Origin of the sequence: Methylomonas stagni (assembly GCF_050154735.1) — a bacterium.
Classification (GTDB): Bacteria; Pseudomonadota; Gammaproteobacteria; order Methylococcales; family Methylomonadaceae; genus Methylomonas; species Methylomonas koyamae_A.
Genome location: NZ_CP189557.1, coordinates 1 through 115,343, shown reverse-complemented (window position 1 = coordinate 115,343; position 115,343 = coordinate 1). Strand labels below are relative to the sequence as shown.

Here is a 115,343-nt window from a genome sequence, read left to right as displayed (position 1 = left end):
TGCGCCCAAGCAGGCTGGGCTTCGGATACCGTCACCGCCATCGTGGTACCGGCCGATAAAGACGCCCGCCACGTGATCAGCACCGCTTACAGCAAATACAATATTTCGCTGGGCGCCGGTTTGAACGAAGTCGCCGGTAAAGTATTCCGCATCGGCCACGTCGGCGACATGAACGACGTATCCTTGCTCGGGGCGATTGCCGGTGTGGAAATGGCGATGCTGGACAACGGTTTCGATATCAAGGCCGGTAGCGGCGTCGCGGCCGCCGTCGAGTATTATCGCTCGACCGCCAAATAAGCCGGCCACGCCTGGGCGACCGAATCGCCGCCCAGGTTGTTAACATGGTCAGGCTATGTTGCCGGTTGCGGAATGTCGCAACCGGCACCAAAACGCGACAACACTGCACCAAAGTACAACCCACTGCCGGACTGGCGCCAGCTCAGCCGACACGCGATACTGATAACAATCAATAACTTATAAAACTGGCACCTGAATTGCTTGATGCTTTGCAACGTAAAACAGGAGCATGCCATGAAACTCAAGCAGTTATTGATAATGCTGTTCGTCGTTACACCCGCGATTACCCAGTCCCGCGCCGATTCCCAGCACAGCGCGTTCGCGCCGGAATTCGCCGACACCGTACACCTGCCAGACCAATCGGCATGGCAAGCAAAGTCCAGCGGCTGGACTGCCTTCTGCGCATCCTCGGCCTGCCGCGGCGAAGACTCGGTGTCATACTTGCCGAAATCGTCCGCGCGAACCGGCGTTCCCGCCGGCGCAACCGGTCGGTCCTTCGAAGTCGATTGGTTCGATTACCCGGCCATCAGCAGCGGTGCCTGGGCCTTACTCCCGGATTTCAGTTACCGCCTGACGATAGCCGAGTCGGCGAACCCGCCTCGCCAAAGCCGACTGGCCGCTCTACCCAATTTGCCGATTGCTACCGCCTGGTTCGGTTTAGGGAGCTTGCTGGGCTGCCTGGCCTTACAGCGCAGGCGCTACCAAACTTCGCGCAGCCGTTAAGCTTCCTGTAGCCCCCGAATGCGCGGAGCGCGGGGCAATGGCGACTAATGATAGGTAATGGCCATAACACCCAGGTTTGCGGGTTTCTAAGCACCTGTTAAAGCTAACTCAAGCTCCGCGGGCTTCGTCAGCCGGACCGACCGAGGTTATACTTGAGACTTCTCCAGTAAACTCAAGGTGTCCCACATGCCCAAGCCCAAGGTATTGATTAGCCGCCGCTGGCCGGCCGGCGTCGAAGCGAAGTTGCTCAGTCTATACGACGCGACGCTGAACCCCGAGGACCGGCCTTTGGATACCGACGCATTCCGTGGCGCCATGCAAACATACGACGCGATTTGTCCCAGTGTCTGCGACACCCTCGGGTCCGACATTCTGAATGCCGCCAACCGGCGTTGCAAAATCATCGCCAACTTCGGCGTCGGCTACAACCATATCGACATCGATGCCGCCCGCGCCAACGGCTTGGTCGTCACCAACACGCCGGGCGTTTTAACCGAAGCTACCGCGGATATCGCAATGACTTTGCTACTGATGTCGGCGCGGCGCGGCGCCGAGGGCGACCGGCTGGTACGGAGCGGACTATGGAGCGGCTGGTGTCCGACCCAAATGATGAGTAGCGACGTCACCGGCGCCACGTTGGGCCTGATCGGCTTCGGCCGTATCGCTCAAGCGATGGCCCGCAAGGCGCACCACGGCTTCGGGATGAAAATTCTCTATGTCAAACCCACTCCGGCCGATCCCGAAGTGGTCGACGATCTGCATGCGGAACGTTGCGCCAGCATCGACGAGCTGCTGCCGCGCTGCGATTACGTCTCCTTGCATTGCCCCGGCGGCAATCAGACCCGTCATTTGATGAATGCCGAACGTTTGCGACAGATGAAGCCAACGGCGCATTTGATCAATACCGCGCGCGGCGACGTGGTCGATAGTCGCGCCTTAATCGACGCGCTGACCGAAAAACGCATCGCCGGCGCCGGCCTGGATGTCTACGAAAACGAACCGCATCTGGATCCCGGCTTCTTGAAGCTGGACAATGTCACGCTGCTGCCGCATCTGGGTAGCGCGACGATCTCAACGCGAACGGCGATGGGGGAAAAAGTGCTGCGCAATCTGCAGGCGTTTTTCGCGGGAGCCGAACCGCCGGATCGGGTCGTCTAAACGCTGGCCGCCGCGCCGACTCCGTTTAGCGACTTATTATTGGCAAGCCTCGATCGCGGTGGCTTGGAACGTCAAATGTCCGTGCAAATTCGATAGGTTAAACGTACCCGGATTAGTGCCGTAACCTTGGGCACCGAGCGCGCCGGACGCGGCAATGATGTAATTGCCTGGCGCCAGTTTAATGGTCAAACTTTCCAAGGTGTCGTTGGGATTATTGGAGAAGCCATCGGCTGGATTATGCGAATTGACCGCCGCGACAAAGGACACCGCGCTCCAATTACCCGCTTGGTTGCCGCAGCCCCAATTGTCGAGCGCGTTGAATTGGCCGACGTAGTTGCCGGGACCGGATGCGGTGGTATTCCGGTAGGCAGAGGCGATTCCCTGCGCATCCCGAACGGTACCGGTATCCAGCGCGCTTTGCACCTTGCCGACGCCGAACGTCGTCGGATTTAAGCGTTCGCTGGAGTCGTCGTGAGTTTGGTAATTCATCACGCCGCGAAACACGCTAAAACCGTTGTCGATATAGTTTCCGGTACTGTCGTCGACATTCCAGGTGATCGTGACCAACGACGCCTTGGCCAGCCGAAAATTAAAGAAATCTACCTTATGAGTATCGCCCAAGGTGCCGATAGGCCCGGTCGCCAAACTATGGGTACCGTCGCCCCAGCCCCAGTCGGTAACATCGTCGACATCGACGGTCGCGCTGCTAAGATCCGCATCGTAATGCACGTTACTGAAGGTACCGACACCGGTGTAAGACTGGTAGGTGCCGTTCCAGTAAGCCGGATCGTTTAGCGGCCGACCGGAGGTCGTATTCAAGGTCACCCCCGGTCCGGTGACGGATGGATTCGCGCCGTATTGCGCCGTGGACTGGGTCTTGCCGGCCACCGTTAAGTCGCCGATTTGCGCCCCTTGATTCAAATCGTAGTACTCGACATGCGCAAGCGCCGGCGTCAACGATCCGCTCGCGCCAAGCCACAAACCCAACAAAATTCGAGATACGTTGGCGCATCCGCGATGCTGCCTTTGTCTGCCATCGGAATCTAACACGGTATTCTCCGTTCTTGCTTCATCATCGTTTACTTGCAAACAGCCCGCTCGGGCCGGCATTCGATCGGCCAGCCACTGCCTCAAAACATATAGTTCCAGCGCGCCGAAAACGCACCGGTGCGCTCCAGCTGATAACCGTTGACATAATCCTGAATCGGCTGCAGCCATTCCAAACTGAAGGTATGCCCGGCGAATTTGCCGCCCGGCACAGCCACCTGAAGCCCCAAACCGATGTCCCAGTAATGGCCGCCGGAATTTTGCGGGTAATCGACGGTGGAGGTCAGATTATGCGCCAGTTGCGTAGTCTGGCCTTGCAGCAAAGCGGTCGGATTCAATTGGTATAAATCGCCCTTCAGCTTGTTCTGTTGGGTGTAAACGCCTCGTACCGTACCGGACAGCCAAGGCGTGACTTTGTAGCCGGCCCAAGTCGAACCCTGATAGGTATCGCCGAGCGCATAACCCGATTTGTTTTTATCCTGCAAGCGTTTGACCGCGCTAAATTGAGCGCCCCAGAACACGTCGTCGTGCTCGCCGGTGTAGGTCAGCGTCGGTTTGAAATCCCAAGTACCGCTGCCCGATTGCATGCCGTAATCTTGCAAGACCTTGATATTGGCTTGATAGAAATGATCCGCCCCCAGGCTGTCCGGCACGTTGACCGTGCTCAGCGTCGTATGCGGAATCGCGACATTGCCGGTCGGCGCGCTAACGCCGATACCGGCGTGCAGATGGTGGGCCGTGTCGTCGAACAGCTTGACCAGCGCGATCAGCGAGGTATCGCCCAGATCGAACACGGTGTGATGCATGCCGGCATAAAACGAACTGGTATCGGTGACGTAATGCTTTTCGGTGTAGGTCGAGTTCGGCGTGTAGTTCGCGGCACGCAGGTCGTCGCTCATGGTCATATCCATGTCCATTAGCTGCGGCATCACCATCAAATTCAGCCAGTCGGTCGGCGCATACATGATGTCGAGCATATGCATGCCCATATGCATCGACGCCGGCTTGACCAAACAGCCGTTGAAGGCCGGTACGCCGGAACCGTAACCGGGGCAACCGCCCGCGACGATTTGGGCGTCGGATACCGCCTGGCTGCCGTGCAGCATGGTGCCTGCTTGGCCGTTGTACATATACATATAGCCGACCATGACATCGTCGGCCTTGGGCATCATGTGACCGAACATCACGCCGGCCGGCACCGGCGCGCCGTGATGATGATGGTGGTGATGCGCATGCGGATCGCCATCGCCAAACAAGCTGTCGATCAAACTGCCGTCGCCGCTGAGCAAACTGCCGGGCGCCGACAGATTGATGTTGACGCCGGCGTGGGCGAGATAGTAGCTGTAGTCCGCATAATCGCTGCCGCCGCCTCCGCCCAGCTTGAAAGCGCTGGCACGCTGGTAATATTCGAAGCCGGCTTCCAATTTAACCGCCTTGCCGATTTGCTTGGACAGTATCACGCCGCCGCTTAATGCGCCGAACCCCGATAAGCGAAAATCGCTGGAATAGAAGCCGTCGGCCCGCGGTGCCAAGTAATACGGCGCGAAGAAATCGGCCTTCGATTGCGAGTAATAACGAACGCTGGGCGTCACCGTGATGCCGAACGGTAGCGATTGCAACCATTTCATCTCGAAGGTATGGGCGTCGATTTTCCAATCGTCGTGGTAGTAGCGGTAATCAAAATGCAGCGCCGCATCCAGCGCCGGAAAGTAATGATTGACGCCCCCCGAGAATGAAAACAGATTGCGCTGACCCGGACGGTTTTCCCTGAACAATTCCGGGCCGACAATTTCCAGCTTGCTGATAGCCTTCCAATCGATCGCGGAATTGGCCCCGGTATTCGACAAGGCCAAATATTCTTCTGGAGTGATTTCACCGCGCACATAAACCGTCTTGTAGGCATTACTCAGAAAGCCGGACTGGTGCGTGAACGAGCCGGCCAAGTTCAGCAAGGTATTCTTGTCGAGCACGTGCGAAATCGCCAAGTTGACGCCGTGAAACAGGCTGTTGGCGTTCAGACTGGAATAATCCGTACAGGTACTGATTTCGCAATCGGCCGGGTGAATGTGGCCCAGGCCCAAACCGGACGGGGTATGGGAATGCCCGCCATTGCGAAAAATCGCATTGCGAGTAACCGAATACCCACCAGACACCGTAGTCAGCTTGTCGTTGAATTCGTGACTGAAGTTCAGGCTACCGAAGTTGGACTGAAAGTCCGGCTCTTCGGACTGACCGCCGGTAATGCCCAGCGTGGTGTCATCGAAATAGTATTTGAGCCCTAAAACCGGCTGGGTTCGCGTTTCCAGCGGCTGGGTCTGAAACCGCTGCACGGCTTTGTCGTTGGCGGGTATGAAATTGTTTAAGGCCGCGTCGAAACCCGCCAAGCTGGCGATCTGTTGATTGTTGGCCAATACATCTTGCGGAATATTATTACCGTAGATCGCCGCATCGGCGTCGTTCAGCGACGTCAAAATGCTGTTATAGGCCTCTTGATAGAACGACGAAGTTTGTAACAGACTCTCCGCGCCGGACAAGGTGGCCGCCGAAACCGCCGATGCGGCGGATACGACATCCGCGTAGTCCTTGCCGTTTTCGGTGGTCTTGATCGCTACCGGCTGGTTGGTCATCGCCGACGGCAAACTGTAAGCCGGCGACGCGCCGGTGTAGGTGTCGCGGTCCAGGCTAAAGTTGAATTCCAAGCGGTCGTTCAACGGAATAAGGCCATCCGCGTGAAAGATCTGGACGTTCATCCGCCCGCTGCTTTCCTGATAATAACCGTACTCGGTATTGCCCTCGGCCTGAGTGGAAGGCACGCCAGCCGCGCAATCCAGCCCCGGCAAACTCAACGCGGCGGTCGTCAGAGCCGCCAGCGCCTTGGATTTTTCGGATTTAATTGCAGCCACAACCGCCTCCCGATCCTGAACGGCCGCCTTGCGCGGCTTCCCTGCTGGTAAAGATATGGTCGCGGATGTGATTCAGATTGGGGTTCGGGTCCAACGACATAATGTCCTTGGCCATCACTCCTCGTTCCCACGGCGCCACGTCCGCACAAGCTTGGCAGCCCAGCCACGCTAGGGCCAGGTACGCCGCCCGCTTTAATTTCCGCTGCTTATCCATGAATACTACTCCGCCAACAAACCGGCAATCTTTTCCGAGAGCGCCGTTTGATCCTCTTCCCTAAATCCCAAATGTACATAACGAATCTTGCCGGTTTTATCGACCAGATAGGACGACGGCATGGCCTTGACTTGAAACGCACTCGGACAAGCGCCTTCCGCATCGAAGGCAATCGGATAGCTCACCGGATGCTGCTCGATAAATTGCCGCGCTTGTTCGGTGTCTTCATCGACATTGATCGCCACAATTTGCAACCCTCGTTGCTGAGATTGACTGAATAAGCGATCGAAAAACGGCATCGACTTCAAGCAGGGTCCGCACCAAGTCGCCCAAAAATCGACCAACACCACTTTGCCGCGGTAGGCGGAAAAATCCAACGGTTCCTTGCCGGCAAAGCTCGCCGCGCAGGACGGTAGCGCTTGCCCTACTTCTGCGCCAACCGCGTTTAGCGACAGCGCGATGCCCAACACAAAAATCAACACGGACGAACAATAGCTCTTATTCATAAATTACAACAATGCCCAACAAGCCTTAGCGAAAGTTAACGTTTAATTTGCGTCGCGAACCAAGCGAACGTAATGTGCGGACGTTTTGGCGTTCAAGACATAACCGCCGTCCTCGAACGACACCCCCCACGCGTTGCCGTCGGACGAATCGGAATTGGACCAATAATCCGCCGTTTGGCTATTCGGATAAAAATCGTAGTCGATCAGGCGCGTGACCCGCGCCGATGCATCGTCGGTTCGGGCGCCGACTAGGCTGAGCAATTCCTCGGCGGTCGGCAAGCGCCAATCGAAGCCACCGCACAAACCTTGGGCGTTCACCGATTGCACATAGGCCTGGGCTTCGCTCCAGGTGTACACGTTATCCTTGTCGCGTAATCCACCATCATCGCTTTTTACCTCCCAAATCAGGCCGCTGCTGTTATCCTTGACGCAAGACCAACTGGCGCTACTGGCAATCGCCGCCACGCCGTTCGTATTCAATTTGGTCAAACCGACCAGGCTTGGGCTGGCGCTGACCTCGCAAGACAACGGCGCGGTCGTCAGACTAAAGCCCACGGTCTGATTGCCGTCCAAATTTAGCGGATTGCCATCAAGAGCCAGACTCCATGCCTTGCCGTGACGGCCCGACAACACGCCGACACCGGCGGAAACGGCGACCGAGAAGGTTTTGGTTTCGCCTATCCCCCAAGTATTGGCCACCGTGGGCGAAATGGCGCCTATCGTCAAATTGCCGGTCGCTGAACCTGGCGACAAGCTTACATTGTTCAACACGACGCTGCTGTCGTTGCGGATATCCCATTTCACGGTACGCCCGCCCCCCTGAGCGATCTGGCTACCATCGACCACTGCGGCGTTGTTTTCGAAATAACGACGCACCAACACCAAATGGATATTCGGATTTGGCGTTTGCAAACTGAAACCGATTTGCTGACTATTATCCAACGTCAACGCTGTACCGCCGCCGTAACTCAAATTCCAGTTTAACGCATGACTTCCGCCTAAATCGTCGGCGGGAGCGGTCACCGTCACCGAAAAGGTCTTACTTTCGCCGCTCGCCCAACTGGCGACCGACGCCGGCGAGATCGCCGCGACCTGCAAGTTGCCGGTCGCGGCACCCGCCGCGAGCACGACGCTGTCGAGCGAGGTGTTGCTATTATTTTTCACAACCCAATTCAGCACCTTAGACGTGCCTTGAGTGATCGAATCGCCGGCATGGTAAGTGTCTGACGCGTCGCTACCGTAATACGCGCTCAGCAACGAAACGCTGACGATGGGCGCCACCGAAAGTTGCGCTGACAATCCGCTGTCGTTGCCGGTGATCGGTAAACTCTGGCCGCTGTCGTAACTGAAGGTCCAAGCCTGTTGATAGCTACCGGCCGGTATCGTCGCCGGGGCTATCGCGCTCACCGAAAAGTCCTTGGTAACGCCGTTCGCCCAATCATCGGTACTCTCCGGCTGAATTGTTGTATAGGTCAGACCACCGGTGCCATTCCCAGCGACCAACGCAATTTTACAAGAACTGATGCCGCCTTCCCTCGCGCACAAGGTGTAGCCGCTGTCGTTGCGCACGCTCCAAGTCAACACCTGGGTCTGACCGGCGGCTATCGCCTGATTGGCGTTAAAATTTTGCGAAACCAGGGTCAAACCCGGCGCATTCGGCACGACCGTGACGCTGACGACCGCGTACGCCTTGGGCTTGGCTTTGTCGGTGACGGTCAACATGAATTTCAGCGTCCCGGTAACCGACGGACTAACGAAACTAGCGGACGCGCGATTGGCGTTACGCAACTTGACTTTCTTGCCGCTGATCTGCCGCCATTGCCAGCGCTTGACGGCCTTGGTCACATCCGATGCGCTGCCGCTCAGCGTGACGGTCGCGTTGTAGAGCACGGTCTGATTCGAACCCGCACTGGCGGACAGAACGGCCCAACAGTTCTTCACGGGCCCCACCATCAAAAACACAGCGAGCCAGATTAAGCGAAACCAAACTTTACCAGTCAAAAATCGATTCATAGTCACCACGGCCAAGCTTACTTTATGCTATCGAAGCGTCATTCCTGCGGACGATTCGGCGAGATCAAACGGTTATTCGGTATTAAAGCAACAATAATTCGGGTGCGATTCGTTCCATGAAAATTTTCCGGTAGCTCTCGGCCTTCCTGACCTGCATGCTTTCCATCGGATTATAATCGTCGGTAATCAGAATACTGTCGGCATCGGTCATCGCATATTCGTGCTCCGACAACCATTGAATCGGCCGAGCGAGTTCCGGCTTATTGCGATCGAATTCGATGCCCCCACGAGAGGCCAGAAAAATAAAATCGGTGAATTCGCCTTTTTCGGTGGTGAAAACGCGAATATTCGGGAACAGACTGGCCAACGTTTTATAAACCGAGGTCACCGCGTTCGCGCCTTCGCCTTGCGTGAAGCCGACGTAGTTCAGCGCCAGAATACCCTGCTCGTTCAACATCGCTCTCAAGCCGCTCAACATCTCTACCGTCAGCATATGTGTCGGCTCTGAACCGCCGGTAAAACAGTCGTGGATGATGAAGTCGTAGCGCTTATTGAGCTTTTTGACTTCGTAACGCGCATCGCCCACCAAAAATTCGCCGGTCGGCTGAAAATTGAAATACTGCTTCGCGGCATCCGCGACTACCGGATCGATTTCTATCGTATCCGTCGTCAGCCCCTTAGCTTTTAAATCGCGAGCAACATGGCCGCCGCCCAAACCGATCAGCAAGGCTTGATTGGCCTCGGGTCTGAACAACGGCGGCACCAAACCCAATATCACCTGATACCCCAGCAAACTGCGACCTTGGGCTTTTTCGACCGCACTCAGCACCGAAGAATCGGACAACAGCAAGCGAAAGCCCTTGCGCTCGTCGTCGACGACTCTAACCCAGCCGTAGATGCTTTCCTGTTCGTGCAACACTTTAAATCCGCCGACCGATTTGACGGTCTTGGCATAGCCGTTCGCCGCCAACGTACAAGTCAGCGCGGCCACCAATACCACCGAAAACGTCGCCCCACCCGTTGACGGCGCCGGCCTGTCGAAAACCAGTAAACCGATCACCACCACTAATAACGCCAGACTCAAGCTGAACACGATCGCGCGGGTACCGAATTCCGGCAATAAATAGAAAGCCAGCAACAGAGTGCCGATCACGCTGCCGACGGTGCTGACCGCATACACCGAACCGACTGCCCGGCCTACACCCCGCAAGTCGCGAGTGGCCATTTTGATAACGTAAGGCCCGACCATCGCCAACGAAGTCAGCGGCAGCGTAAACAATAACAACGCACTGACAAACGCGCCGCCGCGTATTCCCAGCGGATTAGTCCACGTCATTACCGGACCGCCGAGAAACGGAATCAGCGCCGTTGTTACCGAAGCCAGCGCCAAAATATGCGCCAGCCGCAAGGCCGGATAATGATCGGACAAATAGCCGCCCAGGTAATACCCGATCGCCAACGCGATCATCGTCACCGAAATCAGTGCGGTCCAAACGTATAAACTGACCCCATAAAACGGCGCGATAATGCGCGTACCCAGCAGTTCCAATATCATCACCGCGCCGCCGCTAAGCGTCACCAGGGCAAACAACGCGGCGGTGCTCAATGCGCCGCTCCGCGCTTTAGAATCGGTTAAACCGTTTTCAGACATGACTGACCAAACTTTGAGTAAGAAGTAAAAACCTATTGATCGCCGCGAACGTCCTAACAAGTACTCGATCGGTAATCGGGCCGGGCATTATAAGCGCGAAAAACCAAATCGTCCGTTGCCGGCATCGAATCGACAGTATGCCGGCGACTAAAGAAAAACGCCTCGGCCATCGAATATCATTTAAAGCGGCATCCTTAAGCGTCACAAACCGGCCCGATGGCATCAAAACAAAAACGAGCGCTTGCCCCAATCCCTGGGGCGAGCGCTCGCGAATGGTTGGCATCCCGCCAATGCGTTATCGAAGCAAGCCGATAACCTTCCTTGAATTAAGCGCTACGCGCGCGGCGTTTCATGCCCAGGAAACCCATCAATGCGCTACCGAACAACCAAACCGCACCAGGAACCGGAACGGTGGTTACGCTGAAGTTGCTGATAGTCAAACCGCGGGCCAAACGGTCGGCTGTGTAGGCTGCCGCGTACTGGCTACCGGCGGTGGCGCCGCCGTTGACGATGTCGTTGAACAACTGGGTGTAATCCGCGACATTGGCGCCGCCGATTGCCAGGGTATAGACGCCGGCGTGCAAAAAGCCATTCCAAGACACGCTGTTATCCACCGTACCGTCGGCCGCTAAAACGCCAGTAGTTCCGCCTGATGAGTTGGTGAAGCTGGAACCCGCCGCGGCGTCCGCACCCGATTTGCCGGTATAGGTAATCGTTGCGATCTTAGCAGTATCTAAATTACCCAAATAGTTCGGGCCATGGGTATCGGTCGCGCCGGCAGTGCCATTGTTGCCTGTGGTAATACTGCCGTTGGTATCGAACACGCCCCACAAACCGGTAGGGTTAGCGGCTGTGCCGGCCGCCGCGCCACCGCGAACGTCATTGACACCCGCGAACGGCGACCAAGAAGCAAAATCAGGCGCTCCCGCCAAATAGGCGGCGGTATCGGGATCAGCCGCGGTTGAAGCGACATCGCCCACGCCGTCGTGCGAGGAAGCTGGAACCACGCCGTTGTACAACGAGAAGCCTGGGTTCAAGGTGCTTGCACCATTGGCATTGGTTGTACCGGTAATGGTGAAGCTAACATTCGCGTCTTTTTCCAGAATGAAATAACGGAAGCGGATGTCGTGAGTATTACCCAAGGAATCCGGGTTCAAACCGGCCAGATAACCGCCGTTGCTGGATACGGTGGGTGTAAAGTTTGCCGCAGCGCCATAGGTACTTGTCGCGCCTTGGGTGTTACCTGTCAACGGATCGTAAGTGCCCGCGCCCCAGTACAAAGCGGAACCGTAACCCACGTGCGCCATCGCTTGACCGGACATTAATGCCATACCGCCAACTAACGTTAAAACCGAAGCTTTTAAAGTCATTTTTTTCATAGTTATTTTTACCGTAATAATTATTATCCCTCTGACAGACCTTGAATTCGCAGTGAACCCCAAATCCGTCCCTTACATCGATTGCAACCCGGCCGTCCCTTCCCCCTAAGAGGACCCGTGGCTTTCCGGCTTCGCCTCGCGGCGAATGTGGCGAACCATCCCTGGCAAAACGTCCTGTTTTCTCCTCATTTCCCAAAACGAAAGTCAACCTTTGGCGCTATTGCGTTTCCTTGCCGTTGCCGTCAAACCCGCCAAGACCGGAGCGAACAACCATACTGCCGCCGGCAAAGGCACCGCCGTCACGCTTAAGGAAATCTGGCCGTCCAAACCCTCCAGCGCGGTTGCAGCGTCATAAACCGTTCCGCCGCCGGCCGCGATCGTATAATCGCCGGCGCCCAACAGATAATTCACCAGCGACACCGAATTGCCTCCCGCAGGACCCACGTGAGTCAGATATTGAATCACCGCCCATTCGCCGCTGTTATTGGCCATGCTCCAGGAATCCAGCGCATCGAACTGGCCGCGATATTCGACGTGCTCGGTATCGCGAAACGGCGACAACACCCCGTTATCCACCGGCGAAGCCAACTTGACGACATGCGGCGTTGGTGTGGAAACCAATACTTTAGGGTTCAACGGGTCTACCGTCGTATCGTCGTGCGCTTCAGCCGCGAAAAGCCCCGAATACAAACTGAATGCCGGATTCAACGCATCTGTTCCACTGATATCGCTAAAAGTGATGGTCACTAACGAAGATTGGTCCAGATGAAATTTAAAAAATGTCCCGCCGGCCAACGAATGACTATCGCCCAACACCGCCTCGGTACCGTTATGCCAACCGAAATTGGTAAACGTTCCACCATTGATGCCACCCGGCGACGAAATCGGATCGCTTAAATCCGCGTAATCGACATGCGCCTGCGCCTGTCCGGACAAACCGCACAGCGACACGACAGCTAGCGCCGCCCAATTAAACCTATTCATATTCAACATAAATCCCCCAAGTAAAAAGATCCAACGTCCGTGCCGATGAAAACCAACTTTCATCAATCGTCCGACAACACAATAGCCAATCCAAAAATCTTTTCTATACTTCGTCGGCTAAGCTAGCCTGTACGGATGCAAGTCGTATGCCATGCATTTTTCCCGCATAGAGCCTGGGGAAGACACAGGTAAAATAATTAAACTATGTTATTTACAATAATAATATCGGCAAATCGCACAACTTTCCTTCCTCGACAAGCTCCCGCTCAAGAACAGCTTTCATAGGCAAAAAAAACGGCCCTTTCGGGCCGTTCACAACCGATAACACATCCTTGTGTCTTTTATTCATCGGTTACATATCGAGCTTTCCGAGTCGGAAATTTAGGCAAATAATACTTTGCGGCGATTCAAACCCACGAATCCAGCCAAGACAGTACCGAACAACCAAACAGCACCCGGCACCGGCACGGCGGCTGCGGTAGCAACAGCCGAGAACTCCAAATGACCATGCAGATTTGACAGACTAAAATCGGCTGGATTCACCGCGCCGGAAGCCCCAATTGTGTAATTGCCGGCACCCAGAATTAAGGTCAGAGTCTCTATAGTCTCGCTGGCGGAAGTACCGGCACCGCCAGCCGGGTTATTGTCGTTCACGGCTTGTCGAAACTCGATATTACCCCAGTCGCCCGAGACATTAGCTTGCCCCCAGTTCGCCAAGGCATTGAATTGACCGACATAGTTGGTAGCCCCCATCGTCGCGAAACTGGTATCGCGAAATGAAGAAGCGATACCCTGAGCATCGACCGGCGCATTCGCCGAGTCGAGAGCGTCCTGAACCTTGGTGCTATTTGCCAAACCGGTCTTCGGATTCAACTTCTCATTGGCATCGTCGTGCGCTTGGTAGTTCAGTACACCGTTATATAAGGTAAAGGCCGAATCGATGTAGTTACCGGTACCATCATCGACAGTCCAGGAAATCGTCACCTTCGATTCCTGATCCAGGCGGAAGTTAAAAAAGTCGACTTTGTGACTATCGCCGAGCAGCGCCGTCGTACCGTTGTACCAACCATAAGACGTCACATCGTCCACATCTACCGTCGCCGAACTAGCAGCGGATGAATAATTGACGTTGGTAAAGCTGCCAACCCCGGTATAGGCCTGATTAGCCGCATTCCATTGAGAAGGGTCGTTCAGGGGACGGTCGCTTTGGCCGCTAAGCGCGGAGCCAATACCATTAGCGGAACGCTGCGCCGGGGTAAGCCCAGCACCGCCCAACGCCAATACCGCCGCCGGCGTGCCACCGTATTGCGCGGTTGAAAGCACCTTACCGGCCGCCGTCAGATCGCCAATCTGCGCCCCCTGATTGAGATCGTAATACTCGACATGCGCTTGAGCTTGCTGAGCCACGCCAGCCAGCGCCAGCGCAATGCCCAGACCCAATTTAGATGCCGATTTGGCATTCGATTTGTAAAAAATTTTATTTTTCATGTGTTCTCCACTGAAGGATTGATAAATTTCAACGATTCTTGCAAGTAAGGACGTAAGCAACCCAGTCCTAAAACTAAAGCAAATAGCAAGCCAACAACACCGCTAGAGAATTCCGGCCCGACAACACCCGAGCAAATCTAAACTGTGTTAAATACCGCATCTATTAGGGCATTTAACGCACTCCTTGCGTATCCTGCTGACACAGCCGACTCACTTGGTTCCTGAAAATTTGCCAAGACCGGGCGGTAAGCGATTCCAATCCGCACCCTTTAACCGAGTTCGGCTATTGAATGTGACAGGATTGCGCAACCCTGTTATCGGGACTGATCCGCGCCGCCCCATGTTCGGAACGGCGTTTTTTGATTCCGAGAAGCCCCATCAAACCGGCCAGAAAAGACCATGCCGCCGCCGGTAGCGGGACTGGCGACGCTTCCAAATGACTTTCGATCACAACATCCGCGAACAGCCCCTGAGCTTCGCCCGCCGCCAATTCGAAATTGAAGACGTCGGATTGGCCGATACTCGCCGCGATCGGCGCGCCGAGCCACGCGTCCGCTCTCTCATATCCCGCTAGCGTTTGCCCGTCCGAACTAAAATAATCGACACTCACCGAACCGGTACCGTTTTCACCGGTAACGGCAACCTGCAAGTCGTAATCCAGTCTCACGCTGATCGAATACACATCGCTGCCGAGATTCGTAAACTCCAGCCCATACCAGCCCAAATGATGGGAATTGAGTGCTCCGCTGTTCAAACTGGTGTCCACCGCAAAACGGTAAGAAAATGCACCGGCAGCACTCAAGCCTGGATTCTGTGCGCTAACACTTCCGTCTCCAACGATATCGGACCATGAGTAATCGCCGCCATCATACACCGGCGTATCGATCTGTTGAAACGAACCCGCAATTTGTAAACCCGATAAATCTCCCGGATTGGTCAGATTCACGATGCTCGCCACCGAGTAACTCAAATTCGCCGATGCGTTTTGAGTGGCGGCCGCCATGACGGGTTGCGCCCCGCACAACCCGACCGCGACGGCAACCCAAGGAATCGGACTGTATTTATTCGCTATTTTCATTGTTAGAACCCTATTTAGACGGATCGTCAAGACGACCGAGACCCGCTGCCAATTCACTATTCCCTAGCCGCCGGCCCAATTTACACTGGCGGCGGCCGGCTATTTTTATTGCGCTAATAACTGATCGAAGCGCAAGGTCGGCTCGGTCGATCCGCTCGCCCCAACCGCCGGGACGACCATGACCTCATCCTTCGCGAAATTCGCCAACAATGGATTGCCGGCCGTTACAAGGCCCGCATCGCCAACATGACCGTTCGGCACCACCACCTCCGGATGATCGAACGGCGCTTTTTGGTATCGCACCCTCTCGTCGGTGAAGGATTTCAAGAAAGCGATCAAATCCGCGCGATTGGTAGCCGTGTTCAAGTCCGATGCAATCGTATTGATTTGTTCGTGCAAGTTGTCGTTATAAAAGTTGCCGTGTCGCGTGTAAAACTCGATCACCTGCTCCAGTGTCGCCATGCCGCCGTTATGCATATACGGACCGGTCAATTCGATATTCCTAAGAGTCGGCACTTTGAACGCGGCGTAGGTAGCCACAGCTAATTTAGGACCGCCAACCGCCGCCCGAGCCGCCGCCACCGACGGCAAGTAGGCCCACGCGGGGTCTGCGCAATTGACGTTTCGTAACACGCCTTCCTTGCTGCCGTCGGCGATCAGGTCATCAACGGTCGTGAAATAGCTTGGAGACACATAACTGGTATTCACCGCGAATCCGGCGAGAAAATCGCAAGCCCGAGTGGTTGTAACCACGGCATCTTTAACCCCTGCCGTCTCACCCAATACGTAATTGACGTATTGCGCGCTAAACGACAGCGGATTCCCGAAATCATCGACGCCGCCGACACCGGGATCATCGTCGGGATCGGCAACGCCGGTGTTAACAAAACCCAAATCCATCAACGTCGGCGTGGTGTTGGCGGCGTAATCGCGCGTTACCACGTTGACATAACGTGTCAACCCTGCGTATCTGACCGCGTTGTTGGGTCCAAAGGCGTTCGGACCGTAAGCGATAGGCGTCGCGTCCGGCCCAAAGGTTTTACCTTCGGTCGGCGTCAACAAGGCCGCGCTAGACGCCAACGCCGCCAAACTCATGGTCGGCCCGGTATGGCACAGATTGCAATGGTTATTGAAAAACACGCCATTACCTCTCGTCAGGGACGCGCGCAACGCGGTCGTCTCGGCGGGCGTGGCACCGTTCACGTTGGTCCAGGTCGGCCGCAATTGCGCGTTGAGCGGACTCAAGTCGAACGGCGATTGGTCGGAGATCAAAGTCGACTGATAAAGCTGCAAGGCCAAGCCAAAAAACATCGAGAAGTTGGCTTCCATCTGGCTGTAAGGCGTCTGCCCGGTTGGCGCGCCGAAAGGACCTGTGCCACTGAACGCCCAATATTTCGCGTTAAACGCTTTGATAATCAGGTTTTTATACGTCGTGTTCAAGCCGGGTTTCAAGTTACCGGCACTACTCAGACTCAACGGCCCAAGCACGCCATCCTCGGGATGAACCTTTTGATTTTGCAGCGGCTGCCGTTGAAGCAACTTACGACCGATATCCGACCATTTGCGCTTCTGGCAACTCATCTCTGTATCGCTAAGCGCCGGACCGGTCGCCAGCGATGCCAACGAGGAGTTTACCAGGCGAAGTTTTTGCTTCTCGACGCTACGCGCGTTTAATTTAACCCAAACGCCGGCATCGGGGTCGCGGTCGCCCCACGGGCTGCTACCGTTGAAAATATTGTTGGCCCGGCCGTCCCAAAAATTTCGGAAATTAAACACCGAGTTAATCACGGTCGGCGCATTGCGCGGTTCCACCCGCCGGGTACCGACATGATTGACGTTAAACACCGGATCGGCGCCACGCGCGCAATCGTCGTTACCGCCCGTCAGCCGGGAAGAACCTTTGAACGTGCCGCTAAAAGTACCCGACGAGGCAACAACATCGTCGGTCGTTGAAATCACGTCACTGAATTGATCGGCCGGATTGCTCAGTTGATGCAGCGGAAAATCGCTAAGCGACAGGGTATGATTAGGACCGCCGCCGCCGGAAGCTAGTGTATCGAAAGTCTGCCCGCTAGGCCTGGTACTCTTGGCACCGGGATTGATCTGGTTTTTAACCCGACCGTCGGCGCCCGCATGAAAATGACAAGATCCGCACGCCATGCCGTCGCTGCCCAAGTTGGTATCCCAAAACAAGGCCTTACCCAACGCAATCGCGGCGTTTTTATCGACGACGATGGGGTCGCCGCCATCCAGCAAGCCAGGCACTGGCGGCACCGGTACGTTGCGCAACGAAACCGGCACCGGACCGTGCGCCAGCGCGGGCCGCACCATCGCTCCGAGCAACAGCGCAATCTGTAACTTAACAAAAAACTTCATGGAAACCTCGTAGGAACCCGCTCAAGTTCCAGTAAAACCGACCGGAAAGCGGCACGGTGTTTAGCAGCGATAAAAAACCGGGTTTGCCCGACATGCGATCAGCTCGCGTCAGACCATCGATCATCCGGCAACTCTGGCGGAATACTCTTAAAACAGCTAAGTTCAAACGTCGCCAAGCAGTTCCCCGTCAAACAACGAGGCGACCGCCTGGGAAAGCGAGTCCAGGCTCCGCCATGCCTGGACTCTCGGTAAACGATCGCGAATCAGGCAACTCGCGACTTGCCGCGCCGTATACCTAAAAAGCCGGCTACCGCCGAACCGAACAACCAAACCGCGCCCGGCACTGGCACCGTGGTAACACCGTTATTGCTGATCGTCAGTTTATAAGCGTTACCCGCGCCAAATTCGCAACCCTGACCATTGGCGTTGTTGTCCGGGCAAGCCCCGGCGTAACCGATCAGATAGTAGCCGGCTTTCAGGCCGGTCAAGTTCAAGATGGCTTCGCCCAAACTCAAAACCGCCTCGCCTGAACCGACATAGGGCGAATTTTGGTTGTAGTTGTATAGCGCCGTACCGTTCAACGGGTCGCTAGCGCCACCGCCATATTCGCCGAGATTCTGCGGATTGCTGGCACCGGCATACAAACCTTGAATCTTGTCGCCGTCACCGTTGGTAAACGAGTAGCCGGCGTTGGCGTAGCCTATCCAACCGTCATGCCCATCCAGAATGTTACCGACACTCCCAGTACCCAACCAACCGTTACTGCCCAGAGCGCAATCGCCGCCCTGACCGCACGGATCGTCGGCAGTGCCGCCGTCGCCATAACCGCCGCGCACTTGGTTCCAGGAATGACCGTATCCGTTGTTTGCTTTTCCTGTCACCAACGGATCGCTACCGCTAGTCCAGATCGAAAACGCGGGGTAATTCATCGGAGCCACCGAAGTAGGCCCGGTCACCACGCCACCCGTTTTCTTGTAGGTCACAACGCCGGACTTCGCTTGAAGGTCCACGGTCACGTTGAAACGAGTACCGGCGGCAATGTCGGCCTCGTTGCCGACCTGAAAAATCTGAAATCCCGCCGTGTGCGTCCAACCATAGTTAAGATTTGTACCGTAGTCCGACCACGCGCGGTTTGGCGCGGTATTCGTCGCCGCGACACTGGATGCCGCTGGGTTGCCTGACGCCGACTCGACCGTTGCGACGGCACCCGCCGTCAGCGTCGGCAGCGTCGCGGGGCTAATAGCAGCAGCTTGATTGGAATACGCCGCCATGCCCGCGATGCCTAGCGCGGCCATAATCGATCTACGTAATATGTTCTGTTGTTTCTTCATTAAATGTGCCTCGAATGACATTGGTTACTTCCCATCCCGAATCCGCTTACCGGGGCAGTCTGGCAATCTTGAGGCAAGATCCAGATTTTCCGAGGCCCGCTCACACAGGCATTGGCTTTTTCCTGGTAACGACTAGGGTATTTTATTTCAATGAGTTTCAATCAAAAAACATGCCACACTTTAGCGCTATAAAAATTAATGGATTAGCTATAAAGCATATTTAAACTATGTTATTTAAAGAATGTGCTACGTCATATGCCTTACTTGAGCGTTGGTAAGCGATGTTCCGGCGAACTTGCAGCCAACCCACGAAAAACTCAAACATCGCAAAGCAATCACCCTCCGCGCGTTTAAGCCACGCTCCGCTAACGACTCACCGCCGCGCACAGTCAATCAGCCATTGACGCTCAATCACGCGGCACTCACCGCCCTAACGCTCAAACCTATACGTCGCTAATAATCCAAGTTCGCCGTCAACTGATACGCTGTCTTCTAACGATTGAAATTCCGGCGATCGCCGACCCAAAGAGCCATACCGCCCCAGGCACCGGCACCGTCGTAACGCCGTTGTTGCTGATCGTCAGTTTATAAGCGTTACCCGTAGCAAAGTCGCAACCCTGGCCATTGGCGTTACCGTCCGGGCAGGCACCCGCGTAACCGATCAGATAGTAGCCGGCTTTCAGACCGGTCAAATTCAGGATGGCTTCACCAAAACTCAAAACAGCGTCGCCTGAGCCGACATAGGGCGAATTTTGGTTGGCGTTGTACAGCGCGTTACCGTTCAACGGGTCGCTAGCGCCTCCGCCATATTCACCAAGGTTATCCGGATTGCCAGCACCGGCGTACAAACCCTGAATTTTGTCGCCGTCGCCGTTGGTAAACGAGTAGCCGGCGTTGGCATAGCCTATCCAAGCATCGTGTCCGTCCAGTACGTTACCGCCGCCGCCACTCCCGAGCCATCCGTTGCTACCCAGAGCGCAATCGCCGCCCTGACCGCACGGATCGTCGGCGGTGCCGCCGTCGCCATAACCGCCTCGCACTTGATTCCAGGCGTGACCGTATCCGTTACCGTTTGATCTTCCCGCCACCAGCGGATCGCTACCGCTAGTCCAAATCGAAAACGCGGGATAATTCAACGGCGTTACCGGCGTGGGCCCAACCAAAGTGGTCACACCATCATCTCTTTTCCTCGTGTAAGTCACAACACCCGCCTTGGCTTGCAAGTCGACTGTTATGTCAAAACGGGTGCCGGCGGCAATGTCCGCTTCACTGCCGACCTGGAAAATTCGAAACTCCGCGTTGTGCGTCCAACCGTTGTTGTGTATCACTGTGTCGGACCACGCGCGGTTCGGCGTGGTATTGGTTGCCGCAACACTGGATGCCGCCGGATTGCCGGACGCCGACTCGACCGTCGCGACGGCACCCGCCGTCAGCGTCGGCAGCGTCGCGGGGCTGATCGCCGCAGCCTGATTAGAATACGCCACCATGCCGGCAACGCCCAACGCGGCCAAAATTGATCGACGCAAAACGTTCTGTTGTTTCTTCATTTAATTCACCTTGAATGAGTTATTCACTTCACATCCCAAATCTCGGTACCGGAGCCGTCCGGCAATCTTCGGGCAATATCCAGATTTTCCACGACCCGCTCGCGCGGTCATTAGTTTTTCCTAGTTAAAGATTGCGACCTTCAGTCTAAAAATATGCCGATGGCTAGTGCGTGCAATTCAATGGTTTACCGAAAGCGCGGTTAAATAGATCCTAAAGGATTGTCGCGCGACATCCCTGGGCTGAAAGTTCGCAAACCAATTTTCCGGCGGATTTTCAGCCAGCCCATGGCAATCTCGAACGCGGAGGAACAATTAGCCACCGCGCGCAAAGCCACGACCCGTTGACAATCCAACGCCACAAGCAATCCGCGCCCGCGGCTCTAACGCCGAAACCTGTACGCCGTATAACAATACAAGCGCGCCATCAACCGGCGCGCCGCCTTCCAACGATTGAAATTCCGGCGATCACCGATCCAAATAGCCATACCGCCCCAGGCACCGGCACGGTGGTTAACCCGTTGTTGGTGATGGTCAATTTATAGGCATTGCCTGTGGCCAAATCGCACTGCTGACCATTGGCATTACTGTCGGGACAAACACCCGCATAACCGATCAGATAGTAGCCGGCTTTCAGGCCGGTCAAATTCAGGATGGCTTCGCCGAACCGCAAAGTTGCCTGGCCGGATTCGACATAGGGCGAATTTGCGTTGACGTTGGTGACGGTCCTGCCGTTCAACGGATCGCCAGCACCACCGCCGTATTCGCCGAGGTTATCCGGATTGCCGGCGCCAGCATACAAACCCTGAATCTTGTCGCCGTCGCCGTTGGTAAACGAGTAACCGGCGTTGGCATAGCCTATCCAACCGTCGTGGCCGTCTACAATATTGCCGCCGCCACCGCTCCCGAGCCAGCCATTACTGCCCAGCGCGCAATCGCCGCCGACGCCGCACGGGTCGTCGGCATTCCCGCCATCGCCATAACCTCCGCGCACCTGATTCCAGGAGTGACCATAGCCCAGGCCATTCGGTTGGCCGAAAACCAGAGGATCGCTGCCGCTGGTCCAGATCGAGAATGCAGGATAATTCATCGGCTCTACCGGATTGGGTTGAGCACTTCCGCGTCGGTAAGTCACAACGCCGGCCTTGGCTTGCAAGTCGACCGTCAAATCGAAACGGGTGCCGGCGGCAATATCGGCTTCACCGCCAACCTGGAAAATACGGTACTGAGCGATATAGGTCCAACCGTAGTTGTAATCTGGGCCGTAGTCAGACCACGCTCGGTTCGGCACGATATTGGTTGCCGCGACGCTGGAAGCCGCCGGATCCCCGGAGGCCGACTCGACCGTCGCGACCGCGCCCGCGGTCAAAACCGGTAGTGACGGCGGACTGATCGCCGCCGCCTGACTGGAATATACCGCCATACCAGCGATGCCCAGCGCCGACGCTATCGACCGGCGCAATATGACTTGTTTACCCTTGTTCATCAATTCCCCTAACACCATTTTGATATGTTGAAAATACCCAGCGAGCAATAACCAAACCGACGCCAACTTATCGGTGACCCAATTCCTCGAACGCTCCACGCGCCCTCGGACGTTAGAACATCCTAACGCAAATGTTAATTCAATAAATGTGCCAGATATTTTTGATATACAAATTAATATCTTATAAAAATAAAATAATTAAACTATGTTTAATCGCCATATTGCTGCGGCATATCCCTTAATTTACAATTCGGTCTATCAATTTTAACAATTCTGTTTTCTCTGCAAAGCCTCTAAAAGGACCATCCTTTCTCAAATAAGCATCGATTCGACAAAATTAGCTCGTCTTTTGCTCGCGTCTCTATTTCTCTAACTTGATAATCGGCCTACCATCGAGTGCTTCAGACAAGCGGTAATGCAAGATAAAACCCAAACTTAAACCGTACCGCACACTAATTTATAGATTGCGGCGCTATAAGCGATCGTAAGGCCTATTTACGGCCTTTGTAATACTCCATGAAAATGGGGTATATCAATTACCAAGCAACAGGGGCAATGCATCGGTTAAGAAAAATTCACAACTAAAACCATGAAATTCACCCAATGGATTTGCAATACTCCCTACCCTAAACTTCGACCAACCTTAAGGAACCTCTGATTATTCAATTTTTCAAGACAAATTGATGTTTACGTCATTGATTTAATTGACTCTGAAATTTAAGGTTACGAATTAATCAGATGATCCTTAACGAGTTCCCAGCACATAACGGCAAATCACCCAAAACCGTTACCTTTCTAAGCTATTTAACAAAGATAACTTTCGCGACACTCATACAGCACATGATCCACGCCTATTCTCAGGTGGCATAAAACCTGCGTCAACTCTCGTGACTATTCAGCATAGGCTTCACAAGTGACCTCAAACCAAGTTTCCCCCTTTGAAAAACGGGGACTGATGGGGTTATTTCAATAATCCCTCTATCTCTCTTTTTCTAAAGAGGGGCGACAAATCACTGAGCACTCTCTGAACAGTTACCAAATATATAGCCTATGGCACGGAGATTAAAAACATAGTCGCACTTTAGACACAAGAGAGTAATTTAGCTATATACACCATCAAAAACGAGAGAAAACCCATGAGATTTGAAACATACAAAAACCGTTTAATTTTCAATCGATCCTTGATAACGGCAGCCTTGCTAATATTGATTATTGCCGAAGCGGAAGCAGCACTTGTAACTCTGACAGGTAATGTTGCCGCTGGTCAAACTTACACTATCAACAAAGGAGATACCTTGGTCATTGGAGACATGGCCGACCCCACCAAACAGGGTAGAACCATATTGGGATCTCTGATTAACAATGGCTACACAATTTCCAATGCCTCGCTTGCTGTACTTACGAATGGCGAAGTCCGCAACAGGGGCTTCATGCAACTCAACGGATCATCGTGGACATCAGGCCTTGGCTCCCGAAAAATCGTCAACGAAGCCGGCGGCATCATGATTGTCTCGGGATATTTCGATTCCTATCATTCCTCGGGAACCGGTCTCGAGAATTTCGGAACACTCCGATTTGTCGATAAGCTATATGGCGGTATTGACGGCTTCCCGCTCATCCGCAATACCATTGCTAACCACGGCAGCTTGACGATCGAAGCATCCGCCGACAACTGTCAATTCGACGCCACTCCAGAAAACCCGAACCCCGGCATTCTGAACGATGGATATTTCGAGGTGCACTCGTCGGGACACTGCTTAACAAATGATCCCGACAATTATCCGACTTTTACCCAAACCGGGGGTAAAACCGTCATCAATGGGACGTTCGGCGCAAAGAATCTAAACCTGCAAAACGGCGTATTATCCGGCAACGGTACGATAACCTTAGCGGGAGACTACAATACGGTTCAGTTTGGCGGCACAATATCCCCCGGCGACGACTTAGGCACGCTAACGGTGGTTAATGATTTAACCATCGACGGAACGATCGAAATGCAGCTCGGCGGCGCGGCCGGTAATGACAAACTGGTCGTCAACGGCAACCTGAACCTGGATGGCGCCCGACTGTACGTCTCGTTTCGCGAACAATATATGCTGGGGTTTGGCCAAGAAGTCACGCTGATCACCGCCGACAACATTACCGGATACCCGGTTTTAGCGAGCTATCCAATATTGCCTGGGAACTTGGGTTACGAGCTGGTGCAAACCGCGACATCGATAAAAATGCGTATCAGCACCAAGCCTCGCTGATCGTCCGCCGCTAGCCTGAAACCGCGCCATATCCGTCCGCGATATGGCGCGGTCGCTTACCGCGTCGTGCGCTAGGCGCATCGTTCGAGCCAACGCTGACATCGCCGCGCAATGGGCTCGGCAGTCTCAAAAATCAACGCTGATCCACCGCGCGGCAAATTCCATTCACACATCCCACTAATCCAATTTAAACTTGCGGTTTTTTTTGCGAATTCGAAATGGCGTCATTCATGGAACGCGGCCAAGCCGCAGTGCAACAAAAAAACTTCGCGGCCGCGGCCGAATGCTTCGGCAAGGCCCTGGCCGAAAGCCCTAAAGATCCGCAAATCGCCGCCTGTCTCGGCCAATCCTTATGTTGGTTGGGCGATCGCGACGCAGGGCTGAAATATTTGCGCCTATCGGGCCAATGGCTGCTGAAAAAAGCCAAAAAAAGCCGCGACACCGGCTTAGCCTTGGACTTGGCCGATCAGCTGCAACACTGGAGCGACTACGACGGCGCACTCGAACTTTGCAAACAGGCGGTACAAATCGCGCCCAACCACGTTCGCGGTTTCCAACTGTTGGCTCTGAGCCATTCCCGGCTGAATCAAAAAAGCCGGCACTGGCCGCCGCCAAACAAGCGTTGAAATTGGTGCCTGACAATCCGATGCTGACGATACTCGTCGCGACGCTGGAAATATCGGACGGCCAATACCAGTCGGCGCGCGAACGTTTAGCCAAGGCCTTGAGCCATCCCCTGTTGAAGCCGGAAGAAAAATTTCGCGCCCACAAGGAGATGGCCCGGTTGCTGGATAGGCTGGGCGAGTTTTCCCAAGTTTTTGCCCACTTGCGTCCCGCCGCCGATATAGCGCCGCAACTCGTTGAGGTCAAACGGCAAGACGCAACCTTGGTCCCCACGATGTTGGCTGACTATAAAACAGCCTACACCCGCGACTTGCTTGGCCGCTGGGCCGGCCGCGAGTTTCCGGCCGACCTGCCCCCGCCGGTCTTCGTGCTGGGTTTCATGCGTACCGGAACCACGCTGACCCAGGAAGTGCTGGGCACTCACCCCGATTTATTCGCTGCCGACGAAACCGACCTGATCGCCGCGACGGTCAAGGAACTCAGGCGCGTCAACCCGCAAAGCACCCGACAGACCGAATTGTTGGCCGGTTTGGATTGGGACGGCGTATTGCATCTGCGACGGTTTTACTGGGATCGGGCGCGAGCACTGTTCGGCGACCGGATCGGCACGAAACACCTGCTCGACAAAACCACGATGAATTCCATCGATCTTGGTTTCATCAACGCGATCTTTCCGGATGCCAAGCTGGTGTTTTTGCTGCGCGATCCGCGCGACGTTTGCCTGAGTTGTTTCATGCAGACCATGGTTCCCACGCCGTCCACGGTGCCATTGCTGACTTGGCTCGGCACGGCGCGCTTTTACGGCCAGGTGATGGATTGGTGGCTGACCGTCAAGCCAATGTTGACGATGGACTTTGTCGAACTGCGTTACGAAGATGCGGTATTCGACTTCGAAGCAACGTTCCGGCGGGTGTTCTCGCTGATCGGTCTGGATTGGAACCCCGCTGTCGCCGAATTCCACCAGCGAGCGGCCGGCAAATACATTGCCAGCCCAAGTTACGAGCAAGTCGCCCAACCGTTGTATTCGTCGTCGGTCGGCCGTTGGCGCCATTACGCCGATGAGTTCGCCGAAATTGAAGCCGAACTGAAACCCTTTCTGGCCGCGCTGGGCTACGACTGAAGAATCGGCCGGCGCATCGCGGGCGCTCCGGCCAACCGCAATCGCCGGACGCGACAGCGATGCGTTACTTGGGAATCGTTGAGCAAATGACATACATACCGGTGTCGGCACACCATTGATCGCGACCGAAGCCGCTCCCGCCGAAATTTTCCGCTCGGGCAATACCCGCGCGTTAGGCCAGGCCGACAAAAGCCAGTAATTCCTGCAATTCCTTGGCTTCCAGTTCGTAGAACGAATGGGCGCGCACCCGCTCCGGCAGTACGATATCGCCGTAACGCACCCGTATCAGGCGACTGACTTTGACGCCTTGCGATTCCCACAAGCGGCGCACCAAGCGATTACGGCCCTGCTTGACCGTCGCGTAAAACCACTTGTTGGCGCCCTCGCCGGCATAGAAACTCACCTCCTCGAAATGAGCGGGGCCGTCTTCCAGTTCCACCCCGTTTTTCAGGCGTTCCATCATGTCGTCGCCGACCTCACCGAGGATGCGCACCGCGTATTCGCGTTCGACCTCGCGCGACGGATGCATCAAACGGTTGGCCAGCTCGCCGTTATTGGTGACCAACAGCAGGCCGGAGGTGTTGATGTCCAAACGACCAACGGCAATCCAGCGGCCGACGGCCAAGCGCGGCAACTGGGTAAAAATCACCGGCCGGCCTTCGGGATCGCGACGGGTTACCAATTCGCCAACCGGCTTGTGGTACACCAACACGCGGGTCGGTTGCTCGGCATACTTCTCCCACTTGACGATGCGGCCGTTAACCGCCAAATGATCGCCAGGTTTCAAGTGATAACCCGGCTGGATACGGTTGCCGTTGACCGTCAGCTTGCCTTCCTCGATCCAACGCTCGATTTCTCGCCGCGAGCCCAAACCGGCCCGCGCCAGGAACTTCTGGATGCGTTCGCCGCTCGCGTCAGTGGAGAGTGCGCTCGGGAGTGTCGCCGGACCGGGTTTCGTCGAGCCGGGCTTCGTCGGACTCGGCTTCGGAAGGTTGGTTTTGCGCTTGGGCGGTTGGGCCTTCGCCGACTGGGGTTTGCTCGGTTTGCGGTCTTTCACGGGATTCCTGTGGTGCTGGCGGTTGAGCGGACGAGCCGAGGTCCATGTCGACAATCTCTTCCAATGGCGGTAATTCGCTCAACGACGTTAAATTGAAATAATCCAAAAACTGCTTGGTTGTGCAGTAAAGCGCCGGCCGGCCGGGCACTTCCTTATGGCCGACCACCTTGACCCACTCGCGCTCCAGCAGCGTCTGGACGATGGAGGTACTGACGCTGACGCCGCGAATGTCTTCGATCTCGCCGCGCGTCACCGGTTGCCGGTAGGCGATAATGGCCAGCGTTTCCAGCAGAGCTCGCGAATAACGCGCCGGGCGCTCCTCGAACAGCCGGCCGACCCAATGCGCCAAACCTTCCCGCACCTGAAAACGGTAACCGCTGGCCAGGTGTTTCAGACCGACCGGCCGATCGGCGTAGTCGCGGGCGATTTCTTCCAACGCGATCTGAATCGCCAGCGTATCCGGTTGTTCCAGTTCGGGAAAGGTTTCCTGAATCTGTTTGACCGTCATCGGCCGATTGGCGGCGAACAGAATCGCTTCGACAATGCGTTTGGTGTTCACATTGGCCTCCAGCGGATAGTCGAAGACCGCCGGCCTTGGTTCGCTCCGCTCGGTAACCGCCACCCGCCAACCGTCGGCCAAGGCCAACGGCAATCTCGGCACGCGCTTGCGCGGGCTAACGGCGGGCGCGGCCGGCCGCTGCGTCCGCCAGTCACCGCGCCGGTTGGGCGGCAAGCGCGCCGAGGACTTATTGCGCCCGACCGATGTGGCAGCGGATGTCGGGCATCGCCAATCGCCGCGCCGGCCGGCCGCCAGGCGCGCCTTACTGGGTCTGAAACCACGCGAAACGTCGGCATCGATCGCCGCCGGCTCCACCGATTCGACGTTTGCGATTGCTTCGGTCGGCGCGGCGATGCCGACATGGCGCTCGACCGACCAACCTCGCGGAAAACGCACGGCTCGGCGCCGGACCTGCACGTAGACCGTGACTGGCTCCGGCTTGACTCTGGGCTTGCGCGGTTTGGCTCTGACTGGAACATCGGCGACGGTAGCGGCGAACGACGGCGAATCAGTCGCCTGTAGCGGTATTGGCTCTAAGCCGGACGTGGATGCCGGCGTAAGGCTCGGGCTGGAAGATGTCGAGGAGTCGCTCCTTGGAGAGCTCAAGGATGGCAAGAAACGCGACAACCACCCCGTTTTTTCCTTCACTTCGGGTAAAACACGCTGAGAAATGGAGCTGATCTGCTCCGTCAAGTTTTTCCAAAATGGCTGCCATTCGTTCACGGACTGATAAAGGCTCTTTACTGATATGGTGGTGACTGAGTCGTTCGGCGCGCTTCAAAACATCCTGGAGGGACAGTAACAGCTCGCCGAGCTCGATGTCCGGCAGAATCTGCCTGATGCCGATTGTCGAAACGTCGACAACCGCTTCGAACGTATCGCGTTCGTGGCGCGGCAAGCGGTCGATTTCCTCGGCGACTTTTTTGATCGCTTCGTATTCCTGCAATTTACGGATCAGGAAGGCGCGCGGGTCCTCCTCCTCTTCCTCGCTTTCCGGCTGGCGCGGCAGCAGCATCCGCGATTTGATTTCCGCCAGCAGCGCGGCCATCACTAGATATTCGGCCGCCAGCTCCAGACGCAAATTGTCCATCATGTCGATGTAGGCGATGTATTGCTTAGTAATTTGGGCGATCGGGATATCGAGAATATCCAGATTCTGTCGGCGGATCAAATACAGCAGCAAGTCCAACGGCCCTTCGAACGCATCCAGAAACACTTCCAGCGCATCCGGCGGGATGTACAAATCGTCGGGCAAGGTTTGGAACGGCTCGCCGAGCACCAGCGCAATCGGTTCCGGCGCCGTTTCCACCGGTAACTCCACCGCATTCATCGGTTTAAGCGAACATCCGCTCGGCGCTTAAAAAACCCATCCGAAACCGCTTCACATCCCGGCGAGCGTGAAAAACAATTGCTGCGCATAAAACATCGGATACGCCAGCAAAAAGCTGAGCACGTCGGTCGCCAGTAAAATCAGCAACACGATGAAACCGTAGCGTTCGAATTGGTTATAACGCCATGCCCAATAATCCGGCAACAATCCGGACAATACCCGGCTGCCGTCCAGCGGCGGAATCGGTAGCAGGTTGATCATCATCAACACCAAATTGATGGTAATGCCGGCCACGCCGCTATAGATAAAAGGCATCGAGACGAATTCGAACTCCAGCGCAACCCCTATCCTAGCCAGTAAGGCCCAGGCTATCGCCATGCACAGGTTGGCCAACGGACCCGCCAATGCCACCATCATCATGGCTTTTTTGGGCTGCTTGAAATTGCGGGCGTCGATCGGTACCGGCTTGGCCCAGCCGAAGATAAAACCGGTAAACGTGATCAACAGCAGGCCGGGTATAATGACAGTGCCGAGCGGGTCGATATGCGGCAACGGATTCAGCGTCAAGCGGCCTTCCCGTTCGGCGGTTTTGTCGCCGTAACGCTTGGCCATCCAGCCGTGGGCGGCTTCGTGGCCGGTAATCGCGAAAATCACCGGCAGACTCCAAACCACGACACGCCCCACCAAAGTCAGTTCTTCCATCATACTCTCATGCCTCCAGCATCGGCGCGATGCCTATGCCCTGTCTGACGATTTCGATGCCGTTGTCGCCGCAGGCGATCACAGTCGTGGCGCGCGCTTCGATAGTTCCCGTGCTCATCACCAAGTCCAGTTCGTGTTCCAGGCCGAGGCGGATTTCGTAAGGGTCGCTCAGCGCCTCTTCGTCGCCGGGCAAAATCAAGGTCGCCGTCAATAGCGGCTCGCCCAGTTCTTCCAGCAACATCGCCGCCACCCGGTTGTCCGGAATCCTGACGCCGATGGTTTTTTTCTTAGGGTGTTGCAAACGCCGAGGCACCTCGCGGGTGGCGTCCAACAAAAACGTAAACGGTCCCGGCGTCAGCTTCTTGATCAGCCGATGGGCGTCGTTACCCATCTTGGTGAAGGTCGACACCTGGGTCAGATCGCTGCAGCACAGTGTGAAATTATGCTTGTCGTCGAGCCGGCGAATCCGGCGGATGGTGTCCATTGCCGCCTTGTCGCCGATATGGCAACCCAGCGCGTAGGAAGAGTCGGTCGGATAGGCAATGACGCCGCCCTTCCGAACGATTTCCGCCGCCTGCCGGATCAAGCGCTGCTGCGGATTGTCCGGATGAATCTCGAAGAACTGTGCCATTGACCCGATGAAACTGCCGCGTAAGGGCGGCATTGTACCTTATCTTTCCGATTCCTTTTTCGCCACTTTGTCGCGCAGGTAGACCGGCATGGCCTCCTCGACAGGCACGGCCAGCCCCTTCAGAAAGTCGCGCACGCCCAATTGAGCGATACAGGCTGCCCTCGGCCAAACGTCGACTTCGACGCCTTGCACCAGTTCGCCCAGGCATTCGGCCAACTGGGCACAATACACGCCCCAGCCCGAACCGACGCCAAAACCGACGGCTTCGGGAAACGCCACCTCGCCGGCCGGCGTCACGACTTCTATGCCAAGCAATTTGGCGAAATGTTCGGTATCTCGCTGATACACCGCCCAGTAAATTTCATCCATCCGGGCGTCCATCGCGGTAAACGCCAACTCGGCCAATGATTGTTTGTTGAAAAAATCCTGGGCGATCGCAGCCAGCGTCGAGACCGGCACCACCGGCAGATCCGCGCCGAACGCGATGCCCTGAACGAGGCCGCCGGCAATTCTAACCCCGGTGAACGACCCCGGCCCGCGACCCACCGCGACCGCGTCGAGTTGCCGAGGTTTTAGTTCGGCGTCGGCCATCAGCTCGTCTATCATCGGCAAAATCAGTTTGGTGTGGTCGCGCGGCGCGACGGCGAAGCGCTCGACGATCTCGCCGTCGAAAAACAAGGCGGCCGAACAAGCATCGGTGGAAGTTTCTACTGCCAGTAATTTCATAATTCAGTTCGAGTAACAGAGTTGATCAAAAACGCGTCCGATGCTTCGCTGGCCCGATCGGGCCCCAGTATCGAGCTAATCCGATACTTCGTTAAAAAACCGCCGCACATCTTCGATGTCGCGACTACGCCGCATCGCCGGCACGCTATCCAAAAACATCTGTCCGTAGGAGCGCTTTAACAAGCGCGGATCGCAAACCATCAGTACTCCGCGATCGTTGACATCGCGGATCAGGCGTCCGATACCTTGCCTGAGCATGATAATCGCACTGGGTAATTGGTGTTCGAAAAACGGGTTGCGGCCCTGCTTTTCGATGGCGCTCATCCTGGCCTTCAACACCGGATCGCCGGGCGAGGCGAACGGCAGTTTGTCGATAATGACGCAAGATAAGGCATCGCCGCGCACGTCCACGCCTTCCCAGAAACTGGCGGTGGCCAATAGTACCGCGTTGCCCAGTTCCTTGAACTGGTCCAATAGGGCAGCCTTGGACCGGGTACCTTGCACCAGTAGCGGATGATCGATCCGACCGTCCAGTAATTGGGCGGCTCGTTGCAAAGCCCGGTGACTGGTGAATAGAAAGAACGCCCTGCCCCGGCTGGCTTCCAGCACCGGCAGCGCGAATTCGACGATTTTGTCGGTGAAATCCTGATCGTTAGGTTGCGGCAAGCCCTTGGGGTGGTAAAACAACGCTTGATTCGGGTAGTCGAACGGACTTTCCCAACTCCGGCTGTCGGCGCCGCTCAAACCCAGACTGCGCGAGAAATGCGCGAAATTGTTGGCGACGCTTAACGTCGCCGAGGTGAATATCCAGGCCGCCTTGTGGCGGGCCATGAAGCCGCGAAATTCCTTGGCGATGTCCAGTGGCGTGCGACTGAGCGTGAACGACTTGTTATAGGTTTCATACCATTTGATCCACTGCCCGTCCCGGTCGTTGATCAACGTTTCCAGCTGCGCGTCCAAGGCTTCGGCGCGATCGAAACAAGACTCCAGCCCCTTGCTACGCACCGACGCGCGTTCGAGTTGATCGGTCAAGCGCGCCAGTTGCTTTTGCAAGGACTCCAGCGCGCCGGCGATTTTCGGGTTGGTCTCGATATCCTGCCAGTCGCCGCGTCGCAATTCCAAGCCGAAGGCCAGACGCATGTCCTTGACCTCGTGCTGCAAATCTTCGCAAGCGGTGCGTAGATCCGGCATATCCTTGGCGTCGGTGAAATATTCGGCCAAAGCGTCGTCGGCCAGATCGGTCAACTGTTTGCCGCTGATCGTCACGCCGAGGAAATTGGACGCGGTATCGGCCAATTGATGGGCCTCGTCGATGATGACGACTTCGGCGTCCGGCAACAATTCGCCGAAACCGGTTTCACGAATCGACCAATCCGCGCACAGCAAATGATGGTTGACCACCACCACGTCGGATTCCTGGGCCTGCTTGCGGGCCTTGACCAAAAAGCAATCGGCGTAATCCGGGCATTCCTGGCCAAGGCAATTGTCGGCGGTCGAGGTGGCGTGAAACCAGATCGGATCGCCGTCCTGGACGTCGGCGACTTCGGAAACATCGCCGACCTTGGTGCGCTTACCCCAAGCATGAATTTTGGCCAGCGCCGCGGCGTCTTCCTGGCTGTAGCCGAAGGCCGAATTCAAAGCCTGATCCAGACGGTAAGTGCATAAGTAATTGGCGCGTCCCTTCAGCAGGCTGGCTTTGAACGGGGTGCGGGTCAGCGCCTTGCGGATAACCGGGATGTCCTTGTTGAACAATTGGTCTTGCAGATTCTTGGTGCCGGTCGAAACAATGACTTTCTTGCGCGACAGGATGGCGGGAATCAGATAAGCAAAGGTTTTACCGGTCCCGGTGCCGGCCTCGGCAATCAAATGTTGCCCGGCGGAGATGGCGTCGGCAATGGCTTGCGCCATTTCGATTTGCGCGGCACGCGGCGCGTAGCCGGGGATGGCCTCGGCCAACGCGCCGGCATCGCCAAAGATGTCGGCGAGTTCGGCCATTTGCAAGTCAGCGCGGCGCGAAAATCAATGCCCGAAAAAGCTGTCCGCCTTGGCCTTGGCTTCCTTGGCACCTTGCGGATTTTGCTGCATCTGCCGGGCTTCGGAGATCAGCAACCAGCTTTTGCGTTTCAAGCTCAAATCGCCGCCGGCCAACAATGCGGCCTTACCAGCCAGCTCCTCGGCTTGCGGCGCCTTATTCTGCTTGAGCCGCAACAAGGCCAATTTGTAAGTCAATAGCGGATTACGCGCATCGATGCGCAAGGCCCGTTCCATCACCACCACCGCGGCATCCAGGTCGCCGGCATTACGGCTACGGTCGGCTTCGCTAACCAGGGCCACCACGGCCGGCGACGTGCCGCTGGGAATCTGCGCGTCTTCGATATTCAGGCGCACCGCCTCGGCGGTCGGCGCCACCGGCGTGGTGGCGGCCGATTCAACCGGCGGCGTCAACGGCTCGGCTCGAAACGCCGGCAGATTCGGTTCGTCCTTAAAATTGGTGGTGACCTCTTCGATGGCGTAGGTACCGGTACCGGGCACACTGGCTTGCGCTTTCTTGGCGACCGGCGGTATCGGCGCCTTATCCTTGGCGGCCGGATTTTTCTTGGACTGGGCTTTCTTGGCGGCGGCCTGACCCGCGGTCGGGCTGGGCCGTTCGGATTCCGAAACGCCGGCGCAAGCCGACAACAACAGCACTAGCGGGAACAGGACGAGCAAGGATGATTTCTTCATTAAACCTTATGCAATGGAGGTGTGGATTTAAAACAACTGGATGTCCGGATCGCCACCGGTCTGATTGGCGGCCTCGAACAACGCCAGCGCTTCCTCTATGGATTTGCCTTGATGAATCGCGTCGAACATCACCTTCTCCGCTTCCATCGTATAACGGCCGCGAATCGCGTCCTGCAATGCGCACCATTCGGCGGGATTATACAACCTGTGCGGGGTTTCGATCATCGCCGACAAATCCTTCAGGTTGGCCGACACATGCTGGAGGCATTGTTGTAGCCGGTCGTAGAATTGGAATTCAACGATGGCGTCGTCGATCTTACGGCGAGCGGCATCGCACTGCGCTAAGGCGTTTTCCCGATTTTCGCTCTCCGCCAAACCGGTCAATTGTTCGCGAATCGCGGCCAGATTTTCGACCATGCCGGTAAACGCCGTGGCCAGCGCATTGACCGATGCGTCGCCGTCTTTCATGCTGCCGTCCATCTGCGCGGCGGACACGGTCAACAGTTTGATGGTTTCTCTAATCTGGCTCCAATCCAAGTCGGGCCGGCTTGCGTCTGAATAGGTCATAGTCATGGGTGTAGCGGACAAACCGTAATGAAAGTGCGGTGTTGGGATTCTAGTTGAATCGCCGAAGCAACACAAATCACGCCAACCGACGGACGCGGCGGCGACACTCAAAAAACGTACGCGGCTTCGTGAAGAATTTGACGCTGGCTCGGCGGATGAGTTAGAAAGGTAGCTGAGCGGAAAGCCGCCCAACGTTACTTCACCCCATCGTTCAAGGACTCCATGAATATTCAATCTTCGGGCAAAAAATTGTTTGTGCTGGACACCAACGTTTTGATGCACGACCCAACCGCCATCTTTCGCTTTCAGGAACACAATATTTTCATTCCGATGGTGGTCCTCGAAGAACTCGACCATGCCAAGAAAGGTTTATCCGACGTTTCCCGTAATGTCCGCCAAGTCAGTCGTTTCTTGGACGAACTGATCCGCGACGCCAATCAACAGACCATCAACGACGGCCTGCCACTGTCCCGCATCGAACACGGCCTGGCCGTGGACGCCGATTACGACGGCCGCCTGTATTTCCAAACCAAGCAATTGTCGCATCTGCTGCCCGATAATCTGCCCGGCCAGATTGCCGACAATTCGATTTTGAGCATCGTATTGGCCTTGGGCAAGGAATACCCGGACGTCAACGTCATCCTGGTGTCCAAGGACATCAATATGCGCATCAAGGCCGCCGCGCTGCAACTGAACGCCGAGGATTACCACAACGACCAGACCATCGAAGACATCGATCTGCTGTACAACGGCACGATGGCGCTGGAAGCCGATTTTTGGGAAGAAAACGGCGGCAAGATGGAGTCCTGGCAGGAAAACAACCATACCTACTACAAAGTCAGCGGGCCGGCGGTGGCCGACTGGTTTCCCAACCAGTTTGTGTATATGGACGACGAATCCGGCTTCGAAGCCATCGTCAAAACTTGCGACGGCCAGAGCGCGGTCTTGCAACTGGCCCGCGATTTCCGCACCAAGCACAACAGTGTTTGGGGCGTGTGCGCCAAGAATCGCGAACAAAATTTTGCATTGAACGCGCTGCTCGACCCCAATATCGATTTTGTAACGCTGCTCGGCACCGCCGGCACCGGCAAGACGCTGCTGGCGCTGGCCGCCGGCTTGTCGCTGACGATGGAACACAAGTTGTATCAGGAAATCATCATGACTCGCGAGACCGTGCCTGTCGGTCAGGACATCGGCTTTCTGCCGGGCAGCGAGGAAGAGAAAATGGCACCCTGGATGGGCGCGTTGATGGACAACCTGGAACTGCTGGGCAGCCGCTCCGGCAACACCGAATGGGAACAAGGCGCGTCGCAAAATGTGCTGATGAACCGGGTCAAAATCCGCTCGCTGAACTTCATGCGCGGCCGGACTTTTCTGAACCGCTTCTTAATCATCGACGAGGCGCAAAACCTGACGCCCAAGCAGATGAAAACCCTGATCACTCGCGCCGGTCCCGGCACCAAGATTATCTGCATCGGCAACCTGGGACAGATCGATACACCCTACCTGACCGCGACCAGTTCCGGTTTGACTTACGTCGTCGACCGCTTCAAGGCCTGGGCAAACAGCGCGCACATCACGTTGCGGCGCGGCGAGCGTTCGCGGCTGGCGGATTTCGCGTCGGACAATTTATAACAACGGCCAGGATTGGCCCTGGCCCTGCTGCGGTGCCAGGCAGACGCGGTTTTTATCGTCGCGGCGCGGATTGTTTACCCAAGCCCCGACCTGGGTGACCGCCATCGCCATGCCGGCCGCACCGGCCGACATGGCGCACGCCCGCACCGGGTCTATCAATGGCTTAAACCAATCGGCATAAGCTTCCGGCTGAATCACGACCGGCATCCGGTCGCGTATCGGCGACACCGAGGTTTGCGCGACCGTGGCTCGACAGCCGGCATTAAACGTCGACGCTTAAGCCGTCCGAATTGGGCCAGGCCGTCAATACCGCATTGACCACGGTCGCCAACGGGATTGCGAAGAACACGCCCCAAAATCCCCACAAGCCGCCGAAAAACAGGATCGCGACAATGATCGCGATCGGATGCAAATTCACCGCCTCGGAAAACAGCAAGGGCACCAGAATCACGCCATCCATCGCCTGCACCACGGAATAGGCGACGAACACGTACATAAAATGGTCGCCGTTCGCCAAGCCCCATTGCAAATAGGCCACCGCCAGTACCGGCAGCGTCACCAGCGTGGCGCCGATATAGGGAATCACCACCGACAGGCCCATCAAGACCGCCAGCAGCATCGCGTAATTCAGATCCAGCCACCAAAACACCAGAAAACTGACGGCCCACAAAATGAAGACCTCAACGAATTTACCGCGCACATAGTTGGCAATCTGTCTATCGACTTCCCGCCACACCCGCAGGCTCAAGTGCCGGTCTTTCGGCAAGAACTGTTGAAACCAACTCAATAGGACAGCCTTATCCTTGAGCAGAAAAAACACCATCATCGGTACCAAAAACAGATAAATCACCAACGCGACCAAGCCGACGAAGGACTGCGCCGAGCCGGAAATCAAATCCTGACTGTATTTGAGTAAATCCTGCTGAACCGAAAACATCAATTGGCGAATCCGCGCCTCGGTAATCAACTCCGGATGGCGCTCCGGAAACCGCATGATTTCGGCTTCCGCGCTATGTATGAAGTCGGGAATGTGCTGGACCAATTGCACGGTTTGTTCCGAAACAACCGGAACGAGCACGAACAACACGAAGCCGAAAACGGTCAGAAACGTGAAATACACGAGATGTACCGCCACGATGCGACTGACATTCCGCTCGACCTTAACCACCATGCCCTCGAGCAGATAGGCCAACACGATGGCAACGAATACCGGCATCAGCAAACCCAACAGGCTGTAGATCAAGACCGAACCGACCAATAAAATAATGGCCAACGATACGGCTTGCGAGTTAGGCAAAATCCGCTTAATAAGCCGCGTCAGCAATCGGGAATTGGCGTGGTCGCCGTATAGCATCATTCAAAGTCTCCAGACGACGGCCGCAACCGCCACCGCGATCGGAAACCGCCTAGTAATGCGGAAAAGAAACAGTACGGCCTGTTTGGCGCCGATCGAAACTCGATCAACGCGTCAAGGCCAAGATTTGCGCGGCGATCCGTTCCAGCGGCACGACGTGATGAGCCGCTCCTAGCCGATAAGCTTCGCCGGGCATCCCCCAAACCACGCTAGTCGCTTCATCCTGTACGATATTGACGGCGCCGGCGTCTCGCATTTCCAACATGGCCTTGGCACCGTCCGCGCCCATGCCGGTCAACATCACGCCGATCGCGGCCGAGCCGGCCTGCTCCGCCACCGACTTGAACAAGACTTCCACCGACGGCTTATGCCGGTTGACCGGCGGCCCGTCCAACAAGCGGCAAACCCAGCCGTGCCGTTCCAGCGCCACGGCCAGATGGCGATCACCGGGAGCGATATAGATATGCCCCGCCATTACTGGTTCGCCGTCAATGGCCAGGCCAGCCCGCATCTCGGTCGCATCGTTGACGTGTTTCGCAAACGACGCGCTGAAGGCAACCGGTAAATGCTGTACGACCAGAATCGCCGGCGCGGTGCTGGGCAAACCGCCGACCAGCAAGCGCAAGGCTTCTGTACCGCCGGTCGACGAGCCCAACGCGACAATTTTGCGAGACGACGCCGTAAACCGCCGGCCGGTCTCCGAGGATAGCGCCGTCGCGGGCTCCGCCGCGCGCGCTCGATTGACATCCCACACCTTCATGTTCGCTTTTGCAGCTGTTCTTATTTTGTTAACGATTTCATCGGCGTATTGCCGCAGGTTTTCGACACTGTTCAATTGCGGTTTGGTAACGAAATCCACCGCTCCTAGCGTCAGCGCCGCCATGGTCGCCTCCGCGCCTTGCGCGGTCAAGGTCGAAATCATCACTACCGGCATCGGCCTGAGCCTCATCAAATTACCCAGGAAGGTCAAGCCGTCCATCCTAGGCATTTCAATGTCTAACGTTAACACATCCGGATTCAGCGTCTTGATTTTTTCCCTGGCTTCGTAGGGGTCGCCGGCGGTACCGATCACTTCGATATCGTCGACTTCTCCGACGATTTTTGCCAATAGTTGCCTAATCAATGCCGAATCGTCGACGATCAATAATTTTATTTTCTTCATCCGATCACCCTGTGAACAGTTCGACACTACCTTCCGGCGCCATGCCGTTGACAATTTGCTGGTAACTGGATTCGCGCCGCACGATCGTATCGTTGGTCAATTGCTCGAGATTTTTCAGCTTCACCGAGCCGGTACGCGGATCGAAAACAATCTTGCGCGGAAACACGCCGCCCAAATCGTAGGACACCAATGCCATGCCTTCCCGCTCGACATAGGCCAACACGAATTCGACATTGCTAACGCCAACGCCGCCAAGATTGGCGACGACGCTGGCGCCGCCGAACAGTTTGACTTGCAGGTCCCGCCGACATCCGCCATAGCGCAATACCCCGTTGATCAAAAACTCCATCGCGAAATTGCCGTAACGCGAGGCGCGGCTGAGACAACGTTCTTCGGGAGAGACAAAGCGAGCATGGTCGGTATGCGGCAACATGAAATGATTCATACCGCCGGCGCCGGTGCCAGGGCAGTAAACGCAAGCCGCGACGCACGACCCCAAGACCGTCGTGATCAGCTCGGCCCGGTCGGTAACGTAATAATCGCCGGGCAGCAACTTGGCGGCTTGTATCCCGCGCTGGCGGTCCCAATAGCGATTGATGTGTTCGAACCCTTGAATCGGCGCCAACGCCAAGGTGTCCGCCGTCATCGTTCCGGCTTCCGGTAAACCGTCTGTCCCAACGCTTCGAACCCGGTATCGAGCTGGTGTAACGACTCGGAATGACCGATGAACAAATACCCACCGGGGCGTAGCGCTTGCCAATAGCGTTTTGCCAAGGCTTCCTTGGTGCTTCGGTCGAAATAAATCAGCACGTTTCGGCAAAAAATCAGATCAAAGCCGCTCAGCTCCGGCCAATCCCGCATCAAGTTGAGCTGGCGAAACTCAATGGCCTCGCGCAACTCGGCCTTGACCCGCACTCTACGATCTTGCCGACCGACCCCTTTTTGAAACCACTGCTTCAATCGTCGCTCGCCCAAGCGCGCGACCGCTTCGAGAGGATAAACTCCGGCGGCGGCCGTCCGTAAAACCTGGGTATCCAAATCGGTCGCCAGCACTTGAAACCGCCAATCGCCCGGTAAATGTTCGTGCAGTGTCATTGCCAACGAATACGCTTCCTCGCCTGTCGAACAGCCGGCAGACCAGGCACTCAACGTTTTACGCCCCACGGACTGCTTACAGATTTGCGGTAGGGCTTGTTTAGCCAGAAATTCGAAATGATGGTTCTCGCGAAAAAACGCCGTGAGATTGGTCGTCACCGAATTGATGAATTCGGTAAATTCGAGGTCGGGATGGGCACTCAAATAATCCACGTAAGACCGAAACGTCGACAAGCCCAAGGCCCTCAAGCGTTTGGCCAAGCGCGAATAGAACATATCGAACTTGTCGTCGGGAACCTGGATGCCGGAATGATCTCGAGACAACTGCCGGAGTCGGTCGAAATCGGCGCGCGTGTAGGCAAATTCGCGCTGGCTATCGCGCACAGGCCATGGATTATCGGTCAAATCCAGCTCCCGACCGGTTTAGAAAAACCGGCGTAAGCCTGGTCGACCTCCAACAACTCGGCAATGCCGAGCAATCGAGCCGCCTCGACAAAACGGTCCGACGGAAAATCGAAACTGACTTGCTTGCCGGCATCCAGTGCGGTCCGCTTCAACACCAACAGTAGTTGCAAAGTCGCGGTATCGACCATACTCACCGCCGACGCGTCGATTTCAATGGCCTCGGCGTCCGCCAGCGCCGTCAAAAGCCGCTCATACAAATTGCAAACGTTCTGGATGCTTTGCACCGCCTCCAATGCAATACGCGTGGCATGAGCCATCGACATTGTCGCGCTATCGGCAACGCCGTCGGCGTCGGCTTCCGCCAAAACCGGCTGCTTGGGTTGCGGGATAGCCAATACCTCGCTCGGTTCGGACGATTTGGCCACGCCGGGCTCGCGTAACCAAGCCAGAGGGTCGTAACCGATCAAACTGGGTTCGTGTTTATCCGCCATCAGATCACCGTTCCGCTCAAAAAGTCACGCGCCAACGCGTTAAAATCCCGCGCCGAGCGACAACCCGGCCGGTACTCGAAGATCGTTTTGCCAAAACTTGGGCATTCCGCCAAGAATGCGGTCTCGCGTATCGGCGTCGCCAGAATCTTGCCGCTGAAATACTCGCCCAAGGTCCGCAACACATCTTGCGACAAGCGCCGCGTCGGCACGTAGCGGGACATCACCAAGCGCAGCAAGTAATGTTTATTTAACGCCGCCTCGAATTTCAGCAAAGTCCCCATCAAGTGCGACAAACCCTGCAAGGCCAGATAATCGCTGGTCATCGGTATCAAAATCTCGTCGGCGGCCATTAACGCATTCGCCACCAGAATGCCGGACGACGGCGGGCAATCGATGAACACCGAGTCGATCTCCGTCAGGCTATTCGCCAACGCGATCGCCAGCAAATCGCCACGGTGAGTTTCACCCTGGCTGAGCTGTTCGATTTCTTGCAAGCGCGGCCCCGGCGGTATCAACCACAAATTTTCCCGCGCCTGGACCGCGCAACCGTCCAGATTAGCGCCGCCCAACATCGCTTCATCGACGCCGGGCCGATTGTTGGATCTGACGCCCAGCGATACCGAGAGATGGCATTGCGGGTCCAAATCGATCACGGCTATCCGTTGACCTATCCGAGCCAAGGCGTGGCAAAGATTAACCGCGGTCGTGGTTTTGCCGACGCCACCTTTTTGATTCAGGATCGCGACGATGCGCCGACTCATGACGCGGCGCCGAGACCGACGAATTCTTCCGGGTCCAGTAATTTATCGACATTCAGGACCATCACCATGTGCTGCTTGGCCACGTAGATTCCGCGCATGTAGCGGGTATCGATCCTCGCGCCCAGATTCGGCGCTGGTTTAATATCGGCGGGATCGACATCCAGCACATCGGAAACCGCATCGGCAATGACGCCCATCACCACTTGGTCATGCGCGGCGGTCTCCACGCATGCCACAATCACCACCGTGGTCGGCGTGTACTCCGCTCGCTCGATTCCGAAGCGAATCCGTAAATCGACGACCGGCACGATCATGCCGCGCAAGTTGAGCGCCCCGACGACGAAAGCCGGCGTATCCGGCAGTTTGCGCACAGGTTCCCAACCGCGAATTTCCTGGACCTTCAAGATGCTCAGCGCATAGGCATCGCCGGCCAACTCGAATGTCAAAAATTGTTCGATATTACGGTCGGTCGCGTTACTGTCGTTCATATTGAATTGGAAGGTTAAGGCCGCGATGACAGGCTGCAATTAGAAGTCTTGCCATTCGTCGCCGCCGCTCGCCGGTTTAAACGCCGGAGAAATCGGACGCTTGCTGAAAGCCGGCGCGGCGTTATTCGTAATGTCGGGCGTTACCGCGGACTTTTGCGGCGTGTTCGCCTGCCGCTGCTGGCGCTCGTCCAGCTTAAAAAACGACAGCAGTTCTACCATATTCATCGACAAATCGCTCATCGATACGCTGGCCGCCGAAGCTTGCTCGGCCAACGCGGCGTTTTGTTGAGTGATCTCGTCCATTTGCGCCACGGCTTGGTTCACTTGAGCAATGCCGGCCGATTGTTCGGCACTGGCATTCGCTATTTCGGCGACGATATCGCCAACCTTTTTGACGCTGGCGACAATTTCGACCAGAGCCTTACCGGTTTGATTGACAAAATCGGTCCCGACCCGAACTTTTTGCACGCTGGACTGAATCAGTTCCTTGCTTTCCCGCGCGGCGGTAGCGCTACGTTGCGCCAGATTTCTAACTTCAGTCGCGACCACCGAGAAGCCACGGCCTTGTTCGCCGGCTCGGGCCGCTTCCACCGACGCGTTCAACGCCAGTAGGTTGGTCTGGAACGCAATTTCGTCGATAACGCCAATAATGTCGGCGATTTTATTGCTGCTTTCGTTGATATCCTGCATGGCCTTGACGGCGGCGCTGACCACGTTTCCGCCCTTCTCGGCGAGTTCTCTGGCGTTGTCCGCCACCAGATTCGCCTGCTGGGCGTTCTCCGCGTTGTTTTTGACGGTACTGGTCAATTCTTCCATGCTGGCCGCGGTTTCCTCCAGGTTTGCGGCCTGTTGTTCGGCGCGTTGCGACAGATTATTGTTGCCGCTGGCGATTTCCCGCGACGAATTGTTGATGAAGTTCGCCGACTCGGTAACTTCGCCGAAGATGTCGCCCAACTTATCGATCGTGCTGTTGATGTCGTTCTTACAGGTCAGGTAGACCCCCTGATAATCGCTGGTAATCCGGTTACTCAGATCGCCTTCGGCCATGCTTTTCATCGTGCTGCCGACTTCTTCGAATACCCGTTCGATCACATCGGTCAGGTCGTTGATTTCTTGGCTTAACTTGGCGAAAAAACCTTGTTTGTCGTCGAGGGCCAAGCGCTTATCCAGTTGTCCGGTCTTGACACTTTGAACGATGGCCTCGATCTCCCGTTCGACCTTGACCTCGCGCGTGCGATCTAGCCATTCGACCACGACACCGATACGGGCGCCTTCGTCGTTAACCACCGGATTGGCGACGATATTCATATGCCGGCCACCGATGACCAATTGCGAGCTAAAGGTTTGCACCAAGCCGGCCATTAATCCGCGCTGGTGCGACGGGTGTTGGTGGAACTGATCGATATTGGCGCCCAGCAAGGCGTCCGCGTCGAAATTCGGCAATTGCCGACGAATATCGGCCTCCGCGTTTTTGAACATGGCCTTGACGGTGTTATTCATATAGATGATGTCCAAATCGTTATTGGCCACCATCACGCAAGACTCGACATTGTCCAAAGCCTGTTTGATGCGGGTGGCTTCGTAGGCGACCTGCTTCGAGTAAGCCAAATCGGCGATCAGTTTGACTTGGGTGGTATACAAAGCCCGGTTGAACGCGCCGATCTGATCGTTGCGGTTCAACTCGATCTCGTTCCGGAATTGGTCGTCGGCTAGGCGGTAACAAATCCGCGTCGACTCGCGTAAATGTTCGAGAATGCGGCGCACCGCCGATACACCTATCCAGCCGCCAACCGTGATCATCGCGCCTGCCGCGGCCGCCATCGGGTATTTTTGCTCGGCAATCGCTTGCGCAAGCCAAATCAGCGTGGGCAAGGCCAATAGCAAGCCGGCGATCGCCAATTTAGTACCGATACCGATGTCGGCCAATTTCGCCCACGCCGCCCGCAAGCCAACCGGCCGGATCGAGGCCTGCTTGTTCGCCAATTTTTCATAGAACGCTTCGGCCTGATTGATTTGCTCGCGACTGGGCGCATAGCGAACCGACAAATACTCGTGGACTTTACCGTTCTTCCGGACCGGCGTGACATTGGCTTCGACCCAATAAAAATCGCCGGACTTGGTGCGGTTCTTGACCGGCGCGGTCCAAGGGAGGCCCGCTTTCAGGCATTGCCAAAGATCGGCGAATGCCGCCTCCGGCATGTCGGGATGGCGAACCAGATTGTGGTTGGCACCGATTAATTCATCCCGACTGAAACCGCTAATTTCAATGAACGCTTCATTGGCGTAAGTGATGATGCCTTTCAGGTTGGTCCGCGTCACCAGCACCGTACCCGGTGTCATCGTGACTTCGCGGTCGGTCACAGGTTGGTTCACTCTCATTGCAATTTCTCCGTTGAAATTCGGCCTTGCGCGTCACGGGGTCCGACCATCGTCGGCGTCTTCCAAACCTTCAAGCTTTAACAATCGATCGACATCGAGCAACATCACCATCTCGTTACGCACCGACGCGAGTCCTGCGATAAATTCGGTACTGACCTTGGTGCCAAAATGCGGCGCGCTTTGGATTGCATTTTTTTCAACGTCAACGACATCGGATACCGCGTCGACGACCACGCCCATGATTTTTATCGCGGCCCCTACATTGACCTGCAACACGACCACGACGGTCATCGGGCCGACTTGACCGGTACCCAGCTGAAAGCGCTCGCGTAAATCGATAATGGGTACGATGGCGCCACGCAAATTGACGACGCCTTTTTCGTAAGACGGGACGTTGGGTATCCGCGACACCGACTCCCAGCAGCGCAGTTCCTGAACCCGCAAAATATCGACGCCGTAACGCTCGTCGCCCAAAACGAAAGTCAGAAATTGCCGAATATCGCCGGCCTTATTGGCGACCGCTGGCGCTGCATCGCTCATATTGCCTCCATTAGCATGCGTAAGTTTCGCTCATTGATTGGCCAAGGCGACCAACCCCGGAATATCCAGAATGAGCGCCACGGACCCGTCACCCAGAATCGTCGCGCCGGATACGCCGTCGATCCGCCGATAATTGGCTTCCAGGGACTTAATCACCACTTGTTGCTGGCCGAGCAGATCGTCGACAAACAGACCGCAGCGCACGCCATGACTTTCCACGACCACCAACAACCCGTCGGTCAATTTGGTCGCTTTGGCGCCCGGCACCTGAAAAATTCGATGTAGGCGGATGATCGGCAGATATTGGCTGCGCAGGTGGAAGGTCTCGCCTTTGCCGGCTACCCGATTGACTCTGTCTTCGCTGATATTCAACGATTCGACGATCGCACCCAGCGGCAGGATATAGATCTCGTCGCCGACCGCTACCGATTGACCGTCCAGTATCGCCAAGGTCAGCGGCAAATAGATTGCGAAGGTGGAACCCGTACCCAATTCCGAAGCGATTTCTATATTGCCGCCCAAGGCTTGAATATTACGCCGCACCACGTCCATGCCGACGCCCCGCCCGGAAATATCGGTCAACTTGTCCGCTGTCGAAAAGCCGGGCAGGAAGATCAGGTCGTACAACTGCCGTTCGGATAGCGCGGCGTCCGCGCCAATCAATCCTTTCTCCACCGCTTTGGCGCGTAGTTTGGCGCCGTCCAAGCCTTGGCCGTCGTCTTTGACTTCGATGACAATATTGCCGCCGCGATGATAAGCCTGTAGCGTAACGGTGCCTGTCTCCGGTTTGCCGGCCGCCAGACGAACCTGGGGCATTTCGATGCCATGGTCCAAGCTGTTGCGAACCAAATGGACCAAAGGATCGGCCAATAACTCGACCACGGTCTTGTCGACCTCGGTGTTTTCGCCGATCAACTTCAATTCGATTTTCTTGCCGAGTTTAGTGCTTAAATCGTGTACCAGGCGCGGAAAACGGCTGAACACAAAGCTGACTGGCAACATCCGAATGTTCATGACGCTTTCCTGCAACTCGCGGGTATGGCGTTCGAGTTGAGTCAATCCGTTGCGCAATTGGTCCAGTTTGCCGGCCTCGAAGCGCTCGCCGACCAAACTGAGCATCGATTGGGTGATGACCAATTCGCCAACCATGTTGATCAAATGATCGATTTTCGCGATATCCACCCGAATCGAACCCGCGCTCTTCGCGGCGGGCTTAGCGTCTTCGTGAGCGGTCGGCTCGGCGCTGTTAGGGATGATTTGGAAAGGCGCCGCTTGGATCGTCTTGACCGCCTCCGCTTCACCCTGCCGCTGCTCGGCCACGACAGCAGCCGAATCGTGTTTTAGTAACGGGTAGATTGCCAGATCGCAATCATTTTCCACCCAATCGAACACCTCGGCGACATCATCCCGCCCGACATCGCCGGTTAACGTCAACTTCCAGGACAGGTAGCATTCCTCGGGGTCCAAATCGAAAAAATTTGGCACGCCCCGCAAATCGACGGCAACCTTCAAATCGCCCAAACCGGCCAATTCGCGGAACATCCGTACCGGTTCGTTGCCGGTTTTCAGTAAATGCCGATGCGGGCTGAACGCGATCGCCCAAGCGCTCCCCGGTAAATCGGTCGCGTCGGCATCATTGGGTAGAGACAAGGCCGGTAAGCCACTGCCAGCGTTTGGATCATCGGAATGCGAACCGGCCAATTCGGCTTCCAACACGGCTTTGGTTCGAGCGATGCGCGCTTGATCCAACGGCTCGGCGCCTTTCAAGCGGCCCAGCATGTCTCTTAGGCAATCGACCGATTCCAACAATGCCCTCACCGTCCCATCGGCGACTTGCCGACGACCGTCGCGCATTTCGTCCAGCAAGGTTTCCATGACGTGAGTAAAGTCGGAGACTTCGGTGAAGCCGAATGTGCCGCTACCGCCCTTGATCGAGTGGGCCGCCCGGAATAGAGTATTGATCGATTCGGCGTCCGCCGAACCAACATCAAGGCTTAACAACCCGGATTCCATGACATCAAGCCCTTCGAAGCTTTCTTCGAAGAAGACTTGATGAAACTGGGACATGTCGATAGTCAACGGCGCCTCGCAGACAGCGGCTTAACCCAAAACCTTTTGGATCGTTTTCAACAACTGCTCCGGATTAAACGGCTTAACGATCCAGCCCGTCGCCCCTGCCTCCTTACCCAGTTGCTTCTTATCCATACCTGCCTCGGTGGTCAGCATCAGCAACGGCGTATATTTGTAGTTCGGCAGGGCGCGCAAATCCCTGATCAGCTGGATACCGTCCTTGTTCGGCATGTTGACATCGGTGACAACACAATCGAAGGCTTGGCTCTTGGCTTTATTGAGTCCGTCGACGCCATCAACCGCTTCCACGACGTCGTAACCCGCCCCTTTCAAGGTAAAACACACCATTTGGCGCATGGATGCGGAATCGTCCACAGCAAGTATCGAGGTCACTGAGATTTCCTCCAAATTAAAGATTTTGTCATCCGCCGTTCGCAACCCGGCGAAACGTTTTATCGCCTGGAATAGGCGAGCCGGCGATCTTAGAAGTCGGTTGACAGTATAGTTAACCGAAACAAAGTTTCCGGCGAAACTCATGGGCGCTCCTGATCATAAGCTGAATTTTGCGAAGATGTCGCCAGATAAACAAACAAAACCGGCTATCGGCCTGATTACTCGAATTGGAAAAAAGCCCATTCGCCATCGAAATAAGTACCTGATCGACCGTAGGCGTTGACGCTCTCAGTCGCTAAGGTCTTACCGTTTTGCCTCAAGCTTGAGGAATGTTGCGTTTGTGAAACGACCTTGGGCCAGCCAAGCCTGTATATTTCTGTGATCAACACCGCATTTAGCCGTATCAATCACGCCACCCAACCTACTACTCTGCATCAAGATCAAGCATTAACTAACTGATTGAATTCACGTTACAAATTCACCACTTTTGTTGCGAATAAACATATTGAAAATCTTATCGAAAGTCTTGACACTTAGCGCCCGCCGACCTGATTGGCTGTGATTTCTAGTCATAACCCTAAGTAAGTGGAGGACAATATGAAAGTCGTGTTAATGCTGTTTGCCGGATTCTCGATTGGCGCCATATTAGCGGTCGCCGCGATTCAATTGGTGCGCGCACTCTATCTGGAACTCTCGGCCTTTTTCTCTGAAGCTTGGCACAGCGCAGATACGCGTTAGCCACCCACACTGACTTGAGATAGAATTCGATTCGGCAGGCCTGCTCACCGATATGCCGGCCGCCCTCACCGCTTAGCGGGCGTCGTATAACGGCCATTACCTTGGCTTCCCAAGCCAAAGACGTGGGTTCGACTCCCATCGCCCGCTCCAAGCCGCCTAGCTCAATAGAGCGAGCGCGTTGACTTTTGAAACGCTAGCGTTCGAGGTTCGGAATTTTTTACGCGGAAATGTCGCTTTCGTTGGACCGGTGCGGGTCGCGTACCGAACGTATCAAATCATTCTCCGCTTCATCTATGCGTAGCTTGGCAACCACGGATGCGCGCACGACACTAGACGCTAGCGAGTCGCGGCAACTATTCTCGGTTTGCTCGGAATTGCCGACAAGCTTACACATTCTGATGCGTTCGAAATAAACCGGCGCCTTACCGCCGCCGGACTTGATATCAACGCCCCATTTTTCGGGGGCCTAAATCTGCTCCCCGCGTTCCCTAGCTCTCAACAGCGTCGGGGCGTGACGGATGTTCCAGCCCTTTGCCCCAGTAATTTCCTCCAAAAACCTCGGCTTGCCGACAATCCCCTTGCTCGGAGTGGTAACGCGTAACGAAAGTCTTGCCTGGAAAATCGCTGGCGGCTCGCGGGCAGACTCGTAGCGAAACGTCCTTGAGCGCCCCCAAATCTCTACGGTCTACTGAGCTATTATTCTTGTTAGAATCGCTCCAGCCATCGCCACACCGGGAGACTTCGGGATTGTTATCGACACTGCGCTCCAATGCGAAATGCCTGTCGCTGTTGTTTGTGCTCTGGTGGCAGATGGCCGCCGGACAGCCGCGCATTGCGGTCATCGTTCACCCGGACAACGGTTTCGCCGACATGTCGCGCAAGCAAATCGTCGACATCTATTTAGGCCGGTTGGTGAGCCTTCCCAACAATCGCATTCCGTTGCCGCTGGACCAGCAAGGCGGCTCGCCGCTACGCGAGCGTTTTTACGAAACGCTAACCGAAAAGCCGTTGGCGCAAATCAATGCCTATTGGGCTCGGCTGATGTTCAGCGGCCGCGCCACGCCGCCGCGCATGTTGCCGGACAGCGCTAGCGTGCTGGAAACGGTATCCCAAAACCGCGACGCCATCGGCTATGTGGAAGACGACAAAGTCAGCCCGTCGGTACGGGTTCTGTTTTATCTTGAATGATCGGGAGCCCAGAGATGAAAACCAACACGCTACCCGGAGTCGCGGCGGTCGGACTACTGTTCGCGGCGGGTATTCGAGCGGAATGGAATATCGACCTTAGCGACGAATCCCGACTGCGCATCAGCGGCTTCGGCACATTGGGTCTGGCGACCAGCGATCAATCCCAAGCCGAATTGACGCGCGACATCGCCGATCGCGAAGGCATTAGCAGCAACAGTTCGCCGCTATCGGCCGATAGCCGTCTGGGGCTACAGATCGACGCCATTATCAATCCGCGCTGGTCGGCTACCGTGCAGGCGGTTTTGAAGGACAGACCCTCGCAAAGTATCGAGGAAAGCCTGCAATGGGCCTTCATCAGTTACCGGCCGGACAGCCATTGGCAGTTGCGGGTCGGCCGGGTCGGCCTGGATATGGGATTGGTATCCGACCAACGCAACATCGGCTACAGCTACCTATGGGTAAGGCCGCCGATCGAATTTTACGGTCGTTTGCCCTTGTTTCATTTCAACGGCGGCGATGCCAGCTACAGCTTCGACGTCGAAAATCTGAATATCAGTGTCAAGGCCTTTGCCGGCGAAGCCTCGCCGTATTACCCCGCCCGGCCGGATTACAACATCAATATCGCTCCGCTGTGGGGCGGCAACGTGAATTTGCGCTGGCAGGACTGGCACGCTCAAATGTCCTACGTGGGTACCGAATTGCATAGCGACCATCCCGGACTAACCGAATTACGGCATGCGATCGATCAACTGGGCGCGGCCGGTTTTTATCCGGACGCCAACAATTTAAGCAGCCGCTACATCCTGCGCGGCACCCAGAATCACTTTCTGTCCGCCGGCTTGGGTTACGAAGGCGATCCGTGGCGGGCCCAACTGGAATTTGGTCATCTGTTTCACGGCAACGGCTTTGTTACCGACCTTTACATGATTTACGCCACCGTCGGTTATCGGCTGGGTTCGGTCACGCCGTTCATCGGCTACAGCAGTCTGTGGCCGTCCGAGAAACGGCCGCAAGTGCCCAGTCCTCTGCCCGATCCCCGTCTGCAAGCCGCTGCCGAAACCCCGTTCTTAGAAGCCTATTCCAACCAGGAAACCTTATCGCTAGGCGGACGTTGGGACTTTTACAACAATCTGGCGTTGAAATTACAGTACGATCTGGTCCACGTCCGCAATCATAACGGCATTGGCCTATGGCATACGCAGGCGGCCGGACTGCCGGCCCCCGCCGAATTTTCCAATCTGTTTTCGGCGACACTGGACTTCGTGTTTTAACGGCGAAGCGCCTTCGCCCCACTTTTCAAGCCGTCGCCATGAAAGGTCACGTCGTCCACAGCCTGAAAACCCGTCTGTCGATTCGGGTATTCCTTGGCATGTTGGTTCTCAGCGCCGCGATTGTGTTGGGGGCTTATATCCTGACTTTTGAAGGCGCCGAACAGGACGCCAGACAACAAACCGGCGAATTGCTGGACGCCATGGAATATTCGGCCGCGATCGCGTTGTATGCCAGCGATGCGCGCATCGCCGACGACGTGGTGCGCGGCGTTCTGCGCGGCAGCTTCGTGGCCTCGGTGCGCTTAGCCAACGACACTGGTCTGGATGTCAAGCTGGCCAAGGCCCCGGACGCCCCAAACCAACCGATAATCGCACGGGCATTAAAATCGCCGTTCGATAACAACGAAACGCTAGGTCAGTTGCAAGTCGCCCTGCATCCGCCGGCTATTCATCAGCGTGCCGCCGCCAGCGCCAGAAACATGGCACTGGCGCTGGGCGGAATCGTCTTTTTCCCCACGCTGCTGTTTTGGGTGGCAATTAGCCGGCTGGTCACCACGCCTTTACTGAAATTGTCGGCGCAACTGGCCGCCATCAAGCCCGGCGACCAACAATGCTTGAGCCTGAGCGGCGACCGCCAGGACGAGCTCGCCGGGCTAACCCAAGACATCAACGCCTTGTTAAGCGCCGTATCGGTTTCGATGCGGAAAGAACGCCGGCTCCGGCAACACGTCGAAGCCCTGGAAAAGCAGTACGAAGCGATTTTTACCCAAGCCTCCACCGGCATCCTGCTGCTGAACCCGGACGGCCAATGTCTGATCGCCAATCCGGCGGTCAGTCTTCTATTCGAAGATTGGCGGCATGCGGTGGACAGCGTGTTCTCGCTGTTACCCAACTGGGAAGTTCAATTGTTTTCGGAACCCGACGAATTTCGAGCCTTGCTGGTGCAAGCCGCATTGACCCAAATTCCGCAGGCCATGGATTTACGCTTGCAACGCCAGAACGACGAAGTCCGAGAGTGGATGCATTTGCTGGTGTCTTGCTATCCGCATCCGGAACACAAACTGGTCGCCGAATGCCTGTTTATCGACATCAGCCAACGCAAACAGCAGGAAGACGAAGCGGTATTTCAATCGCATCACGACATCTTGACGCAACTGTTGAATCGGCGCGGCCTGGAAGCCCGCCTAAACCTGAATTACGCGGCCAGGGAAAACGACACGCTGTCCTTGCTGTTGCTGGACCTGGACCGCTTCAAGCAAATTAACGACCGCTGGGGACATTTGGCCGGCGACCGGGTGTTGATCGAAGTCGCCAAGCGCATGAAGAATTTGGTGCGCGGCGCGGACCTACTGACCCGTTTGGGCGGCGACGAATTTTTGATTTGCTTGCGCCGGTCGCGTAGCGAACCCGCCTTGCACCAGTTTCTGTTGCGCTTGATCGAAAGCATCAGCGCCGACATCGAAATCGAAGCGACCACTCGAGATTACGTGGGTGCCAGTATCGGCGTCGTCGAATACCCCAGGGACGGCACCGATTTGGTCGGCCTGTTGCACAAAGCCGATATCGCGCTGTACGAAGTCAAACGCCTGGGCCGTAACGGCTACTGCCTGTACGGCGACTGCGGCTTGTCGCCGGTAATCATCGCTCGAGAAGACACTGCCGAATAAGCGCCCGAGAGCGGTTAAAAGGGGTCGTGGGTTGGCCGTCTTTGGACCAAAACCAGCCATAGCCTTTGACGGGTCGGCGAATGTACCTGAAATCACCGAACCGAATCGGCGAGCGGTTTTCGTGTTTACCGGCGGTAGCCGCTATAATGTCGGGCTTTTCGACTTGTCCCAGCCGAAATTCGTTACGCGACCGACGCCCATGAATTTATTACTAAAATACCTCTCATCCTGCTGGTTTCTGAACGACCCGACCGAACTGACGCCGCCTAAGTCGTTCATGTGGAAGAACGTGACCTTTTACTTTATCTCCGGCTGCATCGTCGAAGGCTTGATCGCCGATCCGGCCGACGGCACCCTGGAAGTGACCGGCCGCACCATCATGGCCTTCAGTAGTGTGGCCTTGCTGCTACTGAAGGAAAAGCAATGGCCGCGCTTCAGCCAGTTGTACACGTCGATTTTCGTCTGCGAAAACTTCATCATGACTCTAGCGGTGGCCGCCGAAGGCCTGGACTTTTGGTTGGTGATGAAACATTACCCCTACCGCGAGGAAGTCGGCATCGGCCTCGCGGTATTTTTGGTCATTTGGTATATCGCCATCGTCAGCTACATCTTCCGGCGCTTTTTTACCTACCCCACCGGCACCAGTGTGGCCTTCGCGTTCAGCTATTTCGTGATGACGTACGGCATCCCGATGTTGCTGATGGACATCTAGGATTCCGAGTACTAAACCTCGGTTTGGCGCTACACAAACGCCGTCATTTATTCGCTTGGCGTTAGCCTGACAAAGACAGGATAATGCCGGCCTTTTTCATCTGATTTGCGGTTCATGGAATTCAAACTCAAAACCCACGACGGCCAAGCCCGCCGCGGCCAATTGACCTTCGCGCGCGGCGTGGTCGAAACGCCGATCTTCATGCCGGTCGGCACCTACGGCACCGTGAAAGCGCTGACCCCCGAGGATTTGGAAGCGCTAGGCGCGCAAATCATCCTCGGCAACACTTTTCACCTGTTACTGAGACCCGGCATGGAGGTGATGAAGGCACACGGCGATCTGCACGACTTCATGCGCTGGCAAAAGCCGATTCTGACCGATTCCGGCGGTTTTCAGGTGTTCAGCCTGGGCGCGCTACGCAAGATCAGCGAGCAAGGCGTGACGTTTAAATCGCCGGTTAACGGCAGCAAGATTTTCATGGGACCGGAGGAGTCGATGCAGGTGCAACGGGACCTGGGGTCGGACATCGTGATGATTTTCGACGAGTGCACGCCCTACCCGGCCACCTACCAGCAAGCCGCCGATTCGATGCGTCTGTCCCTGCGCTGGGCGGAACGCAGCAAGCGCGCCCACGAAGGCAACGATTCGGCCCTGTTCGGCATCGTGCAAGGCGGTATGTTTCCCGAACTGCGCCGCGAATCGATCAACGGGTTGACCAACATCGGCTTCGACGGTTACGCGATCGGTGGCCTATCGGTCGGCGAACCCAAGCACGAAATGCTGGCGACGCTGGACGCGATCATGCCGAATATGCCGCAAGATACGCCGCGCTACTTGATGGGCGTCGGCACGCCGGAAGATTTGGTGGAAGCGGTGCGGCGCGGCGTGGACATGTTCGACTGCGTGATGCCGACCCGCAACGCCCGCAACGGCCATCTGTTTACCCGCTACGGCGTCATTAAAATCCGCAATCAGCAATACCAGTTCGACACCCGACCGCTGGACGAGAATTGCAACTGCTACACCTGCCGCAATTACTCGCGCTCGTACCTAAAGCATCTGGACAAATGCAAGGAAATGCTCGGCGCGCGCCTGAACACCATCCACAATCTACATTACTACCTGGAATTGATGCAGGGCATCCGTGATGCAATAGAAGCAGGAAGATTCGACGAATTCGTCAGGGCGTTTTACGAGTTGCGCGGCGTAACCATGCCGCATTGATTGCGGTGTGTAGGGGCGGCGTTTGCCGCCCCTACTCTCGGTGTTTGCTCTGTCAGAGCACTGACCGAAACGGCCCGGACCAACCTTATCTTATTCTTGATCCAGCCCGAACGCGGTGTGCAGTGCACGCACCGCCAGTTCCAGATATTTCTCGTCGACGACTACCGAAATCTTGATCTCCGAGGTCGAAATCATCTGAATGTTAATGCCTTCGTCGGCCAGTACCTTGAACATGGTGCTGGCGATGCCGGCGTGCGAACGCATGCCGACGCCGACGATGGACACTTTAACAATCGTGTTATCGCCGATTACCGCAGTATTGCCGCCCAGTTCAACGCGTAAGCCCTCCAGGACTTTTTGAGCGCGGGCAAAATCGTTACGGTTGACGGTAAAGGTAAAGTCGGTGGTGCCGTGCGCGGAAATATTTTGCACGATCATGTCCACTTCGATGTTTTCGGCGGCGATCGGTCCCAGGATTTTCGACGCCACGCCCGGCAGATCGGGTACGCCGGTCAACGTCAGTTTCGCCTCGTCGCGATTGAAGGCAATACCTGAGATTAACGCTTTTTCCATTTCTGATTCCTCGTAGGTGATAAGCGTGCCGTTGCCTTCCATAAACGAAGACAACACACGCAGTTTGACGTTGTATTTACCGGCGAATTCGACCGAACGGATTTGCAGGACTTTCGAACCCAGGCTGGCCATTTCCAGCATTTCCTCGAAGGTGATCCGGTCCAGCCGGCGGGCCTTCGGTACCACGCGCGGATCGGTGGTGTACACGCCGTCGACGTCGGTATAGATATGGCATTCGTCGGCTTTCAATGCCGCCGCCAATGCCACGCCGGTGGTATCGGAGCCGCCGCGGCCCAGCGTGGTGATATTGCCGTCCTCGTCCACGCCCTGGAATCCGGCGACGACGACGACCCGGCCGGCGTCCAGATCCGCGCGGATATTGGCTTCGTCGATCTCGCGAATCCGTGCTTTGGTGTGAGCGCTGTCGGTCAGAATCCGCACCTGCGGACCGGTATAGGACTTAGCCTCGACACCCACGTGGTGCAAGGCCATCGCCAACAACGCGATCGTCACTTGCTCGCCGGTGGACAGCAACACGTCCAACTCGCGGTCGGTCGGTTGCACCTGCACTTCCTTGGCGAGCGCGACCAAACGGTTGGTTTCGCCGCTCATCGCCGACACCACAACGACGATTTGATCGCCCTTGTCGTGGGCTGCTTTAACTTTCTCGGCCACCGCCTTGATACGTTCCACCGTACCAACGGAAGTGCCGCCAAACTTATAGACGTACAATGCCATGTTTTTATTGACCCTTGGCTTTTTTGGTTTTTTTAATGTGTCGCGTAGCGACGGTAATTTTGATGCCGAACAATTCCGGCGCACTTTTAGACAATTTATGCGGCTTGTTGTTGATGACTCGCTTCGCGAGCATATCGATACAAGGTTTTGGGTTCAATATCAGCAGCACCTCGATTAAACTCCAAACATCCCCAATCCGGATCAATTCGGGCGGTATGCAAGGCGTCCTCGGCTACCGATGAACCAATCAACGCTTTCAAATCAGCCTGTATGATTTCGCCGTTTTCGAACGTCAATGTAAAACGGTAGCCTTCAATCTGTTCAATCTGCTTTAGTTTCATTTTGTTACTCCAACGGCGCAATACTATGAAAACTCTGGGTATCCCACATTCTATCAGCTCATCCTAATGCAACTCCGCACATTCTCAACCAATAGCCGACATTTTCTGGGAATGCCGCCATCGATAATATTAAAATTTTCCAATTCCATCACCGCTTGATGTTCACCGTACTTGATATGAATATGGCGCGGCGGATGTTCTCGGTCAATCAAAAACATGCGGATGATGATCCCATAAAATCGGCTAATTTCCGGCACTAAGTTGTTCTTTGTTTGTGTCGCTATTGCGACAGGTTATTTTTAATGTCGGTTCTCGGATCGACGACCGAGATACTTTCACTACGAAAGTCATCCCTGGCTTTCACCCTTCGAGCCAGCCTATCGGCTGTTCAAATTCGCTCTAGGTGAATTTGTGCTTGTCCAAAGAAAAGACACCCGAATGCCGCTTATTCCCAGCGCGCCTCGCTTTCGGCGGGGTTGACGAAAGGGGTATACTGACCGTTCGGACTGATCCCACCAAAAGCTCCGGTGCTAGGCGCGGCATACGGGACGTACCATCCAGGGATTTGAAAAAATCATTCTATAACTTCAATAGCAATCAATGTTGTGTCATCTTTTAAGCCCTTTGAAGTCAATTGCTCCGCTACATTTTTCACGAACTCAGTTATTAAAGGGAATTTGAGAGATAAATCCCTTATTTCTTTTTTTGTAATTAATCTGTGAACACCGTCAGTAAGCAATAAAACTCTATCCTTCGGCTTTATATCAAAACTTCCACTAATTAATTCATACTCCCCCTTTGCTGAAAGAGCTGATACTAAAACAGATCGCCGAGGATAAGTTTTCGCTCTACTTTTAGAAAGGATGCCTTGTCTGATCAATAAATCGCTTTCGGTTTGATCCTGGGTAATCTGACGAATTCCATTATTTCTCAAATGATAAATACGCGAATCACCAACATGAGCAAAACAAGCTAGCCCATCATGTACAATTACCAAACTTAAAGTAGTTGCCATTTCTTTCAAGATGTTGTCTTCAAGGCTTCCTTTTTCTAGTACTTTAACGATGTTATTAAACACATCTTCAAAAGCCTTTGGTGATTCATTAGCTAATCCTTTTTCAGCGCAATTGACTGCCAAATTAGCTGCAACTCTCCCACCCTCCTGTCCACCCACACCATCGGCAACTGCAGCAAATAATTTCCCAGAAGAGAATCTTTTTGTTAGCATAGCATCTTGGTTGGGCCTAATATCTAAACCCAAGGAAAAAGAATCAGCGCAAAAATCCATTACGGTTTATCCACTCCCCTAGCAATAAGCGGATGTAACTGTAGTCTACTAGCACCAATCGAAGCTTCCCAACAAGACAAATAATACTCAAGGCTAAATGAGTCGGCTTCAACGTCAAGCATAACCCTATTGGCAACTTTAGAATCTAAACTTGGTCCAGCTAAATTCAATAGTTTTCGCTCAACAAACCATCTATTATGACTAACACCCATTTTTAGCAAACTTATCAAAGCATGGGCTTTCAATGAGATTGATCCAAAGTTAAAGAAGCGTTCTAACTTATCTGCTAAAACATCACAATAATCAAAGTTGTGAGAGTTTGAACGAACATACTCAGAAAATCGCATACCCAACGCATTGAATAAATCAGGTGATGTTGATGCTAATGAGCTAATATGTCCGCTCATGATTGATCTAAACAAGTTGTAGGAAGTTTGATAGCCTCCAGTTGAGCAATCTAATACCTCGAAAAACCTATCCCATTCATCATCAGACAGCTCTTCCTTTTCACTCAACAACTTAATAATCTCAGCTTCATCCGTGCTGCTAAAATTAAGATCAGGGCTATTCAAAGCTTCAAATACATCGATCCGAAGCGAGGTAATATCCTGGTAACGTCGTAGTGGATTTTTCTTAGTACATTTTTCGACTATTGATCGACAAGGGCCAGGAACTGAAAGCTCTACATAAGGTGTCCTACTACCGCTCCCAAAAATATCATGAAGAATTGCTCCAAATGAATATATATCTGCGGTTGTTGTTGCGTATTTGAAATTTGTAATTAGTTCAGGCGCAGCATAAATTGGAGTTCCGCCGGCATGCCCCGTTTGAGTAATCGTCGTAGTATCTGAAGCAACAGCCGTTATTAATACAAAATCTGATATGGCGTATCTAACCGATCCATCAGTTTCTATAAACTTTAAAACATTCACAGGCTTAAGGTCACGGTGAGTGATTCCTAAATCATGAATAGCCTCGAGTCCTGCAAGTATATCAAACAGCGCAGTTTTAAGATTATTGCCTAAAGTTCGGTCAGCAATAAGATCATCTTGTAATGTTCCAACTCCAAGCTCCATAACATACCAAGGTGTGACATTCTCAAGATTACTACCAATGATTTTAACCACATTCCGGCTTTTTACCCTGCTTTGATACTTTACTTCTTTGAAAAATCTCTTCTTTAAATCTTCCAGAGATACAATTCCTTTATCAATAACCGCTTGCAACTCAGCATTAGGACTAAATTCTTTCATTGCAAAAGTTTCTTGTTTACTATCACAAACTTCATAAACCCTGCCAAATCCTCCTCGGCCAAGCTCTTTTATTTTTGTATAGGCCATTTAAACACTTCGACTTATTTAATATTAGAAATAAAGTTAGATTACGCGTCCCCCGTACCCAACGATTGCTACTCCGAAGGGCCGTAGGCTGGGTCAAGCAACGCGAAACCCAGGAAAGTCGCCAAGTTTGACGTCATTTCATACAACCTAGCCAGCAAAAACCAACAATAACTCAACGCTTACCTCTCCGAAATGTTGGGTTACGCTATCGCTAACCCAACTTACGTTTGGGAGGATTTTCTCCCGTATGCCTCGCCACCGCAGCTTTTGAACGGATCAGCCGACAGGGGCACCGCAAGAATGCGGCGCGTTGACGGCTGAGCTGGGAAGCCCCTTCTGTCAACCCAGTTCAAAAACGAGGAGCGCAGGATAAAAGCGGCATCCGATTGTCTTTTCTTTTGGATACTTTTCCTTGGACAAACACAAATTCGCCGGGAGCGAATTTGAACAGCCAAAGGCTGGCCCAAAGGGCGAAAACCAGGGATGGTTTTCGTAGCGAAAGTATCTCGGCTGTCGGTTCGAGAACCGACGTTAAATTAATCCGTCGCAGTAACGACACCAAATCATCAAATTAAATTTTCCACCAAAAACAGTCACTTGGCTTATTCCGGCCTACTATTTCAGATAGGTTTCGATCTCCATCGCCCCATGAAACACACCCAAAACATCGATCTGCTGCTGCCCTTTTATCAGATAGGCAATTCGATAATGTCCATAAAGCAAAATACGAATTTCACCCTCCGGCTCGGACCGATATTGGTAACCGATTTCCGGGAATTTCTCGAGCAATTGAGTTTTCCGATAAATACCGGCAACCACTTGATTCGCGGTGTTTAGGCTATCTTGTGCGATATAGTCATGTATCTGCTTTAACCAGCGCTCTGCTTCATAAGTCCAGCTTATTGTTGCCATGACTGAATGCGGCGTTCAATCTCTTCGTTGCTCAGAGTCCTTTGTTCGCGAGAATCTTCCATGCCACGATTGATCATGCGCTGAAACGCCAATTCACGCATGATTTCCTCATACGACGCATCCAGCGGCTGGTCATTGATGACTTCAGCCATTTGCTCTTTTACAGTATTCATACAACCCCCACCCATCGTGACAATCGATTTCAAACCACTCCGTCGAAGACAACATTTAAGTTGAACGGTACTCACACGTTTAACTAAGCATAGACCGCACCCACTCCGGTACCGCCGCCAATGCCGCCGGCAATCCGGCGGGATCGTTACCCCCAGCTTGGGCCATATCCGGCCGGCCGCCGCCTTTGCCGCCGACTTGGGTGGCGACGAAGTTGACCAACTCGCCGGCCTTGACCTTGTCCATCGCGTCTTTCGATACGCTGGCGATCAAGCTGACTTTATCGCCGCTGACGGCAGCCAACACCAGCGCGGCGCTGCCCAGTTTGTTTTTGAGCTGATCGGCCAAATCGCGCAGGGCTTTCGGATCGACGTCGTCGAGTTTGACGGCCAAGACTTTGACGCCGTTGACGTCGACCGCCTGGCTGGTCATCTCGTCGCCGGCCGAGCTGGCCAGTTTGGATTTGAGTTTTTCCAGCTCTTTTTCCAGGCCGCGAGTTTTTTCCAGCAACTGATGGACTTTGTCGGCGGCTTTATCCGGCGCGGCTTTCAGCAAACCGGCGATACTGAGCAAGGCTTGCTCGCGGTGGGCGATCCATTCCAACGCGCCTTGGCCGGTCACTGCTTCCAGACGGCGGACGCCGGCGGCAACGCCGGTTTCTCCAACGATTTTGAACAGGCCGATGTCGCCGGTACGTTGCACATGAGTACCGCCGCACAGTTCGGTCGAAAAATCGCCCATCGTCAAAACCCGCACTTCGTCGCCGTACTTCTCGCCGAACAGCGCCATCGCGCCAGCCTTGACCGCCTCGTCTTTCGCCATGACTTGCGCGCAGACGGCGTTGTTGCCGCGGATTTGTTCGTTGACGATGCGCTCGACGCTGGCGATTTGTGCGGCGCTCATCGGCTCGAAATGCGAGAAATCGAAACGCAGCCGTTCGGCATTGACCTGCGAACCTTTCTGGGCGACGTGTTCGCCCAACACCGCGCGCAAGGCCGCGTGCAGCAAGTGAGTCGCGGAGTGGTTACGTTCCGTGGATTTTCGGATGTCGGCGTTGACACTGACTTCGCAAGCCATGCCTTCGGCAATCACACCTTTGACCACTTTGCCCTTATGCAGGAACAACTGGCCGCCCTGCTTTTGGGTGTCGCTGACTTCGAAGGTGCCGCCGGTGCATTCGATCACGCCGCTGTCGCCGACCTGACCGCCGGACTCGGCATAGAACGGGGTTTGGTCCAGAATCACGACGCCTTCGTCGCCGACTTCCAGGCTTTCGACCGGCTGGCCTTTTTTAAACAGACCGATGACTTGCACCGAGCCGTCCAAATGCGAGTAGCCGGTAAATTCGGTGACGCTGTCGTGGCGAATGTCCTGGTCGTAATCGGCCGCGAACTGGCCGCCGGCCCGAGCCCGGTCGCGCTGGGCGCTCATTTCGATTTCGAAACCGGCATGGTCCACGCTCAAGTTGTGCTCACGGGCAAAATCGGCGGTCAAATCCACCGGGAAACCGTAGGTGTCGTACAGCAAGAACACCACGTCGCCGGGAATCACATGACCATCCAGCTTGGCGACGCAGTTTTCCAGGATGCGCATGCCCTGGCCCAGTGTTTCGGCGAAGCGCTCTTCTTCCTTCTTCAACACCCGCTCGACCTGATCTTGCGCCTTGACCAATTCCGGATAGGCTGCGCCCATTTCGGCGGCCAGCGGCGCGACCAATTTGTAGAAGAAGGTGTCCTGAATGCCCAGGCGGTAACCGTGGCGGATCGCCCGACGGACGATGCGGCGCAACACGTAGCCGCGACCTTCGTTGGACGGTAACACGCCGTCGGCCACCAAAAATGCGCACGAGCGAATGTGGTCGGCGATCACCCGCAACGAGCTGTTGGTAAGATCGGTCGTACCGGCCAATGCGGCGGCGGTTTTGACCAGATTTTGGAAAATGTCGATCTCGTAATTGCTATGCACGCCCTGCATCACCGCCGCGATCCTCTCCAGACCCATGCCGGTATCGACCGACGGCGCCGGCAGCGGCGTCAGGTTGCCGTCCTTGTCGCGCTCGTATTGCATGAACACCAGATTCCAGATTTCGATGTAGCGATCGCCGTCGTCGTCCGGACTGCCCGGCGGGCCGCCGGCCACGTGCTCGCCGTGGTCGTAAAAAATCTCGGTGCACGGGCCGCACGGGCCGACATCGCCCATAGCCCAGAAATTGTCCTTGGCGCCGATGCGCGAGAAGCGAGTCGGGTCGATTTTGACCTCTTCCAGCCAGATCGCTTCGGCTTCCGAGTCTTCGTCGAACACCGTCACCCACAATTTGGCCGGCGGTATGCCCATTTCCTGGGTCAAAAAGTCCCAGGCAAAATGGATCGCGTCGCGCTTGAAATAATCGCCGAAGCTGAAATTGCCCAGCATCTCGAAGAAGGTATGGTGGCGAGCGGTATAGCCGACGTTCTCCAGATCGTTATGCTTGCCGCCGGCCCGCACGCAACGTTGACTGGTCGCGGCGCGGCTAAAGTCGACTTTCTCCCTCCCCAGAAACACGTCCTTAAACTGCACCATGCCGGCATTGGTGAACAGCAAGGTCGGATCGTTGCCCGGCACCAAGCTGCTGGACGGACGCACGGCATGGCCGCGTTGGCGAAAGAATTCCAAAAAGGCGGCGCGGATTTCGGCGCTGGTCATGTTTTTCATGGTGGTTAGGTCGTTAATGTTTATATTCTTCAAAAATATTCGTTCGTTGGTCGAGTTTGATTCTCGCATTTAGCCTTTCGAGGTTTACCCTAGGACTAATCTAAGGCTCGCTAATATGATTCAACGTTACAAATTCAACGGCTACGCGATCATTGACTCTGCCGCCCATGTCGCTCATTGTCCAATCGGGTTTGAATATTGGTCGGATTGCGGCGACAATCCAATACCGCAAAAACCGAAACAAACTCGCTATCGAAGGTATAGTAAATCGCATAGGGGAAGCGCTTGGCCAACAGCCAATAAAAATCGCCAAACTTTTTGGGATGCACGCCGGCATATAGCGCCAAAGAGTCGATATCAGCAGACAGCGAGTCTAAAAAGTACTGACCGACACCCTTTTGCTGTCGTTCGTAAAACTCGAAACCGTCCAACAAATCAAACTTGGCATTGTCAAAGATGCGAATTTTCATCGAATCCTATCTTGAATTTCCTTTTTTGCCTCGTCCCAATCGGTAAACCCCACCAAGCCGGCTTTCGCCAAACGCGTTCTCTCCATCAATATTTCACCATGCCAATCAGGAGATGAATATTCAGCGGCCTGAATGGATAAGTCATTCCATAAAGCTTCCATCGCGGCAATTTTCTCGGCGACCGACATTTCATTTAATGGTAGCGTCACTTTCATATTCTCTATCCTTTAATGCAACAACATACGGTCGTAATCAGTTACCGACTTCCGTTATCCGAGCTATAACCATCGCACTTCAAATTTCGGTTTTTTGATACCCTCACCCCGTCCCTCTCCCGGATGGCGAGGGAGCGGATGCGCAGAAATTTGAAGTGCGAAAGGTATCGCTTCACTATTCGGAGTCAAGAACTCCGCATTTTAATCTTCAACACCACAAACACCCGCTTAATCGTCTCGCCGCTAAAACCGCGCTGTTGCAAGAACCGGCTGCGTTTGGCCCATTCGTTGGGCGGCAGCGAGGTTTCATCGCCGTATTTGCCCGCATAAACATCCAAGGCCAGATTCAGCCAACCGCCTTGTTCCTCGGCTTGCGCATCCAGATCGGCGTCGGCGATGCCGCGCTGCTGCAATTCGTAAGCAATCCGCAGCGGCCCGTAGCCCTTGGCGATCCGCTCGCGGATATAGCATTCGGCGTAGCGCGCGTCGTTTTGCCAGTTTTGCCGGCTCAAATCGTCGATCACCGCCGCCACCTCGTCGCGCTCGAAACCGCGCATCGCCAATTTGTCCAGCAACTCGCGGCGGCTGTGCTCGCGGCGCGCCAGCAAGCGCACGCAGATGGCTTCGATGCGTTGGCGGCGTTCCAGCGGGTTGGCTATCGATTCGTCCGTCATTCGGCGCGGGCCGCAAAATGCGGACATTATCACACAGATAGCCGCCCCCTTAAACCGGCATACCGGCCCGATGCGCGCGGGCGCGGCGACCGGGCAGCGGCTATAATCGCGCTAGCAAACTCCGGGAGGCGGCTGATGAAGCTGAAAGATTGGTTCGAACATTGGGGCTTGACCAAAATCAAGCTGACGGCCGGCTTTTTCGAATCGGAATGGCAGGCGCAAACCGCCGACCGGGACGCGGCCTGGGAACTGTACGTGGAACTGCTGACCCGCATCGTCACCCAGCCCTTGCCGGACCGCGACGGCGACGAGCAAGCCGCGCTGAACAGCGTGCACAGCCTGTTCGGCATCACCCGCGAGATTCTGCGCCGCCAGGGCCGCAACTGCGAGCAATTCAGCAAGGTGGCGATCGTGGTCTTAAACCAAGTCGTCCGGCCGTTTACCGCGAAATGGCACAAACTGGCCTTGGCCGGCGCCTTCGAACAACCCCAGCATTGCCGGGAGTTCCGCGACGAATTAAAAGCGCTGCAACTGGATTTGCTGATTTACGCAAAAGCGTTGGCGGCGATCGCCCAAGTGGAAGACCTGACGGCGGCGGCCTTCGACGACCCGGCCGACCGCTAAAAATCGCGAGCGGCCTGACGGCCGCTCGACAAGCAAAAAACCAAAACTGCAAAGGGTAAAAGCACCAAGGGCCTAGGGTAAGTCCTGGGCAAGACGGAAGCCGATGTAGCTGTCGGGGTTGTCGGCATCGTTCCAACCACGGAGCGCCGAACGCAGCCTGTAGGGGTTGAGACTCCAAGGGCCGCCGCGGATCACCCGACGGCCTCCGTCGCTGGCCACCCAAGCCGAGCCATCATTCGGCGCACCTTGGTAGTCTTCGTGCCAAACATCTTGCAGCCACTCCCAGACCTTCCCGACCATGTCGTGCAGACCGTAAGTATTCGCTCGCTTTAGCCAGACATCCTGGGTTTTGCCTCCGGCATTCTCAGCAAACCAGGCATGCTGGTCAGCCAAGCCAACGTCATCGCCCCAGAAAAACTCTCTAAGGCTACCGGCACGGCAGGCATATTCCCATTCGGCTTCGCTGGGTAGCCGATAGGGTTGGCCGGTCGTTTCCCGTAGCCAGGCCGCATAAGCGACGGCGTCTTGCCAACTGACATTGACGACCGGCCGCCGTCCACGCCCCCAGCCTTCGTCTTGGGGCTTGACACGCCCGGTTTGTTCGGCAAAAACGTCGTACTCGGCGAACGTCACCGGGTATTTGCCTAACTTAAAAGGTTTGGCGAAGGTGACGGTGTGAATCGGTTTTTCGTTGTCGTATTGATCGCCGCCCATAGCAAACGAGCCGGCGGGGATTATGATCATTTCGGGTTCGATGACCCAATCGGGGCTATGTGCCGTCCGAGGGAGAACCGATGGCTGGGGTTCGAGCGCCACCGTCGGCAGCAAATCCTGAATGACCTCGCATAACAGCTTCAGCCCGGCTGACTCGTTATGGCCGTGCCAATCGAGCAAGTTGGCGGCTTGAATGCTGCGAAAACCCAAAGGTGGCTTCACGTCGTCCAGCAAGCACGGCACCAATATTCCCCGCTCGCGCCCCTCGTCGGCCTCCTCCAGCACCCAGTGCGAATCGATCGAAGACTTAGACCATGCCACCACCATGCAAGAGCAGATACTCAATTCGGTTTCTATCTTCTGCCGCCAGGTTTTGCCCGGAGGTGTGGTGCGGTCATAAAACACCGACCAGCCGCGCGCGCTCAATGCGGCCGCCAACGGCTTGATTCTTGCCAAATCGTTCTTCTGATAGCTTAAAAAAATGTCGGCCACGTCGTCCTTAATGTTTCTAATTAAATTTTCTGTCAAATCCTAAAGTATTGCGAATACCAACCCGAAACATCCAAATCACAGGTGAAGTCGCATTCGTAAAGTAGTAAAAATCGGCGCGGATTTTCGTCCAGTCTGCCAAGCCCGCGCGAGGCTAATATCTCGGAAAACCGGAGCGACCGCAAGACCGGACGATGCGTTGCTTGCGGGGTGGAAAATCGCCTGGCTTGCGGGATTGGTGCTATCGTGGGGGTGGCCTGTTCCCTTCGACTCCGCTCAGGGAACGGCGCTTTAACCGGGGAGCGGCGCTCTAACCAGGGAACGCCCCCCAACCAGAACCAACCAGAACCAACCAGAGTCAACCATAACCAATCTGTACCGCGTTACGCAAGGGCGCTCAAGTCGGCACGCTTCCGCTAGCCAATCGAGCAAGTCACGCTTTCGCCGCCGGCTGCTATCCGCGCTTCTCTGACTACTCACCGCTTCAATTTCGGGTAGCTTCCTGCGCTCCGTAACGTTCACCGCCGGTTAGCCGAGCGGAGTCCAGCTTTTCAGGTCGATCAGACCTCGCCGGCTAAGTGGAAACCAAACTTGCAGATCGTTTAGAGCTCATCGGCTCAACGGACCTCAATAATTCAGGTCGCTCGGACCTCATTCGACTGAACGCTGCCCAATATTGCAGATCGTTAGGAGCTCATCAGCTTAACGGACCTCGATATTTCAGTTCGCTCGGACCTCATTTGGCCGAACGCTGCCTAATATTGCTGATCGTTTGAGCCCGATTGGTTGAACGAAGTCCAATATTGCAGATCGTTAGGAGCTCATCGGCTTAACGGACCTCGATATTTCAGGTCGCTCTAGCCTTATTGGCTCAACTGAGCCGAAAATTTCAGATTGCTTAGAATTTCTTGATTTAACGGAACCCGGCGTTTTACGTCACTTGGAACCGTTTGGCTAGACGGCACCCTGTATTTCAGGTTCTTCGGAACCCGTCGGCTGAACGGAGTCGGGTGTTTCGGGTTGCTCGGGAATCGCTGGCTGAGCGGACTCGGGTGTTTCAGGTTGCTCGGGAGTCGTTGGCTGAGCGGAGTCGAAGCCAGCGTTTTGGCTATGGCTCGCATTCCGGCACTCGGCCAATCGATGCAATAAATTGCTGTCACCCGCCATCAGCGCCCGCTTCTTGTTGCGGCTCCAGCCTTGAATCTGTTTTTCCCGGATATAAGCGTCTTCAATCCGCTCGCACATCTCGCAATAAACCAATTGGACCGGCAATCGCGTTGCGGTGTGTTTGGCGCCCAAGCCGTTTTGGTGTTCCCACAAGCGGCGCTCCAAATCCCAGGTACTGCCGGTGTAATAGCTGCCGTCCGAGCATTGCAAAATATACAGGTAAGGCATTGAGTACCCCCAAAAGATTCGGCTAGGTTCGCCGAGTTGAGCGGCGAACTGCGTTAAGCCGGACGCGCCGTTCCCTGAGCGGAGCCGCGTTCGCTGAGCGGAGCCGAAGCGAACATCGCGGCCAGCCAACCCGACTCCGCCCGGCTTCGATTCCGCTCGGCTTCGGCTCCGCTCAGCCGACGGAGTTAGTCGGCGTCGTTGAACTCGGCGTCTTCGTCGTCGGCCGGCGCTGGGGCGTTGGTCACGCGGCTGACGAAGGCTTTTTCGCGGATGGCTTTTTCCAATTCGGCGGCGGCCTCCGGGTGTTCGCGCAGGAATTGCTTGGCGTTGTCCTTGCCTTGGCCGATTTTGTCGTTGTTGTAGCTGTACCAGGAGCCGGATTTTTGGACGAAGCCGAATTCGACGCCCAAATCCACCAATTCGCCGAAGAAGGACACGCCTTCGCCGTACAGAATTTCGAAGTCGGCTTGCTTGAACGGCGGCGCGACTTTGTTTTTGACGATCTTGACGCGGGTTTCGTTGCCGATCACTTCGTCGCCTTTCTTGATCGCGCCGATGCGGCGAATGTCCATCCGCACCGAGGCGTAGAATTTCAGCGCGTTGCCGCCGGTGGTGGTTTCTGGGTTGCCGAACATCACGCCGATTTTCATCCGCAGCTGGTTGATGAAGATCACCAGGGTGTTGGAGCGCTTGATGTTGGCGGTGAGTTTGCGCAAGGCTTGCGACATCAGGCGCGCCTGCAAACCCATGTGCGAGTCGCCCATGTCGCCTTCGATTTCGGCTTTCGGGGTTAACGCCGCCACCGAGTCGATGACCACGATGTCGACCGCGCCGGAACGGACCAGCATGTCGGTGATTTCCAAGGCCTGCTCGCCGGTGTCCGGCTGAGAGACCAGCAGATCGTCGATGTTGACGCCGATTTTCTGGGCATAAACCGGGTCCAGCGCATGTTCGGCATCGACGAAGGCGGCGGTGCCGCCCAATTTTTGCACTTGCGCGATGGTTTGCAGGGTCAACGTGGTTTTACCGGACGATTCCGGGCCGTAGATTTCGATGATCCGGCCGCGCGGCAGACCGCCGCAGCCCAGCGCGATATCGACCGACAACGAGCCGGTCGAAACGACTTCGATGTCGCGGGTCGCGGCGACGTCGCCCATCCGCATCACCGAGCCTTTGCCGAATTGTTTTTCGATTTGGATCAGCGCCGCGCCCAGCGCCTTTTTCTTGTTTTCGTCCATTGTTGCCTGCCTTGGTTTGGCTACTGAAAGCCGGCGATTATCCCATAGGCCGAGGCCTCGAAACAGCTTTTCTCGCGGCCGGCTCAGGCGAACAGCGCGGCCGCCTGGCATGGATTGAACGGAAAATACAGATGTAGATAGGAGGCTTGCAAGCGGCCGACCCGGTAAAACGCTTCGGCTTGACCGTGATGGCGGCGGGTAGTGGATTGGGTGTGCGGCGCCAGCGAGGTTTGCAAGGTCGAGAAATGAAAGCTGTGGCCGCGTATTTCGCCGTGCTCCAGTTCCAGACTGTGCATGCCCAGATTAGCGAGTTGGGTCTGCATCCGGGCCTGGCCGGGCAACAGGCCGACCATCTCGGCGGCCTGTCCGTCGCGGTCGGCCAGGCTGTCCAGCAAATACAAAAAGCCGCCGCATTCGGCGTAGATCGGCTTGCCTGCTTGGTGATGCTGGCGCAAGGCCTGTTTCATCGCCTCGTTGCCGGCCAGTTCGGCCAAGTGCAATTCGGGATAACCACCGGGCAGGTAAACGGCGTCGGCCGCCGGCAAGCCGCTGTCGGCCAGCGGCGAGAAGAAGGTCAAGGTTGCACCCAAGGCTTGCAGGCAGTCCAGATTGGCCGGATAGAGAAACGAGAACGCGGCATCCCTGGCGACGGCGATGGTCCGGCCGGCCAACCATTGCGGCGGCGACTCGACCGATTGCGCCGCGAAGGCCACCGGCTCCGGTAGCCGGCAATCGCTGAGCAGATCGGCGGCGCGGGCCAAGCGTTGATCGAGGTCGGCAATTTCGCCGGCCTGATGCAAGCCCAAGTGACGCTCTGGCAAACCGACCGAGGCGTCGCCGAGCATCGCCGCCAGCAGCGGCATATTGTCCGGCAGGGCTTCGGCCAACAGGTTGGCATGGCCGGCGCTGCCGACCTTGTTGGCAATGACGCCGACGAAGGCCAAACCCGGCCGGTAATAGGCCAAGCCGTAAGCGACCGCCGCAAAAGTTTGCGCCATGCCATGAGCATCGATCACCGCCGCGACCGGCACAGCAAGCGTTTGGGCCAGATCGGCGCTGCTGCTGTCGCCGTCGTACAAACCCATCACCCCTTCGATCAGGATCAAATCGGCTTCGCCGGCCGCGCGATACAGCAACTCGCGGCAGTGGGCCTCGCCCATCATCCACAAATCGAGCTGATAGGCTGGGTGTCCGGATGCAAAGGCCAAAATCTGCGGATCGATGAAGTCCGGCCCGGTTTTGAATACTCGCACCTCGCGACCAAGCCGCCGATGGTAATAGGCCAGCGCGGCGGTCACCGTGGTTTTGCCCTGGCCGGACGCCGGCGCGCTGATTAGGATGGCCGGACAAGGCTTAACCGGCGTAACGTGAACGTCGATCACCCGTCAGTCCCTGGGGTAAAACCACATTTGATACACGCTGAGCAGGATTTGCACGCCCATCGACAAGCCCATCAGCGCGCCGCTCAGCACCACCACGTAAGCGAACTCGCGGACATGTTTGGTGACGAACCAGGAGCCTACGTCCAGCAGCATCGCGACGAACGGAATCACCACCGCGATCCGTTTGACGTAAATATTCATGTCGCACAATAAAAAGATCTTGCCGATGAAAAACAGGATGAAGGCGATGCCGAACAAATGGATATGCGATACCCTGACCAAGGCGGGAATCGACGCGCCGCCGGTGTGGGCGACTTCGGCGACGCCCGTAAAGGTGGTCAAATCCGGCAGCGATGGATTGGCGGCCGGATTGTGGCAATGCACGCAATCGCGGTTCAGAATCGGCGCGATTTTTTCGTCGTAGCCGTCCTTTTCCGCGCCGTCCTGTATCCATTTTTGAATAACTTCCTTGTCGCTCTTGTATTTCAGGTTAGGTTCCATGATGCCGTTGATCGCCGCGCCCAGGCGGGTTTGGCTGTTGGAACCGTGGTACATGATGACGATGTCGTCGATCGACAAGCCGCGCTTGCCGTCGCGGCCCTGGTGGGTGTAATACATGTTGACCAAGGCCATCAAATAACCCAGGCCTATCGTCAATAAAAACACGGTGTTGAGGATACGTTCGCTGACGGAAATATCCTTGAAACGGGTGTATTGCTTGCCCATGCGATCCCTCGGAGATTGATTGGATGGATAGTTTAACTTGGCAAAAAAAGACCGGCACGCAAAGTGCCGGTCAAGCGGGAGCCACGAGGTTTATCGAGGTCTTTATGGACGACTTTAAAAACTTAACCAGGTATTGAAATACAAGGTGTTGTTGTCGCTGGCGTTACGTCCCGAGCCGTCGTAATTCTTGTCGCCGCCGTCGAAACGCGTGTAAGCCACATATTGGGCCGCGAAACGCAGATTCAAGTAGGACTCGGCAACACCCGCCGTTTTACCGAACGGGATGTAATTCAACTCGAAGGTAAAGTAGTCCGAATTCGGCCGCCTGTTCGGCGATGCTTCGTACAACACCGCGTCCTGATTACCGTGGATATGGTTGTATCCAACCGTCAAGCCGTAGGTTTGCTCGAAGGTGTAAGCGCCGTTCAAGCCCAAAAAGCCTAATTGCTGGTTGCGCTGTGCCGCGGATGCCGCGGCCGCGCTGGCCAGTAGATCTTGAGATTCGCGGATGTAGCTGGCTTTGAATTCATAGATATGCTTGGGGTTGGCCAAGTATTGGTAATTAAAATCCACGCCCAAATCGGTGTAGCGGTCGCTGACCGTCAATGTGGGGTCGGGCTGAACGTTGGCCCTGAAGCCGAAATGCCCCAACGATATATAGTGGCCTTGCCAATCTTTTTGCAAACCGATCCGCCAATACGGCGCTCCGCCATCCACTTTGACCGCGCCGTCGTCCCACTGCCCCATACCTTTTTGGGCGTACTTGGCAAAACTGGTATAGGCACCGGCTTCGAGGAAAACCGTATCGTCGATCATGCTGTACAAGGTGGCCCCGCCGATCTGGCCGCCCAGCGCGGCCAACGCCGGTTCGGCGCCGGGCGTACGCGCCAACGGCGATCCGGAATACGGGAATCCCCAAGCCGGCGTGGTGTTCCACAAATCCTGAACGGTCGGACTGTTATTGAACGACACGCCGTAGACAAAATTGCGCCCCAGCCAATCCGCTTCGTCGGCAATCCGAATATCGGTGTTGTCCAACGCGAAACGACTGGCCACGCCATCGTAGGTAAACTGCACGAAAGCGCCCATGTTGCCGTAAACCTTTCCGCCGTAAAACAACGAGGCCTGATCTAACGCCAGGTTGTTGTTGCTGTTAAAGTCGCGCCGCGCCAATACCGGGTCGGCGGGTATATCGCTATCGTTGCGCTTGGTATTGGTCAGCGAACCGACGGCCATGCCGCCGAAACGGCTGATGGCCGAATCGTTGTTACCCCACACGTAACCATTTAATTTGAATTGCCGGCCGTAAGGCGTCAAATTCGGACCGAAAGCTTGCGTATGACACATCGCGCAGGCCATGCCAGTTTGCCTGGCAAAACTCGGCAGGGCTTGCGCTTGACCGACGAAACCCCAGTACAAAACCGAACAAAACAACCAAAAGAAACGCCGAATCAATCGTCTCGTTATAATATGTTTTTCCATAAGCAACTCCATTAAAATAGAGTTTAAATTATAGCCAAACCAAGATTAATCCAATATTAAAAATACGTTAACTTACGTTAAAAAACAACAAGTTATAAATACGAAAAGCAAATAAACCCCAAGCGCCAACAAAAGTCAACGCCTTTCCAATTTTATAAAATTATTATCGACAATTCGCTGAAACAGTGACGGAACTAAAGCTGGTATAAACAGGCAACCCCGTTTATATTTTAATAAACGACATTAAAACCATTAAAAATTAATAAATACGGAAGCCATCCCTAAATGGTGCATCGTCATATTCACGTGCTTGGCATCTTCCAGATATTGATTCATATAGCCGATTTCGGTACGCACGTGGCTATTGAAATTCCACCCAAACCCGGCGAATACCCGGTTCTGATCGAAACCGGATTTGCCGCCCCAATCGGTGGTGTTGACCCGATAAAACGCTTCGTCCCAAGCCACCAGACTAAAACGCGGCTCGAACTCGAACGGATGCACGAATTTGATCATTTGCCGGGGGCGTTCGCGGACTTGGTTGCCGCGCAGGAAGTTGCTTTCCCACATGGTCCTGAAGGTAAAAGTACCGATGTCGGTCGGCAGCACGTAACGGAATGCCGGCCAGAAATCCTGTTGGGCGATGTACGGCTTGTTTTGGTTTTGGGTCGGCAGCCAGGTGTAACCCAGCCAAATCGTGGCGCGATCGCTCAACGAGTAGCCCAGCGCGCCGCGCACCATGCCTTGGTACCAGTGCTCCCAGTTACCGTCGAAACGCGTCTGACCTTCCACCCACACTCTGGCCTTTTCCAAATCCGGGTTGACGGCTTTCAGACTGCCTTCGCCAACCATTTGCAACCAGGCCCCGGTATCCTCGGCCAACTCGCCGGCTTGCGCTCTGGAGATACCCGGTCCGGCGACGAAAAACGCGGTTAACGTAAGCGTTGCCAATATCAATCGATTCGATGTCATTTCGGTCCTCCGACGACAAAACTAAAGTTTCAATACCCGTCTCGCGGGCATGCCTCCGGCCTGGGCTGCATGACTGCGCCTTAGGCGGAAAAGGTGATTATTCGAGGTGGTGTCGGCGGCCGGCTCGCACGCCGACCGGCCACCGGTTAAGACCGCTCAGACACTCAATTTTCGGCGCGCGGCCAAGTGGTGATCCGAGTAGGAATGATGATCGTCCAATCCGAGGATCTGGCAACGGCCGCCCGCATGATTGTATTCCTCGGTGTAGTGATGGATAAACTCCATCACGGTATGATCGATCAAATCGACGTCCGTCAAATCAAAGAACACGTTTTGTTTTTCCGGAAAATCCGCAAGCAAACTCTTCAGGCTGATGAAGTTCGAAAACACCGCCGCGCCGCTGACCGCGATATGGTAGGTATCGGCGTTGGTTTGATTGACGTGGTAAGCCATCGAGAAGATATTGCCGGGTTTCAAGCCGCGGCTGACGTGGATCAATAACTCGACAACGATGCCGATTGCCACGCCGACCAACAAGTCGGTGGCAATCACGCCGATAATCGTGATCACGAAGACCGCGAAGTTGTCCAAGCCCACGGTCAGGGTTTTGGCGAATTCCTTCGGAGAGGCTAAACGAAATCCGGTAAATACCAACAAGGCCGCCAACGAGGTCAACGGAATTTCGTGTATCAAGCGCGGAAACAAGGCGACGAAAATCAGCAAGAACAAGCCGTGGAAAAAGTTGGCCCAGCCGGTTTTAGCGCCGTTGTTAATGTTGGCGGAGCTACGGACAATTTCGGCGATCATCGGCAAGCCGCCTATCATACCCGACACCAAATTGCCGACCCCAACCGCCGCCAAATCGCGGTTCAAATTGGAATTGCGTTTATAAGGATCGAGCTTATCGACCGCCGAGGCGCTCAACAAACTCTCCAAACTACCAACCAGCCAGATCGTGACGACCGAAATCCAAAATTCGTGGTCGGCGATTTTCGAAAAATCCGGAAAATAAAACCCGGACATGAAGTTTTCCGGTACCGCCACCAAAAAGGCCGGACCCACGGTAAATTCGTGGTGCGGCAAAATTTCCGCATCGGGCAAGAACAGGTATTGATGGATATGATCCAAATCGAAAAACTGGCCCAGGGCCAAACCCAACATCACCACCAACAGCGGCGCCGGAATCATTTTCAAAGTCGGCTGTTTGATGACAGACCACAGGATTAATAAAGCTAATCCGCACAAACCAATCAACGATACTTCCGGGTTCATTTCGACAATCGAATGCGGGATTTCCGCTATGGTCCCCAATAAGGTCTTGGCTTCGGGCTTAACCCCCAACAAGGTATGAATCTGCTTGGCCATGATGATGATACCGATCGCGGCCAGCATGCCATGCACCACCGAGGACGGAAAAAACGCACTCAGCTTGCCGGCCTTGAAGACGCCGAGCAGCACCTGCAACACGCTGGCAACGACAATGGCGGCCAACGTATAACGGTAGCCGGCCATCGCATCGCCCTGTCCGAGCGATTGCACCGCGTCGACGATGACGACAATCAAACCGGCGGCCGGGCCATTGATCGTCATATAGGAGCCGTTGATCCGAGAGACCACCACGCCGCCGATAATCGCGGAAATAATGCCGGCCATCGGCGGAAACCCGGACGCCATCGCTATCCCTAAACATAGTGGCAGCGCAATCAAAAACACCAAAAAACCGGACAGCAAATCGCTACGCCAGTTTTCGATCAACCCCGGTATACCTGTTTTAGGTAAAGCTACAGTGGATGCTTGCGACATGGTAAATCTCAGCTTAATGGAAAACCTTTGTTAAGCCAGAAATATGCCAAGCACCTCAACCTCGCGCAAATACTAGGTTTGCACGGCTTTGGTTCGCGTCCAATCGCTTGGCATTCGACCAGGCTGGTTTATTAAAACCACGCACCTTGGTTGAAATCCACCACGCGCGCGATTTGCACCACTCGCGGTGCAAACTCTTGCTGATTGCTGGTGAATCGCCCGGTCCACGCCCCTCAAATCCACGCCAACAGAGCGCGCTGCAGAACTATACGAAAACGCTCCCTATCATTCCTGAACAAGACGGTGCGCGCGCCGCACCAAACCGAACAAACGCTGCCTGGCTACCGGTCTATTCAAGCCGCCGAACTGTGGCCGGCGTCCGGTTGAAATCAACCGGCCACCCCGGCGATTTGCACCGAAGCCTATCGATATTCTCGAATTAGATATTACGATTCAATGACTTAATAAATGGCACGACTTGTGCTTTACTAAATTAAAGTCTGGCATGCTCCGAGGTAAGCCGGACCGCTTACTCGTGGTCGCCCACCCGCGCATCGGGCAACCCACGGAATTCAGGTTTGCCGGCTCTTTTCTTTTGATACGAGGTTGATGTACCCATGACGGTTTCCAAACCCACTACACCGCTAAACGATCAGCTTCTCGGCAGTGCCGGCGGCTTCGATCTGGATGCGGCGATCGAACACATAGCCCATTGGCTGCCTACGCAAGGCCCGCTAAAAGATTTTATCCACCACAATACGCTGCACGCGGTGCAGGACAAGCCCTTCCATGAAGGCGTGGCGATTGCCGCTCGCATCTTTGGCGCCCGCAGCTATTTGCCGTTAGCCGATTATCAAAGCCGCTACCGGCAAGGCCGTATTCGCGACGATGCGATCGACTGGGCCTTGGCGCACTGCGATTGCCCTGAGGCCCAACGCGCCGCGCTACGCGAACGCCTGTTCGAAGACGACAAGCACAGTCACTATCCGCCGATTTCGCTCGCTAACCACGGCATACGCGCGCATTGGATGACGGCTCTGGAAGTCGATTTGAACGCGTTGGCCCATCCGGTGGTATTCCGCCTGCTGGGCAATTTTCTCGACCAAGGTATCAGCCGCTGGACCTTGGCCAAGGACGGCGAAAGCTTCTGGGATTGCGTGCTGCGCTTGACGCAAAACAGTTTGCTGCCGCTCTATCCTTTTCATATCGCCGAAGTGCGCGAATTGTTAAATCAAGGGCCGGACGGCGTCATCGCTCATTGCCTCGAACGCATGGTCGGCGCGGAGTCCTGGTACGAACAATATCTGTTGGAGTTGCTGCTCTCTCACCCCGGTTGGGCCGGCATGGTCAGGTTGATCGAGCTCAATCCGCAAGCCTTGCTGGCTAAAAGGACGATTTCGTTGAAGCAGTTGATCGCTTTCGAAATGGCCTGCGAGCTGGCATTTCTGACCAAAAAACGCGGCAAGCAGTTTAGCAACATCGCCAAGCTACCCCAGTTGGACACCTTACCGCGCTTCGAACACCAGCTTGCCGATTTGGCGATCCCGTTGCGTTTACGGGTCTGGCACGAAGCGATGGAATGGTCCATGCACAGCGAGTTGCTGGCCGCATTGGTCACCCAGCCGGTAACGCGAGCAACTCCAAATACGACCAAAGTCAGCCCGACCGCCCAGGCCCTGTTTTGCATCGACGACCGAGAATGCTCGCTGCGTCGGCATCTGGAAGAAATCGATCCAAGCATCGAAACTTTCGGCGCCGCCGGTTTTTTCGGCATCGACTTCTTATATCAGGGTTTGGACGACGTTTACCCGGTCGCCCAATGCCCGGCCGTCATCACCCCCAAGCATTTGATACGTGAGGAAGCCCCCCATCAACACCGGAAAAAAACCAAAACCAAAACCAAAAATCTGGCCGGCATGCATTTCTCGGCGCATTCGATGTTTCGCGGCTGGCTATTTACCCAAACCATCGGCTTGGGATACGCGATTCGTTTGGCCTGGAACGTGTTTCGTCCCGGCGCCGGCGTTCCCAAGGTTCAGCAACTCAGCGAGGTGGAGGCTCACTCGCATCTGCACCTATTGCGAGAAAACGACGAGCCGACCGAGGAAGGTTATTTGCTGGGTTTCTCGTTTTCGGAGATGGCCGACCGAGTCGGCGGTTTACTGCGTAACATTGGCCTGACCCAGGGGTTCGCGCCGTTGGTAGTCATCGTGGCTCACGGCTCCAGCAGCGTCAACAACCCGCACTTCGCCGCCTACGATTGCGGCGCCTGCTCCGGCAAGCCGGGCGCGCCGAATGCCCGCGCCTTTGCCTGGATGGCCAACCATTCGTCGGTACGCGACATTCTGCGCGAACGGGGCATCTCGATTCCGGACGACACCTATTTCGTCGCCGCACTGCACAACACCAGCCGGGACGAAATCAGCTACTTCGATCCGAACGCCTACCGGCACCGCGATCTAAGCAAACTGCATACGTTCAAGCATGCGATGCAACATGCCTTGCTCAGAAACGCCCGCGAACGCTGCCGTTGGTTCGAATTGGGACCGCAATCGCATTCCAATAAGGAGGCCCACCGCCACGTGGTAGCGCGCGCCTCGTCGATTTTCGAGCCGCGTCCGGAATACAACCATTCCAACAATCTTTACTGCGTGGTCGGCCGCCGAGAACTGAGCCGCCAATTATTTTTGGATCGCCGTTCATTTTTGCATTCCTACGTGCCGGACAGTGACCCGCAAGGGGAAATCCTGGCCAAAATCCTTGGCGCCATCATTCCGGTGTGCGGCGGCATCAACCTCGAATACCTATTTTCCCGCGTCGACAATTCGGTCTATGGCGCCGGCACCAAACTACCGCACAACGTGATCGGCCTGCTGGGCGTCGCCAATGGCGTCGAGGGCGACTTGCGTACCGGACTGCCGCAGCAAATGATCGAAGTTCACGAACCGGCCCGACTGCTGATGGTGATCGAGCAGCGCCGGGACATCGTCGATCAAGCCCTGGCCTTAATCGGCGATCTGAAGGAATGGCTGGACAACGAGTGGATACGCTTTGCCTGCCAAGATCCGCTCAGCCACGAACTGTTTTATTACTCGGCGCGGAGCTGGGAAGCCGTACGCCTACCGGCGTCGTTACAGCCGCCCGCCGCGCCGCATTCCGAACGGATTATCGTCGGTAAAACCGAAACGATACCGGTCCATCAATTGCTTGGGAGACCCGCATGAATGGCTTGATACTCGCCAGCCTGTTTTTACCGATGCTCGGCTTTTTGCTGATTCTGGCATCGGCGCCGAACGAACACCGCATCGCCAGAATCAGCCTTTGGACCGCGCGTCTGATGGGCTCGTGCGTTTTGACCCTGTTGGCGACATGGTCCGCTTACGGCTTCCCGAATCACGAATTCGTTTGGTTCGATCTGTACGCTCGCGGCGACTACCACTTCCCGATACTGTTCTATTTGGACGTGGTCGGTGCGACCTATCTGTTCTGCGCCTGGGCGATATTCGCGATCATCGTCCGCTATTGCCGGGTGTACCTGCACCGCGAATCCGGCTATAAGCGCTTTTTCCTGACCATCTTCGGCTTTAGCTTCGGTTTAAATCTGGTGATTTTGTCGGGCTCGATCGATATGTTGTTCGCCGGTTGGGAAATTGTCGGCGTTTGTTCGTTTCTGCTGATCGCCTTTTATCGACATCGGCCGCAACCGGTCCGTAATGCGTTGCGCGCCTACACCATCTACCGGTTTTGCGACGTCGGTCTGTTGCTGGGCGCCTGGATGAGCCATTTGCTGTTTCACGAGAGCCAACACTTCAGCGAGCTGGCCAACTTGTTCGATCACGCGGCCATGCCGCCGGCCGGCTATGCCTCGTTGCTGTTTTTGTCGTGGTTGATTGTGATCGCCGCTTCCGGCAAATCGGCGCAGTTTCCGTTTTGTTTTTGGTTGCCGCGGGCGATGGAAGGTCCGACCCCATCCAGCGCGATATTTTACGGTGCCTTGTCCATCCATTTGGGCGTGTTTTTGCTACTGCGGACGATGCCGATCTGGAGCTACCATTATGTGAGTCGTCTGGTCGTGTTGGCGATCGGCTTGCTGACCATCGTCGTCGCCAGTTTGTCTGAAAAAACCCAATCCAACATCAAGGGTCAGATCGCCTATGCATCGATTACCCAGGTTGGCTTCATGTTCGTCGAACTGGCATTCGGTCTGGAACCTCTGGTTTTGATGCATTTTCTCGGTAACGCCTTCTTGCGCTGCTACCAATTGCTGGTCTCGCCGTCCATCGTCGCTCACCTGTTAAGGGTCGAGGGATCGGTGGATACCGACTTCGTCATCAAACCCAGCGCGATGCGCGACCGTTTGCCCTACTCGATTCGCGACACCCTGCCGGGTGTGCTGCAAAACACCTTGTACGTGTTCGCGTTGCAGGAAGGCAATCTGGAGCGGCTGGTGAGAATGAGTTTGTGGGACCCGTTGAAGGCCATCGGCAGTCGAGCGAACGCCGTGCGGCCGGCGATTAAATACTTGGTGCTATTTTCGGTGCTGGCGCTGATTCCGGTGTCGAAACTGCAACAATCCGTCGATCCGGCGTATTTGTCCATGCCGGTCTCATTGGCCATGGTATTGGCGACGCTGGGCGCGTTCAGTCAAAACCGCAATCCGCTGCGGGTTTGGCACGCAATTGCGCTAAGCTGCCTACTGGCCGGCGCGGCGGTGTGGATGATGACGCCCGAGGCCGCCCCCGATGTCCTGCTGTTTGCCAGCGGCATTGTACCGTCCTGGCTGCTCGGCATTTTCGTCCTGAAACGCCTGCTGCGCGACGAAGATTTCGCGGCAATGCCGTTCCGGTATCGGGCATTGGCCGAAACCCAACCCGGCTGGTCCTTGCTGCTGTTTTTGAGCTTTTTGGGCTTGGTCGGTTTTCCAATCACGCCGGCCTTTTTGGGCGAAGACCTGTTACTCGCGCACGCCACCAATCAACATCCCTGGTTCGCGTTACCGATCACGATCGCCTTCGTCGTCAACGGCATCGCCGCCGCCCGCGTTTTCGTCAGATTATGCATGGGCCGGCCCGCCGAGGTTAGACCGTTGGAAACTTGATCCGACAGTGTGGCCGAAGCCATGGGAAACGCTACAGTGTGGCGGCCAGCGCCGGATAGAGCTGAAACAGCGTGAACAGACAAGCACCGCACACCAGCAAGGCCAGCAGGCTAAGCTTGGCGAGTCGCCGCCACAGTCCGTTGGAAACCTTGCCGGCCAGCAACACGCCGGTACTGAACACCCCGCCCATGACCGCGGCGGGCAGCCCCCAAATGCCGAGGTAAGCGGGCAAGGCCAGCAATAACACCGCTTGCACGCCGCTGCCCGACAATTCGCACAACAACGGCGTGCGGGTATCGGCGCCAGCGTAAAAATAGCGGGCCAGCAAGGCGTTCCAACTGCCGAACACGATCGACAGCGCAAACAAGGCCAGCAATAACGGCAACGGCCCTTGACTCAAGCCGGCCGGCAATAATTTCGTTACCAATAACGGCGAGATCAACATCAGTCCGGCCACCGGCAACAAGGTCAGCCGGGTGCAAATCGACAAGCCTCGCTGCATCAGACGTAAACGGCTCTGCTCACCTTCGCCGCTCATTTTGCCGAGCAGCACTTGGTTCAAACCCATTAACGCAATCAGCGGAATATTGACCAGTTTACGTGCCAGATTGACCAGCGTCACCGAACCTTCGCCCAGTAACGACGCGGTCAGTCGCTCTAACAACGCCAAACCTTGGCTGGCGCCGCTACTGAGCAACAACGGCCAAAGCTGGCGCCAAACCTGAGTAAACTCGCCTTTCGCGCCTGCCAACCAAGGCCGCCAGCCGAATCCCCAGGCGGAGGGAAACAATACCAGCGCCATCAGCGCACTGCCGACCAGAAAACTCTGCGCCAACCAAATTTCATCGGCCTGTTTACCGGCCCACCCCAAGTACACCACCGGCGGCAAATTGAACAACAGAGAACCCAAGCCCGACAGTAGAAAACGGCCGGCGGCTTGCAGCGGCACCGTCAACACCGCCTGCGTCAGAAAACCGGGAATCGTGAAAGCTAGCCAGATCAAAACCTCGACGCCGCGTTCGCGGTCGGCCGCCGCCAAACCGGGACCGATCCAGCCGATCAGTAGCGGAGCGGCCGCCGCGATCGCCAATGCCAGACCAAGACCGGCCGCTAGCCAATGGGCGATTTGACCGCTCAACCAAAGCGGCTGAATCTGGGTATCCGCGCGTTGCCACAGCGGTAACATCGCCGCCGACAATAGGCCGCCGGCAAGCATGACCCGAATCGCCTCCGGTAAAAACATCGCCACCAGAAAGGCGTCGGTCTTGGCGCCCGCCCCCCAATCGGCGATCAACAGCCATTCCCGGCCAAACCCGGCGACCAGGCCGGCCAGCGTCGCCAGCGTCAATAACAGTGTGGAACCCAGCATTTAGTAGAACAGGCAGAACAGCCCCCTGCCGCCGACTTTATAGGTGAGATCGTGAGGCCGTTCGCCCATCGGTTTGGCCCCCATACCGCCGACGATCTTATACGGTGCGATTTCCTTGCTGACCACGGTGTTAGCGGTCACGACCGCGCCCTTGCCGATCTTGGCACCGTGCCCAACCAAAGCTCCGGTAGCGATCCAGACGTAGTCTTCGATGTAAATCGGCGCCGATACCGACCAAAATTCCGGTGCTTCCAAATCGTGGGTGCCGGCAATGATCTTGGCGTGCGAAGCCACCGCAACGTGATTACCAATGATCAAACCGGCGCGGGCATCGATCTGGCAATGCCAAGCAATGCAGGTATCGTCGCCGATCACCAAGTTTTCGACGCCGATAATTTCGGTATTCCGCCAAATCGACGATCCCTTACCGATCTTGGCGCCCCCCAGCCTCAGCCAAGCGATGCGTAGATGGTGACTGGGAATCTTGTTGATCAAAATGTTGTACCACTGCTCCCAGGCCCGCAGCCAACGGTCCTTTAACGTCGGCCAATTGATGCCGTAGGCCGGCACGAAGGTGGTCGGAATTTCATCGCGCAATAAGGCGTAAAACCGCCGCGCCAGCGGTTGCTCGATCCGCATTTCAATGTTAACCGAGCAAATCGACACCCGCGGACGGTCAGCGTCGCCTTCCTCGAAAGCAACGTCGTTAGCCAACATCCACTCATAGGCCACGAGTAACTCGCCGGCGTCGACCGCCAGTTTTTCGGCGTAGTCCACCAGACGATCGCGAACGGCGTTGGAATGGTAAATGCGGTGTTTCATTGCGTATCTCTCCTGTTTTGCCCGGTAAATAACAAAGGATCGCCCTCAATCGCCAAACGCCGCGCCGAATGCAGGCCGAGTGCCATAATCATCCAGAACAACGCGACTAAAACCATCGTAAAACTGTAATAGTGATCGAACAGACCGGTCAGCAAGGCCGACAGCAAGCCCGCGCTGCTGCCGATCCAAACCGCCCGTTCGCGGTTCAACAGATTCAGCCAACCACGCGGTTTGATCTCGCGCCACCAGGCCACCGTCACCGCGACAAACAGCAACATGCCGGGAATGCCGGTTTTATAAATAAAGTTGAGCCACAGATTGGAAATGCCGAGCAAGCCGGTATTCGGCGGCGGCGGATCGGTTTTGAAGCCGATGCCCAAGGGATAGCGGGCCATCGCATCCGGAAAACGCCGGTACTCGTCCATCCGAATTTCGGTGCTGGCGTTGGTGGACGAAAAGGTGGTCGACAAACGCTCTTGCAGCGGCGGATAAAACAACACTAAGCCCACGACCAATACCGTCGCGGTACCGATAATTCGCCCGGCGCCCGGCACTCGCAGCCAAGTCAGCCACAACAAGACTAGCGCCAGACTGACAATGGCGCCACGGGACATGCTGAACAACAAACCGGCCGCACCCATCAGCGCCACCGTCCAACCCAGCAGGCTACGCCAACCGTTTTGAAAACGGGCATAGAAATAGGCCAACGGCAAAAATAACACCAGTACCCCACCGGTCAGATTCGGATGCACCCAAGGCGAAGCCATCCGACTGAAATTGGCCGAGAAAATATCCTTGACCGCCTCGGGATGTGCGTATTTGAGTTTTTCCAACACCGGAATGAAAGTATTGGCGTTGCGATCCTTCAAAAAATAAAAAATCGACAGCGTCAGCATCGCCAAAGTCCCCAGCAGCAAGGCAAGGAGTAGTTTGTCGCGCTTGCGATCGTCGTCGATCAAAATAGGCACCAACAACAACGTCGAAACGTTCATCAGCCAACGTATCCAGTTGACCAGTCCGCTACCCTCGGCCTGGATGGTCAGTTGCCCGACCGCGAACGGAATCGTCGTAAATAGCATCAGCCAAATCAGCTGCCGCTCGGTGCTGCCGACTACCCAGCGGCAGCGGCGTATCGTCAATTGCCAGAAAACGCCGAGCCAAGTCAGTGCCAGCAAGGCTTCGGACACCGTGATCCGTATTCCCAACTGAACCGTCGTATAAGGAATCAAGGTGGCGAAGAACGCAAACAGCAACAGGCCCAGCAGCGGACGACGCATGACGGCAATCGTCATCGCCAGCGCCACCAACGCCAAAACGGCTTTCGCCGGATCCAACAGCGTCAGCAAGCCACCAAACAGCAAGCCCAACGCGACGGCCAGGAATTTGCCCTGTACGGCCATCAGTGGTTGGCGTTGATCAGGTCGTCAACCAAGGCCCAAACCCGCCGGGTGTATTCGGGCATGGCGTAGCGGGCCGCCCATTGCCTCGCGCTATCGGTGTCGCGAGGCGCGTCGCCGGCCAAACCCCGCATCATAATTTGCAGGGCCTCGCCGTCCAACGGCGAAAACCTCGGCGCGGACGGCGGCGCCACTTCATCCAGCGCGGAACCGGTCGCGACAGCCACCAGCGTGCCATGGCCCAATGCTTCGACGACCGGCAAGCCGAAACCCTCCGCCAGCGACGGCTGCCAAAGGCGATCGGCATGCGCATAAAGCGCCCCCAATTGGCTATCGCTCAAACCGCTTATCACCATCAAACCAGGCAAATTGCGCTGGTCGGCCGGTATATCCTGGGGATGACCGACCAACACCAATTCCGGGATTACCGCATCGCTACTCCTGGCCAGCCGCCAATTTTCGATGAACCAAGGGATGTTTTTTCGCGGCTCGCGCGTCCCAACCACCAGCCAATACCGATCGGGCACACCATCCGGCAGGGCATCGGCGGCATTCGCCGATGCCGGCACGGCATTCGGCAATACGGAAATACGCCGCGCCTGTTTGGGAAACAATCTCGCAACTTCGCCGGCGGTAAAAGCTGAAGGCGACCAGATTACATCGGCCAGTCGCACTGAATGAGCAATCCCTACACGGTCTATCCACCGGTAAACCAGCGCTCTAACGCGGCTCGCATGATAGTTTTGCATCGTCAATTGAAACACGTCGTGCAACAGTAACGCGTAGCGGGTCCCTGCCACGCGTTTGACCGGCAAGCCGGTGTTCGCGGTCGCGACATACAAATCTAAACACTGAGCTTCGACAGCTTTCGGTAAGAATGCCCATTCGAACTTGAGGCGCTCTCGCGGCCGGTGCAAACCTTCGGCTGGGCTAGGCTCATCGGGACACAGCAACCGTTGCCGCAACGGGTGGTCGGCCGGAGCCGGACTAAAGCGGAAGACTTCGGCTCCGCCGTCGATCAAGGCTTGCTCCAAGGCCAACACCTGTCTGGCGATACCGGAATACGGAGCCGCCACCACCGGACGATAATCAATTCCTACGCGCATCGGTCATTTTCCGGTAAACGGATTCCAATTGATCAGCGGCAACTCGCCAGTCATGATGATTAGCGGCATAAAGCCGCCCTGCCTTCCCCATGTCGCCGGCCCGATCCGGATCGCGCAAACTGTCGATCAAGGCTGTCGCGAGACCGTCGGCATCGTCGCCCCGCGCATACTCCACATCGGCTTGCAAGCTCAATCCGGACACGCCCTGGCTGGTACTGACCAACGGCAAACCCGCCGCCAGCGCCTCCAGCACCTTGAGTTTGGACCCGCCGCCTTCGCGCAACGCGGCCAGAAACACCGCCGAGCGCCCTTGCTCCAAGGTCAAATCGTTAACGAAACCGCACCATTCCACGCGAGGGTCAGGCCATTGTCCGGCCCATTTCTCGGGCATCGCGTAACCGCAGACCGCGAGCTTCGCCTCCGGCATCCGCGCCCAAACCTTGGGCATGATGTCGTTTAGACACCATTCCACCGCATCGCGGTTAGGCGGATACTCGAAATTGCCGACAAATAAGATACGCTGGCTAGTCAAATCCGGGACGACGCCAGCGAACCCCCGAGTATCGACACCGTTAATCACCACGTCCACGTCGCGCCCGGCAATTCTACCCAACTCGGCGGCATCACTCTCGGTGACCGCGATCAAACGGGCCGGCGACTTCAATGCCGACTTCTCCCAACGCCGGTAGCGCCATTGATCGTAAACCACGAAAGGCCAAATCCATTTGGGCAAATGCTGATAGGTTGCCGCACCGAGCGAGGACTCGACGTTGTGCTCGGTCAATACGAAATCTTGCCGACGATCCCGCAAGGAGTGCAAATAGGGTTGCAGTGCGTAACTGTGTTCAATCTGGACGACATCCCAAGGCTCTTTCAGCAATTGCGAGAACTGATGCTCCAATGCCGGTGCCAGTCCGTTAACGCTGGTTAGCAACGGATAAGGAGCGAATGCGGCGGCCGCCAGCGAGTAGGGATGCTTCAACGGTCGCCTGGGCAACACGATCAATCTTTCGACGACCGATTCCAACTGCTCCCGAGCCGATTCCGACAAGGTCTCCTTGCTTTGCACCAACAAGGTAATCCGATGGCCGCGCTCACTCAGGCTACGCAGTAAATGGTACTGGCGCACCTTCCCGCCGCTGGTGGTCGGCCACGGCAGATACGGTAAGGTCCACAATATTTTCAGTGCTGGCATCGTTGAGTTTGCTGAGGCGATCATGGACTAAAGGTCGCAGCGGTTAGCGCCACTCCAAAATTTGTAACTGCTGGGTTACCGGCACGGACACTTTGCCGCCATTCACGGTTAATGCTTTGGAGGTCTGCTTGAGCGGTTGATGCAAGGTCGCCGACTGGATATTCGCCAACTCCATCGTGCCGGCATTCTTCGCCCAAAACATCAACAACTGCGTGCCGTCCGGCTTCATCCAACTGACGCTGAACGTTGCCAAGTCCTTGGGCAAACTGCTGACTTTCGGCATGGTCCCCGGATTAAGACGCGGTCCGGTAATGGCCAGAAATTTGGCTAATGCGGTATAGGCCGGCTTGGGATTGCCGTTCAGGTCCAGTAGACCATAATAGCGATCCCGGTAACTGGCCCGCTCGTCCAGGTCGGACAGCGCAAACAAAAATACTCGATCGAAATCGACGGCGCTGATCAACGCCAAACGCCGCAATAGATAGTCGGCTTGGCCATCCACGCCGATCAAGTCCTGCTCTTCCTTAGGACCGTCATAGCTTGACCATCCCCATTCGGTGGCCCAAATCCCAAGCGGGCTGGTAGCGCGTAAACGGGCATTCAGGGTTTTGGTGCGGACGACAAAATCCGCAACGCTCGGATCGTCCCCTTCCGGGGACAAACTGTAGGGGTGATAAGCGACTATCGATCCTCGCCACGGCGAACCGATCTTCTGAGCCAACTCTTCCAACATCAAACCGCTGCGCAACGGCATTTGACTGTAATACGCCATGCCGGCCATCACCACCGTCTTGTCCGCAGCGCCGCCGCGCAGAGCCTGGTAAGATGCGTTGAACAATTTGCCGTAGTCGTCCGGACTGGCCAAGGGTTGCCAAAACGCCGGCAAATTCGGCTCGTTCCAGACTTGCCAGGCATTGACTACAGGATACCGTTTGGCCAGGGTCACCATTCGGTCCGCAAAGACATTGACATCCTTGGGCGGATACTGATCGGACTGCCCGAACGGTAAAATAGAGCTACTGGCGAACGGTGCCGAACCAACCAGATAAACAACCGATTTAACCTGCTGTTGTTGCAACGCATCGGCAACGCCGTCCAAGGGTTCCCACACAAATTTTTTCTCTTCCGGCTCCAGGCGATCCCAATGTACATCGATCCTGACCCATTCCAGCCCGAGCGCCTTCAGTTGACTCAACTGTTGGCTGTATTGCGCCTCATTGAACCATAGCAGGTGGGCATTAACACCCAGGAAATCCTTCCAGACTAATGGCTTGGGCGGAATCAAATACAGGTCCGCGGCCCTTGGCTGGTTAAACGCCATTCCCGCAAACAAGAAGACCAAGCCGATTAAACGCCAAAATTTGCTAATCATGACTTTTCCCCGAAACTGATTTAAACATCGCGCTGAAGGCAGACGCGATCCGCGGCCAAGCCCGAGCTTGGCCCATTGCCGTCGCCGAGCGGCTCCACGCGCCAATCGTTTCCGGCTGATCCAATAATTTGACCAATTCGGTCGCCAACGCCACACTGTCGCCTTGCGGAAACACGGCACCGTTGCCATGGGAAACTTCTTCGACGAATGCGCGGGCATCGGAGCTGATCACCCCCCGACCGCAAGCGTTGGCCCAGGACAAAGCGCCGCTGGTGCCCAACATGCGCCCCAAAAAGGCGAGTTTTTTCGACTCCTTATAAGGCAGCACCAACACATGATGCGCCTGGATGATATGGGGAATCTCGGCAGCCGGCACATCCAACTGCCAATGAACATGGCTTTCCGCCAAGCCCGCTTCCGTCAATTGGCGTTGCAGCCCGGCAATGTAGGAATTATCGTCGCCGAATGCGATGTCTGGCGCGGTTCCGCCGGCCAAGGTCAAACTCAATTTCCGCTGGGCTTCCGGTCGTTGCCGAAACAGTAAGGCAATCGCATCGATCAAGTCCTCGATCCCTTTGCCTTTATAAATAAAACCGAAATACAACAGCTTTAACGGCCCGTCCGGTGGCGTTATCGGTAGAGCTTGCTCGTCGATCGTAAAGTTGCCGTGCGCTATCGTCGTCACCGCGCCGCTGGCGAGCTTCATCCGCTGCTCCAAACAACGAGCTCCAGTTTCGGTCAAGGTGACAATTCCCGACAAACACCGCGCCAAGCGCCGCTCCCTCGCTAACGTCAACGGATCGGCTAGCAATACCAAGGCTTGATAAACGGCGCGCGGTAGTCGGGCCGCCATCGCCAACGGCCCCGGCAAACTGGCGGGCTTCCAGATTAAGCGCTCGGGATCGTGCACGGTGGCGGTTAACGCCACCGTCGGAGCATGCGCGGCTAGCCATTCCAATGCCAGAAACTCTCGTATCCGTCCTCCGCCCAACTCAGCATGCACCACGTCATAAACCGCCCAATCGATTGTCGCCATGTAACGGGCCACGCTTTCCGGCGTACCTGCGATAGCCACCCCGGAAAAAGGCACGTCGACAGTGACGCCCTGCCCTTCAAGCGCATTTTTGAACGCGGCCGCGTAATCGGCAATGCCGGTTTGCTCGGGAGGCAATGGCGAAATCAGAGCTATGCGCATCAGATTGCTCGCTTCAAATTTTCGAACCGAGCCAATAAGCTGGCCGGAACCTCATAACTGCGACGATTGACGATGACGCCGTCCACCTTTTGGAACGCGGTTCTCAGGATCGACAACGCATTTTCGATGACGGGCACCGTTGATTGGCCGGCTTGAACGACCAGCAGAATCAAATTGGCATTCCTAAGCATCAGAAATGCCGCTCTGTTGCTGGACAGGGCCGATGCTTCAATCAACACGACTTCGCCGGGTTTCGCGACATCCGATTCGTTTACAGCGATTCGGGCGCCGATTTTGCGGTCAGCCAATACCTGCAGAAACGCATGGGCGATAAAACTGACGCCTTCGCCATGCCTAGCCGAGGCTATGCCTATCGTCAATCCTTCGTTCGCAAGTCTGTCCCTGGGTAGCAAACTATAAAAGCGGTAAATGGCGGCGTCGAAAATCGCGGTTTGGCTATCTTCCGCCCGCTGATCCGGTATCGAGCACCAAGTCGGTACGCCGAACGCGGTTTCGATCGAACTGCCGTCATGGATGCGCTGGTCGAGCAGATAGCTTAGATAAATCGCCAGAAAACCAACCGCGATACCGGCCGGAAACGCCGCCAGCAGTATCGTCAAACTTTTGGGAAACACTCTGGCCGGACTAAACGTAGCCTCCTCAATGACCGCTATGTTGCTGATCCGGCTTTTATCCAATTCTCGGTCGATTCGGGCTTTTTCCAGACTGCTTAAATACAAGGCATGGCTCTTTTCGGCCTCTGCCAAGGTGCGTTCCAATCGGGAAATTTCCGGTTCCATGGTCAAGATGCGTTGGTAGTCGCCTTTCAGTTCGGCCAGTTCATTGTCGTATGCGGCAATCCGCGCGGCAAGCTCGTGGACCCGCGTACTGCTTTGCAAGGAATTCCGTTGCAATGTCGTAAACAACTCGTTGGGCGCTCGATTTTCCATATTCTGGATCGAATGGTTTTCCAAATCGATTTGAGCCTTCAGCGAATCGATGGCCGCATCCAGATCGTTGATTTGCGGAGCGTCAGACTTATAAACTTTCAGCGCCTCTACCCGATCGACCTGCATTTGATTCAGTTTGATCAACAAATCCTGACGAACCGGGTTCAAACTCAATTCCCGCAGAGTGGTGACTTCCTTAGGCAAGCCCATCGCCAATTGATTGGCGCTGGTTACGCCTTTTTGCAGGCCGGATTGTTCCGCGATGGCTTCAGACCGTTCGGCATTCAACTTGTTTAAGCGGTTACTAATGGCTTCCAACTTTTCCTTGGAGCTGATACCGTCGATGCTCATCAGCAATGTCGCCAACGTATTTTTATCTTCGGCGATCTGTCTTGCCAATTTCCGGCTCTCGGATTCGTAAAATTCGTAAAGACTCTTGTCCCCGAGCGCTCGCGCGCGCTCTTCTTGATAAAACTCAATCCACTTGGAAACCACCTGCTGGGCTATGTAAGGGTCGTCCCAGGTAAAACCCACTTCCATCACGTTCGAACCGGCGGCGTGAGTGACCTCGAAGGCTTTCTCCAATTTTCCGACCAATCGATCGACTGGCGTTTGGTCTTCGGACAAACCCACCGAGACCAAGCCACTTCGCAGTTTGTCCAATACCCAACCGGCGGCTTCCTTCATATGATGCTTGAGGGTTTTCCAGAATCCCTGTGGCGCTTGACCTTCCATCTGGGTCAAATAATATTCCGCGACCTTACGTATGATGGGGCGGCCGGTCAGCATTTTTTCTTCGTCGACCACCGGATCGCGCTGCGTGCTGGGCGCCACCAAGGTTTGCCGGTCTCCAAACTCGATCGGTAAAATACTGGTTTCACGGCCCGGCTTGACCAATAACCGCGCTTCGGACTCGAATCGGGACGGCAATAAAAACGCGCCGAGAACGGCCACGCTAACCGTAACGACGACAGCCAGCCGAAATTCGTTGTAAAAAATGAAAAATAGCCGTGCGATGTCTCTAAATGAGCGGATCTCAATCATGGCGTCAGAAATTAATTTCCATTGGAATTGTTAACGGCGTTTGTCGTGTTGTTGTTGGCCGGCGTCCAACTGTAGCTGGCGCCCAACCCGATGGATTTGGTGAAGGGCAGTAACTGATTCATGTACAAATCCACGACTTCGATGGCATTGCCCAACGCGGATTTGGGCACGAACACAATGTCGCCGCGTTTTAACATCAACGGACGACGCTGGGCCTGAATTTCCAAAAGCTGACCGAAATCGGTAAAGTACGCTTTGTATCGATTCGTTGCGTCGAGCCGCAACAATGCGACGTGACTAGCATCGGCCGTAGAAAGTAGTCCGCCGGCACCGACAATGGCTTGGTCGAGGCTGGTTGGCGTCGTAATGTCGATCGATACCGGATTCTGCACCGCCCCACCGACTTGTACCCGGTTTCCCGGCGCGCTCATGATGTTCACGGTAACCTTGGGATAACGATAAATTTTGGCAAGCCTGCTGGAAATATCGTCGGCAATTTGTTCCGGAGTACGGCCAACGGCTACTATGGTACCGGCGTCCAGATAGGAAAATCCACCGTCCGGGCGGACTTGGAAGCGGGTATTTTCTTCAGGCTCGACCCTTGGCGCAATGTCCCGGACGATTTGCAACACGTCTCCGGCCATGACGTGGGTTTCCGATTCGGGTAAATCTCTGATATCAGCCACTTGCAATTCCATGGCATCCGAAGCTATTTCTTCGGGCAGTGGTATTTGGCTGGGTGAACTACAAGCAGTCAAACCCATACCGCTTAGGCAAAGCGCAAGGAGTAAGGTTTTCGGAAATAGTGGGATCAACAACTGCTCGAATGCCTTCTCGCCCACACAGATCGAAGTCCGCCGCCTCGATCCGCCAATGCCGGCTAAGGTCGGTCGGCTGGCGTCCAACCAGGCGATTTGGATGGAACGGTATCGGTTTCCGTGAATTGTGCTCATTTTAAAATTCGCGGCCTATTGGATGTAGCCGTAACTGAAGTAACTCAGCCCGAGGCCGACGGACTTGCTAAACGGAATCAATTGTCTGAAATACAAATCCACCACTTCTATCGCGTTGCCCAAATCGGATTTCGGTGCGAACACGACGTCGCCGCGCTGCAACAATAAACGCCGTTGCCTGGAGGGGTCGTCCAGCAACCGAGCGTAGTCAATAAAGTAAACTTGGTAAAGATTGTCCTCGCCTATCCTGAGCAATGCGACGTGTTCACCATCCGCCGCCGCTTGCAATCCGCCGGCGTCCAGTATTGCTTGTTCCAAACTCGTGGGCGCGCTGACGTCAATATTGGTGGGTTTGGCGACGGCCCCACCGACAAACACCCGATTGCCCGACCCGTTAGCAATGTTGACCGCCACCAATGGATAACGATAAATTCCGCTTAGTTTTTCGGTAATTTCGTTGGCAACCTGCTCGGGGGTTCGGCCCACCGCTTGGACTAAACCCACATTCGGGTAAGCAAACTTACCGTCCGGACGCACGAGGAACATCGTTGGTTCGCTTTTTGAAATCGGCGTTGGAGACTGCCTGAGGACACGTAGGGTGTCCCCGCTTACGATCCTGGTAACCGGAACCGGCAATTCACTAAGATCGATCCTTCGCAAATCCCGTTCCGCCATTGCTTCCTCATCAGGTAAACCGACTTTAGCAGGCGAACCGCAAGCAACCAATCCCAGAGTTAGAAGATATGCAAGAACCGGAAAATGCCGCCGTACCCGTCCGTAGCGGTTTTCAAAAGTCATGATAGATCCAGAGACTCCCAATAACGAGGAAACATGCTGATGCGCCGCTTCAGGGCCAGCGGCAAGGCCTTGTGTATCCAACCTAGCCGATACCCCAACAATTTTAGCGCGGAACGCAAAATGCATTCGGGTATTCGCCAAGTTTGTCCCAACTGAATGATGTGCTTAACTTCTGAAATGACAAAACGCCGCCCTTCCCCGCGTGCTCTGCCGAATTGGCGTTCAATCCAGTCTTCCTGCCCGTAAAACACGCCGATATCGAAATAACGCCGAAATTCTTGCCAAAGAGAATAACTGTGCGAATGAACAACGAGAGCGTCGGCTTCATAACGGACGCTCCAGCCCGCCAGCAGCATTTTAGCGGCAACATAGGCGTCTTCGCTACCGATCACGTCGATCGGAAATCCGCCGACCGCCTCAAGGGCCGTGCGTCTGTACGCCGCGAACGAGTCGGAGCTGAAACAAGTCTTGAGACCTAAGCTGGCGGAATCGGAAAGTACCTTGGTTCGGCTCCGCGAGGGGTAGTTAAAATAACGGGCGTGCGCTTCGTGAATATCGGCTTCCGGGCGCGGCAACTGCCGCCCGTATGCCACGCCGACATTGACATCCAACAACACCGCATCGCGCAACTTACGCAAACTTTCCGTATCGGCCAAGATCGCGTCCTGCGTCATAAAGATCAGTATGTCGGCGGACACCTGCTGGCTGGCCCAACGCCGAGTCCCGCCATGATTAAATGTTCCCGGCGGAATCGTTTCAACCCTGGCTCCCGCCGCCACAAAACGTTGAACGGTGTCGTCCGTCGAGTGGCTATCTATAACCAACCATTCATCGGGTTGTAACGACTGATTCGCCAGCGCCGGCAACAGCCGATCCAAGTGCTGACTGGCATTCCAAACGGGAACGATGACTGCAGTTCGTACCAAATCAGTATTCATCTGCTAACTCCTACGGTCTTAGGTAACATAAGGTTTCGACGGTGTTAGGCGGCCTTAAATTGAGCCTGAAATTGCTCTAATGCCGGCATCTCCCGCCAGCCTCACCCTGAACACGAGTTAACAGTCTAACTAGGTATTCAAACGAAGCCGCGACTTTTAACTATGTTATTTAACTGAATCACACAATACCGCCTTGGTAGTTTCTTTAGCAAAAACAAAGCCACCTATAAAAGTTCTCCAGGCTTGAACGAACAATCCCGGCTGCACTGCTTCCAAAACCACGGGTTACCGAGCGCTTGAAGTGAATATCGTAGACAGGAGGAACGCAATGCGGCGCGAGATGTCTGACCGTCAAAAGTCGCGTATTAAACGATTGGCATTTAAAATGTCCGGACACAAACAATCACCACAGGAGCACACATGCACCAACTTGTAGCACCCCTCATCGTTGCCGCGCTAACAATGTGGATCACCAACACTTCCGCAACGGAAACCATAACCGTACCAGACAAGGTCCGGACCAATGTTCTGAAACGGCACCCACAAGCCGAGGAATTAAAAGCCACCGGCAATGAAATCCATTTCAAAAACCAATTGCTTGCCATCAGCTATAAAACTGCGGAAGGCGACACTAAAATGGAGCTGTTTCGTAACAATGGCGCCCTGTTCACGAATAAGATGGCATTAGAGGCGCCCAGCGAAGGCCTCCCGCCTGAGTTGAAAAAGGCACTGACCGAGCAATTTCCGGGAGGCCAGATTAAAAAGGCCGAACTCATCGTCAATCCTAACGGCATCGGCGAGGAATACGAAATTCATGTCGATGTCGGCGGAACTCTCTGGCACGTTGCTGGTACCGATAACGGTGAAATCACAGAAAAAATTAAGGATTGAGTGAGTTGCCGCTAACCGAAATCCTTACCGGTATTTGGGAGATGGAAAGTGCCTATCCCTCATCCGCGGCGCCACTAGCCCCGCCTCCCACCAGAGTCGAGGCGGCAGGACTTGCACCGGGTTTTGACCACTTTTGGATAAACGGCTATTGGGATTGGGTTGGTACCGGGTATATTTGGCGCCCCGAATATTGGCAAGCCCCACGAGCTGGTTTCGAGTGGCAACCCCATCGCCGGGAACCTGCGGGGCCGCGTTGGCAAGGCCGCGCCGGGCATTGGCGGCAACGCTAAAGACCCACCCCAGCCGAGCGTCCTCCTACATTTAACAGGTGCAATTGATGAAATTTCGAACCTTACTGACGCTGTCGTTCGTTGTCGTCGGCTTTGCCTTTCATCAAATCGGCTGGACTCATGGCAGAGGCGGCTGGCATCCGCACGGCCATTCCAGTTTTGGGTTTTACTTTGGCGGCCCCGTATACCCCTTCCCCTATTACCGTTACCCCGACCCTTACTATTATCCACCAGCAATTATCTCTGTCCCACAGACACCACCCGTATATATCGAGCGCTCACAACCCTATGCGCCCCGGTATCCAGCCGGTTACTGGTACTATTGCCACAACCCGGAAGGCTATTATCCTTATATCAAGGAATGCCCCGGAGGCTGGCAACAGGTGGAACCGACACCACCTCGCTGAGGACGACCGCAATGTACCGTTCCCCACAACACATACTAGCCTGCAAGCAGGACGGCAGAAACAGCACCGGTCAACTTGCGGCCCATATGCGAAATAACGAAAACCGTCATCCCGAATCGAATTTGCAAACCATGGCTAAGATTTGCCCGATACTCGTGATGCTTACCTTTAGCGGTTGTGTCAACCTACCTACGATTCCGAGTGTAATGGCTCTACCAGGCACCAGCCTATCATTCGAACAGTTCCGCGACGATGATGCAGATTGTCGCCAATACGCTTACATTCAAATCGGTGGGACCACGGCAACTCAAGCCGCAACCGAAAGCGGCGCAGCCAGTGCCGCGATCGGTACGGCCGTGGGCGCGGCGGCCGGCGCGGCGATAGCTGGAGGCGGCGGCGCGGCGATAGGTGCCGGGACGGGCTTGGCAGTCGGGAGCATAGTTGGAAGCACGACCGCCGAACAATCGATATACGCAACACAACATTACTATGATATGGCCTATATCCAATGCATGTATGCCAAAGGACATAGAGTCCCAGTCTCTGGCGAATTCCGTGACAACTTCGGCCAACCTCCCATCACGCGGGCCGTCAATATTCCACCCCCGCCACCTGGATCGCCGCCGCCTCCGCCCACTCGCTGAACGATAGCTTTCGGCACTAGGGTTCCGGGCTGATTCGACTTCATAAATCCTTTTCCAATTGAATATGAGCGAACACACAGAGCTGGCGCTATCTCTGTTCCCTGATTTTACAGGCGATGATCGCCTCCGTATTGCCGACGCACTCAACCTGGTCGACGAATTGGGCATGGCAACTCCCGCTGACGCCTTGCCTCCACGCCCGAAAGGTATCGATGTCGCGGCGATTCTGACTTCGGTACATATCGATCTTGAAACCATTCTGGCGGCGGTTCTCAGCGATTCTCGCCTTACCGGCCTATTGAGTGATACCGAGTTGCGCCGACGCTTCGGCGACGTCGTTGCAGACTTGGTTAAAGACGTGCATTGGCTGAATAACGTCAGCATATACAGCCCGGACATGGCGAACGAGCCGAATCAGACCGAAACGCTGCGCCGCATGCTGTTGGCAATGACCCACGACGTCAGGGCGGTATTAATCAAGCTGGCCTATCGCATTCAACGCCTGCGCAACTTATTCCGCGAACAAACGGAAATCCGCCATTTCATCTCGCGGGAATCCCTGGACATCTACGCACCACTCGCCAATCGTTTAGGCATTAGCCAATTCAAGTGGGAGCTCGAAGATCTGGCATTTCGTTATTTGGAACCGGAACAATATCGTGCAATTACCGAATCTCTCGCGAGCAAGCGCGAGGAACGCGAGGCCTGCATCGAAGCGTTTCTGGCAATGTTGCGCCAGACATTGGACCGGGAGGGAATCGCCGCAAAAATTTACGGGCGACCAAAACATATCTACAGTATCTGGCACAAAATGCGCCGCAAGCAGTTGGCCGTCGACGATCTTTACGATTTGCTGGCGGTCCGCGTCATCGTGGACACTTTACCCAGCTGTTATACTGTGCTGGGTGTGGCACACAGCCACTGGCGCCACATTCCCAAGGAATTTGACGATTACATCGCCAATCCAAAAGAGAACGGCTACCAATCACTACATACCGTGGTTTTGGACGAAGCCGGCAATCGGATCGAAATTCAAATCCGTACCCAAGCCATGCACGAATTCGCCGAACTAGGGGTTGCCGCGCATTGGCGTTACAAGGAAGGCAGCAAATTTAACGCAGCCACCGAGAAGAACATTGCATCACTTCGTCAGTTGCTGGAAGACAAAGACAACGGCAATCTCCTGGAAAACTTTCATACGGAATTGTTTTCCGACCGAGTATTTGTTTTAACGCCAGCCGGTAAATTGATCGACTTGATCAGGGGCGCTACGCCCCTGGATTTTGCTTACGCGATTCATACCGAAGTGGGTCACGGCTGTCGCGGCGCCAAGATCAACGGTCAGATCAAGCCATTGACTTATAAGCTGCAATCCGGCGAACAGGTCGAAATCATCACAGTCAAAAACGGCAACCCCAACCACAATTGGCTAAATCCGAATCTTGGTTATCTAAAAACGCCAAGGGCGATCAGCAAGGTCAAGAGTTGGTTCAAACACCAACAACAAGCGGCGAATATCGCGTCTGGAAAACAGGTTCTGGAAAAGGAAAGCAAGCGACTGGGCATTAAAGCGATCGATATCGACGAATTGATTAAGCACTTCAAGACGCCGGATGCCGAGCATTTATATGAAGCACTCGGCCGCGGCGACATCAACAATCGGCAATTGGCCGGCGCATTGAAAATTCCTGAGCTGGAACCGATACCGATAAAGCTTGCCTCAACCCAAAGTGCTCCACAAGCTGCCGTGATCGTTGAAGACATCGACAATGTCGTAACCACGCTGGCTCAATGCTGCTCGCCAGTAAAAGGCGATGAAATCGTCGGCTATATTTCCCATAAACGCGGAATCACGGTTCATCGAAGCGATTGCGAAAACATTCGCCACTTGACGCCGGAACAACAATTGCATGTGATTAAAGCGGATTGGAGTGGTCACCACAAGATTCACCATAACGTGCCAATCCTGATTCACGCTTATAACGCACCAAATTTGCTGGGTGACGTTTCGCAAATATTGACTGCTTCGAAAGCCCACATCAGTAACGCATCGTTAAAGACTCACGATGATTTGTCGGCAATTCTGCAAATGTCGATTCAGATCGAAAATACCGCGCAACTGAGTTCGATATTGGCTCGAATCAGTCATCTGCCCAACATTGTCGAAGTCAAACGCAAGGTTTGAAGTACTGAAACCCTTAAACGTCTTATCGTTAGCCACAGCACCTCTCACCGTGCTAACATAGGCGTTTTAATTTAAGGGCTTTTACTATGGCGAAAGAAGATCAAATCGAAATGGAAGGTAAGGTTATCGATACTCTACCGAATACGATGTTTCGAGTCGAGCTGGAAAACGGACACATCGTTACCGCACACATTTCCGGCAAGATGCGCAAGCACTATATTCGGATCCTAACCGGCGATAAAGTTCGTGTTGAGATGACTCCGTACGACCTGACTAAGGGACGCATCACGTTCCGCAATCGCTAACCCGTTAGGGTCAGCGATTGCTCTGTCTTTATAACACCTGATTCAGCTCCGAAACCATCATCTGTTTGCCCTCAATCGCAAACGCCAAAGCTTCATTCTCAACATAGATACGCACATGCCCACCGTTGGCTAAGCGACCAAATAACAAATCCTCGGCAAGCGGTTTCTTGATTTTTTCCTGTATCAATCTGGCCATGGGTCTGGCTCCCATTTTTTCATCGTAGCCACGTTCCGCCAGCCAGGCTCGCGCGGTAGGCTCGAGCGTCAGGGTGACGTTCTTATCCGCCAGAACAGCTTCTAGCTCGAAAATGAACTTATCGACCACACTGCCAACCACAGTCATATCCAGCGACTTGAATTGTACAATTGCGTCCAACCGATTTCGAAACTCCGGCGAGAAACCGCGCTCGATCACCTTCATGCTGTCGGAAGCGTGATCCTGCTGAGTAAATCCGATAGAAGCCCGACTACCTTCCTCCGCACCTGCATTCGTGGTCATAATCATTATGATGTTACGAAAATCCGCCTTACGCCCGTTATTATCGGTCAACGTACCGTGATCCATCACTTGCAGCAACAAATTAAAGACATCCGGGTGCGCCTTTTCTAACTCGTCCAGCAACAACACAGCATGGGGATGCTTGGTAACGGCTTCGGTCAACAAACCACCCTGATCATATCCAACATAACCGGGAGGCGCGCCAATCAGTCTCGATACGGTATGCCGCTCCATGTATTCAGACATATCGAAACGAATCAACTCTATACCCAATACCTTCGCCAACTGTCGAGTTACCTCGGTTTTACCAACACCAGTGGGCCCGGCGAACAGGAAGGAGCCGATGGTTTTACTGGTATCGCGTAATCCAGCACGGGACAATTTAATCGCGGTTGCCAACTCGCAAATCGCTTCGTCTTGGCCAAAGACCAACATCTTCAAGTTCTTCTCTAGATTGGCTAGTTTTTCTATGTCGCTAGACGACACCGACTGGGCCGGTACTCTAGCGATTTTAGAAACGATTTCCTCAATTTCCGGGATGTCTATCGTATCCTTGCGCCCCTCGCCAGTGAACAACCGCTGCCTGGCACCCGCTTCGTCAATCACATCGATCGCCTTGTCTGGCAAGTGTCGATCTGTAATATACCTCGCCGACAGTTCAACGGCGACTCGCAATGCTTCCTGGGTGTATTTCAGGCCATGATGTTCCTCGAAGCGCGACTTCAAGCCTTTCAAAATCAGCACCGTATCTTCAATAGAAGGTTCAACGACATCGATTTTTTGAAAACGTCGGGCTAGCGCGTGGTCCTTCTCGAAGATACCTCGGTATTCCTGATAGGTAGTCGACCCGATGCAGCGCAACTGACCGGAGGCCAGCACCGGCTTGATCAGATTTGATGCATCCATCACGCCACCGGAGGCCGATCCGGCCCCAATAATCGTATGTATTTCGTCGATGAACAAAATCGAATCGGGTTCCTTTTTTAACTGATTGATCAGGGATTTTAGGCGCTTTTCGAAATCCCCCCGGTATTTGGTACCGGCGACCAAAGCACCCATGTCTAATGAATAAATAACGCTGTTCAGTAGAATATCGGGAACGCTTTCCTCTACGATACGTTTCGCGAGCCCCTCGGCAATCGCCGTTTTCCCAACACCGGCCTCGCCAACCAGTAGCGGGTTGTTCTTCCGGCGACGGCATAGCACCTGTATTGTGCGCTCGACTTCCAACTCCCTACCGATCAGCGGATCAATATTGCCTTTTAGCGCCTCATCATTGAGATTGGTTGCATATTTTTCTAACGGACTTCCCATGGCTTCAGAACTGCCACGCTCGGCTTCCGGCTCCTCGGTATTTTCCTTTTTATACTGCTCGATCTTCGAAACGCCGTGAGCCAAATAATTGACGACATCCAAACGGGTAATGTCCTGCTTATTCAGAAGATACACCGCATGCGAGTCCTGCTCACTAAACAACGCGACAAATAAATTCGCGCCTGTGACTTCTTTTTTATCGGACGCCTGAACGTGGAAAACCGCCCGTTGAAGCACCCGTTGAAATCCCAAAGTTGGCTGTGTTTCTCGCTGAACGCCTTCCGGTATCAACGAAATCGTTTCGTCGATAAAGCGAGTCAACTCAGCCCGCAGGGCATTCACATTACAGCCACAGGCAATCAGTATCGGTATCGTTGTCACGTTGTCCAGCAAAGCCAACAGCAAATGCTCGACTGTGATGAATTCGTGCCGCTTGGCATGCGCCACGGTAAACGCGGAGTTCAAAGTTACTTCAAGTTCTTTACTTAACATGACTACCTCTTACGCCTCTTCCATTGTGCACATCAGCGGATGATGATGCTCTCGGGAATATTCGTTGACAATATGTACTTTAGTCTCGGCTACGTCTTTAGTGTAGGTTCCGCAAACCCCGACACCTTGGGTATGAACTTGTAACATGACCTGCGTCGCCTTCTCTTCGGTCATGTTGAAAAAATGGGTCAGTATTTCAACGACGAAATCCATCGGCGTAAAATCATCGTTCAACAAAATCACCTTGTATAGGGGCGGCCGCTTCAACCGCGGCTTGGCTTCCTGTAGCGCCGTGTTAGCGTCGTTATCTCTAAAGGGTTCAAATTCGGACATAAGCTCTGGTGCTACAAGTATTACGTATGTTTCTAAAAATAGCGTCTTCAAAAGCAAATTTCAATCTTTGCGCAGTTAAAAAACATTTCGAGTAAAATGCCGGCCTTTTATCGTCAAATGTCAACATGATGGTCTGGAAACCACACGTTACCGTTGCCGCGGTTATCGAGCGAGACGAGCGTTTTCTTCTGGTGGAAGAGACAACGACACGCGGGCTTGCGTTCAATCAACCAGCCGGACATCTGGAAAACGGCGAAGACCTGATCGACGCCGTCAAACGAGAAGTCAAGGAAGAGACTGCCTGGTGCTTCGAGCCTGAAGCCGTCATCGCCGTGCAACTCTGGCGGCGAGCCCCCGAAACACCGAGCTTCGTGCGCTTCTGCTTCAGCGGTAGCGTTAACAATCACGACATGGACCAAACGCTGGACGACGGCATTATCGCGACTCACTGGCTCAGCCGCAACGACATTTACGCTCGACAACAGCAACTGCGCAGCCCGCTGGTACTGCAAACCGTGGACGAATACCTTAAAGGCACCCGGCATCCGTTGACCCTGTTGCAATCATTTCTCGATTTCCCATGAACAAACACATCATCGTCGGCATGTCCGGCGGCGTCGACTCTTCCGTTACCGCTTTAGCGCTGCAAGAACAAGGCCACAAAGTCACCGGTTTGTTCATGAAAAACTGGGAAGAAGACGACGGCACCGAATACTGCACCGCGATGCAGGATTTGGCCGATGCACAGCAGGTTTGCGACCGTTTGGGCATTGAGCTGAAGACCGTCAACTTCGCCAGCGAATACTGGGATCAGGTTTTCGAAGTCTTTTTATCGGAATTCAAAGCTGGCCGCACACCCAATCCCGACATTCTTTGTAATAAACACGTCAAATTCAAAGCGTTTTTGGATTACGCAATCGAAGACCTGGGTGCCGAATATATTGCCACCGGCCATTACGCCCGCGTTCGCGAACAAGACGGCGAATTCCAATTATTAAAAGGCCTGGATCCCAACAAGGAACAAAGCTATTTCCTGTACGCAATGGGCCAGAAAGCTTTGTCACAAACCCTGTTCCCGATCGGCCACCTGCACAAACCAGAAATCCGGGCGATGGCCGATAAAGCAGGCTTCGCCAACAGCCGTAAGAAAGACAGCACCGGTATCTGCTTCATCGGCGAACGTAAATTCAGGGAATTCCTGGAACGCTATTTGCCCCACCAGCCCGGCGAAATGCGCACTCCGGAAGGTAAATATATAGGCAAGCATCACGGCTTGATGTATTACACGCTGGGCCAGCGACAAGGCTTAGGCATAGGCGGGGTTAAGGACGCGCCGGACGAGCCGTGGTTCGTGTTGGAAAAAGACCTGATCAACAATGTGCTGATCGTCGGCCAGGGCCACGATCACCCTTTGATGCTGCACAGCATATTGGAAGCCGGCCAACTCGACTGGTGCGGCATCAAACCCTTGACCGAAACCCTGCGTTGCGCCGCCAAGACCCGTTACCGTCAGCCCGACCAAGATTGTGTCGTCGAACCGATAGATGGCGGCCGCCGCGTCAAAGTCCGCTTCGACGAACAACAACGGGCGATTACGCCAGGGCAATCGGTGGTGTTTTATCAGGGCGAGGTTTGTTTGGGTGGTGGAATTATTGAGGCTAAGTACAATGAAAATTAACAAACTTGAGTTAATTAATTTCCGTTGTTTTAAAGAATACGAATTAAAACTATCTGATCGCTTCACTTTGCTAATTGGTGACAATGGTAGCGGAAAAACAGCAATTCTTGACAGCATAGCAATAGCGACAGGAAGTTTTTTATTAGGAATTCCTGATTTAAGACCAAACGAGAAACGCCACATTTCTCGTGATGACGTACGGTATAAAACATTAACAATGGGCCAAACACCAGTTAAAGAAACCGAATATCAAACTATGGTCTACTCCCAGGGATTAATTAACAATATAAAAACAAGCTGGGCTCGATATAAAGATATAAAAACTAATCGGCAAGATGCAAAGAAAATAATTTCTATAGTAGAAAAATTAATCAACGAAGTTACCAACCCAAAAACGCTATTTCCTGTAATTGCCTATTACGGCACAGGCCGTTTATGGAAACAATTAAAAGCTACTGAAAAGAAAACCAAAGGTCCAACTTCTCGCCTTGATGGCTTTCAAGATTGCTTAAATCCCGCATCAGACCAAAAAGATTTTTCATTTGGTTCAAAACTCAAGAGCTAGCGGCCATACAGAAAAAAGAACGCAGACATACATTGGAAGCAGTGCGCCAAGCAATTGTGAACATGATTCCAGACGCAAAAAATGCCATTTGGGATATGGATTGGGATGAATTGACGATTGAAACAATGGTTCAAGGACAACTACAACAAATTCCATTCCACCTTCTCAGCGACGGTTACCGTAACATGATAGGTATGGTCGCCGACATCGCCTACCGCATGGCTACGCTGAATCCTCAACTGGAAGCCGATGCCATTAAACAAACCGAAGGCATTGTGCTGATCGATGAAATCGACCTGCATTTGCATCCAAAATGGCAGAGGGAAGTTGTTGGCCGCTTATTGGATACATTCCCCAAAGTGCAATTCGTCGCCAGCAGCCATTCGCCGTTTATTATTCAATCGTTGTATGGGCGTGAAGATTGTTTGTTATGGGATTTGGAAAAAGCCCAACCTCTGCCTATCGAAAGCAAAAGTATCGAAGACATTGCCGAAAATCAGCAAGGCGTAGAAATCCCTCAACAAAGCCAACGTTTCTTGGCCATGGAAAATGCCGCCGAAGAATATTACCGAGTATTGAAACAAATTCCACCGGCAAGCGATATCGAAAAACAACGTCTAAAACAACGTCTCGACGAACTATTAATGCCATTTAGTGATGATCCAGCTTTTCAGGCATTTTTAAAGATGGAACGAGAAGCAGCCCTTCCCACTGACGAATCGAAATAGCATGCGGCCAGTTTTTCGTGGAAATAATCCAGTCGACAAAGCCGGTAATGTTATTCTGTTTAAGAATTACCGAAATGCGGCCCCCATTCTAAAAGATAGATTGGGTAAATATTGTTCATACTGCGAATTGAAGTTTCCACAAACCCACGTTGAACATATTCAACCGAAAAGCCTGGAGCCGCAATTAGAAAATGATTGGAATAACTTCCTGCTTGCTTGCCCATTGTGTAACGGCATCAAAAATGATTCATCTATTAATAGCGGCAACCTAAATGATTTTTTCTGGCCGGATAAAGATAATACCTTTATACCGTTCGTCTACGAGAAAGATCGTGCGCCGCAAATTTCCAACCAATTGAGCGGCGATCTAAAAAAGATTGCCGAAAAAACGCTGCTATTAACTGGACTGGACAGAGAACCTACGCATCCGAAATTCAATATCAGAACCGACGAGCGCTGGCACGAACGCAACACGGCGTGGGGAAAAGCAGAACGCGCGAAATTCAACCTGCAAAGACAACCCACGGAAGTCATGCGCGAGCAAATCATCGATACCGCCACCAGCACAGGTTTTTGGTCCGTCTGGATGACAGTATTTCAAGACGACGCCGACATGCGCCGCCGCTTGATCGAAGCTTTCCACGGCACTTGCCCAAGTTGTTTCGATGCCGATACTCAACCTATTCAACGCCCCGGCGGTCGGATTTAATCTGACCGCCCAAGCCAAACCATTTTTAGCTTTGGAAAATTAGGAAACACACATGAGCCATTCCGTACTCACCTCCATCTCTCCCATCGACGGCCGCTACGCCAACAAAGTAGATGCCTTGCGCCCCATTTTTAGCGAATACGGTTTAATCGGTTATAGGGTTGAAGTGGAAGTGCGCTGGCTGCAAGCCTTGGCAGCAGAAACCAAAATCGGCGAAGTCCCAACGCTGTCGAGCGCAGCAAATAGCGTGTTGAATAACATCGTCAGTCATTTCTCGGAAGCCGACGCGCAAGCCGTCAAAGACATCGAGAAAACCACCAACCACGACGTCAAGGCGGTGGAGTATTTCCTGAAAGAAAAGATCAAGGGCAACGCCGAACTGCATGCGGTTAACGAGTTCATTCACTTCGCCTGCACCTCGGAAGACATTAACAACCTATCGTATGCCCTGATGCTGAAGGAAGGTCGGGGCCTGATCCTGGCGGAGATCGACGCCACGATAGACGCCATCAAACAACTGGCTCTGGACAGCGCTGAACAACCGATGTTGTCGCGTACCCATGGCCAACCAGCGACCCCGACCACGGTCGGCAAGGAATTCGCAAACGTCGTCGCCCGCATGCAACGCCAACGTCAGCAACTCGCTAAGGTCGAACTCTTAGGCAAGATCAACGGCGCGGTCGGCAATTACAACGCCCATAGCGTCGCCTATCCTGACGTCGATTGGGCGGTTTTCGCACAAAATTTCGTCGAGTCGCTGGGTTTGACCTTCAACCCTTACACGATACAGATTGAACCTCACGATTACATGGCTGAGTTTTTCCACGCCCTGTCGCGATTTAACACCATCTTGCTGGATTTCGACCGCGACGTTTGGGGCTATATCTCGCTGGGTTATTTCAAACAAAAAACTGTGGTCGGCGAAGTCGGCTCCTCGACGATGCCGCACAAGGTCAATCCTATCGACTTCGAAAACTCCGAAGGCAATCTGGGACTGGCCAATGCCATCTTCGGCTTCCTGGCCGACAAACTGCCGGTGTCGCGCTGGCAGCGTGATTTGACCGACTCGACCGTGTTGCGCAACATCGGCGTCGGCATCGCCCACACCAGCATCGCCATCCAATCGACCTTGAAAGGCATTTCCAAACTGGAAATCAATCCGGCCTTAATCGATCAAGATCTGGATCAAAACTGGGAAGTGCTGGCCGAACCTATCCAAACCGTGATGCGCCGCTACGGCATCGAAAAACCTTACGAGAAATTGAAAGAACTAACCCGCGGCCAGCGCGTTACCGGCGAAGGCATGCGCGCTTTCGTGGAGAAACTGGAGATTCCAGCCGCTGCCAAGGCCGAATTACTGGCGCTGACACCGCACAGCTATACCGGCTACGCAGCTGATTTAGCCAAGAAAATCGGCTAAACATTAGGACAGGTTGTTGCTGAACTTCATCTGGATTTTCTTCTTCCTTAGCGCCTTCGCCACCGCAGTCTTCAAACTGCTGGTGCTGGGCGACACCAAGGTGTTTTCCGAGTTGATGACTGCGATGTTCAGCCTGTCTAAGACCGCGTTCGAGATTTCACTGGGGCTGAGCGGCGTGCTGGCCTTGTGGCTTGGCATCATGAAAATCGGCGAACATAGCGGCTTCATCGACTTGTTGACCAAGGCGTTGAATCCACTGTTCAGTCGGCTGATGCCGGAAATTCCGAAGGATCATCCGGCATTGGGCGCGATGGTGATGAACATCGCCGCCAACATGTTGGGCCTGGACAACGCGGCGACGCCGATGGGCATCAAGGCGATGCAGGAAATGCAGACCCTGAATCCCCATCCGGAGCGGGCCAGCGACGCGCAGATTTTGTTTCTAGTGATTAACACCTCGTCGGTGACGCTGTTTCCGGTGACGATCTTTGCTTACCGGGCTCAGCTCGGTGCCGCGAACCCAACCGACGTGTTCATCCCGATATTGATTGCCACCTATATGTCGACGCTGACCGGCTTGCTGGCGGTCGCCGCCGTGCAGAAGATCAACCTAGTAGATAAAGTGGTGCTGGCCTACTTGGGCGGCATCACCCTGTTGGTCGGCGGCATACTGGCTTATTTCTCAGGACTCGATCAGGCCGAGATGCTGAAACAATCGGCCTTAGTCAGCCATGTGATTTTGTTCGGCTTAGTGATTTCCTTCATCGCCGCAGCAGCTTACAAGGGGTTGAATGCTTACGAGTTGTTCGTTGAAGGCGCCAAGCACGGTTTTCAAACCGCGATCAGCATAATCCCCTATCTTGTGGCGATGCTGGTGGCCTTCGGGGTGTTCCGGGCCAGTGGCGCGTTGGAATTAATCACCGATAGTGTCCGACTGTTGGTCAATGTTGCCGGCATTGACAATCGCTTCATCGACGGCCTGCCGACCGCATTGATGAAGCCATTCAGCGGCAGCGGCGCGCGAGCGATGATGATAGACACCATGCAAACCCACGGCGCCGATTCCTTCGCCGGCCGCTTGGCGTCGGTGGTGCAAGGCAGTACCGAGACCACGTTTTATGTGTTGGCGGTGTATTTCGGCGCGGTGAACATCAAGCAGATACGCCACGCCGCCGCCTGCGGCATCGTCGCCGACCTCGGCGGGATGATTGCCGCGATTTTGGTAACGTATTGGTTTTTTGGTTAGGTCGACGCTCGATGCCATTTATTTGATTTTGTTGGATTACGTTTCACTAACCCAACCTACATTTTTTGATATTTCATGCAGATACATTTAAAAACCCTCGGTTGTCGCCTCAACGAAGCCGAACTGGAAACCTGGGCTCAAGCCTTTCAGGCCCAAGGCCACGGTATCACCCGCAATTTGAGCGACGCGCAACTGGTAATCATAAATTCCTGCGCGGTGACCCAGGATGCGGTGAAAAAATCCAAGCAAATGATACGCCGCATCCACCGGGATAATCCGCAAGCCAAACTGGTGGTCAGCGGTTGTTATGCGACACTGAATGAGGCAGAAGCCGCGCAATTGATGGGCGTGGACTTAATCGTAGGCAACCAGGACAAAAACCAGCTGGTCGAAAAAACCCTGACCGAATTGAATCTGGACAGCATGCCGGCGATGTCGACTGAGCCCGGCGAAGTGTCCTTGTTCAGCCGTGGCCGGCAACGCGCCTTTGTCAAAGTACAAGATGGTTGCCGTTACCACTGTACTTTCTGCATCGTTACGGTTGCCCGTGGCGAAGAACGCAGCCGACTTATTCAAGAAGTGGTCGACGAAATCAATGCCTTACATAAACAAGGCATCAAGGAGGCCGTGCTTACCGGGGTTCACCTTGGCGGGTACGGCAGCGACATCGGCAGCAATCTGGTCGAATTGATTACAGAGATCCTGGACAAAACCCAGATTCCACGCCTGCGCATGGGCTCCCTGGAACCGTGGGAATTACCGGACGGCTTCTTCGAATTATTCAAAAATCCAAGATTAATGCCGCACCTGCACCTGCCATTGCAAAGCGGTAGCGACAGTGTTCTGAAACGCATGGCGCGGCGCTGCAAGACTGAAGAATTTGGGCAAATTGTCGAGCTGGCCAGAACAACGATCCCTCACTTTAATATTACCACCGATATCATCGTCGGCTTCCCGGGAGAAACCGAGCAAGAATGGCAGGAAAGCTATGACTACATAGAGCGCCTCGGCTTCGGCCATATTCATATCTTTAGTTATTCTCCCCGCGAAGGCACGGCAGCAGCGAATTTCCCAGGCCCGGTCGCCCAAGACCTGAAAAAACTGCGTAGCAAGCAATTGCACGATTTGGCAACGATTCTGAAAGAGCAATTCATCATCGAAAACATCGACTCTCTGGCGGATGTACTTTGGGAAGGTCAAACGCAAACGCTAGACAACGGCGATATCCGCTATTTCGGTTACACGCCGAATTACTTACGGGTAGCTTGCGATGTCAACGCCGATACGGCGTTGGAGAATCAAATTCAAAAAGTTCGGTTATCTACAGTTGAATCCGATTTTATTCGGACTGAAATAAACTGAAAGGCTAGGGACGGCGTTGTGCCGCACCCAGCCTTTTGTAGACGCACTTCAATAAGGATTCGGAGCAAGTGGACCAAAACCATCGTCTTTTTGTTCCTCAAACTTCAGCACATCGTCTTCAGGCACATTGCCATCTTTAATCAAATAATTCCGATTCGAGAAATACGCATCTCTGAAAAACTGGTATCGATCAATCGCTGCTTCGGACGCAACTTTTTCCATCCCCAACAAATCAGCACGGGCATCAATAACCTTCAACGCCCCAGAACCCGTGGAAACGGCGGCACCTATCCAGTTCGGATTGATATAAAAACCAACGTACGTGAAGGGGTTCATCGCCGCATCGCCCACTAACCCAATGACGCCGCGCGGGGAACTAGGACCAAAGAACGGCAGCACAACATAGGGTCCTGTTGGAACGCCCCAGACCCCAAGAGTCTGATCGAAATCTTCGTTATGTTTCTGCAAATCCAACATACTTCCAACATCGACAAATCCGGCGACGCCTACCGCGGTATTCACCAGAAACCGCGCGCTGTCCTGGCCGGTTTGCAAAAACTTACCTTGTAACGCATCGTTAGCGATCACCCCGATATCGTCAATATTACTGAAGAAATTCGTCACCCCCTGATCGACGAAACTCGGCGTAATCCACCGATATCCCTTAGCAACCGGTTTCATGACGTAGTCGTCGACGCTATCGTTAAACGATTGGACGTTTCGATTCCATCCTTCCCAGGGATCCTTGGGATCTTTGCTATTGGTAGCCGCGCATCCGTTCAGCAGGGCAAGCGCCACGGCAGCCAGCCAAACTGTTTTCCCGTTTTGCATAATATTTACCTCGTTAATTGAATATTGTTTAAATCTATCCAAAACTCACGTAACATAACACACAACAGACTTATTTCGCCATTCACGTTCGATGGAAATTACTACCAACCCGCTAGGCAATCGGTTTCGCGGCTATCTGCCGGTCATCGTTGACATAGAAACCGCCGGGTTCAACCCCAAAAAAACCCACTACTTGAAATTGCCGCCATCATAGTAGAACCGGATGAGCAGGGTTTGCTTCGGATTACCGAAAAACACCAGAGCAATATTATCCCTTTTAAGCATTCTGAATTAGATGAAGCGGCTCTCAAATTTACCGGCATCGACCCATATCATCCGTTTCGGATGGCCGTGGACGAAAAAGAGGCGCTCACAAAACTGTTTACGCCGATCAAAGCCGCTGTAAAACGTAACGAATGTAAGCGGGCTATTTTAGTGGGCCACAACCCATCTTTCGACGTCAATTTTCTCAATGCCGCGATTGAGCGCACGAATTTTAAGCGTAGCCCTTTTCACCCATTTAGTAGCTTCGATACCGCTACGCTTGGCGCTTTGGTTTATGGTCAGACCGTTTTAGCAAAAATAGCACAGGCGGCCGGACTAAGTTGGGATAACGAAAAAGCCCATTCCGCACTGTATGACGCCGAACAAACGGCCGAACTTTTCTGCTTGATAATTAACCGATGGAAGCGGTTAAGTGAACTTGAAGTGATTTAGAGTGATGGAGTCTGCCAATTCCTTCTCCGAAACCGGCAGATTTTAGAAAATCTCGACTACTGCACCGCACCAGCATTAGCCAACATGCTAGTCAGTTCCCCTCTCGTATAAAGGTCGGTTACAATGTCGCAACCACCGACCAGCTCGCCCTTAATGTACAGTTGTGGATAGGTTGGCCAATTAGAATAGACTTTCAAGCCTTCACGAACCTCTGGATCTTCAAAAATGTTGATATACGTGTATTTTGCGTTGCAGGCACCCAAAATCTGAACAACCTTGCTCGAAAAGCCACACTGTGGAAACTCTGGCGAGCCTTTCATATAAAGCACGGCCGCATCGCTAGCCAATTGATTTTGAATTCGTTCGGTAACACTCATAGGAACTCCCTTGCTTATCAATTTAAGTTAGGTAATTCTATCAACCTACAGGCTTATTACATAGTATTGTTGACGCAACAAATTGTATTCGAAAATCGAATTACGCAAACGCAAAAAAAGCCCGCTTATTAGATTAATAGGCGGGCTTTTGGTATAGGCGCTTGGCGATGACCTACTTTCACATGGCAACCTGCCACACTATCATCGGCGCTAAGCGGTTTCACTTCCGAGTTCGGGATGGGATCGGGTGGTTCACGCTTGCTATGTTCACCAAGCAAACTGGTTAAGTTGGTTGTTGACCAACTGTCATGCAACAGGTCGGTTAAGCCGTTTGGCTTAGCCTTCAGGCATTTACTACGCTAACCACCGCGAGTGCGGATATTCGCGCTTACGTGGTTTTGCCTTTGACCTGCTTTTCATGGAAATCTGTATCGAGTTCGTTCTCTTGCGTTGTTTTCAGCGATCGTCATTTGACGTTACCCAAACGCATTGGGTGTTATATGGTCAAGCCTCACGGGCAATTAGTACACGTTAGCTACGCCCATTACTGGACTTCCACACCGTGCCTATCAACGTTGTCGTCTCCAACGGCCCTTCAGGGGACTTAAAGTCCCAGTGAGATCTCATCTTGGGAGGGGCTTCCCGCTTAGATGCTTTCAGCGGTTATCCTGTCCGAACGTGGCTACCCAGCAATGCCCTTGGCAGGACAACTGGAACACCAGAGGTTCGTCCACTTCGGTCCTCTCGTACTAGAAGCAGCTTCCCTCAAATCTCAAACGCCCACGGCAGATAGGGACCGAACTGTCTCACGACGTTCTGAACCCAGCTCGCGTACCACTTTAAATGGCGAACAGCCATACCCTTGGGACCTGCTTCAGCCCCAGGATGTGATGAGCCGACATCGAGGTGCCAAACACCGCCGTCGATATGAACTCTTGGGCGGTATCAGCCTGTTATCCCCGGCGTACCTTTTATCCGTTGAGCGATGGCCCTTCCATACAGAACCACCGGATCACTAAGACCTACTTTCGTACCTGCTCGACTTGTCCGTCTCGCAGTCAAGCACCCTTATGCCTTTGCACTCATTGCCTGATTTCCGACCAGGCTGAGGGTACCTTCGTGCTCCTCCGTTACTCTTTGGGAGGAGACCGCCCCAGTCAAACTACCCACCAGACACTGTCCCTAATCCAGATAATGGATCGAGGTTAGAACTCCAAACATACCAGGGTGGTATTTCAAGGTTGGCTCCACAAGAACTGGCGTTCCTGCTTCAAAGCCTCCCACCTATCCTACACAAGTAGGTTCAAAGTCCAGTGTCAAGCTATAGTAAAGGTGCACGGGGTCTTTCCGTCTAGCCGCGGGTACACTGCATCTTCACAGCGATTTCAATTTCACTGAGTCCCAGGTGGAGACAGTGTGGCCATCGTTACGCCATTCGTGCAGGTCGGAACTTACCCGACAAGGAATTTCGCTACCTTAGGACCGTTATAGTTACGGCCGCCGTTTACTGGGGCTTCGATCAAGAGCTTCGCTTACGCTAACCCCATCAATTAACCTTCCAGCACCGGGCAGGCGTCACACCCTATACGTCCACTTTCGTGTTTGCAGAGTGCTATGTTTTTGCTAAACAGTCGCAGCCACCGATTTTTTGCAACCGCCTTACGCTCCATCCGCGAGGGACTTCACTTATCAACGGCATACCTTCTCCCGAAGTTACGGTATCATTTTGCCTAGTTCCTTCACCTGGGTTCTCTCAAGCGCCTTAGAATTTTCATCCCACCCACCTGTGTCGGTTTAGGGTACGGCCACTTGTAACCTGAAGCTTAGAGGTTTTTCCTGGAAGCAGGGCATCTATCACTTCGCGTTTCTTTCGAGACACTCGTCATCACGCCTCAGCATATAGCATCCCGGATTTGCCTAAGATGCCTGCCTACACGCTTAAACGGCCACTTCCAACCGACCGCTGATATAGCCTTCTCCGTCACCCCATCGCAGTTACAACTGGTACAGGAATATTAACCTGTTTTCCATCGACTACGCCTTTCGGCCTCGCCTTAGGTGCCGACTAACCCTGCGTCGATTAACGTTGCGCAGGAAACCTTGGGTTTACGGCGAGGGGTTTTTCACCCCCTTTATCGTTACTTATGTCAGCATTCGCACTTCCGATACCTCCAGCCGACTTCTCAATCGACCTTCGCAGGCGTACGGAACGCTCCTCTACCACTCACGCAAAGCGTGAATCCGTAGCTTCGGTACTATGCTTAGCCCCGGTAAATCTTCCGCGCAGACCGACTCGACCAGTGAGCTATTACGCTTTCTTTAAAGGATGGCTGCTTCTAAGCCAACCTCCTGGCTGTCTGTGCCTTTCCACATCGTTTCCCACTGAGCATAGATTTGGGGACCTTAGCTGACGGTCTGGGCTGTTTCCCTTTTCACGACGGACCTTATCACCCGCCGTGTGTCTCCCGTGCTGACACTTGCTGGTATTCGGAGTTTGCATCGGGTTGGTAAGTCGGGATGACCCCCTAGCCGAAACAGTGCTCTACCCCCAGCAGTGATACACGAGGCGCTACCTAAATAGCTTTCGAGGAGAACCAGCTATCTCCGAGCTTGATTAGCCTTTCACTCCGATCCACAACTCATCCCCTACCTTTTCAACGGGAGTGGGTTCGGTCCTCCAGTGTGTGTTACCACACCTTCAACCTGGTCATGGATAGATCGCCCGGTTTCGGGTCTACACCTTGCGACTCAACGCCCTATTAAGACTCGGTTTCCCTACGCCTCCCCTATTCGGTTAAGCTTGCCACAAAATGTAAGTCGCTGACCCATTATACAAAAGGTACGCAGTCACCCCACGAAGGGGCTCCCACTGCTTGTACGCATACGGTTTCAGGTTCTATTTCACTCCGCTCTCCGCGGTTCTTTTCGCCTTTCCCTCACGGTACTGGTTCACTATCGGTCAGTAAGGAGTATTTAGCCTTGGAGGATGGTCCCCCCATATTCAGTCAACGTTTCACGTGCGCCGACCTACTCGATTTCACTAGAAAAAGGTTTTCGTGTACGGGGCTATCACCCTGTATCGCCGGACTTTCCAGACCGTTCCACTAACCTTATCCTAGCTTAAGGGCTAGTCCCCGTTCGCTCGCCACTACTTAGGGAATCTCGGTTGATTTCTTTTCCTCCGGGTACTTAGATGTTTCAGTTCTCCGGGTTCGCTTCAGTGAGCTATGTATTCACTCAAAGATGACGAGGTTATCCTCGCCGGGTTTCCCCATTCAGACATCGCCGGATCACAGGTTGTTTGCCACCTCCCCGACGCTTTTCGCAGGCTACCACGTCTTTCATCGCCTCTTACTGCCTAGGCATCCACCGTATGCGCTTATTCACTTGACCATATAACCCGAATACGTCTGTATTAAGGTTTTTAGTCGCTGACATGTTCGCTGATGTTGCTTGAGAACGTTTTACGGAGGTTTTGGGCCGCTTTCTTTCGAAAGCCGCTGGCTACCGCCCGCAACTCGTTTTTAAGTATTGATCGTTAGCCGATCAAGACTTAGGTTACAGATTTCCATATTGTTAAAGAGCGTATTGATACGAATATCAATGCTATCGAGCCTTGGGTTATTAACCGAAAAGCTGTATAGCGTTGATGTTGATATCTTGGCTTAAGATCGACGTCACGTGATGGTGGAGCCAGGGAGGATCGAACTCCCGACCTCCTGCGTGCAAGGCAGGCGCTCTCCCAGCTGAGCTATGGCCCCGAATAGATTCAGACTTTCGCCTTTTCGTTAGTTGGTGGGTCTGGGAGGATTTGAACCTCCGACCTCACCCTTATCAGGGGTGCGCTCTAACCAACTGAGCTACAGACCCAGGTGCGTCTTTCAATCGAAATAATTTGTTGTGAGTACGTGTGACAGTGTTCTGTCTTTGTAAGGAGGTGATCCAGCCCCAGGTTCCCCTAGGGCTACCTTGTTACGACTTCACCCCAGTCATGAATCACAAAGTGGTAAGCGCCCTCCCGAAGGTTAAACTACCTACTTCTTTTGCAACCCACTCCCATGGTGTGACGGGCGGTGTGTACAAGGCCCGGGAACGTATTCACCGCGGCATTCTGATCCGCGATTACTAGCGATTCCGACTTCATGCAGTCGAGTTGCAGACTGCAATCCGGACTAGGATCGGCTTTTTGGGATTTGCTGGCTCTCGCGAGTTTGCTGCCCTCTGTACCGACCATTGTAGCACGTGTGTAGCCCTACCCATAAGGGCCATGATGACTTGACGTCGTCCCCACCTTCCTCCGGTTTATCACCGGCAGTCTCCCTAGAGTTCCCGACTTGACTCGCTGGCAACTAAGGATAAGGGTTGCGCTCGTTACGGGACTTAACCCAACATTTCACAACACGAGCTGACGACAGCCATGCAGCACCTGTCTCTCGGTTCCCGAAGGCACCAAGTCATCTCTGACAAGTTCCGAGGATGTCAAGGGTAGGTAAGGTTCTTCGCGTTGCATCGAATTAAACCACATGCTCCACCGCTTGTGCGGGCCCCCGTCAATTCATTTGAGTTTTAGCCTTGCGGCCGTACTCCCCAGGCGGTCAACTTAATACGTTAGCTCCACTACTAAGTTCTTTAAGAACCCAACAGTTAGTTGACATCGTTTACGGCGTGGACTACCAGGGTATCTAATCCTGTTTGCTACCCACGCTTTCGTACCTCAGCGTCAGTTTGAGTCCAGAGAGCCGCCTTCGCCACTGGTGTTCCTTCAGATCTCTACGCATTTCACCGCTACACCTGAAATTCCACTCTCCTCTACTCAACTCTAGTCTTCCAGTATCAAATGCAGTTCCCAGGTTAAGCCCAGGGCTTTCACATCTGACTTAAAAAACCGCCTACGCACGCTTTACGCCCAGTAATTCCGATTAACGCTTGCACCCTCCGTATTACCGCGGCTGCTGGCACGGAGTTAGCCGGTGCTTCTTGTATAGGTAATGTCAGTCTATCGGGTATTAACCGATAGGTATTCCTTCCTATTGAAAGTGCTTTACAACCCTCAGGCCTTCTTCACACACGCGGTATTGCTGGATCAGGCTTTCGCCCATTGTCCAATATTCCCCACTGCTGCCTCCCGTAGGAGTCTGGGCCGTGTCTCAGTCCCAGTGTGGCTGATCATCCTCTCAGACCAGCTACGGATCGTCGCCTTGGTAGGCCTTTACCCCACCAACTAGCTAATCCGACATAGGCTCATCTATTAGCGCCAGGCCCGAAGGTCCCCGGCTTTCATCCGTAGATCGTATGCGGTATTAGCGTGAGTTTCCCCACGTTATCCCCCACTAATAGGCAGATTCCTATGCATTACTCACCCGTCCGCCACTCATCCGGGTGCAAGCACCCTTCAGCGTTCGACTTGCATGTGTTAAGCATACCGCCAGCGTTCAATCTGAGCCATGATCAAACTCTTCAGTTTAATAATGCTTGATACTAAATAAGATTAGTATCCAATCTTGGCTCGACTACAGAACGTCGTTTCTTGCGAATTGACGTGGATTCTCTGCGCCGATAATTTCTAACAGAAACGTATCGCCACACATACCCACACAAATTATTTCGATTCATCTTGTTAAAGAGCCAGAGCATCTCGCCCTGTTGAGCCGACATATTCTACAGAACTTTCAGAAAGTGTCAACACTTTATTTTCGAAGCCAGAAACAAACAACTTCCGAAAAACCAGCCACTACCGCAAGCCCGGCAAATCCTGCCGCTCTTCGCTACCAACTCAGTCAGTAACGAAGAGCCGCTCATTATAGCGGTTTTCTAATTCGCGTCAAGCGTTAT

General features: G+C 54.6%; 98 protein-coding genes, 3 tRNA genes, 3 rRNA genes, 2 pseudogenes and 1 riboswitch (1 of these 107 running past the window's edge). Of the genes and pseudogenes, 31 read left to right on the top strand and 75 right to left on the bottom strand.

What is annotated here, in order from left to right; all coding sequences use genetic code 11:
* The 3 genes from ACP4CD_RS00530 to ACP4CD_RS00520 form a co-directional block, all read left to right on the top strand.
* On the top strand, window positions 1–297 hold the 3' end of the coding sequence (locus ACP4CD_RS00530; RefSeq protein ID WP_281020930.1) for an aminotransferase class V-fold PLP-dependent enzyme. The gene continues 870 nt to the left of window position 1, outside the view; 297 of the gene's 1,167 nt are visible here — the last part of the coding sequence; the start codon falls outside the window, past its left edge; the stop codon is at window positions 295–297.
* Between the two features lie 234 nt (window positions 298–531).
* Window positions 532–1,020, top strand: a complete 489-nt coding sequence (locus ACP4CD_RS00525) for a hypothetical protein (protein ID WP_426992916.1) — start codon at window positions 532–534, stop codon at window positions 1,018–1,020.
* Window positions 1,021–1,206: 186 nt separating this feature from the next.
* Window positions 1,207–2,178 carry a 2-hydroxyacid dehydrogenase gene (locus ACP4CD_RS00520; RefSeq protein WP_426992914.1) on the top strand — a complete coding sequence of 324 codons (972 nt, stop codon included), beginning with the start codon at window positions 1,207–1,209 and terminating at the stop codon, window positions 2,176–2,178.
* Window positions 2,179–2,214: 36 nt separating this feature from the next.
* Here the strand turns inward: ACP4CD_RS00520 and ACP4CD_RS00515 are convergent, their stop codons facing one another.
* The 14 genes from ACP4CD_RS00515 to ACP4CD_RS00450 form a co-directional block, all read right to left on the bottom strand.
* The gene (locus ACP4CD_RS00515) at window positions 2,215–3,228 is read right to left on the bottom strand and encodes a hypothetical protein (RefSeq protein WP_426992912.1); all 1,014 of its coding nucleotides are present in this window, start codon (window positions 3,226–3,228) and stop codon (window positions 2,215–2,217) included.
* 80 nt (window positions 3,229–3,308) lie between these two features.
* Complete coding sequence (locus ACP4CD_RS00510; RefSeq protein ID WP_426992910.1) at window positions 3,309–6,128, bottom strand: DUF3570 domain-containing protein; 2,820 nt, start codon at window positions 6,126–6,128, stop codon at window positions 3,309–3,311.
* Window positions 6,115–6,342 carry a DUF4266 domain-containing protein gene (locus ACP4CD_RS00505; protein ID WP_064025112.1) on the bottom strand — a complete coding sequence of 76 codons (228 nt, stop codon included), beginning with the start codon at window positions 6,340–6,342 and terminating at the stop codon, window positions 6,115–6,117. The genes ACP4CD_RS00510 and ACP4CD_RS00505 overlap by 14 nt, the downstream gene beginning before the upstream one ends.
* Before the next feature lie 5 nt (window positions 6,343–6,347).
* On the bottom strand, window positions 6,348–6,848 hold the full coding sequence (locus ACP4CD_RS00500) for a TlpA family protein disulfide reductase (RefSeq protein WP_313729709.1): 501 nt from the start codon (window positions 6,846–6,848) through the stop codon (window positions 6,348–6,350).
* 42 nt (window positions 6,849–6,890) lie between these two features.
* A complete protein-coding gene (locus ACP4CD_RS00495) occupies window positions 6,891–8,789 on the bottom strand; it encodes a DUF1566 domain-containing protein (protein ID WP_426992908.1) in 1,899 nt (632 codons plus the stop codon).
* Between the two features lie 154 nt (window positions 8,790–8,943).
* Complete coding sequence (locus ACP4CD_RS00490; RefSeq protein ID WP_426992906.1) at window positions 8,944–10,512, bottom strand: fused MFS/spermidine synthase; 1,569 nt, start codon at window positions 10,510–10,512, stop codon at window positions 8,944–8,946.
* Between the two features lie 326 nt (window positions 10,513–10,838).
* Window positions 10,839–11,843 (bottom strand): hypothetical protein, encoded by a 1,005-nt coding sequence (locus tag ACP4CD_RS00485; protein ID WP_426992904.1) that lies wholly within the window; start codon window positions 11,841–11,843, stop codon window positions 10,839–10,841.
* A gap of 127 nt (window positions 11,844–11,970) precedes the next feature.
* Window positions 11,971–12,053, bottom strand: a riboswitch (cyclic di-GMP riboswitch).
* A gap of 42 nt (window positions 12,054–12,095) precedes the next feature.
* Complete coding sequence (locus ACP4CD_RS00480; RefSeq protein WP_313729705.1) at window positions 12,096–12,875, bottom strand: VPLPA-CTERM sorting domain-containing protein; 780 nt, start codon at window positions 12,873–12,875, stop codon at window positions 12,096–12,098.
* 381 nt (window positions 12,876–13,256) lie between these two features.
* Complete coding sequence (locus ACP4CD_RS00475; protein ID WP_064025123.1) at window positions 13,257–14,363, bottom strand: PEP-CTERM sorting domain-containing protein; 1,107 nt, start codon at window positions 14,361–14,363, stop codon at window positions 13,257–13,259.
* Between the two features lie 283 nt (window positions 14,364–14,646).
* Window positions 14,647–15,441 (bottom strand): VPLPA-CTERM sorting domain-containing protein, encoded by a 795-nt coding sequence (locus ACP4CD_RS00470; protein WP_313729703.1) that lies wholly within the window; start codon window positions 15,439–15,441, stop codon window positions 14,647–14,649.
* A gap of 105 nt (window positions 15,442–15,546) precedes the next feature.
* A complete protein-coding gene (locus tag ACP4CD_RS00465; protein ID WP_313729702.1) occupies window positions 15,547–17,817 on the bottom strand; it encodes a cytochrome c peroxidase in 2,271 nt (756 codons plus the stop codon).
* Between the two features lie 263 nt (window positions 17,818–18,080).
* The gene (locus ACP4CD_RS00460) at window positions 18,081–19,148 is read right to left on the bottom strand and encodes a hypothetical protein (protein WP_231883549.1); all 1,068 of its coding nucleotides are present in this window, start codon (window positions 19,146–19,148) and stop codon (window positions 18,081–18,083) included.
* Between the two features lie 473 nt (window positions 19,149–19,621).
* Window positions 19,622–20,695, bottom strand: coding sequence for a hypothetical protein (locus tag ACP4CD_RS00455; protein WP_426992903.1), 1,074 nt, complete (start codon window positions 20,693–20,695; stop codon window positions 19,622–19,624).
* 424 nt (window positions 20,696–21,119) lie between these two features.
* Window positions 21,120–22,178, bottom strand: coding sequence for a hypothetical protein (locus ACP4CD_RS00450; protein WP_426992902.1), 1,059 nt, complete (start codon window positions 22,176–22,178; stop codon window positions 21,120–21,122).
* Between the two features lie 1,136 nt (window positions 22,179–23,314).
* Between ACP4CD_RS00450 and ACP4CD_RS00445 the strand changes: the two genes are divergently transcribed.
* The 3 genes from ACP4CD_RS00445 to ACP4CD_RS00435 all read left to right on the top strand — a co-directional run bounded on the left by ACP4CD_RS00445 (window position 23,315) and on the right by ACP4CD_RS00435 (window position 26,174).
* Window positions 23,315–24,430 carry a hypothetical protein gene (locus ACP4CD_RS00445; RefSeq protein ID WP_426992901.1) on the top strand — a complete coding sequence of 372 codons (1,116 nt, stop codon included), beginning with the start codon at window positions 23,315–23,317 and terminating at the stop codon, window positions 24,428–24,430.
* A gap of 230 nt (window positions 24,431–24,660) precedes the next feature.
* The gene (locus ACP4CD_RS00440; RefSeq protein ID WP_426992900.1) at window positions 24,661–25,056 is read left to right on the top strand and encodes a hypothetical protein; all 396 of its coding nucleotides are present in this window, start codon (window positions 24,661–24,663) and stop codon (window positions 25,054–25,056) included.
* A 5-nt stretch (window positions 25,057–25,061) separates the two neighbouring features.
* Window positions 25,062–26,174, top strand: coding sequence for a sulfotransferase (locus tag ACP4CD_RS00435; protein ID WP_426994648.1), 1,113 nt, complete (start codon window positions 25,062–25,064; stop codon window positions 26,172–26,174).
* Between the two features lie 172 nt (window positions 26,175–26,346).
* Here the strand turns inward: ACP4CD_RS00435 and rluB are convergent, their stop codons facing one another.
* The 9 genes from rluB to ACP4CD_RS00390 form a co-directional block, all read right to left on the bottom strand.
* Window positions 26,347–27,072, bottom strand: a complete 726-nt coding sequence (gene rluB, locus ACP4CD_RS00430) for a 23S rRNA pseudouridine(2605) synthase RluB (protein ID WP_083386234.1) — start codon at window positions 27,070–27,072, stop codon at window positions 26,347–26,349.
* Window positions 27,073–27,088: 16 nt separating this feature from the next.
* Complete coding sequence (scpB, locus tag ACP4CD_RS00425) at window positions 27,089–28,186, bottom strand: SMC-Scp complex subunit ScpB (RefSeq protein ID WP_426992899.1); 1,098 nt, start codon at window positions 28,184–28,186, stop codon at window positions 27,089–27,091.
* A 112-nt stretch (window positions 28,187–28,298) separates the two neighbouring features.
* Window positions 28,299–29,120 (bottom strand): segregation and condensation protein A, encoded by an 822-nt coding sequence (locus ACP4CD_RS00420; protein ID WP_064025837.1) that lies wholly within the window; start codon window positions 29,118–29,120, stop codon window positions 28,299–28,301.
* 51 nt (window positions 29,121–29,171) lie between these two features.
* Entirely contained in the window at window positions 29,172–29,825 is a 654-nt protein-coding gene (locus ACP4CD_RS00415) for a site-2 protease family protein (RefSeq protein ID WP_426992897.1), read from the bottom strand.
* A 4-nt stretch (window positions 29,826–29,829) separates the two neighbouring features.
* Window positions 29,830–30,453, bottom strand: coding sequence for an L-threonylcarbamoyladenylate synthase (locus ACP4CD_RS00410; protein ID WP_064025833.1), 624 nt, complete (start codon window positions 30,451–30,453; stop codon window positions 29,830–29,832).
* Between the two features lie 39 nt (window positions 30,454–30,492).
* The gene (tsaB, locus tag ACP4CD_RS00405; RefSeq protein ID WP_426992895.1) at window positions 30,493–31,179 is read right to left on the bottom strand and encodes a tRNA (adenosine(37)-N6)-threonylcarbamoyltransferase complex dimerization subunit type 1 TsaB; all 687 of its coding nucleotides are present in this window, start codon (window positions 31,177–31,179) and stop codon (window positions 30,493–30,495) included.
* A 75-nt stretch (window positions 31,180–31,254) separates the two neighbouring features.
* Window positions 31,255–33,174: an ATP-dependent DNA helicase gene (locus ACP4CD_RS00400; RefSeq protein ID WP_168028972.1), complete on the bottom strand. Its 1,920-nt coding sequence runs from the start codon at window positions 33,172–33,174 to the stop codon at window positions 31,255–31,257.
* Between the two features lie 24 nt (window positions 33,175–33,198).
* Complete coding sequence (locus ACP4CD_RS00395; protein WP_064025827.1) at window positions 33,199–33,903, bottom strand: tetratricopeptide repeat protein; 705 nt, start codon at window positions 33,901–33,903, stop codon at window positions 33,199–33,201.
* Between the two features lie 27 nt (window positions 33,904–33,930).
* The gene (locus ACP4CD_RS00390) at window positions 33,931–34,470 is read right to left on the bottom strand and encodes a hypothetical protein (protein ID WP_064025825.1); all 540 of its coding nucleotides are present in this window, start codon (window positions 34,468–34,470) and stop codon (window positions 33,931–33,933) included.
* Window positions 34,471–34,692: 222 nt separating this feature from the next.
* On the opposite strand from ACP4CD_RS00390, the gene ACP4CD_RS00385 reads away from it, so the two are divergent.
* Window positions 34,693–36,105: a PhoH family protein gene (locus ACP4CD_RS00385; protein ID WP_064025823.1), complete on the top strand. Its 1,413-nt coding sequence runs from the start codon at window positions 34,693–34,695 to the stop codon at window positions 36,103–36,105.
* Here the strand turns inward: ACP4CD_RS00385 and ACP4CD_RS00380 are convergent.
* The 12 genes and pseudogenes from ACP4CD_RS00380 to ACP4CD_RS00325 all read right to left on the bottom strand — a co-directional run.
* Window positions 36,100–36,339 (bottom strand): annotated as a pseudogene (locus ACP4CD_RS00380) (hypothetical protein); the annotation flags it as partial. The gene ACP4CD_RS00385 and the pseudogene ACP4CD_RS00380 overlap by 6 nt on opposite strands.
* A 28-nt stretch (window positions 36,340–36,367) precedes the next feature.
* Window positions 36,368–37,462, bottom strand: a complete 1,095-nt coding sequence (locus ACP4CD_RS00375) for an AI-2E family transporter (protein ID WP_064025821.1) — start codon at window positions 37,460–37,462, stop codon at window positions 36,368–36,370.
* Window positions 37,463–37,565: 103 nt separating this feature from the next.
* A complete protein-coding gene (locus tag ACP4CD_RS00370; protein ID WP_071160925.1) occupies window positions 37,566–38,621 on the bottom strand; it encodes a protein-glutamate methylesterase/protein-glutamine glutaminase in 1,056 nt (351 codons plus the stop codon).
* A gap of 4 nt (window positions 38,622–38,625) precedes the next feature.
* Window positions 38,626–39,267, bottom strand: coding sequence for a chemotaxis protein CheD (locus ACP4CD_RS00365; RefSeq protein ID WP_064025817.1), 642 nt, complete (start codon window positions 39,265–39,267; stop codon window positions 38,626–38,628).
* Window positions 39,264–40,121, bottom strand: a complete 858-nt coding sequence (locus ACP4CD_RS00360) for a CheR family methyltransferase (protein ID WP_426992891.1) — start codon at window positions 40,119–40,121, stop codon at window positions 39,264–39,266. The genes ACP4CD_RS00365 and ACP4CD_RS00360 overlap by 4 nt, the downstream gene beginning before the upstream one ends.
* Window positions 40,118–40,612: an STAS domain-containing protein gene (locus ACP4CD_RS00355; protein WP_426992890.1), complete on the bottom strand. Its 495-nt coding sequence runs from the start codon at window positions 40,610–40,612 to the stop codon at window positions 40,118–40,120. Before ACP4CD_RS00355 ends, ACP4CD_RS00360 begins: the two co-directional genes overlap by 4 nt.
* Window positions 40,612–41,373: a ParA family protein gene (locus tag ACP4CD_RS00350; protein WP_426992889.1), complete on the bottom strand. Its 762-nt coding sequence runs from the start codon at window positions 41,371–41,373 to the stop codon at window positions 40,612–40,614. Before ACP4CD_RS00350 ends, ACP4CD_RS00355 begins: the two co-directional genes overlap by 1 nt.
* A complete protein-coding gene (locus ACP4CD_RS00345; RefSeq protein WP_168028982.1) occupies window positions 41,370–41,861 on the bottom strand; it encodes a chemotaxis protein CheW in 492 nt (163 codons plus the stop codon). Before ACP4CD_RS00345 ends, ACP4CD_RS00350 begins: the two co-directional genes overlap by 4 nt.
* A 39-nt stretch (window positions 41,862–41,900) precedes the next feature.
* Window positions 41,901–44,240, bottom strand: a complete 2,340-nt coding sequence (locus ACP4CD_RS00340) for a methyl-accepting chemotaxis protein (protein ID WP_426992887.1) — start codon at window positions 44,238–44,240, stop codon at window positions 41,901–41,903.
* A gap of 33 nt (window positions 44,241–44,273) precedes the next feature.
* Window positions 44,274–44,780 (bottom strand): chemotaxis protein CheW, encoded by a 507-nt coding sequence (locus tag ACP4CD_RS00335; RefSeq protein ID WP_426992885.1) that lies wholly within the window; start codon window positions 44,778–44,780, stop codon window positions 44,274–44,276.
* A gap of 30 nt (window positions 44,781–44,810) precedes the next feature.
* Window positions 44,811–46,847 (bottom strand): chemotaxis protein CheA, encoded by a 2,037-nt coding sequence (locus tag ACP4CD_RS00330; RefSeq protein WP_426992884.1) that lies wholly within the window; start codon window positions 46,845–46,847, stop codon window positions 44,811–44,813.
* Between the two features lie 33 nt (window positions 46,848–46,880).
* Window positions 46,881–47,243 carry a response regulator gene (locus ACP4CD_RS00325; RefSeq protein ID WP_064025843.1) on the bottom strand — a complete coding sequence of 121 codons (363 nt, stop codon included), beginning with the start codon at window positions 47,241–47,243 and terminating at the stop codon, window positions 46,881–46,883.
* Between the two features lie 597 nt (window positions 47,244–47,840).
* Between ACP4CD_RS00325 and ACP4CD_RS00320 the strand changes: the two genes are divergently transcribed.
* The 7 genes from ACP4CD_RS00320 (at window position 47,841) to tgt (ending at window position 54,043) form a co-directional block, all read left to right on the top strand.
* On the top strand, window positions 47,841–47,981 hold the full coding sequence (locus ACP4CD_RS00320; protein WP_157197760.1) for a hypothetical protein: 141 nt from the start codon (window positions 47,841–47,843) through the stop codon (window positions 47,979–47,981).
* Window positions 47,982–48,056: 75 nt separating this feature from the next.
* Window positions 48,057–48,131, top strand: a tRNA-Gly gene (locus tag ACP4CD_RS00315).
* Window positions 48,132–48,683: 552 nt separating this feature from the next.
* Window positions 48,684–49,169, top strand: coding sequence for a hypothetical protein (locus ACP4CD_RS00310; RefSeq protein ID WP_426992883.1), 486 nt, complete (start codon window positions 48,684–48,686; stop codon window positions 49,167–49,169).
* Between the two features lie 14 nt (window positions 49,170–49,183).
* Window positions 49,184–50,440, top strand: coding sequence for a hypothetical protein (locus ACP4CD_RS00305; RefSeq protein WP_426992881.1), 1,257 nt, complete (start codon window positions 49,184–49,186; stop codon window positions 50,438–50,440).
* A 38-nt stretch (window positions 50,441–50,478) separates the two neighbouring features.
* On the top strand, window positions 50,479–52,107 hold the full coding sequence (locus ACP4CD_RS00300) for a diguanylate cyclase domain-containing protein (RefSeq protein WP_426992880.1): 1,629 nt from the start codon (window positions 50,479–50,481) through the stop codon (window positions 52,105–52,107).
* A gap of 199 nt (window positions 52,108–52,306) precedes the next feature.
* Window positions 52,307–52,819 (top strand): hypothetical protein, encoded by a 513-nt coding sequence (locus ACP4CD_RS00295; RefSeq protein ID WP_064025797.1) that lies wholly within the window; start codon window positions 52,307–52,309, stop codon window positions 52,817–52,819.
* Window positions 52,820–52,933: 114 nt separating this feature from the next.
* Window positions 52,934–54,043, top strand: coding sequence for a tRNA guanosine(34) transglycosylase Tgt (gene tgt / locus ACP4CD_RS00290; RefSeq protein WP_064025795.1), 1,110 nt, complete (start codon window positions 52,934–52,936; stop codon window positions 54,041–54,043).
* A gap of 90 nt (window positions 54,044–54,133) precedes the next feature.
* Here the strand turns inward: tgt and ACP4CD_RS00285 are convergent, their stop codons facing one another.
* The 11 genes from ACP4CD_RS00285 to ACP4CD_RS00235 all read right to left on the bottom strand — a co-directional run bounded on the left by ACP4CD_RS00285 (window position 54,134) and on the right by ACP4CD_RS00235 (window position 63,456).
* A complete protein-coding gene (locus tag ACP4CD_RS00285; RefSeq protein ID WP_071160935.1) occupies window positions 54,134–55,354 on the bottom strand; it encodes an aspartate kinase in 1,221 nt (406 codons plus the stop codon).
* Window positions 55,355–55,449: 95 nt separating this feature from the next.
* Entirely contained in the window at window positions 55,450–55,695 is a 246-nt protein-coding gene (locus tag ACP4CD_RS00280; protein ID WP_426992877.1) for a DUF2442 domain-containing protein, read from the bottom strand.
* A gap of 53 nt (window positions 55,696–55,748) precedes the next feature.
* Window positions 55,749–55,913 (bottom strand): DUF4160 domain-containing protein, encoded by a 165-nt coding sequence (locus ACP4CD_RS00275; RefSeq protein ID WP_426994647.1) that lies wholly within the window; start codon window positions 55,911–55,913, stop codon window positions 55,749–55,751.
* Window positions 55,914–56,269: 356 nt separating this feature from the next.
* Window positions 56,270–56,983 carry a PP2C family protein-serine/threonine phosphatase gene (locus ACP4CD_RS00270; protein ID WP_426992876.1) on the bottom strand — a complete coding sequence of 238 codons (714 nt, stop codon included), beginning with the start codon at window positions 56,981–56,983 and terminating at the stop codon, window positions 56,270–56,272.
* Window positions 56,983–58,323 (bottom strand): serine/threonine-protein kinase, encoded by a 1,341-nt coding sequence (locus tag ACP4CD_RS00265; RefSeq protein ID WP_426992874.1) that lies wholly within the window; start codon window positions 58,321–58,323, stop codon window positions 56,983–56,985. The genes ACP4CD_RS00270 and ACP4CD_RS00265 overlap by 1 nt, the downstream gene beginning before the upstream one ends.
* 615 nt (window positions 58,324–58,938) lie before the next feature.
* Window positions 58,939–59,235 (bottom strand): type II toxin-antitoxin system RelE/ParE family toxin, encoded by a 297-nt coding sequence (locus ACP4CD_RS00260; protein WP_426992872.1) that lies wholly within the window; start codon window positions 59,233–59,235, stop codon window positions 58,939–58,941.
* Entirely contained in the window at window positions 59,223–59,408 is a 186-nt protein-coding gene (locus tag ACP4CD_RS00255) for a hypothetical protein (protein WP_426992870.1), read from the bottom strand. The genes ACP4CD_RS00260 and ACP4CD_RS00255 overlap by 13 nt, the downstream gene beginning before the upstream one ends.
* A gap of 79 nt (window positions 59,409–59,487) precedes the next feature.
* On the bottom strand, window positions 59,488–62,097 hold the full coding sequence (gene alaS, locus ACP4CD_RS00250) for an alanine--tRNA ligase (RefSeq protein ID WP_426992869.1): 2,610 nt from the start codon (window positions 62,095–62,097) through the stop codon (window positions 59,488–59,490).
* A 149-nt stretch (window positions 62,098–62,246) separates the two neighbouring features.
* The gene (locus tag ACP4CD_RS00245; RefSeq protein WP_064025791.1) at window positions 62,247–62,567 is read right to left on the bottom strand and encodes a hypothetical protein; all 321 of its coding nucleotides are present in this window, start codon (window positions 62,565–62,567) and stop codon (window positions 62,247–62,249) included.
* Window positions 62,564–62,782 (bottom strand): addiction module protein, encoded by a 219-nt coding sequence (locus ACP4CD_RS00240; protein ID WP_064025789.1) that lies wholly within the window; start codon window positions 62,780–62,782, stop codon window positions 62,564–62,566. The genes ACP4CD_RS00245 and ACP4CD_RS00240 overlap by 4 nt, the downstream gene beginning before the upstream one ends.
* Window positions 62,783–62,967: 185 nt before the next feature.
* Window positions 62,968–63,456: a regulatory protein RecX gene (locus ACP4CD_RS00235; RefSeq protein ID WP_426992867.1), complete on the bottom strand. Its 489-nt coding sequence runs from the start codon at window positions 63,454–63,456 to the stop codon at window positions 62,968–62,970.
* Window positions 63,457–63,591: 135 nt separating this feature from the next.
* Between ACP4CD_RS00235 and ACP4CD_RS00230 the strand changes: the two genes are divergently transcribed.
* Window positions 63,592–64,080 (top strand): hypothetical protein, encoded by a 489-nt coding sequence (locus ACP4CD_RS00230; RefSeq protein ID WP_426992865.1) that lies wholly within the window; start codon window positions 63,592–63,594, stop codon window positions 64,078–64,080.
* 72 nt (window positions 64,081–64,152) lie between these two features.
* Here the strand turns inward: ACP4CD_RS00230 and ACP4CD_RS00225 are convergent, their stop codons facing one another.
* The 8 genes from ACP4CD_RS00225 to ACP4CD_RS00190 form a co-directional block, all read right to left on the bottom strand.
* On the bottom strand, window positions 64,153–65,286 hold the full coding sequence (locus ACP4CD_RS00225; protein WP_426992864.1) for an SUMF1/EgtB/PvdO family nonheme iron enzyme: 1,134 nt from the start codon (window positions 65,284–65,286) through the stop codon (window positions 64,153–64,155).
* A 951-nt stretch (window positions 65,287–66,237) separates the two neighbouring features.
* Complete coding sequence (locus ACP4CD_RS00220) at window positions 66,238–66,678, bottom strand: GIY-YIG nuclease family protein (protein ID WP_426992863.1); 441 nt, start codon at window positions 66,676–66,678, stop codon at window positions 66,238–66,240.
* A gap of 185 nt (window positions 66,679–66,863) precedes the next feature.
* On the bottom strand, window positions 66,864–67,916 hold the full coding sequence (recA, locus tag ACP4CD_RS00215) for a recombinase RecA (RefSeq protein WP_064030604.1): 1,053 nt from the start codon (window positions 67,914–67,916) through the stop codon (window positions 66,864–66,866).
* Window positions 67,917–67,999: 83 nt separating this feature from the next.
* On the bottom strand, window positions 68,000–69,298 hold the full coding sequence (locus tag ACP4CD_RS00210) for a cobyrinate a,c-diamide synthase (protein WP_426992861.1): 1,299 nt from the start codon (window positions 69,296–69,298) through the stop codon (window positions 68,000–68,002).
* Between the two features lie 3 nt (window positions 69,299–69,301).
* Window positions 69,302–70,024, bottom strand: coding sequence for a hypothetical protein (locus tag ACP4CD_RS00205; RefSeq protein WP_064030603.1), 723 nt, complete (start codon window positions 70,022–70,024; stop codon window positions 69,302–69,304).
* Between the two features lie 114 nt (window positions 70,025–70,138).
* Complete coding sequence (locus tag ACP4CD_RS00200) at window positions 70,139–71,506, bottom strand: hypothetical protein (protein ID WP_071160939.1); 1,368 nt, start codon at window positions 71,504–71,506, stop codon at window positions 70,139–70,141.
* Between the two features lie 252 nt (window positions 71,507–71,758).
* Window positions 71,759–72,478: a DUF2490 domain-containing protein gene (locus ACP4CD_RS00195; protein WP_426992860.1), complete on the bottom strand. Its 720-nt coding sequence runs from the start codon at window positions 72,476–72,478 to the stop codon at window positions 71,759–71,761.
* A 156-nt stretch (window positions 72,479–72,634) separates the two neighbouring features.
* Entirely contained in the window at window positions 72,635–74,281 is a 1,647-nt protein-coding gene (locus ACP4CD_RS00190) for a SulP family inorganic anion transporter (protein ID WP_426992858.1), read from the bottom strand.
* Window positions 74,282–74,898: 617 nt separating this feature from the next.
* Here ACP4CD_RS00190 and ACP4CD_RS00185 point away from each other — a divergent pair.
* Window positions 74,899–77,505 (top strand): YbcC family protein, encoded by a 2,607-nt coding sequence (locus ACP4CD_RS00185; RefSeq protein ID WP_426992857.1) that lies wholly within the window; start codon window positions 74,899–74,901, stop codon window positions 77,503–77,505.
* The gene (locus ACP4CD_RS00180) at window positions 77,502–79,379 is read left to right on the top strand and encodes a proton-conducting transporter membrane subunit (protein WP_426992856.1); all 1,878 of its coding nucleotides are present in this window, start codon (window positions 77,502–77,504) and stop codon (window positions 79,377–79,379) included. The genes ACP4CD_RS00185 and ACP4CD_RS00180 overlap by 4 nt, the downstream gene beginning before the upstream one ends.
* Window positions 79,380–79,410: 31 nt before the next feature.
* On the opposite strand, the gene ACP4CD_RS00175 is transcribed toward ACP4CD_RS00180, so the two are convergent.
* The 11 genes from ACP4CD_RS00175 to ACP4CD_RS00125 form a co-directional block, all read right to left on the bottom strand.
* The gene (locus ACP4CD_RS00175; RefSeq protein WP_426992855.1) at window positions 79,411–80,748 is read right to left on the bottom strand and encodes a lipid II flippase MurJ; all 1,338 of its coding nucleotides are present in this window, start codon (window positions 80,746–80,748) and stop codon (window positions 79,411–79,413) included.
* Window positions 80,749–81,570 (bottom strand): acyltransferase, encoded by an 822-nt coding sequence (locus ACP4CD_RS00170; RefSeq protein ID WP_426992854.1) that lies wholly within the window; start codon window positions 81,568–81,570, stop codon window positions 80,749–80,751.
* The gene (locus ACP4CD_RS00165; protein WP_426992853.1) at window positions 81,567–82,970 is read right to left on the bottom strand and encodes an O-antigen ligase family protein; all 1,404 of its coding nucleotides are present in this window, start codon (window positions 82,968–82,970) and stop codon (window positions 81,567–81,569) included. Before ACP4CD_RS00165 ends, ACP4CD_RS00170 begins: the two co-directional genes overlap by 4 nt.
* Window positions 82,970–84,073, bottom strand: coding sequence for a glycosyltransferase family 4 protein (locus ACP4CD_RS00160; protein ID WP_426992852.1), 1,104 nt, complete (start codon window positions 84,071–84,073; stop codon window positions 82,970–82,972). Before ACP4CD_RS00160 ends, ACP4CD_RS00165 begins: the two co-directional genes overlap by 1 nt.
* Complete coding sequence (locus ACP4CD_RS00155) at window positions 84,057–85,268, bottom strand: glycosyltransferase family 4 protein (protein ID WP_217631728.1); 1,212 nt, start codon at window positions 85,266–85,268, stop codon at window positions 84,057–84,059. Before ACP4CD_RS00155 ends, ACP4CD_RS00160 begins: the two co-directional genes overlap by 17 nt.
* 43 nt (window positions 85,269–85,311) lie before the next feature.
* The gene (locus tag ACP4CD_RS00150; RefSeq protein WP_281020982.1) at window positions 85,312–86,640 is read right to left on the bottom strand and encodes a cellulase family glycosylhydrolase; all 1,329 of its coding nucleotides are present in this window, start codon (window positions 86,638–86,640) and stop codon (window positions 85,312–85,314) included.
* Window positions 86,633–87,835: a glycosyltransferase gene (locus tag ACP4CD_RS00145; RefSeq protein WP_426992850.1), complete on the bottom strand. Its 1,203-nt coding sequence runs from the start codon at window positions 87,833–87,835 to the stop codon at window positions 86,633–86,635. The genes ACP4CD_RS00150 and ACP4CD_RS00145 overlap by 8 nt, the downstream gene beginning before the upstream one ends.
* A complete protein-coding gene (locus ACP4CD_RS00140; protein ID WP_426992849.1) occupies window positions 87,835–89,829 on the bottom strand; it encodes a GumC family protein in 1,995 nt (664 codons plus the stop codon). The genes ACP4CD_RS00145 and ACP4CD_RS00140 overlap by 1 nt, the downstream gene beginning before the upstream one ends.
* 11 nt (window positions 89,830–89,840) lie before the next feature.
* Complete coding sequence (locus ACP4CD_RS00135; protein ID WP_426992848.1) at window positions 89,841–90,515, bottom strand: polysaccharide biosynthesis/export family protein; 675 nt, start codon at window positions 90,513–90,515, stop codon at window positions 89,841–89,843.
* A 282-nt stretch (window positions 90,516–90,797) separates the two neighbouring features.
* A complete protein-coding gene (locus tag ACP4CD_RS00130) occupies window positions 90,798–91,457 on the bottom strand; it encodes a polysaccharide biosynthesis/export family protein (RefSeq protein ID WP_313730262.1) in 660 nt (219 codons plus the stop codon).
* Between the two features lie 119 nt (window positions 91,458–91,576).
* Window positions 91,577–92,518, bottom strand: coding sequence for a glycosyltransferase family 2 protein (locus ACP4CD_RS00125; protein ID WP_426992846.1), 942 nt, complete (start codon window positions 92,516–92,518; stop codon window positions 91,577–91,579).
* Between the two features lie 420 nt (window positions 92,519–92,938).
* Here ACP4CD_RS00125 and ACP4CD_RS00120 point away from each other — a divergent pair, with 420 nt between their 5' ends.
* The 3 genes from ACP4CD_RS00120 to ACP4CD_RS00110 are packed head-to-tail and all read left to right on the top strand — an operon-like array spanning window position 92,939 to window position 94,106.
* Entirely contained in the window at window positions 92,939–93,409 is a 471-nt protein-coding gene (locus ACP4CD_RS00120; RefSeq protein WP_157197808.1) for a hypothetical protein, read from the top strand.
* 41 nt (window positions 93,410–93,450) lie between these two features.
* Window positions 93,451–93,699, top strand: coding sequence for a hypothetical protein (locus ACP4CD_RS00115; protein WP_368086622.1), 249 nt, complete (start codon window positions 93,451–93,453; stop codon window positions 93,697–93,699).
* 47 nt (window positions 93,700–93,746) lie between these two features.
* Entirely contained in the window at window positions 93,747–94,106 is a 360-nt protein-coding gene (locus tag ACP4CD_RS00110) for a hypothetical protein (protein WP_426992844.1), read from the top strand.
* Between the two features lie 230 nt (window positions 94,107–94,336).
* Here the strand turns inward: ACP4CD_RS00110 and ACP4CD_RS00105 are convergent, their stop codons facing one another.
* Entirely contained in the window at window positions 94,337–94,636 is a 300-nt protein-coding gene (locus ACP4CD_RS00105) for a hypothetical protein (protein ID WP_175463788.1), read from the bottom strand.
* 178 nt (window positions 94,637–94,814) lie between these two features.
* Between ACP4CD_RS00105 and ACP4CD_RS00100 the strand changes: the two genes are divergently transcribed.
* Window positions 94,815–96,935: a RelA/SpoT family protein gene (locus ACP4CD_RS00100; RefSeq protein ID WP_426992842.1), complete on the top strand. Its 2,121-nt coding sequence runs from the start codon at window positions 94,815–94,817 to the stop codon at window positions 96,933–96,935.
* A gap of 86 nt (window positions 96,936–97,021) precedes the next feature.
* Window positions 97,022–97,240: a translation initiation factor IF-1 gene (gene infA / locus ACP4CD_RS00095; protein ID WP_064025941.1), complete on the top strand. Its 219-nt coding sequence runs from the start codon at window positions 97,022–97,024 to the stop codon at window positions 97,238–97,240.
* Between the two features lie 28 nt (window positions 97,241–97,268).
* Here infA and clpA read toward each other — a convergent pair whose 3' ends face one another.
* Both clpA and clpS read right to left on the bottom strand, forming a co-directional pair.
* Complete coding sequence (gene clpA / locus ACP4CD_RS00090; protein WP_313729665.1) at window positions 97,269–99,545, bottom strand: ATP-dependent Clp protease ATP-binding subunit ClpA; 2,277 nt, start codon at window positions 99,543–99,545, stop codon at window positions 97,269–97,271.
* Window positions 99,546–99,554: 9 nt separating this feature from the next.
* The gene (gene clpS / locus ACP4CD_RS00085; RefSeq protein ID WP_064025936.1) at window positions 99,555–99,878 is read right to left on the bottom strand and encodes an ATP-dependent Clp protease adapter ClpS; all 324 of its coding nucleotides are present in this window, start codon (window positions 99,876–99,878) and stop codon (window positions 99,555–99,557) included.
* A 128-nt stretch (window positions 99,879–100,006) separates the two neighbouring features.
* Between clpS and ACP4CD_RS00080 the strand changes: the two genes are divergently transcribed.
* The 8 genes from ACP4CD_RS00080 to mtaB all read left to right on the top strand — a co-directional run bounded on the left by ACP4CD_RS00080 (window position 100,007) and on the right by mtaB (window position 107,586).
* Window positions 100,007–100,462, top strand: a complete 456-nt coding sequence (locus ACP4CD_RS00080) for an NUDIX hydrolase (protein ID WP_064025934.1) — start codon at window positions 100,007–100,009, stop codon at window positions 100,460–100,462.
* A complete protein-coding gene (gene mnmA / locus ACP4CD_RS00075; RefSeq protein ID WP_426992839.1) occupies window positions 100,459–101,556 on the top strand; it encodes a tRNA 2-thiouridine(34) synthase MnmA in 1,098 nt (365 codons plus the stop codon). The genes ACP4CD_RS00080 and mnmA overlap by 4 nt, the downstream gene beginning before the upstream one ends.
* Window positions 101,546–102,121 (top strand): AAA family ATPase, encoded by a 576-nt coding sequence (locus ACP4CD_RS00070; RefSeq protein ID WP_426992837.1) that lies wholly within the window; start codon window positions 101,546–101,548, stop codon window positions 102,119–102,121. Before mnmA ends, ACP4CD_RS00070 begins: the two co-directional genes overlap by 11 nt.
* On the top strand, window positions 102,061–102,849 hold the full coding sequence (locus ACP4CD_RS00065) for an AAA family ATPase (RefSeq protein ID WP_426992835.1): 789 nt from the start codon (window positions 102,061–102,063) through the stop codon (window positions 102,847–102,849). Before ACP4CD_RS00070 ends, ACP4CD_RS00065 begins: the two co-directional genes overlap by 61 nt.
* 1 nt (window position 102,850) lies before the next feature.
* Window positions 102,851–103,558 carry an HNH endonuclease gene (locus ACP4CD_RS00060; RefSeq protein ID WP_426992833.1) on the top strand — a complete coding sequence of 236 codons (708 nt, stop codon included), beginning with the start codon at window positions 102,851–102,853 and terminating at the stop codon, window positions 103,556–103,558.
* A gap of 52 nt (window positions 103,559–103,610) precedes the next feature.
* Window positions 103,611–104,978 (top strand): adenylosuccinate lyase, encoded by a 1,368-nt coding sequence (gene purB, locus ACP4CD_RS00055; protein ID WP_426992832.1) that lies wholly within the window; start codon window positions 103,611–103,613, stop codon window positions 104,976–104,978.
* A gap of 16 nt (window positions 104,979–104,994) precedes the next feature.
* A complete protein-coding gene (locus tag ACP4CD_RS00050; RefSeq protein WP_426992831.1) occupies window positions 104,995–106,224 on the top strand; it encodes a nucleoside recognition domain-containing protein in 1,230 nt (409 codons plus the stop codon).
* A 75-nt stretch (window positions 106,225–106,299) separates the two neighbouring features.
* On the top strand, window positions 106,300–107,586 hold the full coding sequence (mtaB, locus tag ACP4CD_RS00045; protein ID WP_426992830.1) for a tRNA (N(6)-L-threonylcarbamoyladenosine(37)-C(2))-methylthiotransferase MtaB: 1,287 nt from the start codon (window positions 106,300–106,302) through the stop codon (window positions 107,584–107,586).
* Between the two features lie 48 nt (window positions 107,587–107,634).
* Here the strand turns inward: mtaB and ACP4CD_RS00040 are convergent, their stop codons facing one another.
* Entirely contained in the window at window positions 107,635–108,417 is a 783-nt protein-coding gene (locus ACP4CD_RS00040; RefSeq protein WP_064025922.1) for an MlaA family lipoprotein, read from the bottom strand.
* 91 nt (window positions 108,418–108,508) lie between these two features.
* On the opposite strand from ACP4CD_RS00040, the pseudogene rnt reads away from it, so the two are divergent.
* Window positions 108,509–109,134: pseudogene (gene rnt, locus ACP4CD_RS00035) on the top strand (ribonuclease T).
* 56 nt (window positions 109,135–109,190) lie between these two features.
* Here rnt and grxD read toward each other — a convergent pair.
* The 6 genes from grxD to ACP4CD_RS00005 form a co-directional block, all read right to left on the bottom strand.
* Entirely contained in the window at window positions 109,191–109,511 is a 321-nt protein-coding gene (gene grxD / locus ACP4CD_RS00030; RefSeq protein ID WP_064025918.1) for a Grx4 family monothiol glutaredoxin, read from the bottom strand.
* 159 nt (window positions 109,512–109,670) lie between these two features.
* Window positions 109,671–109,786, bottom strand: a 5S ribosomal RNA gene (rrf, locus tag ACP4CD_RS00025).
* Between the two features lie 225 nt (window positions 109,787–110,011).
* Window positions 110,012–112,904: ribosomal RNA gene (locus ACP4CD_RS00020) — 23S ribosomal RNA — on the bottom strand.
* A 292-nt stretch (window positions 112,905–113,196) separates the two neighbouring features.
* Window positions 113,197–113,272 (bottom strand) — tRNA-Ala (locus ACP4CD_RS00015).
* A gap of 32 nt (window positions 113,273–113,304) precedes the next feature.
* Window positions 113,305–113,381 (bottom strand) — tRNA-Ile (locus tag ACP4CD_RS00010).
* Between the two features lie 60 nt (window positions 113,382–113,441).
* Window positions 113,442–114,975: ribosomal RNA gene (locus ACP4CD_RS00005) — 16S ribosomal RNA — on the bottom strand.
* Together the 16S, 23S and 5S rRNA genes with 2 tRNA genes alongside form the textbook arrangement of a ribosomal RNA operon.
* Between the last annotated feature and the right edge of the window lie 368 nt (window positions 114,976–115,343).

What these genes read in the sequence shown, in the direction of transcription:
- ACP4CD_RS00150 (WP_281020982.1), bottom strand. Translation starts at nt 86,640, where the DNA reads ATGATTAGCAAATTTTGGCGTTTAATCGGCTTGGTCTTCTTGTTTGCG.
- ACP4CD_RS00445 (WP_426992901.1), top strand. Translation starts at nt 23,315, where the DNA reads ATGAGATTTGAAACATACAAAAACCGTTTAATTTTCAATCGATCCTTG.
- ACP4CD_RS00520 (WP_426992914.1), top strand. Translation starts at nt 1,207, where the DNA reads ATGCCCAAGCCCAAGGTATTGATTAGCCGCCGCTGGCCGGCCGGCGTC.
- ACP4CD_RS00385 (WP_064025823.1), top strand. Translation starts at nt 34,693, where the DNA reads ATGAATATTCAATCTTCGGGCAAAAAATTGTTTGTGCTGGACACCAAC.
- ACP4CD_RS00415 (WP_426992897.1), bottom strand. Translation starts at nt 29,825, where the DNA reads ATGATGGAAGAACTGACTTTGGTGGGGCGTGTCGTGGTTTGGAGTCTG.
- ACP4CD_RS00245 (WP_064025791.1), bottom strand. Translation starts at nt 62,567, where the DNA reads ATGAAAATTCGCATCTTTGACAATGCCAAGTTTGATTTGTTGGACGGT.
- ACP4CD_RS00190 (WP_426992858.1), bottom strand. Translation starts at nt 74,281, where the DNA reads ATGTCGCAAGCATCCACTGTAGCTTTACCTAAAACAGGTATACCGGGG.
- ACP4CD_RS00280 (WP_426992877.1), bottom strand. Translation starts at nt 55,695, where the DNA reads ATGAAACTAAAGCAGATTGAACAGATTGAAGGCTACCGTTTTACATTG.
- ACP4CD_RS00120 (WP_157197808.1), top strand. Translation starts at nt 92,939, where the DNA reads ATGCACCAACTTGTAGCACCCCTCATCGTTGCCGCGCTAACAATGTGG.
- grxD (WP_064025918.1), bottom strand. Translation starts at nt 109,511, where the DNA reads ATGAGTGTTACCGAACGAATTCAAAATCAATTGGCTAGCGATGCGGCC.
- ACP4CD_RS00180 (WP_426992856.1), top strand. Translation starts at nt 77,502, where the DNA reads ATGAATGGCTTGATACTCGCCAGCCTGTTTTTACCGATGCTCGGCTTT.
- ACP4CD_RS00375 (WP_064025821.1), bottom strand. Translation starts at nt 37,462, where the DNA reads ATGATGCTATACGGCGACCACGCCAATTCCCGATTGCTGACGCGGCTT.
- ACP4CD_RS00500 (WP_313729709.1), bottom strand. Translation starts at nt 6,848, where the DNA reads ATGAATAAGAGCTATTGTTCGTCCGTGTTGATTTTTGTGTTGGGCATC.
- alaS (WP_426992869.1), bottom strand. Translation starts at nt 62,097, where the DNA reads ATGAAAAACATGACCAGCGCCGAAATCCGCGCCGCCTTTTTGGAATTC.
- purB (WP_426992832.1), top strand. Translation starts at nt 103,611, where the DNA reads ATGAGCCATTCCGTACTCACCTCCATCTCTCCCATCGACGGCCGCTAC.
- infA (WP_064025941.1), top strand. Translation starts at nt 97,022, where the DNA reads ATGGCGAAAGAAGATCAAATCGAAATGGAAGGTAAGGTTATCGATACT.
- ACP4CD_RS00230 (WP_426992865.1), top strand. Translation starts at nt 63,592, where the DNA reads ATGAAGCTGAAAGATTGGTTCGAACATTGGGGCTTGACCAAAATCAAG.
- tsaB (WP_426992895.1), bottom strand. Translation starts at nt 31,179, where the DNA reads ATGAAATTACTGGCAGTAGAAACTTCCACCGATGCTTGTTCGGCCGCC.
- ACP4CD_RS00070 (WP_426992837.1), top strand. Translation starts at nt 101,546, where the DNA reads ATGAAAATTAACAAACTTGAGTTAATTAATTTCCGTTGTTTTAAAGAA.
- ACP4CD_RS00160 (WP_426992852.1), bottom strand. Translation starts at nt 84,073, where the DNA reads ATGCGCGTAGGAATTGATTATCGTCCGGTGGTGGCGGCTCCGTATTCC.
- ACP4CD_RS00270 (WP_426992876.1), bottom strand. Translation starts at nt 56,983, where the DNA reads ATGGATTTTTGCGCTGATTCTTTTTCCTTGGGTTTAGATATTAGGCCC.
- ACP4CD_RS00220 (WP_426992863.1), bottom strand. Translation starts at nt 66,678, where the DNA reads ATGCCTTACCTGTATATTTTGCAATGCTCGGACGGCAGCTATTACACC.
- ACP4CD_RS00335 (WP_426992885.1), bottom strand. Translation starts at nt 44,780, where the DNA reads ATGAGCGATGCAGCGCCAGCGGTCGCCAATAAGGCCGGCGATATTCGG.
- ACP4CD_RS00100 (WP_426992842.1), top strand. Translation starts at nt 94,815, where the DNA reads ATGAGCGAACACACAGAGCTGGCGCTATCTCTGTTCCCTGATTTTACA.
- ACP4CD_RS00320 (WP_157197760.1), top strand. Translation starts at nt 47,841, where the DNA reads ATGAAAGTCGTGTTAATGCTGTTTGCCGGATTCTCGATTGGCGCCATA.
- ACP4CD_RS00130 (WP_313730262.1), bottom strand. Translation starts at nt 91,457, where the DNA reads ATGGCGGAACGGGATTTGCGAAGGATCGATCTTAGTGAATTGCCGGTT.
- ACP4CD_RS00465 (WP_313729702.1), bottom strand. Translation starts at nt 17,817, where the DNA reads ATGAAGTTTTTTGTTAAGTTACAGATTGCGCTGTTGCTCGGAGCGATG.
- ACP4CD_RS00165 (WP_426992853.1), bottom strand. Translation starts at nt 82,970, where the DNA reads ATGGCCGTACAGGGCAAATTCCTGGCCGTCGCGTTGGGCTTGCTGTTT.
- ACP4CD_RS00300 (WP_426992880.1), top strand. Translation starts at nt 50,479, where the DNA reads ATGAAAGGTCACGTCGTCCACAGCCTGAAAACCCGTCTGTCGATTCGG.
- ACP4CD_RS00340 (WP_426992887.1), bottom strand. Translation starts at nt 44,240, where the DNA reads ATGAGAGTGAACCAACCTGTGACCGACCGCGAAGTCACGATGACACCG.
- ACP4CD_RS00345 (WP_168028982.1), bottom strand. Translation starts at nt 41,861, where the DNA reads ATGAACGACAGTAACGCGACCGACCGTAATATCGAACAATTTTTGACA.
- ACP4CD_RS00285 (WP_071160935.1), bottom strand. Translation starts at nt 55,354, where the DNA reads ATGGCATTGTACGTCTATAAGTTTGGCGGCACTTCCGTTGGTACGGTG.
- ACP4CD_RS00485 (WP_426992904.1), bottom strand. Translation starts at nt 11,843, where the DNA reads ATGGCATTAATGTCCGGTCAAGCGATGGCGCACGTGGGTTACGGTTCC.
- ACP4CD_RS00115 (WP_368086622.1), top strand. Translation starts at nt 93,451, where the DNA reads ATGGAAAGTGCCTATCCCTCATCCGCGGCGCCACTAGCCCCGCCTCCC.
- ACP4CD_RS00305 (WP_426992881.1), top strand. Translation starts at nt 49,184, where the DNA reads ATGAAAACCAACACGCTACCCGGAGTCGCGGCGGTCGGACTACTGTTC.
- mtaB (WP_426992830.1), top strand. Translation starts at nt 106,300, where the DNA reads ATGCAGATACATTTAAAAACCCTCGGTTGTCGCCTCAACGAAGCCGAA.
- clpS (WP_064025936.1), bottom strand. Translation starts at nt 99,878, where the DNA reads ATGTCCGAATTTGAACCCTTTAGAGATAACGACGCTAACACGGCGCTA.
- ACP4CD_RS00525 (WP_426992916.1), top strand. Translation starts at nt 532, where the DNA reads ATGAAACTCAAGCAGTTATTGATAATGCTGTTCGTCGTTACACCCGCG.
- ACP4CD_RS00410 (WP_064025833.1), bottom strand. Translation starts at nt 30,453, where the DNA reads ATGGCACAGTTCTTCGAGATTCATCCGGACAATCCGCAGCAGCGCTTG.
- ACP4CD_RS00155 (WP_217631728.1), bottom strand. Translation starts at nt 85,268, where the DNA reads ATGCCAGCACTGAAAATATTGTGGACCTTACCGTATCTGCCGTGGCCG.
- ACP4CD_RS00200 (WP_071160939.1), bottom strand. Translation starts at nt 71,506, where the DNA reads ATGGAAAAACATATTATAACGAGACGATTGATTCGGCGTTTCTTTTGG.
- ACP4CD_RS00350 (WP_426992889.1), bottom strand. Translation starts at nt 41,373, where the DNA reads ATGAGTCGGCGCATCGTCGCGATCCTGAATCAAAAAGGTGGCGTCGGC.
- ACP4CD_RS00295 (WP_064025797.1), top strand. Translation starts at nt 52,307, where the DNA reads ATGAATTTATTACTAAAATACCTCTCATCCTGCTGGTTTCTGAACGAC.
- ACP4CD_RS00460 (WP_231883549.1), bottom strand. Translation starts at nt 19,148, where the DNA reads ATGAAGAAACAACAGAACATATTACGTAGATCGATTATGGCCGCGCTA.
- ACP4CD_RS00475 (WP_064025123.1), bottom strand. Translation starts at nt 14,363, where the DNA reads ATGAAAAATAAAATTTTTTACAAATCGAATGCCAAATCGGCATCTAAA.
- ACP4CD_RS00395 (WP_064025827.1), bottom strand. Translation starts at nt 33,903, where the DNA reads ATGAAGAAATCATCCTTGCTCGTCCTGTTCCCGCTAGTGCTGTTGTTG.
- recA (WP_064030604.1), bottom strand. Translation starts at nt 67,916, where the DNA reads ATGGACGAAAACAAGAAAAAGGCGCTGGGCGCGGCGCTGATCCAAATC.
- ACP4CD_RS00255 (WP_426992870.1), bottom strand. Translation starts at nt 59,408, where the DNA reads ATGAATACTGTAAAAGAGCAAATGGCTGAAGTCATCAATGACCAGCCG.
- ACP4CD_RS00330 (WP_426992884.1), bottom strand. Translation starts at nt 46,847, where the DNA reads ATGTCCCAGTTTCATCAAGTCTTCTTCGAAGAAAGCTTCGAAGGGCTT.
- ACP4CD_RS00060 (WP_426992833.1), top strand. Translation starts at nt 102,851, where the DNA reads ATGCGGCCAGTTTTTCGTGGAAATAATCCAGTCGACAAAGCCGGTAAT.
- ACP4CD_RS00400 (WP_168028972.1), bottom strand. Translation starts at nt 33,174, where the DNA reads ATGGCCGAACTCGCCGACATCTTTGGCGATGCCGGCGCGTTGGCCGAG.
- ACP4CD_RS00455 (WP_426992903.1), bottom strand. Translation starts at nt 20,695, where the DNA reads ATGAAGAAACAACAGAACGTTTTGCGTCGATCAATTTTGGCCGCGTTG.
- ACP4CD_RS00470 (WP_313729703.1), bottom strand. Translation starts at nt 15,441, where the DNA reads ATGAAAATAGCGAATAAATACAGTCCGATTCCTTGGGTTGCCGTCGCG.
- ACP4CD_RS00355 (WP_426992890.1), bottom strand. Translation starts at nt 40,612, where the DNA reads ATGGCGGATAAACACGAACCCAGTTTGATCGGTTACGACCCTCTGGCT.
- ACP4CD_RS00140 (WP_426992849.1), bottom strand. Translation starts at nt 89,829, where the DNA reads ATGATTGAGATCCGCTCATTTAGAGACATCGCACGGCTATTTTTCATT.
- ACP4CD_RS00145 (WP_426992850.1), bottom strand. Translation starts at nt 87,835, where the DNA reads ATGCGCATAGCTCTGATTTCGCCATTGCCTCCCGAGCAAACCGGCATT.
- ACP4CD_RS00505 (WP_064025112.1), bottom strand. Translation starts at nt 6,342, where the DNA reads ATGGATAAGCAGCGGAAATTAAAGCGGGCGGCGTACCTGGCCCTAGCG.
- ACP4CD_RS00240 (WP_064025789.1), bottom strand. Translation starts at nt 62,782, where the DNA reads ATGAAAGTGACGCTACCATTAAATGAAATGTCGGTCGCCGAGAAAATT.
- ACP4CD_RS00480 (WP_313729705.1), bottom strand. Translation starts at nt 12,875, where the DNA reads ATGAATAGGTTTAATTGGGCGGCGCTAGCTGTCGTGTCGCTGTGCGGT.
- ACP4CD_RS00040 (WP_064025922.1), bottom strand. Translation starts at nt 108,417, where the DNA reads ATGCAAAACGGGAAAACAGTTTGGCTGGCTGCCGTGGCGCTTGCCCTG.
- ACP4CD_RS00125 (WP_426992846.1), bottom strand. Translation starts at nt 92,518, where the DNA reads ATGAATACTGATTTGGTACGAACTGCAGTCATCGTTCCCGTTTGGAAT.
- ACP4CD_RS00390 (WP_064025825.1), bottom strand. Translation starts at nt 34,470, where the DNA reads ATGACCTATTCAGACGCAAGCCGGCCCGACTTGGATTGGAGCCAGATT.
- ACP4CD_RS00105 (WP_175463788.1), bottom strand. Translation starts at nt 94,636, where the DNA reads ATGTCCTTTGGCATACATGCATTGGATATAGGCCATATCATAGTAATG.
- ACP4CD_RS00080 (WP_064025934.1), top strand. Translation starts at nt 100,007, where the DNA reads ATGGTCTGGAAACCACACGTTACCGTTGCCGCGGTTATCGAGCGAGAC.
- ACP4CD_RS00265 (WP_426992874.1), bottom strand. Translation starts at nt 58,323, where the DNA reads ATGGCCTATACAAAAATAAAAGAGCTTGGCCGAGGAGGATTTGGCAGG.
- ACP4CD_RS00365 (WP_064025817.1), bottom strand. Translation starts at nt 39,267, where the DNA reads ATGACGGCGGACACCTTGGCGTTGGCGCCGATTCAAGGGTTCGAACAC.
- ACP4CD_RS00420 (WP_064025837.1), bottom strand. Translation starts at nt 29,120, where the DNA reads ATGAATGCGGTGGAGTTACCGGTGGAAACGGCGCCGGAACCGATTGCG.
- mnmA (WP_426992839.1), top strand. Translation starts at nt 100,459, where the DNA reads ATGAACAAACACATCATCGTCGGCATGTCCGGCGGCGTCGACTCTTCC.
- tgt (WP_064025795.1), top strand. Translation starts at nt 52,934, where the DNA reads ATGGAATTCAAACTCAAAACCCACGACGGCCAAGCCCGCCGCGGCCAA.
- ACP4CD_RS00440 (WP_426992900.1), top strand. Translation starts at nt 24,661, where the DNA reads ATGGAACGCGGCCAAGCCGCAGTGCAACAAAAAAACTTCGCGGCCGCG.
- clpA (WP_313729665.1), bottom strand. Translation starts at nt 99,545, where the DNA reads ATGTTAAGTAAAGAACTTGAAGTAACTTTGAACTCCGCGTTTACCGTG.
- ACP4CD_RS00110 (WP_426992844.1), top strand. Translation starts at nt 93,747, where the DNA reads ATGAAATTTCGAACCTTACTGACGCTGTCGTTCGTTGTCGTCGGCTTT.
- ACP4CD_RS00175 (WP_426992855.1), bottom strand. Translation starts at nt 80,748, where the DNA reads ATGCTGGGTTCCACACTGTTATTGACGCTGGCGACGCTGGCCGGCCTG.
- ACP4CD_RS00170 (WP_426992854.1), bottom strand. Translation starts at nt 81,570, where the DNA reads ATGAAACACCGCATTTACCATTCCAACGCCGTTCGCGATCGTCTGGTG.
- ACP4CD_RS00260 (WP_426992872.1), bottom strand. Translation starts at nt 59,235, where the DNA reads ATGGCAACAATAAGCTGGACTTATGAAGCAGAGCGCTGGTTAAAGCAG.
- ACP4CD_RS00235 (WP_426992867.1), bottom strand. Translation starts at nt 63,456, where the DNA reads ATGACGGACGAATCGATAGCCAACCCGCTGGAACGCCGCCAACGCATC.
- ACP4CD_RS00450 (WP_426992902.1), bottom strand. Translation starts at nt 22,178, where the DNA reads ATGAACAAGGGTAAACAAGTCATATTGCGCCGGTCGATAGCGTCGGCG.
- ACP4CD_RS00205 (WP_064030603.1), bottom strand. Translation starts at nt 70,024, where the DNA reads ATGGGCAAGCAATACACCCGTTTCAAGGATATTTCCGTCAGCGAACGT.
- ACP4CD_RS00185 (WP_426992857.1), top strand. Translation starts at nt 74,899, where the DNA reads ATGACGGTTTCCAAACCCACTACACCGCTAAACGATCAGCTTCTCGGC.
- ACP4CD_RS00195 (WP_426992860.1), bottom strand. Translation starts at nt 72,478, where the DNA reads ATGACATCGAATCGATTGATATTGGCAACGCTTACGTTAACCGCGTTT.
- ACP4CD_RS00490 (WP_426992906.1), bottom strand. Translation starts at nt 10,512, where the DNA reads ATGTCTGAAAACGGTTTAACCGATTCTAAAGCGCGGAGCGGCGCATTG.
- ACP4CD_RS00370 (WP_071160925.1), bottom strand. Translation starts at nt 38,621, where the DNA reads ATGAAGAAAATAAAATTATTGATCGTCGACGATTCGGCATTGATTAGG.
- ACP4CD_RS00275 (WP_426994647.1), bottom strand. Translation starts at nt 55,913, where the DNA reads ATGTTTTTGATTGACCGAGAACATCCGCCGCGCCATATTCATATCAAG.